Origin of the sequence: Terrimonas alba (genome assembly GCF_042434975.1) — a bacterium.
GTDB classification, from domain to species: Bacteria; Bacteroidota; Bacteroidia; order Chitinophagales; family Chitinophagaceae; genus Terrimonas_B; species Terrimonas_B alba.
Genome location: NZ_JBHMQM010000002.1, coordinates 288,358 through 403,700, shown reverse-complemented (window position 1 = coordinate 403,700; position 115,343 = coordinate 288,358). Strand labels below are relative to the sequence as shown.

Here is a 115,343-nt window from a genome sequence, read left to right as displayed (position 1 = left end):
TAACACCAGGTTCAACCCGTACCGTGCGATGTGTGGGATCAATTCGTACTCCTTTCATGCCGGAGAGGTCAATGACAATTCCACCATCACAAACCGAACTTCCTGCAACATTATGACCGGCGCCGCGAACAGCTACGAGCAGGTTGTTCTTTCGGGCGAAGTTGACGCTGGCAATGATGTCGGTTACGGTAGTACATTGAACGATCATAGCGGGACGTTTGTCAATCATTCCGTTGTGTACCTTGCGTACCTCGTCATAAACAGCGTCGTTGGTACCAACCAGTTTTCCCCGAAGGCTGTTCTTAAACTCATCAAGAATTTTTTTTGAAACTACGCTTTCTTCACCCGTGGTTGTAGTAATCCGCACATTTGATATTATATCTTCCAGTTGATCTGCCGGGGCGGCATTACCCTCAACCGTTGCATTTTCTGTAATCATAATGAAAGATTTAATAGTGAGATAAAATTTTTTAGGACACATTAAGGAGACATAGAAATCACTTGAGGAATACAAAAATAAAAATATAATTCAGGCGACTTCCGGCTTTTACAGTATTTAATTTTCCGTTTCTCCGGTCTTCTGTTTCATCAGGGTTTTCAAAATATTTCAGCTTCTTTCGGGATCTTCAAATAATAATCTGCAATAAAGAAAATGTTACTACAAGATTCCCTGTTATCCCAATACCGGTAAATTTCATATTCCGCTAACAGATATATTACACCACATCCGCGAAGCTCATGCATTACCAGTCACCCCTGTAAAGGGATGTTTGAACTTTCGGCGGGTAATCACCACCGAACAACCCATCGGCTTCGACAAGGCCGGTCAGCCCACTACCACTATCACCATCCTCACCGATGGCGGAGGCAAAATCATCACTGCCTTTCCCGGCACTCTCAATACCGTACCATAAAAGCACATGCCGCCCCTACGGGGCTTTAAAAAAATGAATGATAACCGTGGCTACCAATATTCGGCCCCGCGGGGGCCGCTTCACTAAGTGGCACACCAAACTTCGCCGCAGCTAAAATGATAAAATGCAAATAAACAACCAATATAAAAGGACACTACCAGCGCCTCTTTTTCGCCTGATGTAAAAATGGAATTGGCATCAACCCTCCCGGCGAAAAAGCAGCCTGCCTGCCGGCAGGCAGGCGCCTCCAGTTGTCACGCATAGCAAGCAGCGGAGTCTGGCACCTTCCACTACGATTACAAAAACGACTTCCAAACTATCGGAGTCCTTGTGCGTGGGCCGGACAAACGGCGGAGCATTCGTTTGTCCTTGGCTTTTTTGCTACTTTTTTTGTCAAGAAAAAAAGTAGAGAATGATGAAAAATAATTACAGGTCTTGAATCAAAGGCTCAGGCCAAAAAATAAAGAAAGAAAAATAAGTTTATGTCTTCCTTCAATGAACCCGAATGGCTCAAACCCCTCTTCCTCCTCCCGATACCCAGCAATGGCTCGACGACATGAGCAAAGAAATGTTCATACATCTCCCCCTCGGCGACAAAAAGAAATTCCTTCGCAAGAATTATTACCTCAGCATTTCCGCATTAGCACACATTATAGAAAGACATTACTACAAGATTCCCCGTTATCCCAATACCGGTAAATTCCATATTCCGCTGACAGATATATTACACCACATCCGCGAAGCTCATGCATTACCGGTCACCCCTGTAAAGGGATGTTTGAACTTTCAGCGGATAATCACCACCGAACAACCCATCGGCTTCGATAAAGCCGGTCAGCCCACTACCACTATCACCATCCTCACCGATGGCGGCGGCAAAATCATCACTGCCTTTCCCGGCACTCTCAATACCGTACCATAAAAGCACATGCCGCCCCTACGGGGCTTTAAAAAAATGAAGGATAACCGTGGCTACCAACATGTGGCCCCGCTGGGGCCGGCTTACTCAATAAACACGGTCAGCCATTTCGCACAGGTAATTTTACGAAAGAGAAAAAACGAAAAAGACATTTAGGCAGATGACCCTTGACTTTTGCTGTATGGCTCCTCCCACTCAAAGCCCACTCAAAGCGCCGGATAAAGCGTAGGGACTGTATGAAAGAGACAACTTGTCTGCCCTCCACAGGCTAAATCAATCCAGGGTTATTTTATCTGGCCGATGCCGCCCTACATTGTTCCTGCACCTCTACCTGGATCAGGAAATAGATATTATATTTGGCGACCACCCACACTGTATGTGAAAATTTATTCAACTTATGAAAATCCAGATCCACCGGTTCTTTGTCCTCCTCATTTGTTTATCCTTTACACTTGTCGTAAAAAGTCAGACAGGCTGGTACGAAGTGAGCAGTAACATTGTTAATCCTCCAAATGTTACACCCTTATATGCTATTACTAAAGATCCGGCGGGCAATATTTATGCATGTTTTGGAAAAGGCGTGTTCAAATGGAACGGCAATAGTTGGTCTGAGTTAGGATCACTAAACCCCGATAGTTATATTTTGACACTTAGCTCAGATGCCGGGGGGAATATTTATGCAGGCGGCTGGTTTTCGAATAATAATGGAAGATATTATGTAGCCAAATGGAATGGCAGCATTTGGAGTGAACTGGGAACAGGATCCAGCTCATTAAATGCCAACGGACCTATTGAGTCAATTACCACCGATGCCGCAGGAAATATTTATGCCGCCGGGAGTTTCACTAATAATATGGCGAAAACGTATGTGGCAAAATGGGATGGAGTCACCTGGAGTGAATTGGGCACAGGAGTGAATGCATTAAACGCTACGAATGTTATTAAATCGATCAGCTCGGATGGAGCTGGAAACCTATACGCAGCGGGGGGATTCACTAATAGCAGTGGCAAGCCCTATGTGGCAAAATGGAATGGCGTCAGCTGGGCAGAATTGGGAACGGGAAGCAATGCATTAAATCCGAACGCAGGTATTTTATGTATTACAACGGATGGCAGCGGTAATGTGTATGCGGCGGGACAATTTGTAAACAACAATAACAAGGAATATGTAGCAAAATGGAATGGCACCAGTTGGGAAGAACTGGGAACGGTCAATGCCGCATTGAATGCTGACTATTGGATAAGAACCCTCGCTACAGATGCAGCAGGAAATGTGTATGCAGCGGGAGATTTTACGGATGGCATGCACGGCCCCTATATCGCAAAATGGAATGGGATCAACTGGACCGAACTGGGCGCTGGTCCAGGGGCCTTACATGCCAATGGCGAGATCAGCTGCATTATTACCGATCAGCTTGGCAATGTATATGCCTCGGGACATTTTACCAACAGCAATGGTTACCGTCGGGTGGTAAAATGGAATGCCACCACTAACAGTTGGACAGAATTAGATAGTAACGGGGAAGGAAAATTGTCAGGCGATGGAGTCCGGGTCATTGCAACGGATCAGGGCGGCAATGTATACGCAGCAGGATATTTAACTAATGGAAATGGAAGAAGGTATGTAGCCAAATGGAATGGAAGCCGGTGGGCCGAACTGGGTAATAGTACAAGCGTCTTAAATGCAGATGCATGGATCAGCGCCATTATACCGGATGCAGCAGGAAATATCTACGTGTCAGGAGTTTTCAAAAATGGTAATGGAAAGACTTATGTAGCGAAATGGGATGGTATTGCCTGGAGTGAATTAGGATCTGGCAGTACTGCAATAAACGGGAATGGTGATATTAATTTACTGGTAATAGATGCCAAAGGATATCTGTATGCGGCGGGCTATTTCACTAATGCTGACGGCAATTTTTATGTTGCCAAATGGGATGGCACAACCTGGAGCGAATTGGGAGGAAAAAACTCGTTAAAGACAGGAAAGCCGGTTGGTGCCCTGGCAGTAGATGCGGCAGGCAATGTCTACGCTAGTGCATATCATTTTAATAGCGCAGGCTCTGTATACTACGTAACTAAATGGGATGGTAAGACCTGGACCGAACTTGGAACTTCAGGTAATACATTGGACTCTGAAGACCCCATTACGGCTATTGCCGTAGATACATCGGGTAATGTATATGCCAACCCCACTTATCTTGACTTGAGCAGTGGCTGGCATCCTTATATCACCAAATGGAATGGCAGTACCTGGAGGCAATTCGGCAAAGAGCACGGGTCTGCTTCATTTATTGTATCGGATAGTTTAGGAAACATCTACCTGGGAGGTGGAAATAAACTTAGCAAATGGAACGGAAGCCGTTTTATTGAATTGGGCAATCTTCAACAGGGTGAACACATCGATGGAATAGCATTTGATAAAACAGGGAATATTTATGGAAGAGGACTATTTAAAAATAGCGATCACTCTTTCGAGGTGGCAAAACTGGATAACTTATTTCTGCCAGAACCCCGGATATTAAACGTATCAAACAAATGTGCGAATGCACTACCTGGTATTGCCAGGTTAGCCAATCTCCCTGAAAATGCCACGGTGGCCATTACACAAAATGATATCCCGGTACCATACGATAGTGCCACGCTCAACTTTGAATATTTTACAAAAGCCATTACGGCCACAGGTGATCATAAAATAAAAGTTACCTATACAAATGCGGACACCATTACCTATAAAGATACCAGCTACACGGTCACTGCTACCATCACGCCTTCGATTACAATCAGCGGCAATGTAGCTGTTGAGTTAGGTGAACCAACCACTATTACCAGCTCGGCAACCAATGCCGGTAACACACCCGTTTATCAATGGCAGGAAGGCTACTTATATCCCACGCCTTACTGGAATAATATTGGAAATTTTGCAAGCACCCTCCGTTATACTTTTCCAGGAGCTGATGCCAGGCTCAGGTGTATAATGATCAGCAATGCATATTGTGCCAGTCCTGACACTGTAATTAGCAATGTGCTTATACGTGATTCCCTGTACCTGCCCGTACCTGAAATACTGAATGTATCAGCCAGGTGCGGGAATTCATTATCTGCAAAAGCAGAACTGGCCAATTGGCCAAAAAATGCAACTGTTGTTACCGTAACGCAAGATGGCATATCATTGAACCTGGACAGTGCCACCCGGAGATTTGAATACTTTACGACCGGCATTACTATGGCTGGTGACCATTTGATAACCGTCACCTATGCTAACTCAGCCTACACTACACACAAAGACACTATTTACACGGTAAGAACAACCGTTGTTCCGGCTATCACCATTAGCGGAAACACAACGATTATGCAGGGTCAGTCCGCACATCTTACCAGCAATATTTCCAATGGTGGGGTGTCTCCAATATATCAATGGCAGGACAGTTCATCGGCACATCCTTATTGGAAAGATATTGCTGCAGGCGTAGCAGCCACACTCACTTATCCTTCTCCTGTAATAGGCTCCAAAATCAGGTGCAGGTTAACAAGCGATGCAGACTGCGCAAGTCCTTCAACCCTTTTCAGCAATGTACTTTCATTTGATGTTGTCACCGCCATAGACATCGTTGAGCCGAATGAATATGGGATAAAGATGTATCCAAATCCCGCCAGCGCTTTTCTCATCATAGACAGCCTTAAACTAACAGATAGTTGGCAAACACTTGATATAATTGGCATGGATGGCAATGTGGTCATGACAGCCATAAATATCTCCGGTAAAACCAGTATCTCTATTGATGTGCAAACTTTACCACGGGGTTACTACACCTGCTTATTACGAAAAAGGAACGGAAGAAGTCTATCACTAAAATTTGTAAAACAATAGCAAAACCTCATTTACTATTTATTGCAAGATGTCTCACCCCCGCTGGGAAACAGCATTCCCTCAATCATTCTGCCTTATCTGCCTTTCCATCCTTTTATCAGGTACAAACCAAACACAGGCAACCAATGCATACGTGATTAGGCCAAGCCAGGGTGAGAGAAAGCTCAGCCCAACGCCAAGTAGATACATGATAATTGATGAAACCCCTTTCCAGTCTTTGCCAAGTGCTATGGCCAGGGGAGAATTTTTTCCGTGCAAACCAGCAAGGCTGTGTGCCAGCAGATAATAAGCAATACCAGCCAGGGCCGCCACCACGCCATATAAGGCCACCGGTATTGTAGCGAAATTATTTTCACCCATCCAGCCAGTAACAAAAGGAAACAGGGAAAGCCAGAAAAGAAGGTGCATATTGGCCCACAATACAGTCCCGTTGACATGTTGAGCCGTATGAAGCATGTGATGATGATTGTTCCAATAAATCCCGATATAAATGAAACTTAGTACATAGCTCAAAAAAACAGGTATTAATGGCTTTAATGACTGCAACGATCCCCCATGTGGTACTTTCATTTCAAGCACCATGATGGTGATAACAATAGCCAGCACGCCATCGCTGAAAGCTTCCATACGGTTTTTGGTCATAATACTCTTTTTAACCACGGCAAATTAAATACTTCTTTCAGCAAAATAGTGCGGCAACTTTACACAAAACAATCTTTGTTCTGATCCCCGTTGTCCGTAATGTTCCAAACCAATAAGAAAAATAAAAATTATAGGATGTTATACGGAGACTGCGTCTCCGTATCAGCTTCTCGCAGAAGCTGTCATACCTCTCGGCGTGCAAGCTTTGGCTCTGCACAATTATAAACAACGACGGTTCCCCGCAATACTCGTCTTAGAAACTAAAGCACATGCCTCCCTACAGGGCTTAGCCTCGGTTCGTGTCCGCAAAAAACAAAAGCCCCGACACGTGTCCGCGTATCGGAATTTTCGAACTAAAGTAATGTCGATTAGCCAAGTCCCCCGACTGTCCCGGTAATGTCTTACAGCCCGGAGAATGATGCATGGAGACACATTACGGCATTAAAAACACACTACCAATTCCATTGAATGAGGAGAAAATAAGTTGATGAGTTCCGAAATCACCTTTATATTTGTATCCTCATCACGCCATTAAATGGCAAGTTTCAGTCCAGCCTCATTTTTTGTTAGTTAACGTTACAGCCTCGTAAGTTCATTGATTTTTGTTAGTACCAGGGATTCGTCTCTGCCAGCTACGGGTTTACTAATTGCATTTTTAATTTAACTGTATTAAAACCGGCATTTATGAAACTATCAGAATTTATTTTGTTAACGCAGGAAGAAAAGAGATCTATGGTTTTACAAGAAGGAGTTGCTATTGCCAAAATGGAGGTTTTTAATTACGTCGTGTTCCTTTTCCAGTTGCCAAATTTTTATGTTGAAACTTATTGCAACCGGAAAACAAAAGAGATCCAGAAATACAAGGTATATCATAAAGCGGAACACCTGACTCCTTACCTGGAAGCTATCCCGATACGTCACCTCCTGAAGTAATGAACACCTGGAACTTGGTTCGAAAGCCCTTTAAAGTGGTGGTGCGTAAGACACACACCCTGATCATGATATCGGGGAGACGAAGAGGATGCCGCTCAACTTCCGCCCATGCAGGTGTTCCTGAAAAGAAGCACGCCGCGATTGGTGTACTGAGCCTGCCTGTCGGCAGCTAATCGTTACCCAAATCTCTCCCTTAGGTTTTTGCTTTAATAGACCGGTATAGGGAATATTCCAGCGCCTTGTTTTTCGCCGATTTATTGGTCACCTAATTTCAAAAGACTGCAAGCGAAAAACACAGCCGCCTCCAGCGGCTACTTATAGCACGCAGCGGAGTCTTGTTTCTGTAGGTTTTTCAAATTTCATGTTGTTCTCATCGGCCAATTCTGCAGCGGAAATTTTGACATAAGGAAATGTACCGCATACCTGCCTGACGGCAGACAGGGAATTGGCCTTGAATTTTCTTTGTTACTTTCTTTTTTTTTAAGAAAAAGAAAGTAAACGGAGTCTGCTTATCCGAAAGAAATAATCGAGAAACAGATACATGATTAGGCTATAATGTAATAAGCATGGATAAAAATTTGGGTAAGGATAAGCTGTCGGCAGACAGGCTTGTCGGGTAATCTGCACCGGTCACACGAATAGAGGGCTATGTTTTATTTGCGGCATTCAAATTGCAACAACTTCTGCTAAATATTAAAAACATGACGCTTATCGAATTTTTGGTCCTTCTCGTTATTGCAGCTATCTGCGGATCAGTCGGTCAGTCTCTTGCCGGTTATGACCTTGGCGGATGCCTTGTTTCTATTGTTGTAGGCTTTATCGGTGCTTACATCGGGATGTGGATGGCGGGAAAATTTGGCCTGCCTGAACTGTTAGCCATAAAGATCGGGGGAAAAACTTTTCCTGTCATCTGGTCTGTGGTCGGTTCGGCCGTATTAACGCTTATCGTGGCATTAATACGAAAAGGCATCTCGGGACCCAGGCGTTATTAATGATCTCACTCTTCACGATAACCATCACAGTTGTCCGAGGTGTTTAATAAATAAAAGTTGACCGGTTGCGCCGGAGATTGCATCCCCATCAGCCTCAACGAGGCTCCTATGTTTCAACTAAGGAAGGGAGCCTGCAATAAGAGTATCAGTGACAAACATTATCAAAGCCTGCTGCATCTGTTATTGGCCAGCCAATGATACTGTGAATTTTCTACGCTAAAAATACTGATTGGTTAGCTGTCTATTTCAAGTTTATATCCTTTACCATGTACATTCGTAAGCCTGACGTTGGGGTCCTTTTCCAATTTTTTTCGCAGGCGGGAGATAAAAACATCAAGGCTCCTGGTTACAATAACTCCCTCGTTTTCCCACACTTCTTTTTGTAGCTTGTCGCGATCAAGGGTATTGTTGGGAGATAAGGCAAGAAGATGCAGCAGTTTCGATTCTTTGTCGGTAAGATCGATTCGTTCATTATCAATTTCCAGGTATCGCTCGTCAGCGTGAAAAAGAAAGTGACCAATACTGATAACATTTTTTGAAACCGGCGCCTCCTCTTCTTCACTGTTTGTATGTTTTTTTTTCTTCAGGTAAGAATAAAGCGGCCAGGCCGACAGCGATAATATCGCAATAGCTCCTATCCACGCTTTGACCGGAACTGCTGGTGTGGACGAAGTAAAGCTGATGGCAACATAGTAACATGCCGCGGGCAGGGTTCTCCCGAGGCAAGGCACAATATTATTGCTGTCAATATGCGACATTACAAAACTATACACGATCCCGTTGTTGGTACATTCCACTACGTCGGCTGTGTAATCATCGGGCAACGACGATTGCCTGGCGGTTTCACTGATGATACGAAAGATGGAGTCGGGCTGAAGGGAAAGCGGGTTCTCAAAGTGTACCTCGAACTTATTGCCGGGCAATTGTTTTACGGGTAGCACCCTTGAACGGGTATCACCGGCACTCAATAGCAATTGGTGACCGATCATCCGGAGAGCCGTGTGGTACCGGGTCTCCTCCGGCATTTTTCCATCGTCTTTGCTGCTGGCATACACGGTGAAAAAAATAATCAGGGCGGCCAGCGGCGGCAACAACAGGACTCTGTACTTCATTCGTATATTTTTGTTGTTTTAAGGCCGAATGGAACTTACCATGATAAAATTTTCAGCCCCCTGTGTCTTATAATCCTGTCTGCCGGCAGGCAAGGAAAATTTTATCATGGACGTTTCATCTTTAAAATTAAGTTTTTTGCCAGCGTTAAGGCATTGAAAAACAAAAAATTTACATTCATTTACATTCATTTTACAAGACAAAGTCAGTTGGGAGCTGCCGCCTGCACTATCATTGTGGCAAACAACCCTTCATGAAAAAAACAAGTTTGCTTCTGCTGGCGATGCCTATCCTTCACGTCTTTTCTTTTGGTCAGACAATCAACCCATCCCGGTTAAAAGTCTTTGTTGATTGTAGCAACACCTGGTGCGATCTGCAGTATATCCGATCTGAAATAAATGTGGTGGATTTTTTGTTGGATAACGTCTCCGCCGATGTGCATATCCTTATTACCAGTCAAAACACGGGTGCCGGTGGCAGCCAATACCAGCTTATTTTCTTTGGCCAACAGCGTTTTAAGCGCCTGGCCGACACATTGCGCTACACCACGGATCCAAATGCGACCGAATTTGAACAGAGAAGCCTGCTGCTAAAATATCTCAAGGCGGGGCTTGTTCCTTTTATTGCTAAAACAGTGGCCGTAACCAGTATGGAAATAAGTTTAAAAACGGCAGACACAACCAGTACAAACAGTAATGCAGTCGATCCCTGGAATGCCTGGGTGATGCGGGTGGGCGGATATGTAGATATAAACGGCGATGCCAACTATAAAAACAAAATTTTCAATGGCAGCTTCTCGGCCAATAGGATTACCGAAAAAACGAAAACAGGTATGGGAGTAAACGCCAACCGCAACCGCTCACTCTTTGAATATGACGAAAACGGCACCATGCAAAAGTATGTAGTGAAGAATCATAGCTGGTGGGTCAATCACTATTTGGTTCAAAGTATTAATTCAAATTGGAGCTGGGCCTATGAAATAAAATATAGCCAGAATACTTTTTCCAACAGCAGGGGCCGTGTCTTTTTAAAAGGAGCAATTGAATACAATATCTTTCCCTATAAAGATGTAAACAACAAGCTGTTTACGCTCAGTTATGGCCTTACTGCCCGAAGAAATAATTATTATGATAGTACCATTTATAATAAAACCAAAGAAACATTATGGGGGCATCGTGCCTCTGCCTATCTCTCACTCAACCAGAAATGGGGTAACTCTTACGCCGGGATCACTTATCATAATTATCTGCATAACTGGAAATACTTTAATCTTGGCGTAGACGTATACACCAATGTTCGGATCACCGGTGGTTTATCCTTCTTTGTATTGACATTTGGTGGCCTTACCCGTGACCAGGTTTTCCTGGTAAAAGGAAGTGCAACACCCGAAGAGGTATTAGCAAGAAGACGACAGCTTGCATCCGGGTATAATTATTTCACCAGCGTTGGTCTAAACTTTCGTTTTGGATCGAAACTTAATAACATCGTAAACCCGCGGTTTGACAGAAGCAGTTCGTTCGGTGATGAATAATAGTAATGGCCTTTGTTGGGAAACTAAAAGGCCGCTTACAAATTGCAGCGGCTTTTTACGAAAGAAGATATGCCGGCTATCTCAACAGCTTAATACAAATAGTCTAAAGCTTTTCTATCGTTGCTGTTAAACGGCCGGTCAGTCGTACTGCTAAGGCAAGCAAGCATCCAGGATGCGGCATCCGGTCCGGTCGGAGTGCCGGAAATATGTACGGCTCCTACTCCCGTGGTTTCCTGTCCTTCATTACCGCCCGAACCACAACTAAAGCTGCGGTTCATATAATCAGTATGACGGAATCCAATACAGTGGCCCATCTCATGTGCCATTACGGTGGTCAAAAAACCGGAGCTGTAGTTTTGGAATCTTTTGTTGAACTTAACCTCCGGATAAGGGTCTCCATTACTGTCCGGGAAACCGGCTGAAGCAATATAGGAACCGCCGTTAACTATTTTGATGGTAATGTCGCCGCCACTGGAAACTCTTTGGAAGGTCAATCCTAAATTCTGAGCATTATAACGGCCAATGGCAGCATTAATAGCATTAGAAACACTATTATTAACACTGCCGCTGCTGCTCACTGTAATGGTGCGTGGCACACCTGTTACAAGATTAAAGGCGTGGTACTGCTCTACGCCAGCAATACGCAGTGTCCGGCGCTCAGGAGTACTGTTGAGTTGACCAGGCGTGATAACGATATCGCCTTCTACAAGATAACCGTCTTCGTGAATTTGAATATCACTGGTTCCAAATCCCAGCGCAGCAATTTTGTCTTTTACGGCCTGTGAAATTTCTTCGGTCTGCGGCTGCTGTAATTCTTTTTTGCAGGATGTAATGCAGAGGACCGCCATGCCCAAAGCGGCAAGAGTTTTCATCATGTGTTTCATACCTATGTGTTTTACAGTGAATGAATCGATGACCAAACAACTTTGGTGGAAAAAATGGCATATAAAAGATACAACGAATGTTCGATTATACCCCGGAGTTTTTAGCAATACAGTTGCAAAAGATGTGCACCTCGGAGCCTTTGCCCCGGCTGGCGCCAGCAAAAAAATAAAAGCCCCTACCTGGCTTCATGCATCGGAACTCTAAATGGCGGAGTGGGCGTATCCTCACACGGCACGGCCTAAGATCGCCCGTGCTGGGTAGTGCCCATTCACGGCAAACCCGTCGGGACCGCTTACCTTAGTGGATTATAGAAGAGCTTCCGAAAGAGGAACAATGGCCTTATTACTGTATCATTTTCTTCTTTAGTTGTAAAACCAGCGATCCAAACTTCGAATATATTTCATTGGATAAATTTGAATATGAGGCTGCCAATATTTCTAAAGGAACAAAAATTCAAATTTTATCTTTCTCCGGTGGACCGTCATGTACGCTCAAAATCACCTGTTACTATCACTTTATAGGAATCAACACTGACAATAATGATACCGTCAGGATTTTAAGTCCATTACGAAATTACCTGATGCAATAATCCCACTGAAGGTAGTTTCTCCCCGTGGGCAGAAACAGCGGCAATAATCGACAAAGCTTTGACAGAGCATGGTCAAAGCGGATTCGAAGATGAAAATAAATCTGTAGTCTTTAGTAAACTAAATAGCAATATTGAAAAAGGAAATTATAAAACTGCTATTGGTACATTTGGCTTTTAATAGCCCGGTTGTTCGTAGTGTTCAATAAATAAAAAGAAGCTGAATGGTTTGTGCAGAGACCGGATCTATCGGGTGCATCTACGTATCAGCCTTAACGAGGCTCCTGCAAATTTTAGAACCTGCTGTTTTGGAAATTACCTTGCCGGAGTATTTTACAAGCTGGAAATCAATACGGCTTTTTCTTCGGATTCTTCCTCATATCAAAAAGGTAGAGTATTTCAATCGTTTTATTCTTATACCGATAGAATATTTGATTATGTGGTGTAAATAAAACGCTGCGGACATATTGCCTTTTACCAGAAAGTTTACCTGCGGTTGGATTTTTGACAATAAACTCTATTCTTTTTTCCAGCCGGCCAAGAAAACTGTTAGCAGTTTTGGCAGAAAATTCTTTGAGGGAGATATTGGTAGACCCGGAGCGTATTGTTGCGGAAGCGTTTGGAAACAATTACTTTTTCCTCCATTCCTTCATTTCTTTTTTAAAGTCTCCCCATGAAATGGTTTGTTTATTATCGACCTCTTCAATGGCCTTATCCAACTCTTTCAATTGATCAGGAGAAAGCTGATCGACTATATCTTTTTTGTTGGCATAAAACGCCACCTCTTCCATTAACTGGTTCAACACTGCTTCATCTTCAATTTCATCCAGCAGCTTATTAATTTTATCCTTTACTTCTTTGCTCATACATGTAATTTGTAAATGTAAAATACGAAATATTTTCCCCTTTAGATCACTGCTATAAACCCCGCTTCCGACGCTGCAGGTATTTTCAAAATATCGCCCCTACAGCCCCCTGAAATAATGAATGATGACCGGGCTACCATTATTTGCCACGTTGGAACCAGTTTATTCAGTATCTGCAGCTTCGCAGCATTACAGTTTTTTCCCGTCCTTACTGCTATGTTTTTTAAAATGGAGATAATCCAGGAAATAAATAACTTTTAAAGAGAGATTATTATTGTTATCTGATTCGAGTGTATTGCCCAGGTTTTTGAAATAGCCATTTTCTACCTGATTGGTGTAATGCTGGGTTGCATTTTTCCAGACAATATTTAAGAAACTGCCGGGTGCAAACTGCCAGGTATATACCATGTCAATATTGAAGAAGTTTACATTTTTGTTTGCATCAGGATGGAAGCCCCGGTTGAAACGCAAACTACCATCCTGCTGCAGTATATAAAATTCTTTATTATCAACAGTGCTTAAATAATGCCTGGCCCGGAACGTAATACCCATTTTGTTGCTGAAACTGTATTTGGCGCTGAGTATATGTTCGATGGTGTTTACTTTTCGTTTAGCAAAGTTTATATCGCTGCTGCCTTCAACATAGGTGTAACCCATATTGTTGTAACTGGGTTGATAACTGATGCGGTGAGAGAGTGATAATTTATTATTGAAGCGAAAATTTTGACCCAGCAGCATATCCATGGCGAAAAAATTATAGAATTTGATACCTGACTGCGCAAAAAACTCTGTATACCCTGAATATTTTTTGCTGTAGTTACTTTCAAACCACGCACCTCCGCTAATGTTTGCACCCCGTTTAAAAAACCAACCTTCTGTTCTTGGCTCGTAAAAATCATTTTGTTCAAAATTGTAAGTCACACTTCCCCCGATCCACCACAATTTTTTACTTTGCATATTTGTATTCACATTTAACCTTGCAGATTGATATGTTTCGTCGATGGGTGCAATTTTCTTTGAGAGAACACTCAGGCTTGAATTAAAGTTAATATTGATGCGGTTGTACCAGTTTTTCGGTTCAACCCATTTATAACCTACCCACAGGTAATGATTAACAAAATTATTGTTGGTAAAATAACCCATATCATCACTATTATATCGGGTATCCGTTCTTTCCTGCGAAAGATTAAAATTGAAACGTCCGCTTGTTTTGCCTACATGCAGTTCATGGCTGAAACCACGTTGTGTATTACCGGTGGGCAGGTAGCCGAAACGGTTACTCATGGCCAGTTTGCCTCCAAGGTTCCAGGTATTGGTTCGATTGTTCAACTCAAATAAACCTGCAGTTACATTGGCATCATAGTCGGGGCCGCTGCGCCACACATTGGTGTTGATCATTGATACACTCGAATTATTCTTCAGTGTCTGATCAAGTACCAGTACACTGTAGTTGGTAAGCGGATCGGTCAATATTTTTCTTTTTTCTTTTGTAACAATATTTTCAATAGTGGCATACTGCTCTTTTGTTATTGCATTTAAAATACCGATACCTAAACCGTTCTGCATTCTGCCGGAAATCTTTGTAGCATTGATCAGTTTTGATTCCGTAGGATTTTTTACAACGGTTTCGTTGCTGTCTGTTTTGTTGTACACATCGTATAAACGAATAGGGGAACCGCCAATACGTCTTGAATAAAAAAGGTTGCCTTTGCTGAATAGTTCAGTACCTTCTGTAAAAAAGTTCCTGTACTCGTTAAACTTTACTTCAAATGGGGTAAGGTTAAGCACCTGGTTATCGCTTTGTACCTGTCCGAAATCCGGTATCAATGTAGCATCTAATGTAATCGCCTGGTTAATGCCATACTTAACGTCGAGCCCGCCATTTACCTGGCTTGTCCAGTTTTTTTGCCCCGGTTGGTTCGTCGGAAAATGATTGGCATAAACAGAAAAATAAGGCGAGAACTGCAAACGCAGGGGTGGCTTAATATTGGAAATATTTTTCCAAAGTCCTTCCTGGGTAAGAAACCCATTTACATTGGGGTCTATCGGGTTCCAGGTGTTTTGTTGTTCAGTTTTTCTTCTGCGGCGGGTAATATTAAGGCCCCAGTCCTGCACTTCTTTTTTACCGAACCGGATGGCCGAAAAAGGAATAAACATTTCAAAACTCCAGCCACTGTCTGTGATAACAGCTCCGCTTTGCCATACGGCATTCCAGCTAAAATCTTCCATCTCGGCATTTGGACTGGGCGGATTCATTTTTGAATCCCATTGCTCACCTAAGGGTGTAACAAAATATTCAAATCCGTTCAACTTGTCGTTATAGGTATCAAGAATTAATCCTACATAATCATTCGCACCAAAACCATCACGGGTACCGGTTAGTTCTGTAGCAATACTGTCCTTCGTTCTTTCATGACAAAAACCGCCGAAATAAATCCCTTCATCGCTGTACATGAGCCAGGCAATGGTTCTGTTAGCAGGATCTTCCAATGCACCGATCTTTGGCTTGAACTCTACCATGTCTGTCATAATAGCCGCATCCCGCCAGGCACTATCATTTAATAAACCATCGATTTTTACAATACCATAAGTGCGTTTTGCTTCAAGTTCTCTTATTACATTTTTTTGGGCTATGCTACTGAAGGAAACAAGCAGCAATACAAGCCATAATGCAACGCTGGTTCTCATTATTCCGGTAGTTGGTTCTACGATTTACGTTTGATGCAAAAAAAAGTTACAATACTCGTAACAATTTCGCAAATCAAAAATCACTGATAATAATATCCGTAGTGAGTTAATTTATGTGAATTGCAGCTTATGCCTGACAAATGGTAGTGGAAATATGTAAAGGCATATTTTAATTATTTAATTGTTTTCCTGCCTTTTGCTGGTCTTTCCAGGAATAACCAGGATCTTGGCAAAAACTTCTGGTTGGTTGAAAGCAACGACATGAATATTCTATATGCAGGATATGCGATAAAGAAATAAACTTGCTCATTCCTGAAGCAACAAATTAAAAGGCGTTACTCCAGCATTATCTTTTCCGTTTGATCATTTGCTTGCAGGAAATATATTCCCTTAGCAAAATTTCTCAGATCGATGGATTGATGGCCGCCACTAAATTGCTTCGTCCACAGCAAAAGCCCTGCTGAATTGTAAAGCGAAATACTAAGTTGTTGTTTGACCAGTATTCGCAACTCGTCTTTTACAGCCGGCTTATTCAACACTACAAAAGGTAAATGTTGCGACTCGAATTGAATACGCCTGGTGTCGCTATAACTGAATTTACCATCTATGTCTTTTTGCAAGATGCGGTAATACTGCATTCCATACAATAGGGTGCGATCCATGAATTGATATTGGCGGGTATCGCTGCTATTACCTGCCGCAGTAATAATAGCTACATCAGTCCAGAACGATCCATTGTTGTTCCGTTGCACAATAAACTCCCGGGTATTTTGTTCGGAGGCTGTTTGCCATTTTATATCCACCCCACTATTGGTTTTTTCAGCTGAAAAAGAAGACCAGGTAACAGGTAGTGTAATACCGATGGCAAAATAATTTTCCTGGCTGTTCTCCAAAGACTGCCGGTCTGCAGCAGGAAGTGCGGCGCTAAAAACAATTAACTCACTATAACCACTGCCCCCTGAAAGATAATGGCAACAATTCCTGTCATTACCTAAATTGTTCCAACCCGTACCCGAGGAAGGGGTAGCCGGAGCAAATTCTGCCACCGTTAAACTGGTAGGCCACGGAAAAGAACCGGGGGTTATTGCATTGCCATTCTGCCACGCAAGGCCGGTGCTGACAGAAGCAGCGGCGAGAGAGGAATGAATAAGATAGTTGGAGCCCGGTGAGTTGCCATGCCAGTTATAACTACCGGTAGAGGAAAGAATAAAACCATAGGCACCAGCAGCGAAACGTATCACCGAGGACAAATGTCCTACCGTTGTAATGGATGCAGGGAGGTTGAGTGAATTATGACTGGTGGAGACAACTCCCCAAAAGCGAATGAAGGGTCTATTATTTTCCCGGTTAATCACTCCGCTTGCCACAAGCACCGGCTGCTGGGACGTTGTTGCCTGTGTAAGATTGATGTTATTGCCACTTTGGTCGTACCAGGTAGTGATAAACCCATTTCCCGATCCTACAAATGTTTTAAGAGAAATAGTATCCAAATGTCCGCCGGCAGTAAATCCAATATCCTGTGCTGCATTGTCGGAACTGCGCCTGATTCTTAATGCATACCCCGCATAGGTGGAGCTTAATTTTCGTACACTATATGCCACCGACGCAAGGGTGGAAGAACTAAGACCAGCCCGGTCAAGCGTATTTTGAGCAGCAACCTGATTTATCATGATAAAAGAAACGACAACAGCGGCAGATTTACGCAACCATTTTAATAAAAGTTGGCCTGGTTTTCGGCGGCTTGAGCAGTTTTTCATTGGCAGAGAGATATTGGTGGCTGAATGGATATTGAATGGAGCGGCTCTGAAAGCAACGGATAACAGTATCGGCAGTTGGCGACACCTTACTTTTTTTGAAAACCGCAATTATAATCTGAACAAAATTGTTTCGGAGGTTTTATCAATTTCCTCTTTACAATAAAAGAAAATTGCCTTACAGGGGCCATGTTTTTCATAAATGAATAAGGTTTGATAGTAGAACGTAAAAGCAAGTTTAAAAGTATCAAAAATGAGAAAAGGGCACTAAGTAAACGGCCCGGGATTATTTGCTATACCAGGTTTGAGCATCGCAGCAACCCAGAATCAGAGAAACGCGGCTGCAAACGACCTTTGGCACGTAAAACCACTTTATTTTGATGCGAATCAGGTTTTATTTTGATGGCCGTCATTTTTCGATTACGGTCATACTCCGAACTTCCGGTTACAAAAAAAATTATGGGGACGATTGTATTAGACACGGGAAAGCCATTACACACGCCAACGCTGTTGCGAAAGGCTTTACTCATTTGCGGCATCCTCTCCTCCCTGTGGTATATCGTGATAAATATTATTACACCGGTGCAGTATGCCGGTTATAGTGTCGCATCGCAAACTGTGAGTGAACTCTCAGCGATAGATGCTCCTACAAGAACACTATGGGTTGTGCTGTGCATCTTCTTTACCCTGCTTTTAATTGCCTTTGGCTGGGGCGTTTGGTTATCAGCAGGCGACAATAAAAAACTTCGTGTTGTTGCAGCCATAATTGTTTTCGATGCTGTTTTCGGATTCTTTTGGCCGCCCATGCATCAGCGTGAAGTAATCGCAGCCGGCGGAGGAACGCTTACGGATACACTGCATCTTGTTTGGGCCTTCGGCCATCTTATTTTAATGTTGCTGATGATCGGGTTTGGAGCAGCAGCGCTTGGAAAAAAATTTCGCATCTACTCCATAGCAACCGTTGTTATCTTTTTGGTGTTCGGCTTATTGACTACGATGGAGAGTTCCGGAATTGAAGCGGGTAAACCAACACCTTATATCGGCATTTGGGAGCGGATCAATATAGGAGCTTATATGCTATGGATTGTTGTATTTGCCATTGTTCTTTTACAAGGTGAAAAGATGCGAAATACAATGAATGCTATTAATGCCTGAATCAAATCAAATCTTTTTTGAAAGTCCTGGTAATTTTCCTCCTCCTTCCTTCCCGACTCTCCCATTTCCTTTCACAAACGATGTGCTCACCTCCTGGTTACGTGTGTGGCGTGGACCTGCCTTTGCCAGCAGGATTGCTGTGCTACAAAGAGATATTCCGTAATTGTGTTGCTTGCCAGGTACTTGCAGCCGATTCTTCCTGCAAAAGGAATATAACGATCTGGCTCCTCTTTAAATGAATGACTTTCAACAAAAGGTTCCTTATATAACTGCGCGGATACTTGTGTGAAAGAAAATTATTTTTTCATCCCAAATAATAGCAACCCTTTTAACAGACCTCCCGATTAGAAAAAGAGCTACAGCTACGGCCCTTGGTAAAAGGTATTTTTTCTGGCACCTCTCCTTCTCCTCTCAGGTATATCTGTGCCCAGTCTACAGCCCCATTTCCTGCATCCACAGCCCAGAGGTTCTTTTAAACACGCTAAAATTGTTCTTTATGAAAGAGAAACATTTATCCACGCTGGTCAAAAACCTCCATGTCATTACAACAGCAGTTTTTTTAATCACCGGCTTACTGTTGATGCATAGTTGTCATAAAAATGATCACCATTCACCATTTGATAAAGTGGACCTGGAACTTGTAGCAGATGGCTTCGTTTCACCGCTTGGTGTTGTCGCCGTGCCTGATGACAGCGATCGGTTATTTATAATTGACCAGGCAGGTAAGATATGGATCATTGATGCTTCCGGAAATAAACTTAGCACCCCTTTTATCGATGTCACCAGCATGATGGTTCCCCTGATGCCCAATTTTGACGAGCGGGGTCTTTTAGGGCTCGCATTTCACCCCGATTATAAAACGAATGGACGGTTCTTTATTTACTACCAGTTGCCACCACGTGCCGGCGGACCGGAAGAAGGAGAATCCTGGAATAATTTAAGCCGCATTTCAGAGTTTAAAGTTTCTGCTTCTGATCCTAATCTTGCGGATATGGGTTCTGAAAAAGTTATTCTGGAATGGGATGATCCGCAGTTTAACCATAATGGCGGTACGATTGCTTTTGGTCCTGACGGTTATTTATATATCGCCGTTGGCGATGGTGGCGCCGCGGATGATGTAGCTCCCGGCCATGTAGAGGATTGGTATGCTGCGAATGAGGGAGGTAATGGCCAGGATATTGAAGCAAATCTCCTTGGAAATATCCTGCGCATAGATATAAATGTGTCACCTTATGGTATTCCTGCTGATAATCCGTTTGTAGGCAAACCGGGCCTGGATGAGATCTATGCGTATGGCTTCCGAAATCCATACCGCATCTCGTTTGACATGAGTGGCTCCCGCCAATTGTATGCAGGAGATGCGGGCCAGGTATTATATGAAGAAATAGACCTGGTCACAAAAGGCGGCAACTATGGATGGAATGTAAAGGAAGGTACCCATTGTTTTAATGCGGCTAATAATGATACACTGTTACCGTCCTGCCCGGATGTAGATAATTTCGGTAATCCACTCATTGACCCGGTGATTGAAGTGATCAACGCGGCAAACCCAATGGGAGGAGGTAAAGCGCTTACCATTATCGGTGGGAATGTGTACCGTGGCAATTCAATACCGGGATTCCAGGGTAAATATATTTTTGGAACCTTTGGTCAAACCTTTACGGCCCCGGATGGTGAACTATTCATTGCTACTCCGGCTGGCCCCGGTCCGTGGAAATATGATGAGATTGATTTGAAAAGCTTCCCTAACGATCTTGGCCATTATCTGAAGGGTTTCGGACAGGACAATGATGGAGAAGTTTATTTAACGGTGTCAACCGCATTAGGTCCATCCGGCACAACAGGCAAGGTTTTTAAACTGGTGAGAGTGAAAAAATAAAAAACAGGTGGCGCCTCGGTGATTCAATCCAGGAGCCTGTAACGTTATAATCTGTTCCTGATCTAAATGATTTCTTCCATGACGAATCCGGACAGGTCGGGAACATTTTATTTGCAGGTGTGAGAAGAATTTTTATTCTGCTGTTGATGTTTTCATCGTTCCGTACTGCGGGTTGGTACTCATTCCTGAAAAATGAAATAATACAAATCATGATCGATAAACTGTTTTACTAATAAGATGTCCATCGCGGCCTGTTCTTTTACTTTTCCCCATTATCTTTCTCCGGTGGGCTGTTCCCCATTCATACATAGCGAGTAAAACTTTTTCCAGCGATTTTCCATATTCAGTGATCTCATATTCCACCGTAGCGGGAATGGTATTGTACACTGTCCGGGTAATCATATGATTCATTTCCAGGTCCCGTAGTTCTTTTGAAAGCATGCGTGGTGATATACCTACAACTGTACGTTCTATTTCTTTAAATCTTTTTTTGCCTTCAAACAGGGAGCCCAGTATGGGCAACTTCCATTTACCGCTGAAAAAATCAAGCGTATCATTTACCGCTTTAGCAAACTCTGTAGAACATTTCGGCATTTCAGTTTTTGTTGTTCGCATTTTGTTCGCTTTTGATGCTATACCAGAGTATAGTGCTATACTTAAGTATAGTGGTTACTGATGTATAGCAAAGATAAATAATTTTGTGTTCTCATTTTTATCACACACATAAAAACTACTAAAATGATTCTCGTAACCGGAGCCGCCGGGCATTTAGGAAAAGCCGTGATCAATTTTTTATTGCAAAAAGGCATCGGGGCGAATAAGATCATCGCACTTGTAAGAGACGAAGCGAAAGCGGCAGACCTGGAAGAAAAAGGTATTATACTGCGCAAAGGCGATTACCATGATTATGCATCGCTGGCACCGGCATTTAAAGGAGTTGAAAAGCTTTTGCTCATATCTTCCGATGATTTCAATGACCGCTCCCAACAGCATATCAATGTGGTAAATGCTGCTAAAGAAGCTGGTGTTAGACATATTTTATATACCAGTGTACACGGCAGGGAAGATAAGCCATCGTCTATTCCTTTTGTAGTGCAAAGCCATCTGGATACTGAAGTAGCCATAAAAAAATCAGGCATTCCGTATACTATCCTGCGCAACTCAATATATGCCGATATGCTTCCGATGTTTCTTGGGCCAAAAGTGACAGAAACGGGTGTGTTTATCCCGGCAGGAAATGGCAAGACACCTTTTGCGACAAGGCTTGATATGGCAGAGGCAGCCGCAGTTGTATTGATCACTCCGGGCCACGAAAACAAAATATACCCCATTGCATCATCAACGGCTTATTCGTTTTCAGATATAGCAAGCACCCTTTCTGAACTGGCTGGAAAAACTATTCCTTACATAGATGCAGATCCTGTGCAATACAAAGAAGCATTGGCACAGGCTGGTGTACCGCAGGAATATATTGGTGTCATGAGTGGTTTTGCCGAAGCCTTCAAACAGGATGAGTTCAATGCCGCCACCAACGATCTTGAAAAACTCCTCGGAAGAAAACCCGCTTCCTTAAAAGAATTTTTAAAAACAGCTTATTTCAGCAATAATTAAATAAACCATAAAACACACACCTGATGAAAAGAATATTTTTTTTACCAGTTGCCGCAGCATTCCTGCTTCTCGTTTCCTTTACAGTTGTAAACAATATTACCTGGTCTGTTGATGGGGCCCATTCAAGACTTGGTTTTACCGTTAACCATCTCGGCCTTGCTGATATAAACGGAAGCTTCGGTGCTTTTGAAACAAAGATCAGTACAACAAAACCTGATTTCTCCGATGCTATAGTAGAACTGAGCGGCGACGTTAGCAGCATCAGCACCGGCATATCTATGAGAGACGATCATTTGAAAAAAGCTGACTTCTTTGATGCAGAAAAATATCCAAAATTCAGTTTTAAAAGCACTTCGTTTAAAAAAGGCGCTGGCAAAAATTATATCGTAACAGGCGATCTGACGCTGCATGGTGTTACCAAACCAGTTACATTAAATGCACTGCTGAACGGAACCGCTACACATCCGATGACGAAAAAAGAAATGAGTGGATTTAAAGTAACCGGAACAATCAAACGTTCCGACTTTGGTGTAGGCCCCGGTTTTCCCGCTCCCATGCTAAGCGATGAAATAAACATCATAGCTGATCTCGAATTCAGCAAAGAATAAAAAGAGTGAAGATGAAAAGAATAGCATTCATGATGGCAGCACTATCCTTATCGGGGATAGTGTTTGCCTTTTTGGGCATCACCCCATGGAAGGTTGACAAAGATTATAGCATCCGGTTTTCAAGCAAAGACGTAACGGGTGTTTTTGAAAAATTCAATGCAACAATTGTCTTTGATGAAACTAAACTGCAGGCTTCCTACTTTAACCTGCTGATTGATGCCGCTTCGGTTAATACCGGCATTGACCTGCAAACTGAAGATGTCAGAAGCCATGAATGGTTTGATGTGGCGAAATACCCGGAAATAAAATTCACTTCTTCAAAAATAGATACAGCAGGCACAACTTATGTTGTAACAGGAGCAATGGAACTGCATGGCATCAAAAAAGAGATTAGCATTCCCTTTTCATTTGCAAAAAATGGCGACGATAAAGGAATTTTTTCGGCCAGCTTTATCATCAACCGCAACGATTATAAAGTGGGCCCGCCCGGTGGCGGCATAGCAGAAGAGATCAAGGTGGAGGTAAGGGTGCCGGTGATAAAGAAATAGTCTTTTTATAGTTGGCTGCTGGTTTTAGGGGCACAGTGGTTCACACCCGCGGCACCCCTTTTTTATTCTTCGAAATCCGCTGAGCCTATATCATCCACTTCCATCTGCATCTGATCTTCCGGTTCTCCTTACAGGCGATGGCTTACCGCATAAGGCAGTTTCTCTCCGTGGACAGAATCAGCATCAATAATCCTCTTCCCCTGTTGGTCTTCCAAAAAATAATAGTGGTCCCTCACTCTTCATCCGGAGTGAACCACAGATTGGTAGTTGGGAAGGAAAACCATCACGGCATAAATAAAGAATCCGCTATGGTTACGGAAGAAATTATTTTATCTTCATTCTTAAATGACATTCATTATGCGGACTTTCCTCGTAAACTTTATATACACTTCGGGCGGCCAATCTTACAACGCTGACTTTGTTTTATTCAAACAAAAAACATTTCCTACTTCACATGAGGTCTATCAACATATTAAATCAACGGCAGTTGAGAAAGGGCTACATGTTCACGGGTCCATTTTGTGGACAGGAATCATAGAATTAAAAAAAAGCGATGAACAGGAATTTCTTTTTAAAGAAGAATAATTTTTCCGCCTGGTTAGTCTTCCTAACTGTAAATCATCTTTTCCACCTTCCCGCCAGGTCTTTACTGCTCACAAGAGTTGTCTTTCCGCATAGCCTTGTGCGTGGTGTGGTCCTGCCGGATTACGGAAAAATAATCCGCCATCTGCTGAATACTGAATTCTACTGGCCACCTTTTTCGTCCTGCCGGGATATTCTTCAATACGCCAATAAAAATTTGTCTCCTGGCTTACACAACAGTTCCGATTTATACAATCGCTGTTTATGAAATTCTATATTTTTGTCTTTACCTGCGTACTTAATAAAAAAAGTAATGGTATACAAAGAGTTCACACCGGGTGATGCATTAAAGCAATATGTTAAATGCTATTACATTTTTGAATCAGATTCCAGTGCGGCATTTGAGGATAAGGCTTTTGCCACCGGTTGTATGGAGATCATGTTCAACCTTGGAACAGGCAGGTGGCAAACGGCTTCAGGCGATGATTTTAAGACTACTCCCAACATAGAACTATGGGGGCAGATTATCCAGCCATTAATTTTCCGGTCGATTGGGAAAAACACTATGCTTGGCATAAGATTTTATTCGCATACGGCTTCTATTTTCTTAAATACGGATGTCAGCCTGTTGAATAACCAGGTTACAGACCTCATGGACGTGGCAGGCAAACAGGTACATACCCTTCATTCAAAATTGCTGGATACAACATCATTGAATGAACGCATTAAACTCGTTGAAGAATTTTTACTAAACAGGCTTTCGCTTCCTGAAAAAAAACTGGACAAAATAGTTTTGGTAAACAACGTAATGAAGGAACTGAAACATGACGACTTCTTTAATAATATCGGGAAGGTGGCATCACGATATGGTGTTTCATCCCGTTATCTTCAAAAAATATTTTTACAATACACCGGTCTTACGCCAAAATTATATAGTAAAATAAACCGTTTTCAGCACAGCCTTCAACTCCTTGCACACGGAAACTTATCTCTTACTTCCATTGCTTATGAATGCGACTATTTTGACCAATCTCATTTTATAAGAGAATTCAAATCCTTTACCGGCCTCACACCCTCTGCTTTTAATCCTGAAAGTTCATCTGCTATACTTATATCACCAAATTAGCAGGCTGTTCCGTTTTGTACAATTTTTCATGTTGCTATAAGCACAACTTTGTGTAAAAATTAAAAATCATGACATCAAATTTTGAAGTATTTAAAGCCCTGCACCATGATGAAAATTTATTTATTCTGCCAAACGCCTGGGATGCAAAAAGTGCTTCGGTCTTCCAGGAGAATAAATTTCCGGCGGTAGCCACATCCAGCGCAGCGGTGGCTGCAAGCCTGGGTTATGCAGACGGAGAAGATATGCCATTCACTGAATATCTGTTTGTTGTTAAGCGGATCCTTGCCACTGTAAAGGTTCCATTAACCGTTGATATGGAAATGGGCTATGGAAAAACGAAAGAAGAAATTATGGAAAACCTAAAGAAATTGGTTAACCTGGGTGTTGCGGGAATCAATATCGAAGATTCAACCATCCATAATTCAGAAAGAACTTTAAAAGATGCAAACGAATTCGCAAAAACGATAGAATACCTGGGAAGCAGGCTACAATCCGAAAAACTGGCTCTGTTTATCAATCTCCGTTGCGATACTTATCTCCTTGATGTAAAGGATAAGCAGAAAGAGACTATCAAACGGCTGAAAATATATGAATCAAGCGGAGCCGATGGAATTTTTCTGCCTTGCATCAGTAATGAAAATGATATTGCCGAAGCGGTTGACAATACAAAACTGCCCGTTAATGTCATGTGCATACCAGGTCTTCCCGGCTTTGATAAACTGAACAAATTTGGTGTGAAACGGGTAAGCATGGGACCATTCTTGTTCAACAGAGTTTACCAAGAAGCTGCCGAGCTTTCCCAAAAGATTGTTGACAACGGAAATTTCCTGTCCCTCTTTGATGATTCAGTTAAATAAATATTCTTGTAGTATGAAAGCATTGACCTTTACTTCCTTTGGTAAACCAGGTGTATTGGAGTATACAGAAGTAAACAACCCTGTTTTGAAGCAAGATGAGATATTGGTGGAGATGAAAGCTATTGGCCTGAACTATGCTGATATGATGCGAAGAAGCGGCATTTACCAGATAAAAGGAAATGCACCTTATATAAATGGCTATGAAGGTGCCGGGATCGTTGTGGATAATAATCACAACCCGGGGTTCAAGGCTGGCGACAGGGTCGGATTTGCTGATGTACCATTTGCCAATGCAGAGCTGGTAGCAGTACCGGCATCACACGCTATTCCTCTACCTGATGCAATTGATTTTGATACGGCCGCCGCTGTTTTACTCCAGGGTTTATCGGCGCACTTTTTAACGACAGACTGTCATCAAACAGAGGCAGGGGAAATAGTGGTAATACATGCGGCTGCCGGAGGTGTGGGCCAGATAATGATCCAAATCTGCAAAACACTTGGAGCCAAAGTGATTGGCCTTGTTTCTTCTGAAAGCAAAAAACAGTTAGCACTATCAAAAGGAGCCGATACAGTTTTTTTATATAATGAAAACTGGAAAGAAAAAGTACTTGAACTTTATCCATTGGGTGTAGACGCCGTGTTTGATAGCATAGGCAATACAATGGAAGAAAGCCTTCATGTAACGAAAGTAAGAGGACAAGTCGTTTTTTTTGGCATGGCAGGGGGTGAATTCAAACTGGGCAATCCACTTTACCTGATCGGCACATCCAAAACTATTACCGGTGGTGACCTATGGGATTATCTTACTTCAAAGGAAGAGAGGCTTGCACGTGCCGGGCAACTTTTCAACTGGATCATGAATAAGGACATTCAAATTTCTGAGCCTGTAAAATTTAAATTATCCGATGGAAAAGCTGCTCATGAGTATATGGAAAGTCGTAAAAGCACAGGAAAAATATTATTGATACCATAATTCCAAATTTCCGTACAAAAGAAAACTGTATCCAATTTGGGTAAAGATTGCCACCATCGCTTTTTTAATCAGGAATTGTTCGTCCCGGTGGCATTATCACCAAGGGCCGTCATCAGCAACGTTTTTCCTTTTTCTCCGAAATCCAGTGATAAAGCCGCTTTTTTCCCTGGCGCGGTCATTTTTCGCCATGTTTTCTGTAAAATTCTGATCACCATCTGATCATCATGCTTTGTAATAAAATCCCCGTATTGAAACTGAAGAAATACCAAACACAATGCATTTTCCATTACCTGCACTACTTCATCCTTCCGAAGGTTTTCTTTAAGCAGAATGTGCTGTACGGCACTTATTTCTTCTTCATTGTAGCCGGCTTCCGACAATAATCTTCCGGCTGTATCTGCATGAAATTTTGCAAGGTCGTTCCGCCATTTGTAATAACCCGCTTTTCCTGGAGGATATTGATTTCTCGGAATTTTCCATCTTCCAATATGCTGGCATCTTGATGCCAGCAACAAATCCTCGCCGGCCTGTGGCGCCAGCTTTTTTACCCATTCATATAATTGCATGGCATAAAAGTATTCGGCAGGATATGCAATACCATCCCACGTTATAATATTCGGGTCCTGCTTATTATAAGCGTCAAACAGCTCAAATGCTTTTTCAATCCTTTCTGTGGTCATACCCATATCTTTTTTCTTATATCGGTTACCAAAAATAAATAATACAGGGCGTGCATAAAGAGAAAATATTCAACATTTAACCTACAATAAAGGCCTTTGTCCATTTCTTATTGAAAAGAATTAAATTCGGAACAAATAATAACCTCAATAAACGTACTGGTATCAGACTATGATACTTTCAACCAAATGACAAGAGAAAAATTAGGACAATACTTTTGCTATTTGGCTTCTTTAGTATTCTGCTGGGTTTTAATTGGACAACTTATTCAAACAAACTTAACGATTGATAAACTTGTCAAAGTAAGTGGAACAATTGACCAGGCAATCGAAGTTTCAAAATACAGGCGCAAAAGTTATAGTAAAGATTACGAATTACGAATATTTTTAAAGGATACAACTGAATATTTTAGGCTCATGGACATTTACAAGTATGACCACTTCCGTGAACTAATTAATAATGGCGATACAGCAGAAATTTATATAAGACCAAAATGGCTGGTTCCATTGGGTCTTGGTTACAGGAATGATATATTCCAAATGACATTAAATGGACAAACTATATTTGAAATTTCTCAAACAAAAAGAAATGGCAACGGGATCATAATTGTATCATTAATTGCAATCCCTATATTTTTATTTCTACCACGATACTTAAAAAGAAAAAGGCGTGCCGGGCCATCATCATCATCAAATCATATGCGTCCTGATTCATCTGGTCTGGTCTGCTTTTCTATATCAGCATAACCCGGCCGCCGCTTACTACCAGTTTCTTTTCATTTACAATGCCGACAGCAAGGGATGGGATATGATACCGTATCCGCAACGCTTCCAGCTTTTTTTCAAAAGTACCTACATTCGATGTGCTCCATACATCATCTGTGGCGGTAACAGGTTTTGCCGTACGGGTTAGCCTGTAAGTGGAATTGCATGCCGTAACTGCACTGCAGAAAATAAAAAGTAAAATTTTATACATACTCATTGATCAGGGGTTATATGTTTCGGGCAATATTTTATCAATGATAATATCCTGGAACAAGCCGGGATCTGTTTCGGGTAATCCATGGCCTGCATCTGCAAACAGGAACAGATCCTTTTTTGGCGCTGATACTTTATTAAAATATTCTTGTGTAATGGAATGATTGGTCTGATAATCTTTTTCGCCTGCAAAAAAATAGACAGGACAATTAATGGCGGGAAGGCTTTCAAAGAGATTGATGGCACAGGATTCAGACCATACATTGAACCAGACAACTCCCCAAGCTAGCACAAAGCTTTTGGGTAAAGTGAGGCTCACAAATTTTTGCCCATCGAATCTGAACAACCACTTGCGGTGATAATACAACTGTTCCGCATTTTCAAAAGGAATCTTTACCTGCGTAAGTTCTTTCTGCGCCTTTCTACCCATCCTTTCCTTCAGCAATTCCAGTGCTATCTTTTCACTTTCCCATGTGTTTATCACCGGGCTGATGGCAATATAAGCGTACAATAACTCAGGATATTTATCCGCTATATAAAAACCCAGTCCCGATCCCCATGAATAGCCTGCGAGGTAAAGCTTCGGCAGCTGGAATCGCCTCAGCAAACTATCGATCAGATCATGGGTATCATCATAAAATAAACGGAGTGTTAAGGGCCGGGATGATTTATTGAGCCGGAGCGTTTCTCCTGTTTCCCGCTGGTCCCAATGCACTACGACAAACTGTTGCTGCAATTTGCCGGTCATATGATCGGCTTTGCTGAGCACCGAGCTGCCAGGCCCGCCATGCAAAAAAAGCAACAGGGGTTTTGAACTATCTTTTCCTTTCATGCGGATATACTGCTTTATTCCGCCGATAGTAATGATCTCAGTCTTGTCGATAGGTGATTGACAAAATGACTGGTTGCTTAATAAGATGAACAATAAAAAACATCTCATATACTAATTTGTTATTTGAACTGAAAAACAAAACATTCCGTCATTAAGAGTACATCGTGTATGCATGATTATTAACTACTAAAGCTTCGATCTCATGTTATTTTATTTTCTTTCACCCGAAAGTACACTGCCCGGTATTTCGTAATAAGCTAAACAATTATCGTTGGCATCTTTTATATACGTTATTGCAAAATCAATCATTTTCATAAAGAAGTGTTGTCCACCGGTTATTCATTTTTTTTAAATTCAGCGCTCCTTTCCTGTGTCCATATCAGCCTGGTTACTTTCCCCTTTTCAACTATAAAGTCAATGGTGGTAGTGGTTCGCCTTATATCAGGAAGGATAAACTTTGTATCGGATTGAGCTGACAATACCATATTTTTTCCTGATCCGTTGGAGAGGTCAGCATATAGCTTTCCGTCTTTTTTATATACTTTAAGCTTTTCATTTATTTTAGGATCATCAGCATATTGGTAAACACCGGTGTAGCTATCCAAAACCGAATCGCTTACTATTACTGCGGGCGGTGCAGTTTTTCCCATTACCAGGTCAGCAATCATCATCGTTACATTCAGAAAGGCATCGTTCTCGGCATTAAATAAGGTGGCTACAAAAATATCCTGCCCGGGTATATACAATTCCATGGCCCTGAAACCATCTATTTCGCCGCCATGTGCTATGAATTTATTTGCACCCCAGTTGGCTATAAACCATCCATAACCGTACTCAGATAATTTTCCATCTGAAAGCCTGAAAGGAGTAAAAGCCTTTTCAAGCATTTCTTTTTTTATCAGCCTATAGGAATATAATGCCTGGTGCCATTTAAACAGGTCGGTAACATTCGAAACCAAAGCACCTGCACTAAAAACCTGAACCATACTTATATAATCTGCATTCCGGTATCCTGCACTGTCTTTAATATAACCTTTTACCCGGTTGGCTATTATTTTTGCCGGTGAGTCGTAATGTGTATCAGATAAGCCTGCCGGCTTGAAAATATTTTCCTCCAGGTATTTTTTGTAAGACTTTCCTGTTACCTGTTCAATAATAGAACCTAATAATAAATAGTTCGAATTGCTGTAATGATATTTCGTTCCGGGTATAAATTCTAATGGCAAAGGGGCAAGACTGTCAATAAATTGCTTCGGAGAAATATCAATCCTGATCGCATTGGGAATGTGAAAATCAAGCCCATCATATCCTGTTATTCCCGATGTATGTGTCAACAGGTTTTCAATGGTAATGATATGCTTTTTATAAGGAAAGTTTTTAATAAATTGCTGAATACTGTCATTTAAAGAAATTTTCCCTTCTTCAACTAATTTCAAAATTGCTACAGCTGTGAATTGCTTGGTAACAGAACCAATTCTGAAAATCATGCCTGGGTGCATGGGCACATTTAGCTCCAGATCGGCAATACCAAAAGCTTTTTTATAAACGATCTGCCCTTTTGAGGCAACCAGCACGGCACAGCCGGGAGCTATTGATTGATAACTGCCGGAAATCAATTCATCAATTTTTTGCGATAAATCATTACCCACTGAAGTTTGTGCCGCTGTGAACACCGGAAATGGCAGGAATAAAAATGGGAACAGGATATTTCGCATGGAGAAGTATTTGAATGCAAACCTCCATGTAGTTGCTGAAATAAAGGAAAAAACAATGTCTCAAATCCGGATTTGAGAAGTATTAACCCTAAAATGAGAGGTGATCAGGGCGTTCGGGAACCTGTTTGCGAAATTCAGAAGGTGACATACCAGTAAGTTCCTTAAACGTCCGCTGAAAAGTAGCCTGTGAATTAAAGCCGCATTCCATGGCCACACCGGCAATGGTCAGGTTGTTTGTTTCGGCTTGCTGCAGTTTTGTCTTAATTGCTTCAACCCGGTAATAGTTGACAAACTCATTAAAACTTTTCTGCAGGTGCTGGTTGAGCACAGCGGATATTGTTTTTTGAGCTATCTGCGTATGCAGTGCCACCATAGTAAGATTGAGATTTGGATTCAGGTAAATTTTATCTTCTTCCATTGATTTTCGGAGAAGCAAAACAATTTCATCTATGTTGACACTGGTTGAGGAAGACGGGCTGGTTCCGTTCTTTTTTGCCGGCACAGTTTGTAGATGCGATACCAGGTAACCTTTTATTCCAAGCCAGTAGATCATAATAGCCAGTGGTATGTACACAGGATACCATTTAAAAGTGTCGAGCATCAGATTCGTATACCGGGGAATAACGTAAGGAACAAGATACAGCAACCAGATAAACTGGAAAACGAGAAAGATGCGGATAAACTGCTGCATCCATTTAAAGCCGGCGATCCGGCCATTAGTGATATTATTTTTACGTTTTAAATCGGAAAGATAGTTGGCCGCCAACCACAAATAAAACGTGATGGATATCCAACGGGGAATATCGGCGTATACATTATAATCATCAATAAAAATACCCCATGGTGCTGCGATAGGCTTGATCATTCCCATATAGACACCTGCAAAAAAAATGAGGACTGTTAATGAAGGAACAAGGTCGATGATAATGGGTAGGAAATAAAGACGGTGTTTTTTGCTCATTTTAAATTCCGGGTCAAGCGAAGACCGGATATAAAAATATACCAGCGGACCCATCGGCATCACAATCACCATTGGGATCAGTGCACTAAGGGTAGCCGTTAATCCATTCAGGTTAGTGACTCCAATCTCATTCAGGTAAAGGTTCAGGCTGGCAAGAGACATCAGGAAGATCAGCTTAGCCAATAAGCGATCGGGCAGTTTGTTTTTCTTTGAATAAAAAAGCAGGCAGCAAACAATAAACCCCTGCAGGGTTCCAAGCAGTATGATTGAATTAAAAAAGCCGGAGAAAGAGAACATGAAAGAACGCTTTGACTCTTGTAATTTAGTAATCCCCGGCGAATGCCTGTAAAAAAGGAAGTTAATTTTTCTTCACAGTGAGTTTCTTATTCTTTCCTTCTACAGGGTGTCTGTGCGAAACCTGGGCTCTCTATTGTGCCGCGGCAAGTATTCCAGGTACCCATTAAATGAACTTTATTAACGATCACAAAAAAAGAAGATAATACGGCACTCCTTCAAAAGCCCTTATTTTTGTCTTTCATCATAAGCAAAGCGTATGCGTCCTGTACTTATCCTTCTGCTTATTTTAACAGCCTGCGCTGACAAAAGCAGCAAACAAACCTCATCAACAGCTGACACAACCCAGGCAATCGAATTAGCCTTAAAAACAGTGCTTGTTGAACCTTTTCCCGAGATGGATGGCATCAAGAGGAAAAACAGCTTTAATGATTCAATTTTTCTAACCACAACTTTATTCCCTCTATCCAAGCTTCCATCCGCGGTAGATAGCTTCCGGTTTAAGATACTTCCGGATTCCGTTATATGCTCTTTCATAAAAACCGACACTGTTGTCGAACTGCCAAACTACCTGCGGCTTCAATCCTTTGAAAAAACAGATACCGGTTATTTTATTCAATTCGAAAGCATGGATTGCATTCCCTCGCCTTCGCGGGATGGCTCTGTAAGTTTGCACTTGTTGAAAACGAAAGATAAATATGTGTTTAAACACAAATAGACAACAAGGAATCTCACTAAGAAATCAAAATCGTAGTGGCAGATGCGATTGGGATGATCAATAACAATATTCAATCAGGCATTCTGTTAATAAAGCTTTGTCAGAACGTTCTTTCATCTGCTGATGGCCCATAGATTGATGGTACAGGAATATCATTCAACCGCATATAAACCGTTAGCTGACCACGATGATGCACCCAGTGATTGATTGAAGAGCTGATCGAATCTTTTTTAGATGAAGACATCAGCTGCTGCCCGTTGTTTTGTAAGACAAATTGATCTTCCAGTTTATCATCCGATACCTGTTGCAAAGCCTGTACAGCACTGTTGAAACTATCTTCATAATGTTTCAGTAACGCCTCCCCTGTAGATAATTGAAATCGTTTGTACGTCGCAAAGTCTATTATTCCTTCTTTAATGATATGCACGATCCACAAAGGAATTTCAGCCACCAGCAGTGCCAGGTAGCCTAGTTCCATCGATTTGGGATGGGGTTTGAAATCATAGATACGCTCCGGTATTTTTTCCAGGCATTTCCTTGTTGCGGTATCCTCCGCTTGTAATTCACGGGCATATAAATTAGCTAGGAAATTATTCTCCATAAAGTTTTTTGGAGTACCGTTTCAAAGATGATGCCTGAAGACGGGTGACCGGCCTGGAAAAAAATTATGCTTTTATCGGTATCCCAAAAATCGTTCTGCGGAATCTAACTGACAATATAGGGGAACGCGACAAATGTCCGGGTTCCATGAGTCATTCCTTTTGTTACAAGCCAAAAAAAATACCACCTCAATTTTAATTTGGATGGCATTTCTTTATTCACCCGGCAATAAACTTATTTACCCCTAAAACAGCTCCTCCTGCTGCAAATCAGCGGGATAAATTGTTGCTTTTACGATCTTTCCACATCAGGGGGACGATCCCGTTCTCCTGAATATCTAATAGAATAACAAAGTTGAATAGTTGTGCGGAGATTGCACATCCACCCCAATCTCAACGCTATTAAGTTACTCCCGCTTCCCGTGGGTATTCGCTGCTTTTCAGCGGAACTAAGAACAATGGGCATGCCTGGGTTCACAAATCAACGGAGTAAGTCTGGCATAAAAACAGGCAGGCAAAAAAGCATTTTAAACTGTCCTGCATACTATCAACGTATTATGCAGGACAGTTGCCTTTTAGTTTAAACACTGCTGCAGCTCACGCAACAACCTCTACCGCATATTTTTCCAACACTGTATTTGTGGTAGCGATAACCTGCATGGTTCCGTTGGAACTAAGCACCACATTTTTCAATGTATACAATCCTGCTTCATAGTTGGCAGGGACTGTCATACCTTCTACCTTGACATCTGCTGGCAAACTACCGCCGTCACCGGCTGCTATTTTTTCAATAACCTCAATAGTCTTCATCGGGCAGAAATACATTACCATCTTACCTGGATGACTTTCAAGGCGTACAGGTGAAATGTTAGCCGTTACTGTTTCCGCATGCGTCATTTTTTCTTCTTCCATTTTACGTCTTAGGACATGTGGTTGTGAAAAGGCGCTGGTTGTAATGGGTTTGGATGTTGTGGACTCGGGTGAACGCAACCCCGAATTTCCGGAGCCGAAGCCAAATAATGTTTTCATTGTTGAAGTTTTTAAATTTTCAATAATTGTTTGAGAACCCCGGTTAATCATACTAATCCGGTCAATAAACTTCGTTGAATTATTCTGTTCTGTTAAGGCAACCAGTAAAACCTATGAATCACTATTACCGTTTTATTCCTTCTTCTTTGCGTGAGCTATTGTTGCCTTATTGGTTTTGTGAGTGGCCACTCCGGAAGAACCAAAATAAAGGAATGAAAGCTTTATACTATAATTGACGATAAAAAACGCCGGATTGCTGCCCCAAGTTATAAAAAAATGGTTAAACTTTTTATTTAAAGTAGAAACAAAAAAAGTGCCGGTACGTTCGTGCACCGGCAATTATTTTCAAGTTTTTGATAAACGATATTAAACGGGCTATAGCTCCTTTTTAATTATTTTGCTTCCTTACATATTTCGTAAGTATTACAATCAGCTGTCCCTCGATCTTGCCTTCTATTTGTTCGGTATTATCTTCCACGAGCCGGATATTTTTTACTACGGTTCCCATTTTTGCATTTAGCGTAGAACCTTTTACATCCAGTGATTTAGTCAATACAATGGAGTCGCCGTTTTGCAAAACCTGGCCATTGCAATCTTTGTGCAGGTCGACGCTTGCATCGCTCTCATGATCGCCACTGGCCTTGGCCCAGGCCAGGCGTTCATCATCCAGGTATAGCATATCCAGGTTATCCATCGCCCAGCTTTCATGCCTTAGCCGGTTGAGCATGCGCCATGATACCACTTGTATCCCCGGCACTTCACTCCACATGGTTTCGGATAACCCACTCCAGTGGCTGCTGTCCAATTCGGCCTTTTTATCGATCTGCAACCGGCAATCATTACAGATCATTATACAATTGTCTTCATTTCTGCCTGTTTGCGGCAATACTTCGTATAGTTGAATGTTGTTCCCTGATTTACACAGCTCACACTTTTCTTCACTGCGTTGCAGCAATATTTCTTCCAGCTTCATATTACAGTTTTTAATGGGCGGCAAAGGTAGGTAAACCAGGTATTTCTACTTCAGAGATTTGCACCTGGACCTCAATGATCCTCCATCCTTTCTCATATTTAAAAAAAACAGCAATCGAAGCCGGTGTTCTCCCTACCTTAAAATCTAAGTATCAGTAAGCATTAAACCCTGATAATAAATCCAATTATCGGGATCTCTTTCTTCGCATGGCCTCTATTTTATGGAATAACATTCAACTCACCCGACTCACCGTGTTTATCATAACGATACCGGAAATGACCCAGGCTATATGCTGTATACCTATACTCACCACCTGCTGGCAGATCCGCAATAAAAAACCCGGAAAAATCTGTACAAATTAGGCTATGCGGAATGGTATCGGTATTGTGCCATGTAACCATCTGCCCCTTTTGAACGGACATTGAATCCGGTGCAAACCCGTAACCCATTATGTAAATAGTATTGGAAAAGCTTCCGCCGCATCCGGAACAACCACCCTGGCCAAAATCAGGTCCTGTGTCAAAATCGGGTGAACAAGCTGAGAAAAGAAGAAAAAAAACCAGCAACCCACAACCCGCCTTGTCAATTAAACGATCAATCTTTTTCATCGATTGGTGAATTGAATTCCTGATTACAACCATCGATATTTAGACGGGATACCTATGCGCAGGGTAAACAGCCATTGCAGCCCTGATATTGGGTGATTGAAATATTTTGAAAGCAAATCTTGTATTTTCTCACGAACCCTTCCGATACACCAAAGTTTTTTTACGTATTATAATTACCAAATCAACCCGAAACTGAAAAAGAATTAACGGATTGTTTATGGATATTTCGCTTTCGGCATTACATTCAAGTGTTGAAAAAAATCGCCGTATACAATATCAAGGGAGGCGTTGGAAAAACCACCACATCCGTAAACCTGGCCTGCTTCCTGGCCAAAAGCGGTTTGAGCGTTTTACTTTGGGATCTCGATCCGCAAGGTGGCAGCAGTTTCTTCTTCAACCGGCAAAATCACAACAATAATACCCATAGCCGTTTATTCGACCGGTATATCACTATCTACGATGTTATTCATTCCACCGAAAGTTACCAGATCGATGTCATCAGTAACGATGCTCTCTTCTCCGACCAGTTTATGAACCATGCATCCCGGATGACCACGGTAAATTTTGGCAACAACGAACTCATCCAGATTACGCTGAAAGAAGTGGAGGATGACTATGATGTTTGCATTTTGGATTGCTCACCCGGCCGCTTTTTGTTGCACAACAATATTTTTCATGCCGCAGACCTCATACTGAATCCCAATGTACCGGCACCGCTTTCTATCTATTGCAACAACCTGCTGATGGATTATTTTCAGCAAGATGATCTGCTGGCAAAGAAGGTCCTGAGCTTTTATAATATGGTCCAGGTGCACAAGGTGCTTCACAAACAATACCTTGACAATCGCAAAGATGCATCCTGGATGCTCGGGAGCTTCATACCCTTTTATACCGATATAGAACTGATCGGTCTTACCAAAGAATCTTTGTTTCACCAGGAAAAAGAATGCCGGGCCAATAGCTATTATCTCAATCTGTGGATGGAAATATGCCAGCGAATGCATTGGCAAAAATTGAATGATCTGAAAGGATTGTTGGTGGACATGCGCAAAGATGAACCGGCCGATGACTTCACTTCGGTTCTGCAAGCATCGGGTAAGTAGAAAATTGGTCTGCTTTTTTAGCAGCCGCCTTTCCCCACTATTAACAGCCTACAATTTATGTTCGGTCTCAAAAATTCTTCCTATCTTTTATTATTCATTGGCAGCACCCACACCCCCTGGAAATAATGGACCAGTCGAGGTCTTTCATTCTGTCTCTTGTAAACATTTCACCAGGTATCTCATCATTAACTCAATACTTTACAACATGAAAAAAGCATTTTTATGCGTTATGGTTGCCTTTACATTTATATCGTGCAATAATAACTCAAAAACAACTGAGACAACCAATGCCGCGGACAGTAAAGAAAAAACTGATACCGCAACCACATCGGCGCCGGCCATGAACCTGCCTTACACGGCGCAGTATTCCTCGCAGTTTAGTATAGGTGATCCAAAAATCACTGAAAAAATTCTTATCCTTTTTAAACAATGGGATGACAACAAGCTTGCCGACGGCAAGTCATTATTTGCCGACACGGTCCATTTTTATGCCAACAATTGGGAGTTTCATGGAACCAGGGACAGCTTCTTTACTGTATCACAAAAACAAAGAGATAATTATAAGGAAATTAAAACCGTTGTGCATGCCTGGGTACCCATGCACAGCATCGATAAAAATGAAGACTGGGCTTTGATATGGAGCACTGCTTATCTCACTGACAATAAGGGGAAGCTGGACTCCACGCATTTCCAGGATACCTGGCGCATCAATAAAAATGGACAGTTTGATATGATGTATGACTATGAAGCAAAAGCAGCAAAGCCGCCTGCTAAAAAATAACCTTGTGTAACAGATTAGATAAAACCCACCTTTCTTAAGTGGGTTTTATTTATTTATCAACGGTAATATGTTACCAGACCCTGAATCCAGGTCTTAGACCAAAAGCAAGGCGCCAGACAAAGGGCTATCGGATTTAAATAAATACTGTGCATCTTCATCGCTGAATAAATCAATCCAACTCCTGCATAGTACAATACTCACCTTTAATTCAGGATAATTCATAATCTTCGTAGAGTGGCCAGCCACATTGAAAACTTGACACATGCGATTCAATAACAAAACTGCGATTGTTACCGGCGCAGGCCAGGGAATTGGCTTTGAAATTTGCAGACAATTGGCAAAAGAAGGGGCAACCGTCATTCTTAATGATCTTGACCCGGTATTGGCGGAAAATGCAGCCAACCAGATTCAACAGGAGGTCAACAGAAAATGTATAGCCTTACCGGGCGATGCAAGTCAACCAGCTTGTATCACTTCAATGGTGACCAGGGCCGTCAATGAATCGGGCCAGCTTGACATTGTAATTGCCAACGCCGGCATCACTTTATTCGGTGATTTTTTTACTTACACTCCTGAAGCGTTTTACCGGGTGATGCAGGTAAACCTGGGAGGAACATTTTTTTTAGCACAGGCTGCCGCCAATCAAATGAAACAGCAAACTACCGGAGGATCAATGCTGTTTATGTCATCAGTTACCGCACACCAGGCACATAAAAACCTGGCTGCTTATGGTATGAGTAAAGCTGCATTGGAAATGCTGGCAAAAAACCTTGTGATTGAAATATCACGTTACAATATTAACATCAATACGATTGCACCGGGAGCCACTTTGACGGAACGCACCTTGAATGACCCTGACTATATTAATACCTGGTCAAAGATAACACCATTGGGAAAGCCGGCGGGAGTAAACGATATTGCCAACGCTGCTCTATTCCTGGTGCACCAGGAGTCCAGGCATATCACCGGCCAAAACATTATTATTGATGGAGGCTGGACAAGTATCAGCCCTTCGCCGTATGATTAAGTTTTCTAGAAAAAATTTGACGATGTACTGTCAATTCGCACTGAGTAGACCTACAATTGTTTTGATGCCCATATAACCCATCGCCGCTACAACAATCCATCCTGCAGTGGCGATCCAAACCGGGTGACGATAACCGTCTATAATCTTGCTTTTGTAAGCCGCTAATAAAATTATCGCCAGTGCAAAAGGTAAAATCAGTCCATTAATAGCTCCCGCCGCAATCAAAACTTTTACTGGTTGACCAATAAACGAGAAAACGGCTGTGGAGAAAACAATGAAACATACAATAACTGCTTTAAAATTTTTCGTGATGGCAGGATGAATCAATTTCGCAAAGGTGACAGAAGTAAAAGCCGACCCTACTACAGAAGTTATAGCGGCACTCCATAGCACCAAACCAAAAATTCTATAACCCGCTTTCCCCGCGGCGCTTTGAAATACGGTAGCAGCAGGGTTCCCTTTATCTAAAGTAATTCCCTGCCAAACGATGCCTAAAGCAGCAATAAATAAAATGAGCCGCATCAGGGATGCAATTAAAATGGCTGAAACAGCACTGGTTGAAACACGGCGCAAACTTTCCTTGCCATAAATCCCCGCCTCCAATAAACGATGAGCCCCGGCAAAACTGATATAACCACCGACCGTGCCACCCACAATAGTGAGAATGATCGTTTCATTAATCGTATCGGGAATAAATGTTTTGACCACCGCCTCGCCTATTGGCGGATTGGATTGAAAAGCCACAAAAAGTGTAAGCACAATCATTACAAACCCAAGCAATTTGGCAAAAGCATCGATCGCTTTTCCTGCTTCCTTCACCACAAATACCAATACCGCGATTACACAACTCACAACAGCTCCTGTCTGCACAGTACAACCCGTTAATACCTGCAACCCTAACCCAGCCCCGGCGACATTACCAATGTTAAAAGCCAAACCGCCCAGGATAATTAAAATTGACAAAACATATCCTGAACCTGGCAACAACCTGTTCGCCAAATCCTGTGCATATAATTTACTGACGCTGATAATGCGCCAGATATTTAGTTGGGCGCCTATATCAATTAAAATGGAAATGAAAATCACGAATCCAAAACTTGCCTTCAGTTCTTCCGTAAACTTGGTTGTTTGTGTAATAAAGCCGGGCCCGATGGCCGATGTGGCCATCAGGAATGCGGCGCCCAATAAAGGACCGGAAAGAAAGGATTTATTTTGCATGCAAAAGGTTGTGAATGGCTTTTGCAAATTCAACGGCATGCTCACCATCGCCATGAATGCAAATAGTATCGGCCTTTATTGAAACTTCTTCGCCACTTGTTGTACGAACTTTTCCTTCTTTCACCATTTTCAACACTTGCTCTGTCACCTTCTCCTTATCAACCAATAGCGCATCAGGCTGAGAACGGGGTGTAAGCGATCCGTCAGGCTGATAAGTTCTGTCGGCAAAAACCTCGCTGGCTGTGTTAAGTCCCAGCTTCTCAGCTTCCGCAATCATCACCGATCCTGAAAGCCCGACATACAGCAGCGAGGGATCAAAATCCCTGACAGCCTGCGCAAGAGTCTTCGCGGTGCTGGCATTGGACGCAGCCATATTATACAAAGCGCCATGCGGTTTTACATGATAGAGCTGGCTCCCGCAGTCCCGCGCAATGTGATCAATGATCCTTAATTGCGCCGTAACCAAATCATATACTTCGCTATCGGGTAAATACATTGGCGTCCGGCCAAAATTTTCCCTGTCTAAAAAAGATGGATGAGCACCTACATGAACATTATATTGAAGGCAAAGCAAGATGACTTCCCGCATGGTCGCAGCATCACCGGCATGATAGCCGCAGGCAATATTTGCCGAATCAATGTAGGGCATCAGTTGAGCTTCATTACCCACGCCTTCTCCCATATCACAATTAATATCTACCAAGATTCTATAAGTTTTTAAGTTGAAGCTGGCAGGCGAATTTTATTTCTTCTTCTATTCCTTTCATTTGCATATACATATCTTCCGCTTCCTTTAATGGTACAATTTTAAAATTAATTGCCTGCCCTGGTTTTGCCTGGGCCAATTTTGGCAGATCTGCTGTGATAACTGAACCAATACGTGGATAGCCACCCGTGGTTGGATGATCGGCCATTAATACGATACAGTTACCATCGGGTAATAATTGGATCGTGCCTGCATCTACCGGCGATGAAATCAATTCAATTGGCTCCTTCAATAAAAGTGGCTGACCTTTTAGCCGGTAACCCATTCTGTCACTCTGATGAGTTACCATAAAATCCTTGGTCTCGAAACTTTTCTTACCAGCCGTATCTAATAATTCATACTCTATTCCCTTCAGGCATCGAACTTCATTTAATGGCTGGTAAATTTCATCCAACAGTTGTTGAGAAACGGGGCTGGTGAAAATTTTACTTTCTTCAAAATTTTGTATTGTCGGCTTAAAGAATAGCCGATCTTCCTTTTGCAATGATCTGCCGTAATGCCCGCCGACCAATAGTTTTAAATGCGTGCTAAAGCTGCTTAGCCATTCTTCCGCCTGCCACCCTTCCTTCACAGCCAGATAAACCCGGGTGCCAAAAACAGGTTGATTAAATTTTAGCACTGAATCCTTTTTTACCAACAAAGTACTCCAGCCGGGTACTTGTATTTCATCCACCAAAGCATTCAAATTGGCGCCTGTTATTGCAATCATTGCATCTGTCTCAAAAACAATCTCAGGAGCTGGAAAATGGATTTCGATCACAGTATCATCTTCATCATTTCCTACCAGGTGGTTTGCGACACTCATCGCAAAACAGTCCATGGCTCCGCCGGTTCCGACCCCGATGCTGCGGTAACCCTTGCGGCCATGATCCTGCAAAGTGGCCAATATTCCCGCCCTGGTGATTTTAATACTCATTTGAATTATCAAACTCCTGTTTACTGATCGGTGCAAATTGTATCTTATCTCCCGCTTTCAATAAGCAAGGTTTTTCCCGGGTGATATCAAAAATTTTTATCGGTGTTTGGCCGATCAACTGCCAGCCACCCGGTGATGACATCGGGTAAATACCTGTTTGCAAACCGGCAATACCGACACTGCCTGCCTTTACATTTGTTCGCGGAGTAGCATGTCTTGGTGTAGCAATTCTTTCATCCAGCTTTCCCATGTAAGCAAAGCCTGGCAAAAAACCGATCATAAAAACACGATATATTTTTTCCGTATGAATTTGTACTACATCTTCTATGGAGAGCTTATGCAGCCGGGCCAGGCTTTCGAGGTCCTGCCCGTTGTAATAAACGGGAATACGAATCGTCTCCGCTCCTGCGGCAACGACATCATTTTCTAGTCCGGCAATCAATTCTTCAACAACCATCTTGACCCACTCAAATGTTGTGGTATTGTCTTTGCAATTTTTTTTGACAACTATTAAATTATAAAAAACAGCGAGTGAGGCATAGGCTGGAACGGATTCTATAAATCCGTCAAATGGTCGTTTACCCAGTAATTCATGCAAAGCTATTACCTGCTTATTTATATCCTCATCAATCCTGTTTTCAAACGAAACCAGCAAAGCCGTCTCATTTAGTGCTGCTATGGAATAAGATAAAGTGATAACAACTTAATTTGATAATAAATATAAATAACGCAGGCCTAAAAAAAATGGACCGTAAATGTTTTTCGCTGTCTTTACTGCTAATCCTGGGTATGCCGTCCATGACACAATATGATGCTGAGACTATTCCCATGTGCTGCTTGCCAGTTTACGCTTTACAGCCACCACAATTTTTCAAACCCCAGAGTTGGAGATAATCCGTTCATCATTCGCCGGATTCGGCCCAGTAAATTCCCCTCAACTCAATCCTTATTTTCTTCAACTCACTCCTTTTTGATTGCGGGCGCCGCATCTTACAAGTAGCATTGTACCGGAAACCTTCATTAGCCTTAACCAAAACCAAAAATCATGAAAGTAGTAAACCTATTAACCATTTGCATTCTATGCTTGGCACTTTCACAATCAAACGCACAAACAGAGCCACCCAAAGGATTTAAAAAAGGAATTATCGAAACTGTCGATGGCAATCGTCTCACGGGTTTTATCAAAGACAATATCCGCAATAATGCCTCCCTTGTTTTTATCGCTGAAACGGGCGACAAGAAGAAAACCTACGACGGCGCTGATCTAAACAAAGTTGAAATAGCCGGGGATAAATTCATTTGCATCAAAGGTGATTTCTTTAAAGTTCTTAGCGAAGGCGAATTGAACTTGTTGCAAAAATCAAGTAACGCCTCCGGCAAACCTACTTACAATGGCAATGAGGCCATTTTCTCCAGCGGTACAGAAGGCAAGCCAAATGACTATTTTATTTATAACAACAACGATAAAAAGCTCGTATTGATACCGAAGAAAAACGCAGATGATGTGATAGCTGCCAGTTTTGCCGGAAACGCTGCGGCTCTTGATAAAGCGAAGGGAGCAAATGGCGACCTGGCGCAATTGAAAGCTGCTGTTGAAATATACAATAACGGGAATAGGTAATACCCTTGCTTTTTTTTAAAGAAAACGCATTTGTAATCCAATAAATCATTAATGAATTAAAGAAAGTGTGATGAAAAACACAATACTTTTTATACTGGCCATATTGTCTGTCCAGGTTATGCTGGCACAGGATGTTTCACTTCGACAAACGGTCAAAGGAACAATAATTGATGAGCAGTCGGGCAATGCATTGGCAAATGTGAATGTAAGCATCGACGGGATAAACTCTTCAGGAAATATCACTGATTCCCTCGGCAATTTTAAATTGAGAAATGTTCCCATTGGCAGACAAACCGTTCTCGTTTCGCTGGTAGGTTACGAAGAAGCAATCATCAGGAACGTAGAGGTTACATCTTCTAAAGAAGTAGTGCTTGAAATAAAGTTGAAAGAACGAATCAAAAAACTGGATGAAATCACGATAAGGTCATACAAGCAAAAGAACAGGGCATTGAACGAAGCTGCTGTAGTAAGTGCCAGGCAATTCAGCGTAGACGAAGCAGTGCGATACTCAGGTACGAGAAATGACCCGAGCCGGATGGCGCAAAATTTTGCAGGGGTTAGCGGAAGCAATGATGCAAGAAATGATATCATTATCCGTGGCAATTCGCCATCCGGCGTTCTTTGGCGGATGGAAGGGATCGATATTCCTAATCCAAACCATTACAGTACCCTGGGTTCGACCGGTGGTCCCGTCACTATTTTAAATACGAATACATTAAAAAATTCAGACTTTCTAACGAGTGCTTTCCCCGCACCATATGGCAATGCGATTGCCGGTGTCTTTGACCTTCGAATGAGGAATGGCAACAATGAGAAATATGAATTCCTTGGTCAAATGGGTTTTAACGGCTTCGAATTTGGCGCCGAAGGTCCATTAAGTGGTGGCAGCAAATCTTCTTTTTTGATCAACTACCGGTATTCGATGGTCGCAACTATCCAAAAGCTGGGCCTCGATGTAGGAACCGGCTCGGCTACCCCCTATTACCAGGATATCAATTTCAAATTAAATATTCCAACAAAAAAAGCGGGAACATTCAGTTTATTTGGTTTAGGCGGTGAAAGTCATATCAAGTTTGCTGCTATCGATGAAGACAATTTATACTCTACACCGGATGGCAGCCTGCGGGAACGAAATTTTCGTTCATGGACAGGTGTAACCGGTCTTACCAATACTTACTTTTTCAATCCAACTACTTCGGGAAGATTTACACTGGCCGTTTCAGGTTTTGACTCAAAGTACAGGGAGGATTTTTTTGACAGTCCAAAGCCTGAAAAAACCGCTTTCTACAAAAAAAATATACAGGTAAAATATTCTGCTGGTTATACATTCAATAAGAAGATCAACTCAAAGAACCAGCTTACGGCAGGTATCGTGGCGGATCTGAACCGGTTAAAGCTAAGAAATGATTATATACCCGATGGCGACAGTGTGCTGATCACTTTTTTTGACACCCGAAAAAACGCTACGCTGGTAAAAAGCTTTGCGAATTTTGCACACCGCTTTTCTGATAAGTTTTCGTCTAACCTCGGCCTGTATCATCAAATATTTACACTGAACAATACACAAAGCATCGAGCCCCGCTGGAATTTAAAATACCAATTGAGACCCAACCAGTCTCTTTCATTTGGCACGGGTCTTCACAGCCAAATACAACCACTGGAAGTATATTTTTATGAAACAAAAAATAACGCCGGTCAAATTGAATTAACCAACAGCGAACTTGAAATGGTCAAAAGTACTCACGGGGTGTTAGGCTATGATATTAGTTTCTCAAAACATCTTCGCCTGAAAGCTGAGTTATATGGCCAATACATTTATAACGCCGCCGTTGAAAAAGAGCCTTCCTCTTTCAGTATGTTAAATGCCGGTGCGGACTTTTACTTTCCCGATAAAACCAACCTGGTTAATGATGGCAAAGGATATAACTATGGTGTGGAACTAACGCTGGAAAGATTTCTCGACAAGGGATTTTACTACCTCGTCACTGCCTCTGTTTTTGAATCAAAATACAAGGGAAGTGACGGAGTATGGAGAAACACCATTTTCAATAGTAACTATGTCATGAACTTTTTAGCTGGAAAAGAATTCAGGTTAAACAAAAAATCTTCTTTTGGTATCGACACCAAGATCGCTTACACTGGTGGGCAACATTATACGCCGTTTAATATCCCGGCATCGCAAGCGGCAGGCTATATTGTTTTTAAAGAAGATGAAGCCAATAGTTTACAGAATGATCCCTATATACGGCTGGACTTAAAATTATCCTATAACCGTAATGGCAGGAGAGCAACGCAGAAATGGTATATTGACCTGCAGAACCTGACCAACCGGGAAAACATTTTTATCCGAACGCTAAACCCGAAAGATGGAACAATCGGCGTGATCAACCAAATCGGCTTTTTCCCAAATATCAATTACATGATCACCTTTTGATTTCGCTAAATTTGCTATATGGCCAAACACAATTGCAGGATAGGATTCAATGACGGCTTGCTGATGGCGATTGGCATACCTTTTTTAAGTTTTATAATTCCTATTGTGTTTTTCGGTTGCCGCTTCAACAAAGCTCCTTATCTCACCTGGGAAAAATATATAGCCACGTTTTGCATTACCGGTGCAATATGGATAGGCAACAGGTATATAATGATATATAGCCGCGGGAAGTATCCTGATTTCAATGATGTAAAGAAAAGGTTGATGTTTCAATCAGCCCTGATGCTTGTATTTACCGTAGTTACCAACATTGTATTAGGACGGCTTGCCGATGATATTTTTAATAAGGACCGTGGGCCGCTTACGCCGGCAGACGTTCTTATACATTCGAATTCCGCCGCTATTTTCTGTACGATAATGATCATCGCTATTTATGAAAGTATATTTTTTATGCACCAGTTACGTCATTCTGTTGAAGAAACGGAAAAGCTGAAGCGGGAAAGTTTGAAGGCTGAATTGAACGCATTAAAAACCCAGGTAAACCCGCATTTTCTTTTTAACAACCTGAATACACTGGCATCTGTGATACCAGAAGATCCTAAATTGGCGGTCGACTTTGTACAGCAGTTGTCAAAATTGTACCGTCACTTGCTGGAGGTAAAGGATGAGCAAAGTATTCTGTTGAAAGATGAACTGGATGTAATGAAAGCTTATGCTTTTTTATTACAAACAAGATTTGGCAACAATCTCGATGTAACCATAGATATCCCGGAAGAAAAACTGAATAAACGGATTGTTCCCCTGTCGCTGCAGATATTGATGGAAAATGCCATCAAACATAATATCGTTTCTTCTGATAAACCATTAAAAATTGAAGTAACAGCACTTAACGGAAAGCTTGTTGTCAGCAACAACCTGCAGAAGAAAAACCAGGTCAATGAATCAACGGGTATTGGCCTTAATAATATTCGCAACCGCTACAGGCTGCTCGGTAATGAAGAAGTGGAAGTAAAGGAAAGCGGGTCTGATTTTACTGTTTCTATTCCTTTAATCGAAGAATGAATATGAGGGTCCTTATTATAGAAGATGAAACACCAGCAGCCAACCGGCTGGCAAAATTGTTACAATCTAATACCGACGAACTGGAAGTAGTGAGGAAAATTGACAGCGTAGAAGCAGCCGTGAAATACCTGCAAACAGCCGACGAGATAAACCTCATCTTTATGGACATCCAATTGGCCGATGGGCTGAGCTTCGACATCTTTAAACAGGTCAAAGTAAAAGCCCCGGTGATTTTTACAACCGCATTTGATCAATATACACTGAAGGCCTTCAAGGTAAACAGCGTAGACTACCTGCTAAAGCCTATTGATGAAAAGGAGTTGCATCAAGCTGTTGACAAGTACCGGCAATTGTATCAGCAAAAAGAAAACGGGCTTTCGGAAAAGATCCTGAAAATAATGCAGGACATAAATGGAACCAGGTATAAAGAAAGGCTTTTAATCAAACGTGGTCAGCAACTAAGTTATCTGAAAACAGATGCTACTGCCTACTGCTATGCCGATGGCAAGCTTTGTTATGCGGTCGATTTTACTAACAACAAATACATGCTGGAAAGTAACCTGTCACAACTTGAGGAACAGTTACAACCAACAAAATTTTACCGTATCAACCGCCACCTGCTGGTGAATATAGACGCTGTGTACAAAGTATATACCTGGTTGGGCGGGCGATTAAAACTTGAGTTATCTCCTTCTACCACTTCCGATACGGTGGTAAGCCGCGAAAGAGTAAACGGTTTTAAGGACTGGCTGGGCCAGTAATCATTTACAGAATCCCAATTGTTACAGCTGCCCTTATTTCTTCTTCAACCCTGCCAGATATTCCAACAAGTTGGCTAAGTCCTGTTTGGATAAATTGTTTTGCAAGCCTTCGGGCATCATAGATTCTTTCATCTGTGTAAGGGTTTTCAGTTCTGCTGTCTTAACCGCTTTCTTACCGCCACCGGGAAATTTTAAATCAATATCGGTTTCCGTCTTACTGGCAATGATACCAGACATGGTCGAACCATCTTTCATCCTCAATTCCCAGCCCTCATAGCCGAAGCCAATGCCGGCAGAAGGAGATACGATACTTTCCAGCAGACTTTCTTTGGGAAGCTTGGAACCTATTTCATGAAGTGCCGGGCCAAAATCATAGCCGTTTTCATTAACACGGTGGCAAGTAGCACAGACTGTGGTGAAAACTTTTTTCCCATCTTCTGCGTTCGCTGTTAACGCATTTATTTCCTGCATCGTTATTGTCTTTTTCGCAGTGGTTGTTTTTCCATCGTCGGGTAAATAGCTGGCCGCCTCATTGCGTATTGCACCACGCCATGCGCCACTCACACTGCTCACTACTGCTGGAATCAATTCTGTAGGAACTTTTTTTTCTTTTAGTATTTCCAGCACTCTTTCTTCCCCACTCCAGCTTTTTCCGATAAGAGCAGCCGATTCTTTTCGCAATGGCATTGCGTACTTATTAGACAGAGCAATTGTTTGCAGCATGTCAACAGATGTCTTACTCCCTACTCCCGCCAGGGATGCCAACAATTTCTTTTGTTGAACGCTGTCGGCAGCGTTGATTATATTCCAAACCAGTTGACTACCACCAAGCTTCAGCATTAAAGAAGCCGCATCTTTGCCAATAGGTTTATCATAGTTGTTGATCGCCAACTGCAACAGATTAGGGTTTTCGGTTTTTACTTCGTACCGGGCCACCATTTCCACATACTCATCTGTTCCTGCCAGGGACTGCAATACTTCCCGTAATGTTTTTTGCGCAGCAGGGTTTTGTTTTACGGTTTTAACATCAAGATGACGCAAGACCAGCTTATTCAAGGCAAGATCGTTACCACTATTTTCATGTATCATTTTCAACAGCAATGCAGATTTTGCCGGACCGGTATTAAAATCAAATGCACGGAAATAACGTAATCTGTTGTTCAATGGAATAGTATTATCCGATGCCAGGGCAGCCAGGTAAGAAACCGCTTTATCCGTTCTTGCCCGCCACACTATATCATTAAATGCCACGGCTTGCTTATCCTTTATCCGGTCAAGGTAAGTGCTGAAAAATTTGTCCCATTGTTTATCCGCACCGATGCCAAGAGCTTCTAAATACCACCTGTCTTTCCCATCATATTGCAACGCCAACGAGCTCCACAGCTCCGCGGCTTCTTGTGATTTATTATGATGCAAGGATATCGCACATTCACGACGCACCTGCGCATCCGGATCATTGGTCAATTGCTTAATCGTCGCAATTAAATTTTTGTTCAATTCACCTGCTGCTCTCAAACCGGTAATGCGCAGATCAGCATTATGATCTGCTACGGCTTCATTGATATATTTTTCGGCAGTAGCCGCTGGCATTTTTGCCAGCACCCAAAATACCCTGGCCCGCATCCTTGGATCTTCCGATGTCCGCCAAATTTTTTCAAGAGCAGGAATCGCAGTCGTGCCCATTTTTTGCAAAGCAGTAAAAGCTTTGTAACGCACCGCAAGATTAGGATTTTGTAAGGCTTTGGCAGCGCCATCTGCAGTTGTATAGTCTTGTGCCGGTATTGAATATTTTGAATTCCTGGGTGCAACACGATAAATTCTGCCTCTTACCTGGTCTCCTGCCGCATGTCCGCCTACACCGGGGTCATACCAGTCTGCGACGATCAATGAACCATCCGGCGCCACACATACATCGGCTGGACGAAACCACTGATTTTTATCATCTTTCAAAATATTAACGATACCTGCTGTGTAACCCGCTCCATTCTTCTTTACAGGATAAGAACGCACTACATTGGGGCCCGCATCACAATGTATCAAACTACCTTGAAAAGGCTGCGGCAACAAATTGCCTTCATAGACGATCATACCGGTCGGCGAACCCGCAAAAGTTTGCAGCAGGTTGGGCACTGACCCCGGATCATTCTGGTACCAATGACGAAACGGTATAGAATCTTCAATGTTTGTACGATTCGCCTGCCAGCCAGCCCCCGTCATTTCATCTGTATAGCCGTAATTGCCATACTGCAGGATGTAATTGATGCGGGTACCCCGGTTGCCATCATCGTCATTATCGCTTTGCCACAAGCTGCCATAACTGTCGACCGTTACCTCGTAGGGATTACGAAAATTATGTGCCAGGCATTCAACAGCTGATCCATCCGGATTGCAGCGGAATATCATACCCTGTTTATACTTCTTGTTGTCGATGATATCACCATCCTGGTCACGGACCGGCCTGCCATTTTTATCCTTTAATTGTTCCCCTGCGTTGCCAAAATTGAAATAGAGTTTGCCATCAGGTCCAAACGTAAAAGCATGCACGCCGTGATCATGTTGCTCACCACTGATACCCTGGAAAAGTATTTCCTTGCGATCGGCCTTATCATCCCCATTATCATCATAGAAAATCCACACAAAAGGACTTTGCGAAACAATGACCTTGTTACCCAAAACACAGATTCCCAAAGGGGCATTCAATTCAGGTCCCTGGTAAAAAACTTTTGCGGTATCTGTTTTGCTGTCACCATCTTTATCCTCCAGGATCATGATTCGATCACCCAATGCATTCGTTGGATTGCCATTGATAGCGGGACGATAATTATAAGCTTCACAAACCCAAATACGGCCACGATCGTCCACATCAATGTTTGTTGGATTTTGTAACATGGGCTCTGTGGCTATTGCCGTTACTTCCAGCCCATTTGCCACGGTGAGAGTTTTCAATGCATTTTCAGGGAGATGTCTTTGTTCTTCGGTAAGACTGTCTGACTCAATACGGACATTTTTTTTATCGGCTGCATTATTACAGGATACAGTCAATGCTGCCAGTATAAACCCATAGCCGGCCGCAACAAACATTTTTGTTTTCATTGGCATTCGTGTAAAATTTACAATTATACCGAAGCTATGAAAACAAGTCGATTTTTGATCTGTGTGATCAAATTAGAATCAAGCTCTGTTAATAAAGCAATACTCTGCTGTTAATGCCGGGGTATAAAATCATTCAACTGAAGCCACAGGACGGTTCGTATTGTATACTTATCCCCCAACATCATAACTATTGATAAATGCCAACTATTGCTGCCGACGTCGTTCTTCTAAAGCCATTCTATCTCTTGAAAGCGATAAAATCTTTAAATACCGTGTAGCCTAAAAGAAAACTAACCCAATGCGTTTGATTAAAAGATCCAAAACATCATTCTTTGAGGTTAAAATAAGCCCGTCTACTTATCCTTGTCTACTTCTTTGGCAATAATAGATGTGACAAATGCGAGGAGCAGTGCGAAAAGTAACCCCCACCAGAAACTATCGATTCGAAAACCATCGACAAATTTACTGGCCAGCAAAACAACCAGGGTGTTGACAACAAAAAGAAATAATCCCAGTGTCACAATAGTCAGGGGTAGCGTTAACAGTATTAAAATGGGCTTGACCAAAACATTCAAAATGGCCAGGATCACTGCAAATACGATGGCAGTCCAGAAGCTGTCCACGTGAATGCCCGTTAATAAATGAGCAAGAGCAAATGCAACCAATGCCGTGATGAGAATGCGAAGTAAAAAATTCATACGGGTAAGATACAGAAACTTAGATTATTAGCAAGCGATTGCCGATCACTATCTAAAATATCCGGATATTAAATGTTGCACTATTCCTAAAACCTTTTCGCTACTATTGCCTGCTATTATTCTTTGGCTATTTTTGAAGGATAAATAAATTTTACCCATGAAATTTTTTTCGCTTTTGATTTCTATCTGCATCTGTACTCAATTGATAGCTCAGCAGGATTATTGGCAGCAACAGCTTCGCTATGATATAAAAGCGGAGCTAAACGATAAAGAAAAATCCATTGCCGGCTTTGAAACGATCGTTTATAAAAATAATTCTCCTTCTTCGCTTGATTTTATCTGGTTTCATATCTGGCCAAACGCCTATAAGAATGAGACAACCGCTTTGCTGCAACAACTGAAGAATGATAAAGAGCGGGCGAAGAAAATGGAAAGCTTTGGCACCGGATCGATCGATGGTCTTGCGTTCAAAGTGAATGGGCAGGCGGCAACAACAGAAGCACATCCCAACCCTCAATACATTGATATCATCAAGCTGGTATTAAACAAACCTCTTGCTTCCGGCGATTCCATTACAATTTCTACACCCTTTAAAGTAATGCTGCCCCCCTATTTTTCAAGGTCAGGTTATGCCGATGGACAATTCATGGCCTGTCAATGGTACCCCAAGCCAGCTGTATTTGATAAAAAAGGCTGGCATGAGTTTCCTTACCTGGACATGGGTGAGTTTTATAGCGAATACGCCGATTACTCCGTAAGTATTACGGTGCCACCGGACTATATTGTTGGTGCCACCGGCGTATTGCAAACAGAAGAAGAGCTCGAAGCTTATAAAAAAATAGGTAAGAAAAATGTTGCCGACCGCAATGGTAAACCAGCATTATACGCCCCGTCAAACAAAAAAGAAAACAAAACGCTAAGCTATCATGCCGAACAGGTGCCTGATTTTGCCTGGTTTGCCGATAAGGATTTTGTCATCCAATATGACACCACACAATTACCGGGTGGAAAGATCATTGAGGCTTTTTCTTATTATCACAACAAAAAGAATTCGCTTTGGAAAAACAGTATTGATTATATCAAAGACGGTGTGAAAAAATACAGTGGCTGGATCGGCGAATATGGCTACCCGGTAGTGCAGGCTGTAGAAGGGCCAAAGAATAACTCGAGCGGAGGTATGGAATATCCCATGATCACACTTATTACAAGCCCTGACGCAAAAGTAGAGACCCTGGATGCGGTGATTGCTCATGAAATAGGCCACAACTGGTTTATGGGAATGCTTGGCAGTAATGAAAGAGCTCATACCTGGATGGACGAGGGCCTGAATACCTATTTCCAATTTAAATATGAAGCCGAAAAGTACCGCAGCAATTCCGTTTTTGGCGATGCTATTCCCAAAGAAATAAAAGAAAAACCGGCAGGTGAATTTCTGGATATTATCTACAACGTGATTGATAAAAATCTTCCCATGCAATCGGCCATGGATATCCCGGCCGATAAATTTCCCAATAGTGAAGAATATGGGATAGTATCATATGTAAAGACAGCCTTGTGGATGTACCTCCTGGAGTCAGCAGTGGGACAGGATAAAATGGATCTTGCTATTCAAACCTATTTTACCAAATGGAAAAACAAACACCCCCAACCGGAGGACATGCAGGCGGCATTTGAGGAAGCGACCGGCACTAAACTGGACAAAGTGTTTGATTTGACAAAAAAAGAAGGACGACTAACTAATTAAAGGTAATTTGCTCTCCCGACTTATTTAAAAGTCATCCTGCTGTAGGGATGACTTTTTTTGTTGAGTACGTGGTGTTCGTTGTACCAACACTGTAATAAGAGAGGTTAAATTAAACCTTAACAGTAAGTATGCTAGTCCGAAACAACAATCATCTTTTGTGAAGAAAAATTATTTTCGACGGTTAGACTGATGATGTACAATCCGGACTGAAATTTTGTTGTTACCTGTATTTTATTCTGCGTGTTGCTTCTTGTTGTTTGAAGAAGTTTGCGGCCGGACATGTCATGAAATTTAATCACCGTATTTTCCTTCATTCCATGCCGGCTGGCTGTAGCTACTGTTCTAACAAGCAAATAAATATAATGGCCATTTATATCCACCTTTTTTAAGTTGGTTGCGCAGGCGCCTGGCTATGACACGGGAGATACAACCCTACAGTTAGTAGAAACAACAGCTTATAAAATTTGGGCTTCATGCATCATCATTAAATGGTGAATGTTCACAAACACCGAGCATTCAGGAATAAAGTAAGTGGAATGAAAGCTATCCAAAGAATGGCTTACGGAACTTTTCCCTCATCCTTTTGTTTAAATAAAGGATAAAAATTCAGGCAATTTATTTTTTACACTATGTGTATAGCTGAAACAATTTTAACACCCGAAAATTTGTATTAACACTTGTTAATAAGTAACTTTAGGAAGTAACTATTGTTACAAGTTATATTTGAAAAAGTGAGGGTAAAGCTTCTGTACCAATTATCAGAAGACGCAAACTAACCCGGTATTTACCCTACGCCGGTTTTTGAAATATGTATAAACTAATCCGCATTGACTGACACAATTATTAACCTTGAAACCGTTAATCCAATTGAGTTTTTCGGAGTAAACAACGGTAAACTGGACATCCTCAAAAAAAAATTCCCACTTCTCAAAATTCTTTCCCGCGGTAAACAGATCAAATTGAGCGGCGCTCCCGAGCAGGTCGAAAGTGCCAGGGAAAAAATTTCTCTTATCATTTCTTACCTGGAAAGAAATGGCCACATGAGCCAGAATTATTTTGAGCAGGTGATTGGTGGGGATGATGCCGAAACTATTGACAATTTTGTTGAACGAAATCCCAACGAAGTATTAGTGTTTGGCCCTAATGGCAAATCAGTTCGTGCCAGGACAGCCAACCAGAAAAAAATGGTACAGGAAGCGGAAAAAAATGACATCCTGTTCGCCATTGGACCTGCCGGTACGGGTAAAACCTATACAGCAGTAGCTCTTGCCGTAAGAGCGTTAAAAAACAAACAGGTTAAAAAGATCATTCTCACCAGGCCGGCTGTAGAAGCAGGCGAAAGCCTCGGCTTTTTACCCGGCGATCTTAAAGAAAAAATTGACCCTTACTTACGCCCCCTTTATGATGCATTGGATGATATGATACCTGCCGACAAGCTTGGGTATTATATGACGACAAGAACAATTGAAATCGCACCATTGGCTTACATGCGTGGCCGGACATTGGATAACGCCTTCATCATTTTGGATGAGGCCCAAAACTCCACTGACCTGCAGTTAAAAATGTTCCTTACCCGTATCGGCGCCAATGCCAAAGCGATCATCACCGGCGATATGACCCAGGTGGACCTGCCAAGAAACCAGAAAAGTGGTTTGGCCACTGCAGTCAGGATATTGCAAAACATTGATGGCATCGCTCATATTGAACTGGATGAAGAAGATGTGGTACGTCACCGCCTGGTAAAACACATTCTCCGTGCCTATACCAAAGAGCATGAGAAGGAAAACCCGCAGGATGCACCTCATCGTTCGTTAGGTATTATCAAGAAAAGCCAGGAGAAGGATATACCACCAGTAAAAGATTAATCATCCGCAACGCCGGATCAACGAAAAAGTTTCATTTTCTTTTATGGAAGAAAGTGAAACTTTTTTATTTTGAAGGATTCAAAAAACTAACTTAGTTCGTGTAAACAGTGTCAGGTCTTTCATCCTGTTCGATTTTAATAATTACTTTTACGAATGAAAAATATTTTCTATCCCCTGGTCATTTTACTTTCAGGTTTTTATGCTTGTAATGACGGAGACAGGCAAGCGGCTTCTTCCAGCTCCGACAGCGATATTGATGCGGCACGCAATTTCATCCAGGCAGCTTTGGTAGGTGATTTTGAAAAAGCAAAGACCTATATGCTCAATGATTCTTTGAGCCTCCAGGATTTGAACGCCATTGAACGGCTCAATGAAAGGCTGTCCAAAGAAGAAAAAGAAAAATACCAGACAGCATCCATCCGCATTCACAACGACAGGAAAATTAATGATTCGACGAGCATTATCTATTACTCCAACTCTTATAAAAATAAAGTGGATTCGTTAAAAGTAGTGAAGAACAATGGTGTTTGGATGGTGGATTTTAAATACATTTTTCACAAGACCGATAGCCTGCCATGATCAGGAATATCTTATTAGTTGGTTTGGGCGGCAGCATCGGCAGCATACTCCGTTACCTATGTCAGAAATGGATCTACAACTTATATCCGCATCCCTTTCCGTGGGGTACTTTCGCCGTAAACCTGGGTGGATGCCTGCTGATAGGAGTTCTTTTTGGCATTGGAGAAAAAACAAGTGCATTATCGCCTGAATGGAGATTGCTGTTGACCACCGGACTCTGCGGTGGTTTTACTACCTTCTCTACTTTTGCCTATGAAAACATGATGCTGTTGCGCAATGGCGATATTACTTATTTTTTATTGTACACCATACTCAGCATTGTTTTGGGTGTTGCCGGTGTTTTCGGCGGCATTGCCTTGGTAAAATTGATGTAATCATGGAACTACAGGGACAATCAAAATTGTTGCGGATTTTTGTTGGTGAAGTTGATAAAATCAATCATCAACTTTTATATGAAGCTATTGTAATGGCAGCAAAAGAAAAAGGATTGGCCGGGGCCACAGTAATAAAAGGCCTTATGTCGTTCGGCGCCAGTAGCCGTTTACATGTAGCCAGGCTGATTGAATTATCAGAAGACCTGCCCATTGTAATAGAGATTGTTGACCATTCAGATAAAATTGACAATTTTTTACCCGATGTAAATGAATTATTTGAAAAATGTGGCCGCGGCGGATTAATTACAGTGGAGAAAGTAGATGTATTATATTACAAGCCAAAAAAATAATACAGTCTTAAACAATAAGTAACGACAATATTAAGCAAGAATAAACTTTTGAACTTTTTAAACTTTTCAAATGCTAACAGTTAACCATCCCTGGCACGGCGCTCATTATGGCGAGAGAGTTCCCCAAAAAGTAAATGCATTGATTGAAATACCACAGGGCTCGAGAGCAAAATACGAGGTAGATAAAGCGACCGGCTTATTAAAACTGGACAGGGTGATCTATTCTTCTTTCCATTACCCCGTTAACTATGGATTTATCCCACAAACATTGGGACAAGACAATGATCCGCTTGATATCCTCGTACTCTGTTCTCAATCCATTCAATCGCTTTGCCTGGTTGAAGCAAATGTGATTGGCAATATGCAGATGATTGATAACGGGGAAATGGATGATAAGATCATTGCAGTAGCTTCAAAAGATCCTTCGGTCAATCACTATCACAATATTGAAGACCTTCCTGATCACTTCCTGCTCGAACTCCGTAACTTTTTTGAACAATACAAAGTATTGGAAAATAAAAAAGTGGAAATAGACAATTTCCAGGATAAGTATACAGCTTGTAAAGTTATTGAAGCCGCTATCGCTTACTATAAAGAACATTTCAAACATTGATTGGTGAACCCGCTACAAAAAAGAACTATGACGGCTGAACTGGTGATCACTATTTTGCTGATTGGTCTTTTCGCCGGCGTATTAAGCGGTTTGGTGGGTGTAGGTGGCGGGCTTATCATTGTACCTGCACTCATCTTTTTCCTGGGGTTTACGCAACACCAGGCACAGGGAACTTCACTGGGGTTATTATTATTACCAGTAGGTATACTGGCAGTGATCAACTATTATAATAAAGGGAACGTTGATATAAAAGTGGTGGCTATAATGAGTGTGGCCTTCATTGCCGGCGGGTATCTTGGCAGCAAACTGGCCTTACGACTGCCGGAAGACACAGTAAAAAAGATCTTTGCCGTATTTCTTTTCTACTCTGCTTTTAAGTTACTGGGTTGGGATAAAGCTATTTTCAGTTCGATAAAAGAATTGTTTAAATAGGCTCTGATCATTTTAACAATCCTGTATGTCTGAAATCAGGAGTCTGCATTTACATTTGAGTTAGCCAACGCTTATGAAAAAATTTTCACTCCTATTTACTTTAATTACCCTATCACACACAGCATCTTTTTCACAAGATGGATTGTTTCAATTCTCCAAAAGTTATTTCCGTTCTGATCCCTTTGCCGGCAATTTCAGCGGGTTTATGAAACACCTGCTCAATGATCCTGCTATCATCAATAAACAGGTATTATACAGAACAGATACGAGCTTGTTTTACTTCTTCGGTGCCTATAAAAACTATAATCCATTTTTCTTTAAACCCCGGCGAATAGAAGTGAGACTGCTGGAGTCTCCGATTCAATATGCAGATTCTTTACCAACCGATACGATATTGGTGTATCAACTGACTGCTTATGCCGAACCGGGCAACATTGGAAAACAGGAAGTAAAAAAAGAATTTGAAAAGATCCATCGTCAAATCAATAAAAAGTTCTATGACAATAACAATATGGATCTTAAAAAAGGTAGCGTTATCACAGGCGGGGCGCACAATTATTTTGTTGGTTTTGCCTCCTTAGCACCGGTCTCAGTGCTTTGGGCAGTTTTGGATGAAACCAATGAGCCCGTTCTTAATATTATACTCCGGATGAAAACGAGTAATAACCAGGCAGTATTAGCGGCAGCGCTTTATAACCCTTAATGAATGAGTTCGTTTTCCCGTTTCGCTATTGATAATTCCTTTTTTATCGATGGTATCAATTCTTACTTTTCCCGAAGCATGTATGATTTGCTCACTGTTCAATAATATTCCTACATGAACGATTTCTTCCTTGTCATCAAAAAATGCAAGATCGCCACAGATGGCCTGTTTTAATTTTCTTACCTGTACGCCCTCCTGGGCCTGCTGCCAGGCATCCCGCGGAAGGTCAACTCCCATCATTTTAAAATTCACTTGTACAAAGCCACTGCAATCAATGCCAAACATCGTTCTGCCGCCCCACAAATAGGGGACGTTCAACCATTGTTCGGTCAATTGCCGGATCAATTCTTCATTAACAGGCTGATCATCCCTCTTCAAAAAACTTGCGTCAAGGTGATAAGTAATACTATCGATACCTCCCTGCCCTTCGTTAAAGCCCGGAAGCGATGATGCCATTGGAACGCTCATTTTCATCTCCCCAATTCTGACCGTGTTAACCAATCCGGCGGCGAGAAAAGGGCAATAACTATGTGCTAACTCTTCATTGACGGGTTGCAACAGCGTACTTGTCATCCAGCCTTCATAGCCGTCGTGAAGGCTTCTCACCTTCACCCACAGACTGCCCCGCTGTTTCAGTACTTTCACGGATTCGCCAAACAACAACTGATTGGTCATCTCGCTTTGATGTCTTGCTTTTCTTCTAACCGGTGCTGCGGGCACTATTACCATTCCAAAATTCATGTCATAATTTTTTCGAAAATATTAAAATACTACTGCTGTCATTATTATGAAATTATGTCTTCTTTGCATCTTACTAATAGGTGAATTGTTGTTATTTCTATATGGCAAATAAAAACAGAAGTGAAGTGTGGATGTAGTATAAAATCCCTATTTTTCCTTTGTGAAGGCAGAGAAATATAATCATATAACCGACCAGGAACTGCTTCAGAAATACCGGGCTGATCATGATAATGAGTGGCTGGGCATTTTATTGCAGCGCTATACGTTGTTGCTATTGGGTGTTTGCATGAAGTACCTGAAAAATGAAGAGGAAGCAAAGGATAGTGTACAACAGATCTTTTTAAAAGTGATACAGGAGGTGCAAAAATATAAAGTAGACTATTTTAAATCGTGGCTGTATATGGTAGCAAAAAATCATTGCCTGATGAAGCTGCGGGATAAGCAAAATAAGATACCGGCTGAACTGACAGAGAAATTGATGGCAGCACCTGAGGAAGAAACGGATTGGCAGGCTATGATACAAACAGACCAGGTAATGGAACTGATGGAGGAATCATTAAAAGAATTAAACCACGAGCAACAGGAGTGTGTAAATTTGTTTTACCTGCAGAAAAAAAGCTACCAGGAGATCAGTGATGCAACTGGCTTCAGCATGTTACAGGTAAAAAGTTATATACAAAATGGAAAACGCAACTTAAAACTACTGATTGAAAAAAAACTAAAGGAAAATAACCATTGGCAATAAAATCCAAATGCAGGAAAATCTGAAAGACATATTATCCCATCTCACTACAGATATTGACCAGGAGACTTTATTGCTTTACCTGCAGGACAAACTACCCGTCGAAAAAAGACATGAAGTAGAAAAAACATTGGCCTCAAATGAGTTTGCCAATGATGCTTTGGAGGGCCTTCAGCAATTTGGCGACAAGAAGCAGATTGCTCATTTGGTTGAAACGCTTAACCACGACCTCAAAAAGAAGATCGGGAAGAAAAATCTGCGACGCGAAAAACTGAAGCTGAAAGACCAGTCATGGCTCTATGTAGCCATCTTTATATTTATTATCCTGATCGTTCTCAGCTATATGATCATTCACAGGATGTTACAGCAATAATGCATTGTTTTATTTTTTGCTCTCTTTAAAAAATCGTAACTTTTATAGTCAATATTTCAGTTCTTTAAACTTTTTGTTATGGGTATGCTACATCAACTTGAAGAATGGAGTACCACCCATCATCCCCGGTGGCTGGTATTTTTAAGAGTTGCCCTGGGCATTTGTCTTATCATAAAGGGCATCTCATTTATGAATGATTCTGTCGGTCTTGAATCCCTGCTGGCAGAAACAAGCATGGGCTTTACGAATACCTGGTTGCCCATTTTTATCACCTGGGTTCACATGCTTGGCGGCTTTTTCATAATTGTTGGGCTTTTTACCAGGGTGGCGACACTTTTCCTGATACCTGTATTGTTAGGCGCTGTTTTCTTTGTCAACATTCCGAGAGGCATTTTTGCCCCTGGATCTGAATTCGGTTTTTCGCTGGTAGTGCTTTTATTGCTGATCTTTTTCTTTATTGAAGGCGGTGGCCCTTTGTCGTTGGATGATTACTTCAAACGGAATCCGAGATAAATATCAATACAGTTTTTTGCCCTCCATTGACATCCATTGGGCAAAGACCTCCTGCGCCAGGGGGTGGGGAAAATGAATAAACGGAATTTTCCGGTCGAACATCGGGGCATTTATTTCTTTATAGATAAAATCATCGTCGAACTGGATTGCCGCGGCATCCTTTTTTGTATTGGCGTAAATCACACGCTGCGGCCTCGCCCAATAAATGGCTCCCAAACACATAGGGCAGGGCTCACAACTGGTGTATACTTCGCATCCGGTTAGCTGGTAATTATTTAATTTTTGACAGGCATTCCGGATGGCAACTACTTCGGCATGCGCCGTCGGATCATTGGATGAGGTGACCATATTGCACCCCTCCCCTACTATTTCATCACCCCTTACAATCACACAACCAAAAGGACCGCCATGCCCATCCTGCATCCCAAGCCTGGAAAGTTCAATGGCCCTCTCCAGGAATTTTTTTTCTTTTTCTGACAGCATAGTGTTTGTTTTACAAATGTGATATTTTTTGTGCATTATCAGCTGTTTATCCACAGTTTATCACCCTTATTCCGTCTAATATGAAGTTAATATTAATTTTAAGTTAACTCCCCGGAGGCTCTCCAAATCTCACTATTTTCAACAAATAGTCGCACATGCAAAACGATTTTGTTATGAAATGGGAAACCTTTACATCCACAATTGGCCAAACGGTATATACCCTTTGCAACAATGGCAAAAAATTGGTGACACTTGTTTTCAATTCCTCTTCCAATGCCGCAAGGATAGAATATGCCGATGAAAAACGGGTGTTCCTTATACGGGATGAAGGGTTTCGCAAAAACAAAACGGTGCTTAGAAATGAATATGGTATTCGCATTGGTCACGCCGGTTCGGAAAACAATGAAAACTTTATAGAGCTCAATAACCAACGTTATTTCTATGCAGTAGATGACAAACAACAACCGGCGGTAACGATCTATAAAGAATCAATTGAACATCCCCTCGTAATTTGTAAGTTAGATATCAAAGACGATTTATTGGCTCGTTCAGGAGGTAAAAAACCGTTGCACCAAAAAACACTTTATAGCCTGCTATTAGGTCTTTGCTTACATCTTTTCAAACCTTTGGCTGAACAGTCAAGTCCGGCCTACAGTTTTGCCATAGAATAATGCTATAATTGACTCCACACAGTTCTAGCAAATTGTTCCAGCGAAGGATCCCTTGCTCCCATCAATAGCAGCACGCAATCACTGGTAAGGTGGGATTGCACGGCATTGACAAAATCACTTCTATCTTCCACGAAAAAAGATTTCTTCCCTTTTGCTTTTAGATCATTGATGAGGTCATTAGCCGAAATGTCTTTTACCGCTGTGCCGCCGGCATAAAATATTTCACTCATCCATATCTCATCTTCATCACGGAGTACTTTTGCAATTTCCTCTACAAAATCATTTCGCAAAAACTTCGTGGGACCATACCCATGTGGTTGAAACCAGGCAATTACTTTAGGAGCGATGGGTTGACAAGCCTGGATGGCAGCGGCGCATTTCACCGGGTTGTGAGCAAAATCATCTATCACCCATACTCCTTTTTTATTTCCCAAAACCTGGTGACGCCGATATATTCCTTCGTAATTTTTTAACGCGGCAGCACATGTTTGAAGAGGCACACCCAACTGTGCTGCTACCGTTGTTGCAGCCAAAGCATTTTCCATGTTGTGCTTGCCAACCAGGTTTAGCGTAAAGTCAACATCATTAACCTGAAATGAAACAGCGAGGCCATGTTGGCGAAAATTGCTGGCAGTAAACCCGGCTTTATTTTCATCCAGTGAAAAATCCTGGATGATTTGCTGCGATAATTGCCGGGACTGTGGGTGTGATTGATTAACGATAAATTTATTGCTATTGGACTTAAACACCGAAAACACATTCATCAACACATCCATTTCTTTATGATCCTTCTCAACGTTTAACAACAATCCAATCTCAGGCTTGTATTGAACGATTGAGCCATCACTTTCATCCGCTTCGATTACCAGCCATTCGCCTTTGCCAACCTTTGCATTACCGATCTTCCCCTGGCGAATGATGCTTACGAGGCCGGCGCCACTTATTATGCTTGGTTGAAGACCGGCAAATTCCAATATATCAAAAAGCATGGCACTGGTCGTGCTTTTTCCACTGGTTCCACCTACAGCTATTGTTTTTTTGCTTGCTGCAATCAAGGCCAATAGCTCAGAACGTTTGATAATAGGAATATTCAATTGCTTTGCTTTCTTCACTTCCCCGACAGTGTCTTCCACGGCTGTCGATACGACAATGAGATCAGTATGCGCGGTAATTCCTTCACCATTTTGTGGGAAACAGGCTATTCCTTCGGCTTCCAGTTTTTCTTTTGTTTCGTTCCGCTCACCCGCTATAAAAAATCTGTCACTGCCTGAAACGTCTTTACCTATTCCTTTTAAATATTGTGCAATTGCACTCATGCCTGCGCCGGCAATACCAATAAAAAAAGGCTTTTGAAAATCATGAATAGATGAAATCATATTGCAAATTAAGAGGAATATTTCCGGGACTACCAAGTGTCTGCATCAGGATTGCATGTTTTTCTTTTGCATTGATCTTATCATTTCGGAAAAATTCATGCCGATTGCAAGGGATGAGACTGCTGCCGCTATCCGTTTTGTTTTAGTGGGGTCTGTTTTAGCACTCTCGATCCATTTACTATAATAGTTTTGAAAAGACCGGGGCATTGCTTCAAAGTTCTTCAGCGCCCTGGGCTCATCGTGGAGGCACTCCAGGAATTCCGCATTGAGCTCGTAGTTTTTTTTATCTTCCTGCAACGCTACTTTCAACATAGCACCCTGCTTTTTCCCAATCCCTTTTCGCATCGTTGCATTGATGGCCATTATAAAAGAGCCGCCACCCATTGGCAATAGAGATACCCCGGCAATTTTAAACTGATCCAGCTTGCCTTTTACCCGGAAAGATTTTTTATTACCCGGCTTCAACTGCTGGGCGATATCGGCCGGAATTTCGATGTAAGTCCAGCCGCTTTTCTCGCCTTGCTTTTCAAATTTGTGTATTGTGGCCGTAAATTGAACCATGCTGACACTAAATTAAATCTATAATTAATTGGACAAAAATGTGAAATGATTTTCTTGTTTACTGTAATGCATGTTTTAATTATCTTCCCTCCCCAATATAAAAAAATGAAAAAGCTATTTCTGTTTCTTTCTGTTGCAACCATCCTGTTATTGTCAAACCATGCGATTGCTGCAATTCGTTTACCATCAGTTATTTCGAGTAACATGGTATTACAACAACAGTCTAAAGTAAATCTTTGGGGTTGGGCCGATCCCGGTGAAAAAATATTCGTCACCACATCATGGGACAATAAAACCGACTCCGTCACAGCTACCCGTGATGCTAACTGGAAAATTAAAATCTCTACACCAAAAGCAGGCGGCCCATATACGATTACACTTAAAGGCGGGTCCACGATAATATTAGAGAATATCATGATAGGAGAAGTATGGGTTTGTTCGGGGCAGTCAAATATGGAATGGAGCAGCTATCAAAATCTGAAACAGATAATCGAGGAATTACCCAATAGTAATAATAATAATATCCGCCTGTTTCATGTTCCTAAGACTACGTCTGCAACCATGCAGGAAAATACTGCCGGGCAATGGAAGACATGTTCGCCTGAAACATTAAAGGGATTTAGTGCCATTGGCTATTTTTTTGGCAAAAAATTACAGCAAGATATGAATGTACCCATTGGCCTGATCAATGCAAGCTGGGGCGGCACCCCTGCGGAAGTGTGGACACCGGCAAACGAAGTGAGCGATGATCCTGAATTGAAAGAAGCCGCAGGCAAACAAAATGTGACCCAATGGTGGCCGGTATTACCCGGTTATACCTTTAATGCGATGATCGCACCGCTCGCTAATTTTTCCATAGCCGGCTCTATTTGGTACCAGGGTGAAAGCAATACCGGAACTTCAGCAACCTATCAAAAACTATTCAGTAAAATGATCGGCAGTTGGCGAAAGGCCTGGGAAAAAGAATTTCCATTTTACTACGTTCAAATTGCGCCCTACACATACGGCAACAAAAATATTGCGGCATTACTCCGGGAACAGCAGACAAAGACTTTATCGGTTCCCGGTACAGGCATGGTAGTAATAACAGACCTGGTCGACAACGTAAAGGACATTCACCCACAAAATAAAAAGGACGTAGCAGACCGGCTGGCCAATTGGGCGTTGGCCGAAACCTATGGATTAAATGTTCCTGCTTATAAAAGCCCGATATACAAAAGCATGGAAATAAATAACAATAAAATTTCGCTCTACTTTGATAATGCTCCCAATGGGTTTATGGTGAAAGGAAAAGAAAAAGCAAGTGAGTTTTATATTGCCGGAGATGATAAAAATTTTCTGCCCGCTGAAGTAAAGCTGGAAAAAGATAAAATTATCGTATTCAATAAAACCATAAAAAAACCGGTGGCTGTGCGGTTTGCATTTAGCAACACGGCGATGTCAAACCTTTTCAGCAAGGAAGGCCTTCCGGTTTGCCCTTTTCGGACAGATAACTGGGAAGTAGATACGACAAAAGAAAACTAAATTTTTATGCAACAATACCTCGTTTACGCCTGGGATGGAACCGACGATCAGGCTTTAGAAAGAAGAATGAATGCCAGGCCAGCTCATTTTGAAGGAGCCCGCAAATTAAAAGAGAATGGAAATTTTATTTTCGCCGGTGCATTGCTGAATGATCAGCAAAAAATGATTGGCTCCACGATGGTGGTACAGTTTGAAACACCTGAAGCGTTGAAGGATTGGATGAATGCTGAACCGTATATCGTAAATAATGTGTGGGAAAAAATCGAGGTTCACCCTTTTAAAGTAGCTACTATATAGCGCTAACCCGCAAGCTGTTTAACGATCCTGGCCGTTACCAGCAACTGACCGGTATGCCTTTGTATGTGTTCAGCAGCGTGAAAAAGCAGCCCTAATACATTGGATGGGATCTGTTTTCTCCCAACATACCTTATTTCCAAAAGGCTGTCTTCCTTTGTGTCTTTTAATTGTTGGATAGCTTTTTCTACCTGCCGGCTGAAATGAACCAGCAAATCGGTGAGATGAATAGTGGAGTTTTCCTTACCCTCACCGCGCAAAACATTCAGTTGTTTTGGTGTAAGTTGTTCACCCCTTGCATAAGTAAATAAACGATCCAGAACACCAGACAGATGTTGCAGGTGAAAGGCTGGTGATGCCACTCCAGCGGGACGCTGCCATAATAAGGTCCCCGGAAAGTCATTCATGACAAGCTGAACCTCGTGCTGCGCTTGAAGAATGGCGTGAGCAACTGGCTGCAGCAAAGGAATAATGTCTTCTACAGGTCCTTTCTGCCAAAACTCCATTTGTTGATCTTGCAACATCTTAAAGGCAAGTTAATATAGAAATGATTTACATCATTAATCCGGGCGATAGCCAAATAATAGTTTTTTTGTCGAATGAAAAGAGTACCTTCGCCCCGTCAATTTGAGTAACACAGTTTTTTGTAAGTGAACGATTTTTTCTGCTACGCATTCTCTGCTAATAGTTAGTCTTCTTTACCCCTGCGTTTTTCTCAAGTATTTTTTATTATTTAATTTTTAAGATGAACATTTACGTTTCAAATTTAAGCTTCGCAGTTCAAGACGAAGATTTAAGAGAGTTTTTTGCAGAGTACGGTGAAGTATCTTCTGCTAAAGTAATCGTTGACAAATTCACAAACCGCAGCAAAGGCTTTGGTTTCGTGGAAATGCCAGATGACGCCGCTGCTCAAAAAGCAATTGCTGAATTGGATGGTGGCATGGTTGAAGGTCGTGCTATCAAAGTAATGGTGGCAAAACCAAGAGAAGAAAGAACCAACAAAAGGCCTTCTTACTCTTCTAACAGTCGCTGGTAATTGATCCTGAATTCAATTATTATTGAAAGATAAAAAGGGGAACAAATTGTTTCCCTTTTATTTTATTAGAAAGAATGATGTCCTACATAGTCCGAATTAAAAATGCCGCTTCCATCGACATGAGAAGCGGCATTTAATTATATGGTTCTTCTTTATACTTTTTGCTTAGCCAAGGGCTTCTTTTTTGTTTTCTTCAAAGCAGACTCGATAGCTGCACTAAGATTTGCAAAAGTGGGTTTACCGGAAAACGGCTCGTCATTGATGAAGAACGCAGGAAGTTCTTTTACTCCCCTATCAATTCCTTCTTTCAGGTCATCCTGCACCTGCCAGCCAAATGTTCCATTAACCAATTCGTCCAGGAATTTCTTATTATTAACACCAGCTTCTTTGGAATGCAGTTTAAGACTGGTTGTTCCAAGATTGCGCCTGTTGCTGAAAAGCACATTATGCATTTCCCAGAATTTACCCTCCTGGCCGGCAGCCACAGCGGCTTCGCTTGCTTTCATGCTACGCTGGTGAATCAATGTCAGGGGGAAATGGCGAAAATTAAATTTGATCTTTCCTTCATATTCTTCAAGCAACTGCTTCACTACTTCGTTTGCTTTTGCACAATCCTCATTCTCGTACTCTCCAAATTCCATTAAAGTTACCGGGGCGTCTTTTTTTCCGACAAAAATGTCTTTAGGTTCAATAATTTCTTCGACCTCTTTTTTGAATGCCATTGTTTAACTCCTTTTTTATTAGCGCCAAAGCACCTGTAGCTTTGGCATTTATCATCTATATAACAACCTTCAGGCTATTTGGTTGGGTGTTTATCCACATTTCAAAGCACTAAAAAGTGTCTGAAAGCGGTTGAAGATAGTGTTTTTTTGCACCCGCCATATAAGCAAAAAAGCTAATTTTCTTTTCATCTGTTTTATTTATTGAGAATCACATATTTGAAGAAGATAAAAAATGAAGACTTCATTAAAATTTACGATATTCTGACAAACCTTGTTATTAAAAAATATCTCATCAAACCGCTACGGGTGTTAATAACCTAAACCTGTGCAGGCGACCCTGTAAATTAGTAACCCTTAGAAAGAAGGATTTCCACGGTACATCCATCCCGCAAATCTACCTGGCCATTGCAGAAATCTGCATTTTTGCGCATTTTTTTGCCTTGAATTTGCGGTTGGCCATCGGGTGGTTTGAATCGGGAAAAGCAGTACAGTAAAGGGTTTCGGAATTTTAAAGTGCAGTTTGACACTCCCAAAATCTGTTTTTTATGTTTTGCCTACACGATTTTGCGTTTCTACATTTGTATTGTCAAAGGAGAAAAAAGCCATCCGGCGAAAATCTTTTAAAGCATTCAGTGAACTGAATAACGCTTGCACTACTAATCCTTTGCTTCCATAAGATCCCCGATTGTACGTCATCAGACTAGTTATACATTTTTTAACTTAAACTATTACACTCATGAAAAACACATTCATCAACTCAAGAAACCTTGCAATCGCTATTGCAACCGTATTATCTTTTGGTTTTACTTCTCCTGCAAAAGCAAATGATGAGAAGAAAAATGAGAAGAAAACTATTCCTGTTGAACTGAAGTATCTCGGCAATATAGAAAACAAACCAGTGTTTCAGCTGATACTTAGCAGTGCAGATGAAAGCGAGTTTACTATTGTTGTTCGCGATGAAGACAATACTGTTCTGTACAGGGATAATTTAAGTGGCAACACCTCTAAAAAATTCCTGTTAAATACAGAAGAATTAGCAGGTGTTGGTGTTCAATTCGAAATCACTGGTAAGAAAAGTTTCAAAACAGTCACTTACGAAGTGAACAAATCTTCACGCCTGGTAGAAGATGTTGTTGTAAACAAATTGTAGTCACTTATTACCTCCTAAGACAAAGCCAATACTGGATTTCCGGTATTGGCTTTTATTTTTTGAAGATGATTTTGAATTAATTGTTTTCCCGCACTCTTTTGTTTGCCATTTTAGCTTGTTCCAGCCCTGTTGGAGTAATGCGGATTACCAGCGTATCCTGCTGTTGCATCCTGATCAATTCTTCCTGCTCTAATAACTGGAGGCACTGGTAAATAACCGACCACTCCTGTAGCTGGCGTAGAATTAATTCCCGCGGCCGACACCCATAATGTTCGGGTTGCGGATCATTTTTGACAATATCATAAATGGTAAGGAGAAGTTTATAATGGTCTTGCATTAACTAAAAATATCGGAAAAAAGCCTTTCTTCTAAAAGATTTTATCAACACGTATTATGAATAACTTTTATCGGTAATGAAGCAGCGTTTCAGCCGGTAGCTTATTAAAGTGCGAGAAATTGCCCACCCATCGCCCTAGGTCGTTCTCAAAATGGATAAAGGAAGAAATTGTAGCCGCATATGAATCGACCTGCCGTCAAACTCTCCATCAGATCTCTCCGACCCGGGGATAACAGGAAGTTTTATTTTATCAAATTGATCGCCGGGTTGGCAACCACTGTCACTTCAAACAGGCGGATAAAAGAAAAGGTCTCCTGAATGAGAAAACCAATAAAAAAGATCAATAGCAGGATTATTACCGTACGGGCAACAAAGGGAAAGTTGACTCGAAATGTTGATGTAGAGAGGTAATTCATAGAGCATAATTTTGGATTAATGTTAGAATCAGCTTTATGCTTTTCCTTATCAAATATGGTTGAAAAAAATATGCCAGCCCTCAACACCCGGCCTGTTTCTGCCCGGAAAATGATGTTTGATAGGGCATTTACCTGCTATTTTGATCGGGAGTTGGAAAAAACTACGCAAGGTTGAATGGGGCTAGTATCATTCCCGCTTACAGCACAGATTCTCCTAATTTTACAAACCTAAAATTTGCAGGTATGAAAGTATGCGGGTTCTCATTTGTCCGCAATGGTGTAAAATTCGACTACCCATTTGAAGAAGCTATCAAATCCATTCTTCCTATATGTGATGAGTTCGTCGTCGCGGTTGGAAAATCCGAAGATGGTACCCTTGAGAGAATCCAGGCCATTGATCCAAAAATAAAAGTGCTGGAGACCACATGGAACGAGTCATTGAGAAAGGGTGGTGAAGTATTTGCAGCGGAAACAAATAAAGCTTTCCAGGCTATTCCCCCTGATTATGACTGGGCCTTTTACATACAAGGTGATGAAGTGGTGCATGAACAATACCTGCCGGTAATCAAAAAAGCTATGCAGGATAATCTGCCAGACAAGGAAGTGGAGGGCTTATTGTTTAACTACCTGCATTTCTTCGGCTCCTACGACTTTATTGGCGCAAAATATTCCTGGTACCGAAGGGAAATCCGCATCGTAAGAAACCGTAAAGACATTTTTTCGTTTCGCGATGCCCAGGGATTTAGAATTGGTGAAAACCGGAAGCTGAAAGTAAAGCTCATCGATGCTTATATTTATCATTATGGCTGGGTGCGGGAACCCAGGGCATTGCAAAAAAAGATTGAATCAAATATTCGCCTTTACCGGGAGGAAGCCGAAATAAAAAAAGAATCCGGAGCTGTTGCCGCTTATGAATATGATAAGGCGACCGAGCCGGTTATAAAATTTGAAGGCACGCACCCCGTTTTAATGAAAGAAAGGATACTGCGAAAGAACTGGCCTTTCAATCCTGATCCGGCACTTAAATATGCATCCGCAAAAGATAAACTAAAACGCATCATTGCCAGATGGACGGGCTGGTATCCGGGGGAGTATAAAAATTATACGCTGATTAAGTAGGCCAGGTTTGGTTAAATTCTGAGAATAGATAAGCTCAGCCGTTGCTAGCCCACTATTTATTATTTTCGCAAAAAAATATTATCGCTTCCTTTCAACGCATATACACATTATTTAAGAAGGACCTGCTGCTTGAAGTAAGGCAGCAATACAGCTTTTACGGAATTCTTTTATACATAGGTGCGACCATTTTTGTTTTATTTATGGCAATTGATGACCCCGAAACGAAGGTATGGAACGGTTTATTTTGGGTTATCCAGTTGTTTATTTGCATCAATGCGGTAGCTAAAAGTTTTTTACAGGAAAGCAGGGGAAGAATGCTTTACTTCTACTCTATTGCTTCGCCGGCAAATTTCGTGTTATCAAAATTGCTATTTAATTCCTTACTGATGCTGGTGATGAGCCTGCTTAGTTTGCTTTTGTTTAGCTTATTCCTGGGAAACCCAATGGTAAAAGCCGGCGCCTTTATAGGTCTTGTTTTGCTTGGCGGCTGGAGCCTGAGCCTGATTTTTACTTTTCTTGCAGCAATTGCTGCAAGGGCCCAGCAAAATGCCGCTATCATGGCTGTTTTGGGGTTTCCGCTGATTATTCCACAGCTAATACTGCTCATGCAATTATCGAATGCCGCCTTTAATCCCATCTTAACCATCAAAGCCAGCACGATCTTATTGCTCATTGCCCTCGACCTGATGGTTATTTTATTGGCGGTTATCTTATTCCCCTTTTTATGGAAAGATTGAGTCGCTGATATTTGTAAATCATTTCCCCCTCTTTATTGAAAAATATTTTATGTTATAAGTGCTTTTACTATAAAATGTTAACTCAATGCTGTATTATTAATAGTTTGCGAAAAATTAGGGGGGATTACACGCACCGCCTTAATTTTGCTGCGCTTTAGCTGTACTTTTTAAAGCTGAAACAAGCCATAGCCATGGAAAAAAATTATATGTATAAATCCTGGTGGAAAATTCTCAGTGTCGTTTTGCTGGTGTACACATTCATTGGTGGCTTGTTGTTTAAAGTCCCCCTTTTACCGGCGCTGGAAGAAACTATCCGCAATCTTTACTTTCATGTTTGCATGTGGTTTGCGATGATGATCCTGTTTACCATCTCAGTGATCCAGTCTATTCGCTATTTGCGTACACTCAATCATAAGTATGATATCTATGCCAGGCAATTTGCCGTGGTAGGAATTGTTTTTGGATTATTAGGATATGCCACCGGGGCTATCTGGATGAGTTATACCTGGGCCGATCCCAACAATCCTGCCTTTGAGTCGTTCGGCGCCTTAGCAAGAGAACCCAAGCTGATTGGCGCAGCGATAGCTTTGCTGATTTATGCTGCCTACCTTGTACTTCGTGATTCGATCACCGATATGGATAAAAGAGCGAGAATAAGTGCGGTATATAACATATTTGCTTATGCTATGCTTTTCCCGTCAATTTGGATAGTGCCTCGCATTCTGCCCAGTCTGCACCCGGGCCAGGAAGGGAATCCTGCCATGAACTATAAAGATATTGATGCCGGTATGCGTATCGTTTTTTATCCTGCTGTTATTGGCTGGACCTTATTAGGTGTGTGGATCACTACTATCAAAATACGATTGAACTTAATAAAAGAAAAAAAGATGATGAGCTGATCACTCATCATTTAGTTTAATACAGAATAAAAATTTACAAATGCGAAAAACCAAGAACCTATTTATTCTTTTTGCAGTAATGCTGTTAACAACCGTTGTCAAAGCACAAGATGTGGAAGGCAAAACAGCTTTTGGAGAAACAATGCGTAGCAATGGAAGAATATATGTGGTACTGGCGGTGATGCTGACCATATTGGCTGGTTTGATATTATACCTGGTAAGGCTGGACAGAAAGATCACCAAAATTGAAAAAGAGATGTAATCATTATCCAACGTATACAATTGCCTTATTTTATAACGATTGCTATTTGAAAATCAAAAATTCAATTCATGTCAGACAATTACAGTTTTTTTGGCGCTGTTGAAAAAAGCTTCGACAAAGCCGCAAAATTTACCAAATGGACTCCCGGTATCCTGGAGCAGATCAAAGCCTGTAACGCAGTGTACCAGATGAAGTTTCCGATCAAAAGAGATGACGGAACTGTCGAAGTAATGGAAGCTTACCGTGTGCAACATTCCCAACATAAAACACCCTGCAAAGGTGGTATTCGTTTTGCCGCCGAGGTAAACCAGGATGAAGTAATGGCCTTAGCTGCATTAATGACTTATAAATGTGCCATTGTAAACGTACCATTTGGAGGTGGTAAGGGAGGTATCAAAATCAATCCCCGTAACTACTCGGCTTACGAACTCGAAAAAATTACCCGCCGTTATACCGCCGAACTAATCAGGAAAAATTTTATCGGGCCAGGCACTGATGTTCCTGCCCCTGATTATGGAACGGGTGAAAGAGAAATGGCCTGGATACAGGATACGTATTTAGCTATGCATCCCGGAGAAATTGATGGCGCTGGATGTGTAACTGGTAAGCCGGTATCACAAGGTGGTGTTCGTGGTCGTCGTGAAGCGACAGGTTTAGGTGTGTTCTTTGGTCTTCGTGAAGTATGTAATATGGAAGACATAATGAAGAAGCAAGGCCTGACCGTTGGAGTTGAAGGCAAAAGAGTGGCGGTACAAGGTTTGGGAAATGTGGGTTATCACTCGGCAAAATTCTTCCAGGATGCAGGTGCGATTATTGTCGGGCTGTCCGAACATGACGGGGCTATCTATAATGAAAATGGCCTCGACGTTGACGATGTTTTCAACTTCCGCAAGAACACCGGCTCTATTATCAAATATGAAAAAGGAAGCCATTTTGCCCGCAAAGAGGATATGCTGGAAATGGATTGCGATATTTTAATTCCTGCGGCGCTTGAAAATGTAATAGATAAAGAAAATGCGCCAAGGATCAAAGCAAAGATCATAGGTGAAGCTGCTAACGGGCCATTAACTCCTGAAGCCGATGAAATTCTCGCTGAAAAAGGCGTGCTGGTTGTACCTGATATGTATCTGAATGCGGGTGGTGTCACCGTTTCTTACTTTGAGTGGATCAAAAACCTGAGCCACGTTCGTTACGGCCGTATGGAAAAACGTTTCAATGAAAATATGAATGCTCACATCGTTGGACAGATCGAAGCCCTTTCAGGCAGAAAAATGAACGAAAAGGAAAAAGAATACATCGTTCATGGAGCTGACGAGGTGGACCTGGTGTATAGTGGTCTGGAAGAAACAATGATTACTGCAACCCACGAAGTGATGAATGAGTGGAAAAACTACCCGGAAATTCCTGATATGCGAACAGCAGCTTATGTTGTTGCTATCAATAAAGTAGCAACGAGCTATGCTGAGCTGGGTATTTTCCCGTAAAAGCTATATTTTTTATCTAAAAGCCTGTTTCACAAGAGACAGGCTTTTTTCATTTTCACTAAAGCAGCTTAAAAAATGACGTAATTTTCTTACAGCATTCAACTAGATTTCACAATAGTTTTCGAATCGCATTAAGCCTTCATTTAACAAAGCGCTTTATGCAATGGGCAGCAAAATCACATCCTGTCATTCTAAAATCAAAGACATGCAAAAGGTATTTTTTTCGGCAAGTATTTTCACAATATTAATAATGGCAACAGGATGCCGTAGCTCTAAACCAACGGCAGCTACTTCCGGCGGAAGTGAAATGTTGTATCAATACCAATGGAACCTGGAAGTGCTGGATGGACAACAAGTAAATCCAACAACCGGAAAAGGATCCTTCTTACTATTTTCACCCGGCCAGGACAGTACAGTCACTGGCAATGCCGGATGTAACAGTTTACGGGGCAGTTTCGAACTCTCCGGTGAAAATGCTATGAAGTTTTCACCTTTAATAACAACAAAGATGGCATGCCCTGATCTCAATATCGAAACCAGCTTTCTCGACGCATTGAGCAAGGTCGACAACTGGAGCATCATAGGCGACCAGCTTTTGTTAAGCAATGGGAAAATCCCTTTGGCAAAGCTCAGGGGAGTTAAGCCGAAAGCAAAGCCGGTTGTACCTGCACCTGATGCATCTTTAACCGGCAGTTGGGAGCTAAATTATATTTCAGGAAAAAGGATTGCTTTTGAAGGATTGTATCCAAACAAAAAACCTCAGTTATCTTTTACAGATAACAAAACTGAAGTAGGTGGTCATACGAGCTGCAATTCATTCAGCAGTAAATTGACCATTGATGGAAATAAGATAACAATAGCAGAACCCACAGCCATGACTATGATGGCTTGCGAAGGAGAAGGCGAAAAATCTTTTTTGGACATGCTAAAAAAAGTAAACAAATATGCTCTTAGTGGCACAACACTTACTTTCCTGATGGATGATATTGCCGTAATGCGTTTTGAGAAAAAGTAAGACAGAACACTGATCGGGGAGATGTTCTAACCTGCTGCTTATTTTTTGCCAGTTCCGCGAAACCTTCGTTCCGCGAGGCTGTTTTTTTTGACATCAATATACAACAGTCACCGTTCCTTTTTTAATTATCGGCGCCCGGCTGTCACACTCCATTTCCGCAAAATAAATGTAGGCGCCGGTGGGCACAAGTAATCCTTTATTTTTTCCATCCCAGCCATTTGACCGGTCATCAATACCAAAATTTCTTTTTTCAAATACTTTCTCACCCCAACGATTGTAAATGATCAGTGATTTGATAATGCCAATGCCTTTACCCTTTATATAGAAGATGTCATTTTTTCCATCATTGTTAGGTGTAAAACTTGTTGGAATGAACACGAAATTGTCGGCACACTCCAGCCTGATACTTACCGTATCGGACGCCTGGCATCCATATTGATTTTTGACAGTGACAATATAATCCATAGGTCTTCTTGGCTGAGCAACGGGAGAAGGACAGCTGGTGCAACTCAAATAATCGGCAGGTGACCAGAGCCATTTCACTACATCATTACTTGCCGTCGCTCTTAGCTGATGGGTTTCTGCTGCAAGCATTTGAAAATCGGGCTCAGCAGTAACTGCCGGCAACGGTCGCACCGCTACATTTATAGACAGGGTGTCTTTAAAACAATTATATGCATCGGAGCCCACAACCGTATAGACAGTATTAACAACAGGACTGGCAACAGGATTGGATATCTGTGTATTACTTAACCCGGTAACTGAATTGATCCATTGATATGAGTTGGCTCCCTGTGCATTTAGGTGCACACTTGATCCGCTACAAACAAAAGTATCGGTGGCCATTACCATGTTGAAAGGCTGCACAACAGTCAATAAAATTGAATCCTGTTTTGTACAACCAAAACCATTGGTTATATCAACGATATATTTTGTGTTTTGTATTGGATTTGCCAAGGGAGACCCGGTGTTGGCACTGCTTAATCCGGTGGCGGGTTGCCATAAAAATGTATCACCACCTGTTGCATTTAACCGGACTGTTTCCCCACGGCATAACTGGCTTTTACCCGCGGATACATTGGTAACGGGGTTGGGATGAACCACCAACTGGTGGGTTGCCGTGTCATAGCATCCGTTATATTTTACAACCAACTGCACATTGTAAACGGCTGGCTGGCTAAAAGTTTGCACAGCCGGATTTTGTGCGTTGCTGGTATTGCCATTATTAAAATTCCATGCCCACTCAACAGGGCTCATGCTTGCATTGCCCTTAAATGTGACATCGCCTCCTGCACACAATTCACCAATGCCTGTAATACCCGCTTTTGCTTTTTTATAAACTATTACTTTTTCAGACACTTCCTTTACACAACCAAACGGTGAAATAACTTTAAACTTCACGATATAGGTTCCCGGTTTATTAAAATTGAATATGGCATTTTTTATATTGGATGTATCCTCTGCGTTGCCGGTACCAAAGTCCCAATGATATATAAGCGGTACCCCGGCCTGGTCAGCCGCCACACTTCTTACATCAGGAGTAAAAAATATTTTAGTTGAATCACAAATCTGCGCAGGTATCCCTTTTATAGCGATAAACAAACTATCAATAATAATTTTTTCCGGTAATGTTGCTGTAGCCGCACAACCACCGGCATCTTTCACGATCAGTTTTGGTTGGTATACTCCCGGCGTCAGGTATTTATGAACCGATGATGCAGCGGTATTATCATTCACCGTACCATCTCCGAAGTCCCAGGTATATTTCGTGGTGTTTTTAACGTCAGCTGAAAGCGTTACCTGTTGTGATGTACACCCTTTCAATATATCCGCACTTATTTTCGCAGATGGTTCACTGATGGTGACGGAATCTTTATAGGTTCCCGTGAGGCCATTATAACCGTAGGTGTATAAAGTAATCCGGTAGGTTCCGGGCTTGTCGTACACATGCGAAGGATAATATTGATCACTGGAAGTGGTTCCATCACCAAAATCCCATTTGAGGCTTGTAAACCCAACAGAGAGATTATTGATGCGAACTATAACAGGCGGACAGCTACTATTCGTCATATAGTTGGTTGAAAAACTAAATGCAGTATTAAAGTCTTTTACTGTTATCACCTGTATAGTTGTATCAGCGCAGGATATGCTTGGATCATTAGCTATCAACTTAACTGTATCGGTGCCAGCTTTTGTATAAGTATGTTCACCCCAGTATTCATTGGAACTGGCCCCGTCGCCATACAGCCATTTATAATTAACTGAATTGCTGTACCAGGAAATGGTATTGTTATAAAATGTCACATTGGTGTTCAATGGTACGTTAGGAACATATAAACCCGATGCAGTAAAGGCAGCTTTTGGTCCTTTGGCATTAACCGTGTAACTAAACACAGACTGACAACCACTCGCATCTGTAACAGTCAGCCTTACTGTATAATTGCCTGGTGTCTTGTACAAATGCGTCACCTTTGCCGATGAGGTATGTGTAGCGTATTCTCCATCTCCAAAATCCCATTGCCAGGTTTTTAGCGGTGTATTGGTAGAAGTCTTAGAAGTGTCTTCAAATACAAATGAAGATTTATAACAAATGTCATTGGCGGAAATTTTGAACCCTGCGATGGGACCATTTACTTTCAAGTTGATGTAATTAGTAGTATCCGTACATCCATTATAAGCAGCCGTTATGATGGCTCTCATGCTGGTAGTACCCGCCTTGAAATTCTGAAGTGTACTATTGAAAGTGGTGTACTTAAAATAATCATAAATATAGCCATCGTAGACAGCGCCGGTATTGTGCTCAAACTTTGTTGCATAATACTGCCCATATTCCCAATTGCCAGTGTAGGGGTTTGTCTCCAGGCCGGTTATTTTTACCATCAAATTATCATTACTGCATATCTCTGTTTTATTGGCAGTCAGAACCGGTTTTTGTTTAAGCAAAATGTTTACCTGTTGTGTACTGGTCAAGGTACAATTGCCCGATACTCCTGTCAGCGTCACCTGGTAAGTACCGGTTTTAGCGTATGTATGTTTTCCAAGATGCACACTTGTATCATAAGGAATTGTGGTACCATCGCCAAAGTTCCAGGTGCCGCTACTAATACGCAAAGAACGCTGATCAAAACTGACGGTACCGCGGTTGCCCTCGCAGGTATTTTCAGCTTTGATAATTGATACGAAAGAAGGCAACACATTGGCATAAACCTGTTTTACAATTGTATCGGAGCAATGGCCGATATGACTGATAAATTGAACATTGTATTTACCGGTATCGCTAAAAGCATGGTAAGGAGTTGCACCCCAGCCACCATACCCGTTGTCGCCAAAATTCCATTCCCAGTTATCAGAAAAATAAGAACGATCAGAGAATTGAAGATCGAGAGAATTACCACAGGGAATAGAATAAGCAAAATCAGCTTTGGCTTTACCGTACACTCTTACAAAAAAACTAGCCGTTCCGCTACACCCGCTTTCAGTTTTATATTCCAATGTAATATTATAAGAACCTTCTTTTTTATAATTATGCTCCGGCTCGGGGTCGGCCGAAGTTGTACCATCGCCAAAATTCCATTTATAAACTTTAATTGGCTGATTGGTGTTAGTGCCCAACTTCACTTTTAATGAATCGCAATCATAATTCCATCTAAAACTGCTGGAAGAAAGAAGATAAATGTTAACACTAGGTTTAAACACATTCACCTGCCTGGAGATATTGCTGGAACAACCTGCGGCATTGGCTACCGTAAGATAAACCCAGTAATATCCATCATAAGTAAAATTGTACGACGCATTTTGTTGTGTAGAAAAATTGTTGTTTGAAAAATAATCCAGGCGCCACTGCCATTTTACCGCACCCGCTGTGGTGTCTTTAAATTTTATATTCACGGGTGAACCACATACTCCTCCGTAATCCACTACAAAACCCTTCAGATCCGGCAGATCGTTTACCAGCACTTGTTTTGTTACTGTTTCTTTACAGGTTCCAAAAGTGTTGGTCAATTTTATCGTATAATTGCCGGCCTCGGCATAGGCATGGTTTACTTCTGTCCACCAGTTGTTGGTGGTGCCATCTCCAAACTCCCAATAACTAGTCCCGGGCGGCACATCACTTTTGCTTTTAAATACATAATTGCCGTTTTTACACAACAGATCTGGCGCTTCTATTTTGCTATTAAACTTTACCTGGTCCTCCACCTTCACTGTTTTAGTAACTGAATCCTTGCAGGTTTCGTAGGTATTGATAAGCGTAACATCATACGTTCCAGGATTGGCATAGACATGATTTGCCGTTGAATAAGAATTGACAAAATTACCGTCGCCAAACTTCCACAGACTATTATTTGGATATAAATAACTGGAACTGGAAAAAGCTAATTCACGACAAAGGGGACGAACACTAAAATCAGTATTGAAGTAAGCTGCATTGACCGATACCGGGTAACTGGTAACGGTACACCCATCCGTATTGGAAACAGTTAATGTAACAGGATAAACCGCTTTTTTGGTGAACTTATGAACAGGATTTTTTTGAGTAGAACTGGTACCGTCCCCAAAATCCCAGTTATAAAGAAGAGTGCCGGGACCGGCGCTGTTGTTAGTCAATTGCAGGGATTCATCCAGCGAACACAAAAGATTTTTATTTGTAGTGAAGACCGGCTCAATGCGCCCCAATATCTCCACCGTGTTTGTTTTAGTAATTGTGCTATAACAACCGTAACTGTTGGTAACAGTCAGGTTGACAACAGGCTTTTGCTGATAGCTATAGTAATGAATCATTCTGTTATCATAGACTTGTTGTGTTTGGCCATCGCCGAAGTCCCAGGAATAGTTGCTAATATAACCATCACCCGCTGTAACCTTGGCAGTAAAGCCGGCAGCAGCAGGGATACATACTTTTGGAGCATCGGCTGTAAAATCAACTGTTGGTTTTTTATAAACCTTAATAGTAGCAGTTTTGGAAGAAGTTTGATTTCCATCCGTAACAGTCAATGTAACAGTGTATTCTTTTTCTTCCGTATAAATGGCGCCGGGATTGGGAAGCGCTGAAGTATTACCGTTTCCAAAATCCCATCGATAGACGGCATTGGCCGAAGCTCCAAAACTTTGATTGGAAAAAGAAACTGATAAAGGCGAACAGCCGCCGGATTTATCCATTGAAAAATTGGCTGTTAACTGGGCTTGGGAAAACAACGGGCAAGCAGCAAGCAAAAACAAGGCAAAGGCTGTTCTTCCTTTGAAAAAAGCAATTAGGTGGCTCATATTATAAACTTTCGCAGAATGTGGTCACGAAACGGTGGAGCAAGATAATCAGGGAAAACAGTTTTTACAATGGTTGCGCTATTTTAAAGGATGTCAATTACTAAAATAAGAGCTATTACCTACAGCATCAATAATCAAACATTCCAGACCGACATAGATTCCTTTTTTGGTAATTGAAGTTTCTATTTTCACCCTAATTTACCAACCCTGAACCCGATTGATAAAAAAAACTGTTGATGCAATTCCGTAAGATTTGACTCATAGGGGTTATGATAATCATCTTCGTAAATAAACACCGGGGAAAAATCACCTTGCACAAACCATCTCTTTGCCAGGTAATATCCTCCCGAAACGGAAAAAGAAACTGCTGAAGATACTCCTTCATTAACGAGATAATGATAATCAGCGCCGGCACCGGCATACCACTTATTTTTTTGTTCACGAAATTTATATAGTACCCGTAAAGAAAGCTTTAGATCTGTATTAGCCACAATTATTTTCTTTGGCGCCGGAGTTGTGCCTGGCAACGGGCTTCTTTCGCTTGCATATCCTTTCCAACTATGTCGCATGACGATTATTCCGGGCTGTAAAAACAATTGATGAGAAACCGGGATATTAAAACTAACTCCCCCCTGTAGTCCGGGATCTGCCTGCTTGTCACCAAACGTACCGATGGTTAAATGACCGCCTCCCTGGATATTGAATGAAAACTGGCATAAAGCCATTACCGAAACAAGGACTGCTATGCTGAGGGTAAAGATTTTTTTCATAAAGATAGGTTGTCAAAAAAATGATTTAAAAACATTCCGCAGGTATGTAAAGGTGCTTCTGCGTTATATACTTACCCTGGCAATGACAGTAAATATTCAACGGCCAACGTATATCCTTTTAACCCAAGGCCGATAATGCTTCCCACCGACTTTCCCGATATATGGGAAAGTTTTCTGAAATCTTCCCGTGCATGCACATTGGAAATATGCACTTCGATAACCGGGGTTTTAATTGCTGCAATCGCATCGCCGATTGCCACAGACGTATGTGTGTAGCCGCCGGGGTTAAGCACTATACCATCGAAGTCGAAACCCACCCGTTGCAGTTCATTGATCAGCTCTCCTTCAACATTGCTTTGATAATAGCTGAACGAAATTTGCGGATAGGAAGCTTTGAGCTCTTCAAAAAAATCATCGAAAGACTGGTTGCCGTATATACCGGGTTCTCTCTTACCAAGCAGGTTGAGATTGGGGCCGTTGATGATCGCTATCTTCATTAAGCAATGTGATTTATTGTAAACGAATTTAAAGGATACTATTTACTTTCATTGGCTAGTAAGCTGTATAAAAGCAAATTGACCCTTTTCCCATTTTTGATTTCAGCTTCTCTTAACTTTCCTTCATACTTAAATCCCAGCTTTTCTGCAAGCCGCCAGCTTGTTTCATTACCATCCTCTATCACCGCTTCGAGCCGATGCAATTTCCAGTGGGTAAATAAATGATGGATCATTACCGGAACTACTTCAGGCATGATGCCTTTCCGCCAAAACTGTGGCAGCAACCAATAGCCGATCTCAGCTTTTTCATGTGTTGCGTTATAATAGTTCATCCCACAGGCGCCGACCGGCTCGCTATTGTCACGATCTACAATTTTCCACCAGATACCCGTTTTCTCCCGCCACAGCCCATCATAAAAATCCATTTGTGACTTTGCCTCTTCAACTGTTTTATACGACACCCCATAAAAAGGAATAACCTCGGGATGACTCAAACCCTTAAAAATAAAAGCCTGGTCAGTCGCAACAATCTGTTTTAAAATAAATCTGCTGGTATGTAATTCCGGAAACATAAAAAAACATCCGCTTGGGGCGGATGGCAATTTATTTAGTTTTTCTGTTCTTTTATCATTTGTATAAACTGGTCGAAAAGATAACGGCTGTCATGGGGACCAGGTGTAGCTTCCGGGTGATACTGCACGGAGAAGGCCGGTTTGCCTTTTACCCGTATGCCTTCAATGGACTGATCATTTAAATTGACATGCGTTACTTCTATATGGTCAGCTTTTTTTACCGCTTCAGGATCTACCCCGAATCCATGATTTTGTGTCGTGATCTCTGATCTGCCGGTAACTAAATTTTTTACCGGGTGATTCAACCCACGGTGACCATGATGCATTTTAAAAGTAGGGATATCATTAGCCAATGCCAGCAACTGATGGCCCAGGCAGATACCAAATACCGGCTTTTCTTCTTTTAAAATTTGTTTCAGGCTATTGACGGCATAATCCATTGGCGCCGGATCACCGGGCCCGTTGGAAATAAAATAACCATGCGGCTCAAATTTCTTTACTTCATCCAATGGCGTTTTGGCCGGGAACACTTTTACGTGTGCTCCTCTTTCTACCATACAGTTCAGGATATTTCTTTTTACACCATAATCCATTACTGCGATCCGGATGGCAGAATCTTTATCACCCAGCTCATATGTTTCTTTGGTGCTCACATGCGAAGCCAATTCCAACCCATCCATATCCGGCACGGCGTCAAGCTTCTTTTTAAGTTCGTTGATATCTGTTGTTTCGGAGGAGATGATACAATTCATGGCTCCCTTGGTGCGGATATGTGCGACGAGAGCCCTTGTGTCCACATCAGCTATCGATACAATGTTGTGTGTTTTCAAATAATCCTCCAGCGAGCCCTGTGCAAGTTTTCTTGAATACTGGTCTTCGAGGTTACGACCGATCAGCCCTTTGATTTTTACGCTATCGGACTCTACATCAGCTTCTTTCACTCCGTAGTTACCTACATGTACGGCATTCATAATGAGAACCTGGCCATAATAGCTGGGGTCAGTAAATACTTCCTGGTAGCCGGTCATACCGGTATTAAAACAAACTTCGCCGGTGGTAGTACCAATAGCACCAAAGGCTTTACCATAACAAACAGTGCCGTCTTGTAACAGCAAAACAGCGGAAGGTCGGGTTGTTGACATAGTTATAAAAGAATCTGCTCTTTAAAAACAAATTGCGCAAAAGTAGGGACTTAAATGTTTCCGGGATGAGAAAATTTTGAACATAATTTACCCCCAATAAAAAAATCTCGCAGACCGCGGGACAACATGTTAAAAGGGTGTTTATCACCGAAATCTGCGAGACCTATTCTTATGGCAATTGATGATTTTGGGTCGATTATCCTTTAACCCGCAAAAAATTTCCGTTTTTGTCAAACTCGAGTTGAAGCCCGGACGAAAGCCTGGTTTCCTGTGATGCATCTTTGATTTCCCAGCCGCGGATAAAGTCAGCCGGATAATGGGTGTCAACATATTCTAAAACAAGCGAAGGAATAACCGTACCCGGTATGGCTTCCGTTCCTTCTATTTTTTTGATATTTCCCTGCCGGGTAAAATCCAGTTTGGTGCCGTTGTTGAGATAAACATGAAAATAGGTTTTCAGGTTATCCAATTCTTTTACGACCTGCAGAATTTGTTTGCCGGGATAATGGGTGGTTACAAACCCGCTGGCATTGGCAGGAAGATCATCTGATTGCACTACCTTCTCTTTATCGCAGGCCACTAACAATAAGGCTGAAAGTGTCATAAGAAGAAAAGTTTTTTTCATAAAATAAAAATTGTGTTTAATGATTGTTTGCTGTCAAAATGTGACAACCTGCTTTCAGCAAACCCCTATTATAAAAATGAAAAATGTCGCTAAGAGAGTTGAGAGAGGCTTGTCTCAAAAATGAAGAATTTTTTTACCGCAGAGAGCACAAAGAAGTTTCGCAAAGGTCGCAGAGAATCACCTTGAATAATTTTGCTTTGTGTACTCTGTGCCGCCTCTGTAAACTCTGTGGTTATATACAACTGTTGAGAAAGTCCTGAGATTATGTCAAAAAATATTAATACCTGCGTTCCAGCCAAACCAGCCGCGAACTTTTGGGTCGCCAAGCTCAAAGGTTTTATAAGAGCCGGGGATAATGTTGTACTTATAGCCATCAATAGCAGCGGGTTGCTTAGTGTAGTACACAGAAAAGGAGGGCCCACCGAAAATGGAAAATCGTTTTCCAAATTTTATATTGAATTGCAGGTCTAACCGATTCAGCAAATTGAGATAATCCCAGGTTCCAAGATAAACATACTGAGAACCCAACTCAGGATTGATGGAAAACCATTTGGTTAAACTTAACTCTGTGCCAAGGCCATAACCAAATGTATAAAGCTTGTCATCTTTTCGATCCAGGTTCATGCCCGCCTGCAGAATGCTATACAATTTACGGCTGCCCGTTTTAAAAGACAGGTTGCCATTGACCACTTCATTGGTGGAAAGAGATAATTTATGATATCCTTTCAACACAATATTGATCAACCCGATGCTATATCCATCCGATGTGTCGGCAATATTGATGATCCCGATCTGCAGGCCTTTTAATTTTTTGGCATAATTAAATACGCCACCGGCCTGTATTCCCCGTACCTGTCCACCGCCAATGTTTCCTACTCCACCAATTTGAATTCCGCCAACATCCCTGTTCTGGTAGTTAAACACACCCGCAGCCTGCAAACCCTTCATGGTACCACCACTGATATTGGCCACTCCTGCAATTTGTAATCCACCTACATTACCCTTTACATAATTGTTAATGCCGGCGGCTTGCAGACCTTTCACATTTTTCAACACCGTATTTTGAAGACCCCCGATTTGCAAACCAGTTATGGATCCGCCGGTGATATTAAACAACCCGGCTCCCTGCACATATCGTACATCCTTTTTATTCAAATTAAATAGTCCACCAATCTCCAACCCATTGACGCCTGCCGTATATCCGCCGAATAAATTGAATGAAAAATTATTCACCACCTGCCCGCTTAGTTTACCCTGCGTACTCACACCCGGCACAACAGAAAACTGGAAAGGTTTTTTGGTAAAGAATTTTTTCATGTTCAGGCTCCTGATCTTTTGTTTAGCGGTCAACAAAAATCTTGCAATGCCCGTTTCTTCTACTTCGCTGGCAGAAGTTTTAGCCACTACAGTATCGGCTACAATTGAACTGGTACTTGTATCAGCCAATTCAAAACTGTTGGGAGCAGAAACAACGGTTTGATTGACCACCGGCACAATCGCAATCACCAGTTGCAGATCGAACTTTTGCGGAATCGTAACCATCGTATCTTCAAAAGCATCCTTGCTTACCGCCAGCGAAGTAGTTTTATATTTATCCTTTAGCCTGATCTTAAAACTCCCATTGGCATCCGTCAACGTAGACGTAAGATGCGTGGTTTCATATATACTTACATCACTCAGCCGTTCACCCGTCTCAGCATTTACCACAGAACCAGAAATGAACCAGCTGTTGTCTTTTGCGGGTGCTGTTTTTGTAACAGTAGTAAGTTGCAAACTCACCCGGCGTAGTATTACATAGTTACCACTCTCTTTGTATTCATAAGCCCCGTTAAATAACTGGTTCAGTACCTGCCTCACCGTTTTGTTGTTCACGGATAAATTGACAAGGCTGTCCCGTTTTAAAATATTACTGTTATAGGAAAAACTGAAGCCTGCTTTGTTACTGATAATGGCTAACACATCATCCAGCCGTTGCCGGTTGGCGGTAAACGACACCCGCCTGTCTAAAATATTTTGAGCCTCAATGCAAATTGAACACAGTATAAAAATCAGCATTAGCGATCCGTAGAATATCCCTTTCTTATTTACCATGTTCCGGCTGATCAATTAGTGCAAAATAATTTCATTCTCTTTTTTTGAAACTTTTATCATCAGCGTCTGGCTGATGATATCAAGAATGGTATCCAGTGATTCCTGGTCAAATGTCACTGTAAGTGGAAGTTTTCGCAACGACTCTTTTTCAATCCGGATCCTGGCGTCATAAGCTTCGTTCAGTTTTTCGACCAGTTTCCAAAGAGGAGTATTATCACAGACAAAAGTTTTACTGACATAGTAGTTATACAATTTATCTTCGGTCTCCCGTTTCTGCAATGAAGTATCTGCATTAACAAGGGATGTCTGTTCTCCTGCTCTCAGTTCAACCGTTACTCCGTTCTTTGTTACCTGCACAACACCTGTTTCCACAATCACTTCCGCAGCGCCATTTACACTTCTTACATTAAAAGAAGTGCCCACCACCTTCACCTGCACATCGTTTACATCAATGATAAAAGGTTTTGTTTTATCCGGCACAACATTAAAAAAGGCCTCTCCTTTCAACACCACTTTTCTCGTTTTGCCTTTAAACGAAGATGGATAAGATAAAACAGAATGTTTATTCAAAGTTGCCACGGAACCATCGGGCAATGTATCTTTCTTCACTTCGTTGGCAGAAGCAACACTAATCAATTCAGGAGCTTTCGTTTTACTTTGCCATTGTGACCGGATGACCAGGCCAGCAACTACGATGATCAAAACACTGGCAGCTATTTTCCACCAGCCGAAACCCTGGTGCAGTTTACGCCCCTCTTCCTTTTTTATCTTGCGTTGAAATTTTTGCCAGGCTTTATTTTCATCTACCGATGTGATTACGGCCAATTGACGGCTTTGGTCCCAGATCATTTGAAAATGCCGGAAATAATATTGGTTGGCTTCGCTGGCACTGATCCACTCCTCTACCAGCTTTTGCTCCGGTATAGTAGCTTCATCGGTGAGGTATTTCACCAGCAACTCATCCATTTTATCGTGTGTAAAGTTTTCCAATATTTTCAGGGTTTACTATTGAACAGGAATAAAATGAGTAAAGGCAAAAACTCCACTAGCTTTTGCCTCAATAATTTCAGCGCTTTGCCCATTTGGTTCTCGATCGTTTTTACAGACAGGCCCATTTCATCCGCGATCTCCTGGTACTTCAATCCTTCAAACCGGCTCATCTGGAAAATAGTACGGCACTGCTCCGGCAGTTCGTTCATGGCGTCATGAATATGTTCTTTTAATTCACCCTGCAATATTTTTCCGGAAGCATTTTCAATTTTGTCATTCGCCTGTCGCACTACATGCATGGCATGTGCTGATTTTACTTTTTTATGCTTGATATAATTAAGACAATCGTGATAAACAGCTTTGTAGAGATAGGCCTTTGGTGAGGATTCGATTGCCAGTTGATCTCTTTTTTCCCAAAATTTATAAAACACATTTTGTACGATCTCCTCTCCCATCGCCTCGTCTTTCAAAATGGTAATAGCATAGGCGTGCAAACCCCTGAAATGCATTTTAAATAAATGCTCAAAGGCCGTTTCGCTGGTTGGCGTCAGCGATCTGACGATGGCAGTATGACTTTGTTCCACTTGCAATATCCTGTGATCAGCTAAAATATGGCTATTCCCTGTCAAGATGGTTTATAAATGGGACAACCGGCAGGGGATTTACCCCTATGGAAGTAATAACATTTTTAGTGGGCCATTGAATAGTCAGCATTGAAAATTGGGTATTGAATATTTTCAGGTCGAACTAAACACATGTTTAACGCACAACAGCCAACTTTCAATATTCAATGATAAAAATCATTTCACTCTTCTCTTATATCTTTCCCTTATCACATCCTGCACATTCACATTATGGATCTTGCTTTCCAGCCAGGATATTACGTCGAGATAAGCAAATGCCCGCCGTTCGAGGGGATTGTGTTCGTATTTCTTGAGTTTGTGGAGCAATTTTTCAAACTCGGGCTTTAGTGCCCTGGCGCCTACATGGAAGGATTGGCGCAGGAAAGCAAAGATCTCTTCTTCCACCCGGCTCAGGCTTTCCATTTTCGACATATAGCGATACACCGATTTGATCAGGTACTCCAGCAAATCGAAATTTCCCAGTTCATAATGGGCGATCAGGTGCAGCAATCTCGCATAACATTGCAGGTCATTTCTCAATCCTGATTTTTGATTGATGATGCGGTTGAGATAGTCGATGGCTTTTTCATTGTTGCCGCTGCCGAAATACAGGCATGCAATTTTATAATAGAACACCAGTACACGGTGCGTATCGAGATAAAGTCCATATTCTTTCAGCATTTCCTCCAGGTGTGGCACCATCAACAAGCCTTTGTTGAACGTGCCCTGCAAAAAATAGAGATTGATACGGGCTGTATACAAATATTGATAAGCCAGGATGCGATTATTATCATTTTGGGTTACCAACTTGTGCCGGGTAAATTTTTCAAACTGTTTGATCGTTTCTTCCAGCTTCTCATGGTTGAGCAAATCAAAATGGGCACTCATCAGGTTATGCATCCCTTTTATATAACTGGCTGTTTCCACCGCCAGCATATCCGGGTTTTTGTCAAACAGGTCTACCCATTTCTGGCAATATCGGTAGTACTGTAAAAAGTCGATCCGGATAAAAGCATACCAGCACTGGCTCTGGTAATAATAGAGTTTTTCATAAAACCCCTGCGCTGACTTTGCTTCCGGGGGTATATGAGTTTCAAAAAAAAGCCGGATGCTTTTAATATCGTTTTCGTTACGGGCATGGCCATGTTGAATGTACCAGCTATACAGCTGCAGGGAAAGATTGGACAGCTTATTGATCAGTGTCAGTGTGTCATTTACCTGGTTAGCTTCGGTGCTCAATTGTTCCGCCCGGTTCTGCATACTGCGGGTAATGTAGAGGGCTTCAATCTTTTTTTCAAAAAACAGCGCCTGCTGCAGGTAGGTAACCTGGTTATGGGCCCGGGCGGTGTCTTTCAAGCGGTCAAGAGCCTTCAGGCTTTGCAGGTACAGGCCCTTGTTAAACAGGATGCGGGCATAGTCCATTTGCTCATGTAGCTGAATATCAATATTATTTTCATCCTTTATGATCCGCAGGCTGGATAAAATCTGGCGGTATAATTGGGCCTTGATGTTGGAAAGCTGCTGTTTACTGATTGACTTGTTTTTTTTCAATAGCAAAGCTTCGTCGTAATCATTCAGTTTGTCCAGAGCATCAAAGAGTTGGATAGTTTTCAACGTGTCGCTGGATGAGTTTCGCCTCACATATAACTTAAAATTCCTCTTTTCTGACTTTTCCAGCGATTTTACCAGTTGAAAAAGGGCGTCTGTGGACCGGTTGGGCATCGTAATTCAGGTGATTTAAAATCCTTTACTGCAAAGGGTTCCAGGGGATTTCCCCCTTTTTAAACTCTGTAAAACAGGGTCAATTTTGGTTTTACCTGCCCGTACATCTGGGCTATCTTAGATGATCGGGTTGCTTGTTTTGTTGTCGGTAGCAAGCGATACAAAAATAAGCAGCCTGTTTTTTTATCACCACAATATATTACTTAATTATGGCTGATGGCAAAATCCACATCTTTGACACCACCCTCAGGGATGGTGAACAGGTACCCGGTTGCAAACTGAATACCACAGAAAAAATACGCCTGGCCCTTGCATTAGAAGAGCTTGGAGTTGATATCATCGAAGCCGGTTTCCCTGTTTCGTCACCGGGAGACTTTGAATCAGTGAATGAAATTGGTAAAGTGATTAAAAATGCCACAGTCTGCGGTCTTACCCGGGCAGTGCAAAAAGATATTGAAGTGGCCGCCGAAGCATTAAAGTCGGCCAAACGTCCACGCATTCATACCGGTATAGGTACCTCTGATCTTCATATCAAAGCAAAATTCAATTCAACAAGGGAAGAAATATTGGCCAGGGCTGTCCAGGCGGTTAAATGGGCCAGGAATTTTGTGGACGATGTTGAGTTTTATGCGGAAGACGCCGGCCGCACCGACAATGAATACCTTGCTAAAGTAGTGGAAGCCGTGATTAAAGCAGGAGCGACAGTCGTCAATATCCCTGACACTACTGGTTATTGCCTCCCCCATCAATATGGTGAAAAAATTGCCTACCTCATCAATAATGTGCCCAACGTTGATAAAGCCATCCTGAGTTGTCATTGTCATAATGACCTGGGGCTGGCAACAGCCAATTCTATCTCGGGTGTAATCAATGGTGCAAGACAAATAGAATGTACCATCAATGGTTTGGGAGAAAGAGCGGGTAATACTTCACTGGAAGAAGTAGTGATGGTTTTGAAACAGCATCATTCACTGGGCTTTTATACCAATATTAATACACGACAATTGAACCCCATCAGCCAATTGGTTTCTGAAACCATGCGCATGCCGGTTCAGCCTAACAAGGCTATCGTTGGTGCTAATGCATTTTCGCATTCTTCCGGTATTCACCAGGATGGTTTCTTAAAAGAAGCATTGACTTATGAAATCATCAATCCTGAAGAAGTAGGCGCCGGTGGTTCTAAAATCGTACTCACTGCCAGAAGTGGCCGCTCAGCATTGGCCCATCGCTTTCACAAACTCGGTTATCAATATACCAGAAACGATATCGATGTATTGTATGTAGAATTTTTAAAAGTGGCGGATTTGAAGAAGGAAGTGGCAGACGAAGACTTACATGCAATGGCAAAAGAATATACTGCTGTAGAAACCGCATAAACGTTTAGCACTATGGCGAAAACATTATTTGAAAAAATTTGGGACAGGCACATCGTCAAAACGATTGAAGGCGGCCCATCTGTTTTATATATTGACCGGCATTTTATTCACGAGGTAACAAGCCCACAGGCATTTGCCGGACTGAATAAACGCGGAATAAAAGTTTTTCGTCCAAAACAAATTGTAGCGACGGCGGATCATAATGTGCCTACCTTGAATCAACATCTGCCCATCAAAGAAGAGTTGTCCCGCCGACAGGTAGAAGCATTGAAGAAAAATTGCGAAGAGCACGGTATTGAATTATATGGCCTTGGACACCCGTTCCAGGGCATTGTTCATGTTATAGGACCCGAACTTGGCATCACACAGCCCGGCATGACGATCGTATGTGGCGATAGCCATACATCCACACACGGAGCTTTTGGAAATATTGCTTTTGGTATAGGCACCAGTGAAGTAGAAATGGTGATGACTACGCAATGCCTTTTGCAGAGCAAGCCCAAACTGATGCGTATCAATATCGACGGGCAGTTGAACAAGGGAGTAGTGAGTAAGGATATTGTTTTGTATATCCTTTCAAAAATATCAGCGAGTGGTGCTACGGGCTATGCAGTCGAGTTTGCAGGTTCTGCTATCCGTTCATTATCGATGGAAGCAAGAATGACCATTTGCAATATGAGCATTGAAATGGGTGCCCGTTGTGGTATGATCGCTCCCGACGAAACAACATTCAAATACATTAAAGGCAGAAAGTTTGCACCACAGGGTGAAGCATGGAATAAAGCTCTTGCATATTGGAAAACATTATACAGTGATAATGACGCAAAATTTGATCAAGAGATTTTCATCAAAGCGGAAGACATAGAACCCATGATCACCTATGGTACTAATCCCGGAATGGGAATAGGTGTGGGTGGACATGTTCCTGCGTTGAATGAGATAGATGAAAAGGAAAAAACATCCTTTGAAAAGTCCCTGAACTATATGGGCCTTGAAGCGGGTGCTACGATCAAAGGGAAAAAAGTGGATTATGTTTTTATTGGCAGTTGCACCAATTCAAGAATCGAGGATCTGCGCATGGTGGCTTCATTCGTAAAAGGAAAACATAAAGCCAAAGACGTAGAAGTATGGATTGTACCCGGAAGCAAACAAGTGGAAGCACAGGCAAAACAGGAAGGCATCGATAAGATTTTTGAAGAAGCAGGCTTCATGCTTCGTCAGCCTGGTTGCTCAGCTTGCCTGGGTATGAATGAAGATAAAATTCCTGCTGGTAAATACTGTGTATCTACTTCCAACAGAAATTTTGAAGGAAGACAAGGCGCCGGTGCAAGAACATTATTGGCAAGCCCGTTGACTGCAGCTGCGGCAGCGATCACTGGGGTTATTACGGATGTACGAGAAATGTTACCCCCAACCCCTAAAGGGGAGTTAGCAACTTCTTTGAATTGATTATAAATATTGCAAGATAAAATTGGCATATATAACATTTAATAACAAAAAGAGACTTTCCGACAAGCGAGGGCTGTGCGAAGATGGCCTTCTCCTTGGGAGAAGGTCGGGATGAGGCCATGAAAGCATTAAGAACCATAAATAGCCGGTTTGTTCCCATCAATATCGAAAACATCGATACGGACCAGATCATCCCTGCCCGCTTCCTGAAAGCAACCACCAAGGAAGGTTTTGGTAAAAATCTCTTTCGTGACTGGCGGTATGAAAATGACGATGAAACAAAGCCAAAGAAAGATTTTGCTCTAAATCAGTCGCAATACAAAGGCGAAATATTAGTGGCGGGTAAAAATTTTGGCTGTGGTTCTTCCCGGGAACATGCTGCGTGGTCCATTTTAGATTATGGATTCAGAGCAGTTGTATCCAGCTTCTTTGCTGACATTTTTAAAAATAATGCACTCAACAACGGTGTGCTTCCGGTCACGGTTTCTGAAGCTTTCCTGAAAAAAATATTTGAACAGGATAGTGAGGCTACACTGACCATCGACCTGGAAAAACAAACCATCACGATCGATAAAACAGGAGATCAGGAACATTTCGATATCAACAGTTATAAAAAAACCTGCTTGTTGAACGGATATAATGATATCGATTATTTATTAAGTATAAAAAAAGACATCGAGCAATTCGAGGAAACACTTTAATGTCATCAGCTTCGATCATAGTAAAAAATATCAGTGCGCAACAGTTTGGCAAAACTGTACTGGACAATATTTCCTTTACTATTGAAGCCGGCCAGCATTTGGCTGTTATTGGTGAAAGCGGCAGTGGTAAATCCTCGCTGGCAAAAGCTTTAGCCGGAAAATTATTTACAAAAGGTTCCATTGAAATTAACTATACCGATCATTCTTTTCTAAAGCCAACAACTGTTTTATTAGAATCGTCAGAAACGTTGAAAAACTTATCCAACGTTTCTGACTTCTACTACCAGCAACGCTACAACAGCTGTGATGCGGAAGATGCATTAACAGTGGAGCAGGAACTGAAAAAAACCATTGGCGCCTCCAATGAAGTTGATTCATTATTAAATCAATTGAGTCTGTCACACCGGGGGCAAACTCCTTTGATCCAGCTTTCAAATGGTGAGCAAAAAAAGCTACAGCTAATAAAGGCATTGGTACTGCAACCACAGGTATTAATAATGGATAATGTATTTGTCGGCTTAGATGTTAGTAGCAGGAAAGAGTTACATCACATTATGAATGAGCTTGCCCGAAAAGGTACTACGCTTATCCTCGTTACCGACGAAAGAGAACTTCCCTCCTGCATTACGCATATAGCTGAATTATTCAATGGGAAATTGGTACAGGTAAGCGAAAGAAAAACGTTTGTTGCATTTCATCCGGAGAATGCGAGGAAAGACAAGAATAATATCAATGCTTCTTTGTTCGCCGGCCATATCGCCAAATATGATAACATCGTAAAAATAAAAAACGTCACCATTCAATATGGCGACAAAATCATTTTACAAAACATAAACTGGGAAGTAAAGCAGGGAGACCACTGGCTGGTAAAAGGTCATAATGGCGCCGGCAAATCGACACTGCTCAGTTTGATCACTGCTGACAATCCGCAGGCCTACTCGCACGAAATTTATTTGTTTGACAAGCGTCGCGGCACCGGTGAAAGCATTTGGGATATAAAAAAGAAAATTGGCTTCGTATCACCAGAGCTGCACAAGTTTTTTGACATGAGCACTTCGGTACACAATGTGATCGGGTCCGGCTTCTTTGATACTATGGGCCTATTCCGTTTGTTAAGTAATGAACAGGAACAAATGGTAAATGAATGGCTCGGGGTTTTTGATTTAACGGATCAGCGGGAAAAGCCATTGTTTCTTTTATCAACCGGGCAGCAACGGAAAGCATTGCTGGCAAGAGCATTAATAAAAAACCCTGCACTGCTGGTGTTGGATGAACCTTGCCAGGGACTGGATGATCATCAAACAAAACATTTTTTGGAACTGATCGATTCTATCTGCAACTGCTCAGCAACGACACTGATCTACGTAAGTCATTACGACAACGAAATACCTGCTTGCATCCTGCAAAAAATGGAATTGCTGCAGGGTAAACAAATTAGTTTAATTAAACCGCAACCAATAACTGTATAGTCCGTACATAAACACAAGGTCATGAAAAAAAACATTGCAGTCATAGAGGGAGATGGAATTGGCCCGGAAGTAACCAAACAATCGATTCGTGTGCTGAATGCCATCGCGGAGACTTTTAATCACCAGTTTACATACATGCATTGCCTGATGGGTGCTGATGCGATTGACAAAACAGGCAATCCCCTACCGGACGAAACCATTGAGGTATGTTTAAAAAGTGATGCCATTCTATTTGGAGCTATTGGGCATCCAAAATATGATAACGACCCTACCGCTAAAGTAAGACCGGAACAAGGTTTATTGAAGCTGCGTAAGTCGCTGCAACTATTTGCCAATATCCGCCCGGTTAACACCTACCCTGCCTTGCACCATCTTTCACCACTGAAAACAAAAAATATTGAAGGTGTTGATTTTGTCATTTTCCGTGAATTGACTGGCGGAATTTATTTTGGGAAAAAAGAATTGAACGCAGAAGGCACGCAAGCATCTGATGATTGTGTTTATAGCCGCGAAGAAATTGAGCGCATAGCCCATCTTGCTTTTCAATATGCACAAAAAAGAAAAAAGAAATTATTATTAGTTGATAAAGCCAACGTGTTAGAGACCTCACGGCTCTGGAGAAAAGTGGTGCAGGAACTGGCGACAACCTACCCGGATATCACGGTTGAATATATGTTTGTCGACAATGCTGCCATGCAGATCATTGTTAATCCCAGGCAATTTGATGTAGTGTTGACCGAAAATATGTTTGGCGACATCATTAGTGATGAAGCTAGTGTGATCAGTGGTTCGTTGGGGCTATTGCCCTCAGCATCCATCGGTAAGGGCTCAGCGCTGTTTGAGCCTATTCATGGTTCTTATCCGCAAGCAGCCGGTAAAGACATTGCCAATCCGTTGGGTTCGATTCTTTCGGCGGCCATGTTGCTCGATTATTTTGAATTAAAAGAGGAAGCTGAGCTGGTGCGTGAAGCAGTGACCTGGACTTTGCAAAATGGCTTTGTGACCAAGGATATTGACCCCGTGAATTTTTATTTGACATCCACCATCGGTGAATTGATCAGTGATTACGTACAGGGAAAAATTCCCGGATCGATAAAAAGAGAAAATATTGAGTTGAGTAAATCAACAATTATATAGTCTGACCTGGGATTGATTGGATGATTGAGATTACTGTGATAGTGATGCACAAAATCAAGTCTGGCGAGATGAATTGAAATATCTCATAAATCCTAAAAATCACGATTCAGACAAAAAGTTCTTTGTTTTTACAGTTGGCGGGAGTATATTCGCAAAACAAACTCCTTCATGTTAAAAAGCACAGTAAATAATGTCCTAAACATCGCCACAATTATTATTGTGGTAGTCGTTATTATACCTGCACTTAACGGAGGAGGATCACTAGTATAAATATCAAAAACGAAATACTTAGAAACCCGCCTCCGAAAGGCGGGTTTCTTGTTTGTCTGACGTCCTCGTCTGACAAACAAAAGACACTTTTTAAAAACAAAGAAAAAAATAGAATCATGTATTACAACGAGCATACAATTATTTATCACAACGGTGAGCTGGTAAAAGCAGCAGAAGCAAAAACTGACTTCTACAGTCAATCATTGCATTATGGTTACGCTGTGTTTGAAGGCATCCGTTCTTATCGAACAGTGAGTGGTGAGACAAAAATCTTCAAAGAGGTAGAACATTACGAACGTTTGAAAAGATCGGCACTCGCTTTAAATATGCCCTACCCGTTTGATACGGCTGAACTAATTGATGCTACCTACCAGGTATTGCAAAAAAACAAGCTGCAGGACGCTTATATCCGACCGGTAATATACGCTCCTGCCAATATGAGCTTTAATAAAAACAAAGAATCCTTTATTGTTATTGAGGCCTGGAAGATGGAGCCTTTCCTGGGTGAAAAACTGATACGGGTAATGACATCTTCATTTGAGCGTCCCAACCCCAAAGGTTTTAAAATAGAAGCGAAAGCATCCGGCCATTATGTAAATTCTATTCTTGCCAGCCAGGAAGCGAAAGCCGCAGGGTATGATGAAGCCTTGCTAACTGATATGAATGGGTTTGTGGCAGAGGGTCCCGGCGCCAATGTATTTTTTGAAAAAGATGGTAAGCTATACACGCCGGCGACAGGAAATATTTTACCTGGCATCACAAGGGCTACAGTCATTGAACTGTGCCAGGAACTAAATATTCCTGTCGAAGAAAAATTATTTACAACGGATGAATTAAAAAAAGCTGATGCCGCTTTTTTCTGTGGTACAGCAGCGGAAGTTATAGGATGGGAAAGTCTTGATGATGTAAAATTCGCACTGCCATGGGCGCAGTCTGTCGGAAAGATTATACAGGATGCATATAAACATAGAGTAACAGAAAAAGAATACAATAAAATAGAAGAACTGGCATGAATGAATTAAACAAATACAGTAAGACATTAACACAGGATCCTACGCAACCAGCGGCACAAGCCATGTATTATGCGATTGGATTTAAAGAAGAAGATTTTAATAAGGCACAAGTTGGAATTGTAAGTATGGGTTGGGATGGCAATCCCTGCAATATGCACCTGAATGATTTGGCCGTTAGTGTCCGCAAAAGTGTGAATGCAACAGATGGCTTACTCGGCTTGCGATTTTATACCATTGGTGTAAGTGATGGTATCAGTATGGGAACAGACGGCATGCGGTATAGTTTAGTAAGCCGTGATGTAATCGCTGACAGCATTGAAACAAATGCAGGCGCCCAATATTATGATGCATTGATTGCCATACCCGGTTGTGATAAAAATATGCCCGGTGCGGTGATGGCTATGGGAAGATTAAACAGGCCATCAATCATGTTATATGGTGGCACTATTGCTCCCGGTCATTATAAAGGTGAAGACCTGAATATTGTAAGTGCTTTTGAAGCATTAGGCCAGAAGATAGCCGGCAACCTGAGCGAAAATGATTTTAAAGGAATAGTACAGCACTCCTGCCCCGGCGCCGGTGCCTGCGGTGGTATGTACACCGCCAATACAATGGCTTCTGCTATTGAAGCATTAGGAATGAGTTTGCCCAACTCATCGTCCAACCCTGCCTTGAGTGAAGACAAACAAAAAGAATGTGAGGCGGTGGGCAAAGCAATAAAAGTTTTGCTGGAAAAAAATATTACGCCAAAAGATATCATGACCCGTAAAGCATTTGAAAATGCAATCACTGTGATCATGGTATTGGGCGGAAGTACGAATGCGGTGTTGCACCTGATTGCTATGGCAAAAAGTGTTGACCTGGATTTAACGCAGGATGATTTTCAAAAAATCAGTGACCGTATCCCCGTATTGGCTGACTTTAAACCTTCGGGCAAATACCTGATGGAAGATTTACACAAGCATGGCGGTGTGCCTGCTGTGATGAAATATTTATTAAATAATGGATTGCTCCATGGCGATTGTTTGACAGTAACCGGTAAAACGGTAGCAGAAAATTTAGCAGGTGTGCCGGATCTGGATTTTAACGCACAGAAAATTATTTACCCGCTTGAACAGCCGCTGAAAAAAACGGGACACCTGCAAATTCTGTATGGCAATTTGGCTGAAAAGGGAAGCGTAGCAAAAATCAGTGGCAAAGAAGGCGAACGCTTTGAAGGAACAGCAAGAGTATTCGACGGCGAAAAGGATTTTATCGATGGCATAGCATCAGGCAAAGTAAAAGCTGGTGATGTCGTGGTGATTCGCTATATCGGTCCGAAAGGGGCACCTGGCATGCCTGAGATGCTGAAACCAACCGGTGCTATTATCGGCGCAGGATTAGGAAAGTCTGTTGCATTGATAACAGATGGCAGATTTAGCGGCGGTACACATGGTTTTGTAGTAGGTCATATTACACCGGAAGCATTTGATGGCGGATTAATCGCATTGGTGAATGATAATGATACCATCGAAATCGATGCAGTGAAAAATACGATCAGCTTAAAAGTAAGTGACGACGAGATCGCAAAACGAAAAGCCAATTGGAAACAACCGGCTTTAAAAGCCACAAAAGGTATTTTATACAAGTATGCAAAATCTGTAAAGCCAGCTGATGAAGGTTGTGTAACAGACGAGGCATAAATCAAATAGCATTGAATCTTAAACAAATTTTATGAGCACAGTTGAAGTAACAGCAAAAAAGACAAGCACAGTAAAAAAAGAGACAACCCAGGTTAGTGGTTCGGTCGCTGTGCTGGAAGCTTTTATTGCTGAAGGTGTTGATACCATTTTTGGATACCCCGGTGGGGCCATCATGCCTATCTATGATGCACTGTATGATTATAATGATCGGCTTAAACATATACTCGTCCGTCATGAGCAAGGCGCAATACATGCGGCACAGGGTTATGCCCGTACATCAGGTGAGGTAGGCGTTGTATTCGCCACCAGCGGACCAGGTGCTACTAATCTTGTTACAGGTTTAGCAGATGCCATGATTGACTCCACGGCTGTTGTCTGCGTCACAGGCCAGGTGTTTGCACATTTGTTGGGCACAGATGCTTTCCAGGAAACAGATGTGATTAATATTACAACACCAGTAACCAAATGGAACTACCAAATCACTGATGCAACAGAGATACCACATGTACTTGCGAAAGCATTTTACATAGCGAAAAGCGGAAGACCCGGCCCGGTATTAATTGACATCACCAAAAATGCGCAACTACAACTGTTCGAATACAGTGGTTATAACAAATGTGATCATATCCGCAGCTATAGACCTAAGCCGATAGTAAGAAAAGAATATATTGAAGAAGCAGCAAAACTGATTAATAGTGCGGAGAAACCATTTGTAATTTTCGGGCAGGGCGTTATTCTAGGCAAAGCTGAAAAGGAATTCAAAGCTTTTATTGAAAAATCAGGCATCCCTGCTGCATGGACCATCATGGGTATGAGTGCTATACCAACTGATCACCCATTGGGCGTCGGTATGTTGGGCATGCACGGTAATTACGGCCCGAATGTGCTGACCAATGAGTGTGATGTATTGATCGCTATCGGCATGCGCTTCGATGATCGGGTTACCGGTCGGCTGGATAAATATGCAAAACAGGCAAAAGTTATTCACCTCGATATTGATCCGGCAGAAGTAGACAAAAATGTAAAAGCTACTGTGCCGGTGTGGGGCGATTGTAAAGAAACACTTCCGTTGCTTACTGAGTTGGTTGAACAAAAAGTTTATCCGCAATGGATACAAAAGTTCAAGGATTATCAACAGAAAGAGGAAGAAAAAGTAATCCATGAAGAGTTGAACCCTAAAGGTGAAGTGCTAACCATGGGTGAAGTGATCAGGGAACTAAACGAATTAACACAAGGCAACGCCATCATCGTAACAGATGTTGGTCAGCACCAGATGGTAGCCTGTCGCTATGCAAAGTTTAATCAAACAAAAAGCAATATTACCAGCGGCGGATTGGGAACAATGGGATTTGCATTACCAGCAGCAATTGGTGCCGCCTACGGCGATCCTTCGAGGACAACGGTTGCCATTATCGGTGACGGCGGTTTTCAAATGACGCTGCAGGAGTTGGGTACCATCATGCAGTTTAAACCCAATGTCAAAATACTCATCCTGAACAACCAGTTTTTGGGAATGGTTCGTCAATGGCAGCAACTGTTTCATGAAAAAAGATATTCATTTGTTGATATCACCAGTCCTGACTTTGTACAGGTAGCCAAAGGATTTAATATTCCCGGCAAAAGGATACATGAAAGAAAGGATGTGAAAAACGCATTGAAAGAAATGCTGGATAATGACGGTAGTTATTTGCTGGAAATAATGGTGGGCAAGGAAAATAATGTATTCCCTATGGTACCGCAGGGACGTGGAGTGGCGGAAATTGTTTTATCAAAAGATGATCTCTGATCTGCCTGATGAATGATGATTTTTCCGGCAAGCCGGTGATAAAAATTAAAGACTATAAAACATGCTAAAGCTAGAATATACAATAACAGTTTATACCGAAAACCAGATCGGTATTATAAGCCGTGTATCCACCATTTTCTCCAGGAGAAAAATAAATATTGAAAGTCTTAATACTTCTCCCAGCGAAATAGAGGGAATTCACCGCTTTACCATTGTGATCCACGAAACAGAAGATGTGGTAAAAAAACTGGTACGCCAGATTGAAAAGCAAGTGGATATTCTCCGGGCTTTTTATAACACCGACAACGAACTCGTTTGGCAGGAAATGGCTTTGTATAAAGTATCTACCGATGAAATAGCAGAGAAAGTAAAAGTGGAACGCCTGTTACGGGAGTTTGGCGCCAGGGCGGTAGCAATAAGAAAAGATTATATCGTATTTGAAACAACAGGTCATCATGAAGAAATCGATAAACTGGTAAAAGTATTGGAGCCGTATGGACTGATCGAATTTGTTCGCAGTGCAAGAGTTGCTATCATCAAAGACAGTGCTGGCTTCCATGAACGATTAAAAGATTTTGAACGGAAAGATCCAAGTGAAGAGTTGATAGAAAATGAATTCCTTAGTGATAATGAAAAAGTGTTTAGCATGTAATTGTTATGACAAACCAGTTTAATATAACAAAACAGAACAGGCAGGTTTTCATTAACCTGGTAGATAGTTTAACGACCGATCAGCTTAACGAAATACCTGAAGGGTTTAATAATAATATCGCCTGGAACTTTGCACATATGGTCGTCTCGCAGCAGATATTGTGTTATGCAAAAGCAGGGAAACAAATGAAGATCGGTAAAGAATATACAGATAAATACCAACGTGGTTCAAAACCCGAAAATTATATAGAGCAGAAAGAAATCAATTTTTTTAAAGAGCAGGCGATTCAATTGATAGATGAATTTCAGAAAGATTGGGTATCGGGAATTTTTGATAGCTACAACGCCTTTACCACTTCAATGGGAGTAAAGATTGAAAACTGCGAAGAAGCGCTGCATTATGCAGCAGGTCACGATCAATTACATTTTGGTTATTGCATGGCTCTCAAAAGAGCCGTTTTACATAAATCAATGGTTCAATAATATTTTAAACTTTTAAACAACAATAAAAAATGGCACAACTAAATTTTGGTGGCACATTGGAAAATGTGGTAACGAGAGAAGAATTTCCTCTGGCAAAAGCACAGGAAGTTTTAAAAAATGAAACAGTAGCAGTTATTGGTTACGGCGTACAAGGTCCGGGCCAGGCGCTGAATCAAAAAGATAACGGCATCAACGTTATCGTTGGTCAGCGTAAAGATTCAAAGACTTGGGATAAAGCTATTCGTGACGGATTTGTGCCTGGTGAAACTTTATTTGAAATTGAAGAAGCATTGCAACGTGGAACCATCATCTGCTACCTGCTGAGTGATGCGGCACAGATTGCTTTGTGGCCAACAGTAAAAAAACATTTAACTCCCGGTAAGGCATTATATTTTTCTCATGGCTTTGGCATCACGTTCAATGAGCAGACAGGTATCATTCCTCCAAAGGACGTGGATGTGTTCCTGGTAGCACCTAAAGGATCAGGTACATCTCTTCGCAGAATGTTTTTACAAGGCCGTGGTTTGAATAGCTCCTATGCTATCTACCAGGATGCAACAGGCAAAGCCTTCGATAGAGTCATTGCATTAGGCATCGCTGTTGGTAGCGGTTATTTATTTGAAACAGACTTCAAAAAAGAAGTTTATTCAGACCTGACCGGCGAAAGAGGAACTTTGATGGGGGCTATCCAGGGAATCTTCGCAGCACAATACCAGGTGTTGAGAGACAAAGGCCATACTCCTTCAGAAGCATTTAACGAAACAGTAGAGGAATTAACACAATCACTGATGCCATTGGTTGCAGAGAACGGTATGGATTGGATGTATGCCAACTGCTCTACTACTGCACAGCGTGGCGCTTTGGATTGGTGGAAAAAATTCCGTGACGCAACAGCCCCTGTTTTCAAAGAATTGTATGAAAGTGTAGCTTCTGGTAAAGAATCACAGCGTTCGATCGATAGCAACAGTAAAGTTGATTATCGTGAAAAGCTCGAAGAAGAATTGAAAGAATTGCGTGAAAGTGAATTATGGCAAGCTGGTAAAACAGTGAGAAGCCTGAGACCAGAAAATCAAAAACCCGCTGTTGCTGCTGAGCCTGCTTCCGGGTCTGTAAAAGACACATTCAGACACCAGGCGGAAAAAACTGAATCAGTCGGCTGATTTGTAAAAAACGTGAAACAACCGATAACAAATACAACTGGATTTCCTGCTGACACAGCATCATCAAACTATTCATTAAAGTTTGATGATGCTGCCAGGCGGTTAAAAAATATTGTAACAAGAACTCCGCTTCAGTTAAACATTCATCTTTCCCGTAAATACCAATGCAATGTTTATTTGAAAAGGGAGGACCTGCAGGTAGTTCGCTCCTATAAACTGCGTGGCGCTTACAATATGATGAGTAGCCTCCCAAAAGAACAATTGGCAAAAGGTGTGGTGTGTGCCAGCGCAGGTAATCATGCCCAGGGTTTTGCTTATAGTTGTAAAAAACTAAATGTTAAAGGCGTTATTTTCATGCCGGTCATTACTCCCAGGCAAAAAGTGAATCAAACCAAAATGTTTGGTGAGGATAACATAGAGGTGAAATTAATCGGTGACACCTTTGATGATTGCGCCGTTGCGGCCAAAAAATTCACCGAAGAAAATCAAATGGTTTTTATCCCCCCCTTCGATGATCCCCGTATCATTGAAGGCCAGGGAACGGTGGCGCTTGAAATTTTAGAAGATCTTTCTGATGTGGATTATATATTTGTGCCGGTTGGTGGTGGCGGGCTTAGTGCAGGTGTTGGCACTTATTTTAAAATGTATTCTCCTAAAACAAAGATCATTGGCCTGGAGCCGGAAGGTGCGCCTTCCATGACAGAAGCATTAAAAAATGGCTATCCCGTTACATTAGATAGTATAGACCGCTTTGTAGACGGTGCCGCCGTGAAAAGAATTGGCGACCTTACTTTTTCCATTTGCAAAGACGTGCTAGACGATATGCACCTCGTACCGGAAGGAAAAGTTTGCACTACCATCTTAAAATTATACAATGAAGATGCAATTGTCGCGGAGCCTGCTGGTGCTTTGAGTATAGCGGCATTGGACGACTATGCGCAAGAAATCAAGGGAAAAAATATTGTCTGCATCGTCAGCGGTGGCAACAATGATATCGACCGCATGCCGGAAATCAAGGAGAGAAGTTTGCAGTATGAAGGTTTAAAACACTATTTCCTCATTAATTTTGCCCAAAGACCAGGAGCATTAAAAGAGTTTGTCAACCACGTTTTGGGCCCAACAGATGACATTACCCGGTTTGAATACATGCAAAAGACCAATAAAGAAAGCGGTCCTGCATTGATTGGCATAGAACTGAAGAACCGGGAAGATTATGACATTTTACTGACAAACATGAAAAAGTATCATATTAATTACACCGAACTCAATAAGGATGATACACTTTTTGGCTACCTGGTATAGCCTATGGAGCTCAAAAAACATGATCGAAAACAATAATTCGGAGACCTGTCCTACGAACACTTATTAGCCTGAAGTTGCCTGTGGAAAATAAGTGGTTAACATGACCATTCCTTTGAAAAAAAAGCAGTAATTTACAGGCTTACTTGCCATACGTTTAACCTTTTCTATATTTTTTTATAATTTATCTAAACTATTACTTTGCCTATGGCAAGCAACATTGGTTTATATCACCCTTCGTATGAGCATGATGCATGCGGTATCGGTTTTGTAGCAAACATCAAAGGTTACAAATCACATCAACATATTTCTGATGCTTTAACAGTATTGGAAAACATGGAGCACCGCGGTGCTTGTGGATGTGATGCCAACAGTGGTGATGGAGCAGGCATAATGATTCAAATGCCACACGAGTTTTTCTTTGATGAATGTATCAGGCTGGGCGTGCACCTTCCATCTTACGGAAAGTACGGAGTGGGTGTTATCTTTTTTCCCAAGGAAATAAGATTGCGTGAAGAATGCCGTGATATTTTCAACCGCACCGCTGAAATACTCGGCCTTGAGATTTTAGCCTATCGCAAAGTGCCTGTTAATACCAGTGACATTGGCCCTACGGCCTTGAGCGTTGAACCTGAGATGGAGCATGTCTTCGTAGCCTGCCCTGATCATATTTCCAACCCTGACGATTTTGAACGCAAGCTTTATATTCTTCGCAACCTGGCGAGCCATACCATTTTAAACACGGTAAAGAAAGATGAGATCGGTTTTTACATCGCTTCTCTTTCTTATAAAACCATTGTCTACAAAGGGCAATTGACCAGTAACCAGGTAAGAAAATATTTTACCGATCTTAATAATAAAAGAATGGTAAGTGCATTCGGTTTAGTGCACTCCCGTTTTGCGACCAATACTTTCCCTTCATGGAAATTGGCCCAACCGTTCCGCTACATTGCACACAATGGTGAGATTAATACTTTACAGGGCAACCTGAACTGGCTGAAGACAAGCGAAAAAGGATTTACCTCTCCTTATTTCACTAAAGAAGAAATGGAGATGCTTCTGCCGATCGTTACGGAAGGACAAAGTGATTCTGCCTGTCTTGACAACATGATCGAACTACTGACTCTTACGGGTCGTTCTTTACCTCACGTGATGATGATGCTGATACCAGAGGCATGGGATGGTAATGAGCAGATGGATCCGGTGAAAAAAGCTTTCTATGAATTCCATTCGGCAATGATGGAGCCATGGGATGGACCTGCTTCTATCTCATTTACCGATGGAAAAATAATCGGCGCTACGCTTGACAGAAATGGATTACGCCCTTCAAGATATTGCGTCACTACAGATGACCGTGTGATCATGGCCTCTGAATCAGGTGCCCTGCCAGTTGATCCTTCTACTATCATTGAAAAAGGAAGGTTGCAACCCGGAAAGATGTTCGTGGTGGACATGGAACAGGGGAAAATTATCAGTGATAAAGAATTAAAGGAACAGATCTGTTCGCAAAAACCTTATGGCGAATGGTTGAATAAATATAAGATCAGGTTGGAAGAATTGCCTGAACCAAGAATCACGTTTACACATCTCGAACATGAGCATGTGTTTAAATATCAAAAGGCATTTGGTTACACCACCGAAGACCTTGACAACATCATTGCTCCAATGGCACTAGACGGCAAAGAGCCGATTGGTTCTATGGGCACAGACACACCTTTGGCTGTGTTGAGCGATCAGCCGCAGCATCTAAGCAGTTATTTCAAACAATTATTTGCCCAGGTTACCAATCCCCCTATCGATCCTATTCGTGAAAGATTGGTCATGTCACTGGTGAGTTTTGTTGGCAACAATGGTAATCTATTGATTGAAGATCCATTGACCTGCCATTGTGTTTCCCTGAAACAACCGATACTCAACAATCATGATTTGGAAAAGATCAGGAGTATTGACACGGGACTTTTCCAGGCCAAAACCTTGCAATGTTATTTCAAAGCCGACGGTAAACCCGGATCGCTGAAAGCTGCACTGGACAGGATTTGCCGCTACGCAGTTGATTCAGTGGAGGACGGATTTAAAGTATTGATATTACAGGATCGGGCGGTTGACTCTGACCATGCTCCTATTCCGTCCTTGCTAGCCGTTTCCGCTGTGCACCACCACCTCATCCGTAAAGGACTGCGTGGACAGGTTGGCATCATTGTGGAAGCTGGTGACGCTTGGGAAGTACATCACTTCGCCTGCCTGATTGCATTTGGTGCTACTGCTATCAACCCTTACCTCGCTTTGTCTTCCATTCGTGATATGAAAGAAATAGGTAAGCTACAAACTACTTTACACGAAGACCAGTTGAAGAAAAATTATATCAAGGCGGTGAATGATGGTTTGTTGAAAGTGTTTTCAAAAATGGGTATTTCAACTTTGCAGTCTTACCAGGGCGCACAGATATTTGAAATACTCGGCTTGAATAAAGAAGTCGTTAATAAATATTTCACCGGTGCCACTTCCCGCATTGAGGGAATGGGATTGGATGAAATCGCAAAAGAAGCATTGGTAAAACATTACTTTGCCTTCAACAAAAAAGATATACCTGTTGACCGCTTACCAGTGGGTGGCGTTTACCAGTGGAAACGCAAAGGCGAGTTTCATTTGTTTAACCCGCAAACCATTCACCTGTTGCAGAACGCAACAAGGATGAATGACTACAGCACATTCAAAAAATATTCAAAACTGGTGAATGAGCAGGGTGAAAAAGCCTGCACACTTCGCAGCTTATTTCAATTCAAGAAGAGCAGGCCATCTATCTCCATTGATGAAGTAGAACCGGCGGAAAATATCTATAAACGTTTTGCTACAGGAGCGATGAGCTTTGGTTCTATTTCCTGGGAAGCACACACTACATTGGCTATTGCAATGAACCGTCTCGGCGGTAAAAGCAATACAGGTGAAGGCGGTGAAGACGAAAGAAGATATGATCCATTGCCCAATGGTGATTCTATGCGAAGTGCTATCAAACAGGTAGCTTCTGCAAGGTTTGGTGTTACCAGTTTGTACCTGACAGAAGCAGATGAGTTGCAGATCAAAATGGCGCAGGGTGCTAAGCCCGGTGAAGGTGGACAGTTACCTGGTCATAAAGTTGACGAGTGGATTGGCAGAACAAGACATTCCACTCCCGGTGTTGGTTTAATTTCTCCTCCTCCGCATCACGATATCTATTCTATCGAAGATTTAGCGCAGTTAATATTCGATTTGAAAAATGCCAACCGTAAGGCAAGGATCAGTGTAAAACTGGTAAGTAAAGCGGGTGTTGGTACAATCGCTGCGGGTGTTACCAAAGCAAAAGCGGATGTGGTATTGATTGCAGGTCATGATGGTGGTACAGGTGCATCACCCGTATCATCGATCAGGCATGCCGGTTTGCCCTGGGAACTAGGCCTGGCAGAAACACACCAAACACTGGTGAAAAATAAACTGCGCAGCCGGGTGGTTGTACAGGCAGATGGCCAAATGAAAACAGGTCGTGATATTGCCATCGCTACTTTGCTTGGAGCTGAAGAATGGGGTATTGCAACCGCGGCCCTGGTAGTTGAAGGTTGCATACTGATGCGCAAGTGCCATTTGAACACCTGTCCTGTTGGTGTTGCCACACAGGATCCTGATTTGAGAAAAAGATTTAATGGTGCTGCGGAACATGTAGTGAATTTTTTCCAGTTTATGGTGCAGGAGCTAAGAGAAATCATGGCTGACCTCGGCTATAAAACAATCAATGAAATGGTTGGCCAGGTTGAAAACCTGGAAGTGAGAGAAAACGTTACACACTGGAAATACAAAAAACTGGATCTTTCCCCGATTCTTTACAAGGAACCTGCTTCACCCTATACAGGCTTATATTGCCAGGAAGAGCAGGATCACGGAATTGAAAATGTACTGGATTGGAAATTATTGGAAGCTGCAAAACCTGCACTGGAGTCACAACAAAAAGTAAAAGCTGAATTCAACATCATCAATACTGACCGCACAGCAGGTACTATTCTCTCGAATGAAATCACTAAAAAGTACAAAGCGGCAGGTTTACCTGATGATACCATTCATTTCAAATTTACCGGTACAGCAGGTCAAAGCTTTGGCGCATTCAATACAAAGGGTATCACCCTTGAAATAGAAGGTGATGCCAACGACTATTTCGGTAAAGGATTGAGCGGCGCAAGATTGATCATTTACCCTGATAAAAAAGCAACATTTACACCTGAAGAAAACAGCATCATCGGCAATGTGGCTTTCTATGGTGCAACAGGCGGTGAAGCATTTATTCGTGGTAAAGCCGGTGAACGTTTCGGCGTTCGTAATTCAGGCGCTAACGTAGTAGTGGAAGGTGTAGGTGATCACGGCTGTGAATACATGACCGGTGGCAAAGTGGTGATATTAGGTGACACGGGAAGAAACTTTGCAGCAGGTATGAGCGGCGGTATTGCTTATGTATATGATGTCAATGGCAAATTCAGGGAGAACTGTAATACAGAAATGGTAGACCTCGATGCCTGTGAACTGGAGGACAAAAATGAACTGTTCACAATGATCCAAAGACATCTGGAGTATACCGGAAGTACTGTAGCAAAATTCATTTTGCAGGACCTGGATAACCAGTTACAACATTTTGTGAAAGTATTCCCAACCGATTATAAGAAAGCGTTGCAACAGAAAAAAGTGGGAGTTGAGATTACCAAGTAATTGTTGAGTAGTGAACAGAACCTGCCTGTCGGCAGGCAGGCGCTGAAGTGAGTGACAAAAGGGACGGTGATGGCAGCACTTCAGCTGGTAACAAAAAAATAAAAAAGATAAAAGACAACTAATTCAAATGGGCAAACCAACAGGATTCAAAGAATTTACAAGAGAATTGCCGGGCAAAAAACCAGTAGCTGAGAGATTGCAGCATTATGATGAGTTTGTAGAAAAATTCAGTGATGATAAGCTCAATCAGCAGGCTGCCCGTTGTATGAATTGTGGGGTTCCTTTTTGCCATAGCGGATGCCCGCTGGGAAATGTAATACCCGAGTTCAATGATGCAGTGTATCGCCAGGACTGGAAAGAGGCTTATGATGTGCTGGTATCAACCAATAATTTTCCCGAGTTTACCGGACGCATATGCCCTGCGCCTTGTGAGTCCGCTTGTGTATTAGGCATCAATCAACCACCCGTAGCGATTGAAGAAATAGAAAAGCATATCATCGAGATCGCCTTTGAAAAAGGTTTTGTAAAACCTAAAAAACCTAATCTCCGTTCCGGTAAAAAAGTAGCGGTGATTGGTTCGGGTCCTGCAGGTCTTGCTGCGGCTGCGCAATTGAATTATGCAGGTCATACGGTTACTGTGTTTGAAAGAGATGACAAGCCCGGAGGTTTATTGCAATACGGTATTCCTGATTTCAAACTGGAAAAATGGGTGGTTGACCGCAGGGTAAAATTGCTCGAAGAAGAAGGAATAACTTTTCAATGCAATGCTAATGTTGGTGTAAATGTCAACATCAATGATCTGCTGCGTGAATACAATGCCATTGTGTTGGCTTGTGGTTCTACTGTTCCCAGAAACCTGGACATTCCCGGTCGTGAGCTGAAAGGTGTTTATTTCGCCATGCAGTTTTTGAAACAACAGAATAAACGGAATGCCGGATTGGATCCTTTTGCCAATGCGAATATTGAAAGCAATATTCTTGCAGAAAACATTATAGCCGAAGGTAAAAACGTAGTAGTGATCGGCGGTGGTGATACAGGTTCTGATTGTGTAGGTACTTCTAATCGTCATGGTGCAAAATCAGTAACGCAATTTGAACTGTTGCCAAAACCACCTGCCGAAAGAACGAACCTGATGCCATGGCCCACTTACCCGATGGTGTTAAAAACGACTTCATCGCATGAAGAGGGTTGTGAAAGAAACTGGTCCATTGCTACCAAAGAATTTATTGGTGATGGAAATGGCAACCTGAAAGCATTAAAGATCGTAGACCTGGAGTGGAAAGCATCGGAAGATGGTCGCCCGGCACGTTTTGAAGAAAGACCAGGCAGTGAAAGAGAAATCCCCTGCGAACTGGCACTGCTGGCAATGGGCTTTTTGCATCCTCAACATGCCGGCTTGCTGGATCAGTTGGAAATAGAAAAAGACGAAAGAGGCAATGTGAAAGCAACGGAGAAAAGTTACCAGACAAACTTATCCAAGATATTTGCAGCCGGTGATGTACGCCGTGGTCAATCACTCGTTGTATGGGCCATTAGCGAAGGAAGAGAATGTGCAAGAAAGGTAGATGAGTTTTTGAGTAATGGGGCTTCTGTGTTGGAGAGAAAGGATTCGATTTTGCAAGTGGCGAATTATTAATAAGACTTGAGAAAGTATTAAAAAACCGGCAAGTTTAAAATTTGCCGGTTTTTTAATTGAACTGATACCCGCCGCTCAGGTGATTTATCTCGAAGATAATGATAACTATATTCATCTTTTTCTGAAAAACAAAAACAAGATCATTGCATGCAGAACTTTAAAAGAAATGGCAGAGCAATTGCAGGATTTTTGATTTTTTTATTCGTGTGCATCACTCCTATATAATCAACCTGAATGAAGTGACCAAATACATTCGCGGCGAAGGCGGTTACCTCATGATGAGTGAAGGTAGTACGGTCAATGTGTCCCGCGATCGGAAAGAATTGCTGATGAAATGGTTCTAATCGTTCTTTACTATTGGTCTTTTCAAAATTGTTCTTTTCAATCTTCAATTTAAAATAATCCCTAATCAAGTTATTTACAACTGCCGGTTCAGATCAGCCAATTACTTACCGCCATTACTAAATACACTGTGGCAATGGTAATCGCAATAAAAAAATACCAGCATAGATCGCCATTCTCTTCATAACTGGAGGAATTGTATTCCCTGTCTCAGGAAATGAATGGATTGCGCACAGTGCGGATATCTTGGTAGGCAATGCTTTGCAAAATTTGAGTATAAACTTATTTCTGCTTTAATATTTTTTCTACTTCATGTCTATACATTCTGCTAATCGGAAGTTCGGCCTTATCAAGCCAGATCAATTCGTTGGAGTAAGATTGTATTTTATTCAATGCAACAATAAAGGAGCGATGGATGCGTATAAACATGTTTTTTGGAAGTGTTTCTTCAATTGATGAGATGGCTTGTTTGGTAATAACAGTGCCGGTTGTTGCCACTACTTTGATATAATCTTTTAAACTTTCGATATAAACAATATCAGCAAAAGCCACTTTGATCATTTTCCGGTCACTTCGTAAATAAATATGCTGATCACTCATATTTTGATACTGTGGCTCTTTATCAAAATTCAAGGTCCCATTAAGCGATGCATCCATTACCTTGTTTACAGCTTTTAAAAATCGTTCAAATGAAATAGGTTTTAATAAATAATCAACTGCATCGAGTTCAAAACCTTCGACTGCAAATTTCCTGAATGCTGTTGTGAAGATTACTTTTGGCGGCTTTTTTAGTGTCCGCAAAAAATCTGTGCCTAATATTTGTGGCATTTGAATATCCAAAAAGATGAGGTCTACAGCATCTTGTTGAATGAAATTTAATGCTTCCACGGCATCACTGCAGGTGCCCACCAATTCCAGTGACTGCACACTTGAAATGTACTTTTTCAGTACATCTAATGCAGGTGGCTCATCATCTACAGCCAGGCATCTGATTTTTTTATCTGGCATAAGCAATGGCTTTTTCTGGTTGCACGAGCTTGTTTTCAGTAACAGGCAATTTTTCTTCCAACAAAATTTGCATATTCACGATAAAAGTATCATCAGTTGATTGAATATCCAACTGATGTTTTCCGGGATAAAGAAGATGCAGACGTTTTTTTACATTGTTCAAACCAATTCCTTTACTTGATTTATTGGAGTGAACCGCCGACGGCTTGCTATTGCTCAGGCTAAAAAAAAGTTGATTTGCCATGCAGGTTATTTCCAGCTTGATCCACGGGTGTCTTAGCATTTGACTGGTACCATGTTTAAAACTATTTTCCACAAATGGGATCATTAGCAAAGGCGCAATCGGTTTATTCTCAAAGTCACCATGGATATTTACCTCCATATTCAATCGCTTTCCATACCTTACTTTTTCCAATCCCATGTAATCTTCTATTAGTTTCAGTTCTTTCTCCAGTGGAACTAGTTTTTCGTCGCAATCATTGATCATGTATCCAAGCATGCCAGATAATTTTTTTACAAGCGTACCGGCCAATGGTGACTGACTCAATGAAAAAGAATAAATATTATTTAAGGTATTAAATAAAAAATGGGGATGCACCTGGGCCTTTAATAGCTGCAACTCTGCATTGGCATTTTCTTTTGCAAGTGTTTCTGTTTTTAATTGTTCAAGATACCAGTTTTTTAAAGTTTTAAGTGATAAAAACAAACCACAGATAAGTGGAGGGTTGCCGAAAATTCGTATCGCCGTAGGTCTGATTATTATTCTTTCACCTAAACTAAAACCGATAGATTGCCTGAAAAGCGGATTAAGCAACTCATCAAGAGCAATATTGATAACGAATATCGCTAGAAGGATGATGGCAAGCAATGCCGAAAATGTAAAGTACCTTTTCTTTTTAAAATAGTTAGGTATCAGTAAATAGACAATTGAATAAGTGAATATTATATTTGCTATAATCCCCCACCACAAAGCTTTTCCAAATAAAGAAAAAAATAACATATAAGAATCAATTGGTGGATACATAATTCCGACCCTGATCAATTGGTAAACAAAAGCTGCTAGCCAGAAAAGAAAATGTCTTTTCCAGCGGGAGGAACGATCTTCTGAAAAAATAATATCATACCAGATCTTTCTCTTCATTGAGAACTGTATTCTTTTGCAAATTGATCAAATCGCCTGAATACAAAGGCAGTTTTAAGTCTATTAATATATTTTCACCTTCAGAAGATATTCTTAGCTGGTGAAGCCCATTGTACTGAGTTTGCAGTTGTTTTTGCTTATTGTCGAATTTTTCATTTGGCAAATCAGCGTCTTTAGCAGATTTACTGAAAGTCATTTGATAATGCAATGTGTTTTCTTTTAGCCAGATCGTCAATGCAAGTAAAGGCTCTTGCTGTCTTGTTTCCAGAAAATATTCAAAGCTGCTTTCAACAAATGACAATAGTATACAAGGAATAACAAACGTTGCATTTGTGTTTTTCGGAAATTCCGCCCTAAGTAAAAGCTTACCTTCAAAACTTTTTTCTTCCAGGTTGATATAACCACGTATGACCTCTAATTCTTTTTCAAGTTCCACCCAGTTCTTATCATTTTCATATAAGATGTAACTCAAGAGATCAGAGAGCTGTAAGATCAATGCAGGTGATTCCGCGGAAGCTCTTTCTATGTGTTTCTCAACCGTATGTAATGAATAAAAAAGAAATCGCGGGTGAATAGATGTTTTCAGGAGTTGCAATTCATTGGCGAGTTTTTGTCTGGCCAATTTTTCATTTTGCCGTTGCTGCAAAAACCATTTTTTTGAAAACTTAATTCCTGTCACAATTCCAAACAACATAAACGGCACAAATAATCCGTCTACTACAGCATGATATTTATTGGAATTAAAAGTTATTTGGCTAAGCAGTTTTCCAGTTGATTGGTGTAGGTACATAAGCCCTGCATAATAAACAGCAATAAAACTTAAAACAAACAAGAACAGAAATGAAAGAGCAAAAGCTGTATATCGTTTTTTGAATAACAATTTCGGAAGCAACACTTCCATTAAAAAATAAGTCGCCAGAAGATAAATGGGTAGGAAATATAAAAAGTGAGAAGCACTTTGCAGGAACGTTCTGGATGTTTTTCCCTCACCAGGTCCACCAATCATCAGGTTTTGAATAATAAAATGAAGAGAGAATAATATCCAGAAAATAGCATGCCTTCCAATCCTGTATTTTGGCTGATTTGAGAATATAATTTCATGAGTATTCATGAAGAATATTTCCTTATAAATTTAATTTATTTTGACTATAACTTGAATAAGGCTCCAACAAAAACAAGATAATCTCCAAATCCGCCTGGAGTTAAAGTATAACTACCGTTATATTTTGTTTTAAACTGGTCAGATAATGTTTGCTTTGTTTCTCTGCCAACAATAACGGGAACATAAGCATATAACGATGTCTTTTCCCTTTTATAGATCACGCCTGGTTCCACAGAGAAATTATGACCTGCACGTCTTACACCTTCACTACCGCCTAATATATCTTCAACAGGAGTACCTTCGTCCCGTATGCCCAAAGAAAATGCCCAGCTTTTTAAGCTATAGTTTACACCGACTCTTATTGAATACTGGTCTGCTACACTGAGAAAGATATTGTTGGCAAGGCTATCAATTCTCGACGGCACCCTTCCAAATGTTATAGCAGTTCCATTTTGCACTCTTGGGTTCGCCATATAATAAAAGTTACCATAAAGGCTAAGTGTTCTTGTCGCATTCAAAAAATAAAATGTATTTAGTTCTGTAATAATGCCCGTACCGCCATCGCCCAATTGTATTGAAGGATTTACTGCAGCCAATACTTTTACTGAATCATTTCTATAAAAAAAGTCCTGGTAATTATATGCGCCTGTTGGAAATTTGATCCCCAGCCCCAGCTGAATGTTTCCTTTTTGTTTTACAGTTGGTTTTAATAACCACTTATACGCTGTGAATCTTATATCGCCGATGCCAAATGAATGGGTAGTATGTCTTTTTGTATTGGCGCCCCCATGCTCTAAGGAAGTTTCCCTGCTATTTGCTGCAAACGGAATGCTCAGATACAACGACCATCCGTTTCTCAATAGCCTTGCTATTGACACATCAGTAGAAAATGATTTGACAACAGATTCATTTTGCCCTGGTGTTTTTTGATCAACTGTTCCTTTATAATCTTTAAATGCCTTAAAGTACCTGTTATTAATATTCAACTGCCAGTCAGATGTTGTAAAGGCATTGTCCGTAAGGTTGTATTGCCCAAAACCTGAAATGTTTCGAACTACAACGCAGCCCTGGGAATTTGCAGATTGATCAAACAGCCAGAAGCTCAACAGAATGATGACAGACTTTTTCATAAAACAGTTTTTAATGTTAAGGTGTATTACCTCAAAGCCCATAACCTGATTCTATTCTGAAGTTAGCTCATATTTCAAACAATACTTATATAAAAAAGACAGTTGGCATTTTTTGTAGACGAATGGCATTCGTCCACGTTCATGTTTAGAAGCCTTCCAAATGCCGGTTATTATTTGCGGGATCAACCAAACAATCGAATTAAAAAATTGCCGGTGCATTTGAAAAGTATTTTGGTGTAAATAAAATATTCACCCAAAAAATTGATTTATGAAAAAGTTATCTTTAGTCACAACAGCTTTATTATTTCTTCTTTTCTCCTGCCAAAAGAATGTGGAGAAACAAGCCACAAAAGAAGAAATTCAAACCGCCTCCAACCGGGATCAAAAGCGGGGTCATTTAAAACAAACCAAAGAATACTCGTCTGACGTTGTGACCCGTTGGCTTAATTTGGAATTAACCATGCTCCGTGTACCGATGCC

110 protein-coding genes (2 of these 110 only partly in view) are annotated in these 115,343 nt (G+C 41.6%); 63 read left to right on the top strand and 47 right to left on the bottom strand.

What is annotated here, in order from left to right:
* On the bottom strand, positions 1–439 hold the beginning of the coding sequence (locus ACFEL9_RS06435; protein ID WP_385887318.1) for an FAD-binding oxidoreductase. The gene continues 1,052 nt to the left of window position 1, outside the view; 439 of the gene's 1,491 nt are visible here — the first part of the coding sequence; it begins with the start codon at positions 437–439; its stop codon lies off the left edge, out of view.
* Between the two features lie 304 nt (positions 440–743).
* Positions 744–920 carry a hypothetical protein gene (locus tag ACFEL9_RS06430; RefSeq protein ID WP_385887315.1) on the bottom strand — a complete coding sequence of 59 codons (177 nt, stop codon included), beginning with the start codon at positions 918–920 and terminating at the stop codon, positions 744–746.
* Between the two features lie 499 nt (positions 921–1,419).
* Here ACFEL9_RS06430 and ACFEL9_RS06425 point away from each other — a divergent pair, with 499 nt between their 5' ends.
* Together ACFEL9_RS06425 and ACFEL9_RS06420 are read left to right on the top strand one after the other, a co-directional pair.
* Positions 1,420–1,836 carry a hypothetical protein gene (locus ACFEL9_RS06425; RefSeq protein WP_385887312.1) on the top strand — a complete coding sequence of 139 codons (417 nt, stop codon included), beginning with the start codon at positions 1,420–1,422 and terminating at the stop codon, positions 1,834–1,836.
* A gap of 394 nt (positions 1,837–2,230) precedes the next feature.
* On the top strand, positions 2,231–5,704 hold the full coding sequence (locus ACFEL9_RS06420; RefSeq protein ID WP_385887309.1) for a T9SS type A sorting domain-containing protein: 3,474 nt from the start codon (positions 2,231–2,233) through the stop codon (positions 5,702–5,704).
* Between the two features lie 60 nt (positions 5,705–5,764).
* Here ACFEL9_RS06420 and ACFEL9_RS06415 read toward each other — a convergent pair whose 3' ends face one another.
* Entirely contained in the window at positions 5,765–6,346 is a 582-nt protein-coding gene (locus tag ACFEL9_RS06415; RefSeq protein WP_385887307.1) for a TMEM175 family protein, read from the bottom strand.
* 684 nt (positions 6,347–7,030) lie between these two features.
* Between ACFEL9_RS06415 and ACFEL9_RS06410 the strand changes: the two genes are divergently transcribed.
* Both ACFEL9_RS06410 and ACFEL9_RS06405 read left to right on the top strand, forming a co-directional pair.
* Positions 7,031–7,279 carry a hypothetical protein gene (locus ACFEL9_RS06410; RefSeq protein WP_385887304.1) on the top strand — a complete coding sequence of 83 codons (249 nt, stop codon included), beginning with the start codon at positions 7,031–7,033 and terminating at the stop codon, positions 7,277–7,279.
* Positions 7,280–7,980: 701 nt separating this feature from the next.
* Positions 7,981–8,271, top strand: a complete 291-nt coding sequence (locus ACFEL9_RS06405) for a GlsB/YeaQ/YmgE family stress response membrane protein (protein WP_385887301.1) — start codon at positions 7,981–7,983, stop codon at positions 8,269–8,271.
* A 233-nt stretch (positions 8,272–8,504) separates the two neighbouring features.
* Here the strand turns inward: ACFEL9_RS06405 and ACFEL9_RS06400 are convergent, their stop codons facing one another.
* Positions 8,505–9,383, bottom strand: a complete 879-nt coding sequence (locus tag ACFEL9_RS06400; RefSeq protein WP_385887298.1) for a winged helix-turn-helix domain-containing protein — start codon at positions 9,381–9,383, stop codon at positions 8,505–8,507.
* A gap of 251 nt (positions 9,384–9,634) precedes the next feature.
* On the opposite strand from ACFEL9_RS06400, the gene ACFEL9_RS06395 reads away from it, so the two are divergent.
* The gene (locus ACFEL9_RS06395) at positions 9,635–10,912 is read left to right on the top strand and encodes a hypothetical protein (RefSeq protein WP_385887295.1); all 1,278 of its coding nucleotides are present in this window, start codon (positions 9,635–9,637) and stop codon (positions 10,910–10,912) included.
* An 89-nt stretch (positions 10,913–11,001) separates the two neighbouring features.
* On the opposite strand, the gene ACFEL9_RS06390 is transcribed toward ACFEL9_RS06395, so the two are convergent.
* Positions 11,002–11,796, bottom strand: a complete 795-nt coding sequence (locus ACFEL9_RS06390; RefSeq protein WP_385887293.1) for a M57 family metalloprotease — start codon at positions 11,794–11,796, stop codon at positions 11,002–11,004.
* Between the two features lie 28 nt (positions 11,797–11,824).
* Here ACFEL9_RS06390 and ACFEL9_RS06385 point away from each other — a divergent pair, with 28 nt between their 5' ends.
* A complete protein-coding gene (locus ACFEL9_RS06385; protein WP_385887290.1) occupies positions 11,825–12,001 on the top strand; it encodes a hypothetical protein in 177 nt (58 codons plus the stop codon).
* A gap of 1,011 nt (positions 12,002–13,012) precedes the next feature.
* Here the strand turns inward: ACFEL9_RS06385 and ACFEL9_RS06380 are convergent.
* The 3 genes from ACFEL9_RS06380 to ACFEL9_RS06370 all read right to left on the bottom strand — a co-directional run bounded on the left by ACFEL9_RS06380 (position 13,013) and on the right by ACFEL9_RS06370 (position 17,607).
* Positions 13,013–13,249 (bottom strand): hypothetical protein, encoded by a 237-nt coding sequence (locus tag ACFEL9_RS06380; protein WP_385887288.1) that lies wholly within the window; start codon positions 13,247–13,249, stop codon positions 13,013–13,015.
* Positions 13,250–13,438: 189 nt separating this feature from the next.
* Positions 13,439–15,937 carry a DUF5916 domain-containing protein gene (locus ACFEL9_RS06375; RefSeq protein WP_385887285.1) on the bottom strand — a complete coding sequence of 833 codons (2,499 nt, stop codon included), beginning with the start codon at positions 15,935–15,937 and terminating at the stop codon, positions 13,439–13,441.
* 335 nt (positions 15,938–16,272) lie between these two features.
* Positions 16,273–17,607 carry an arabinofuranosidase catalytic domain-containing protein gene (locus ACFEL9_RS06370; protein WP_385887282.1) on the bottom strand — a complete coding sequence of 445 codons (1,335 nt, stop codon included), beginning with the start codon at positions 17,605–17,607 and terminating at the stop codon, positions 16,273–16,275.
* On the opposite strand from ACFEL9_RS06370, the gene ACFEL9_RS06365 reads away from it, so the two are divergent.
* From ACFEL9_RS06365 to ACFEL9_RS06355, 3 genes are all read left to right on the top strand, one after another.
* Entirely contained in the window at positions 17,606–17,857 is a 252-nt protein-coding gene (locus ACFEL9_RS06365; RefSeq protein WP_385887279.1) for a hypothetical protein, read from the top strand. The genes ACFEL9_RS06370 and ACFEL9_RS06365 overlap by 2 nt on opposite strands.
* Positions 17,858–18,150: 293 nt before the next feature.
* The gene (locus tag ACFEL9_RS06360; protein WP_385887276.1) at positions 18,151–18,846 is read left to right on the top strand and encodes a DUF998 domain-containing protein; all 696 of its coding nucleotides are present in this window, start codon (positions 18,151–18,153) and stop codon (positions 18,844–18,846) included.
* A 496-nt stretch (positions 18,847–19,342) separates the two neighbouring features.
* Positions 19,343–20,725, top strand: coding sequence for a PQQ-dependent sugar dehydrogenase (locus tag ACFEL9_RS06355; RefSeq protein WP_385887273.1), 1,383 nt, complete (start codon positions 19,343–19,345; stop codon positions 20,723–20,725).
* Between the two features lie 207 nt (positions 20,726–20,932).
* On the opposite strand, the gene ACFEL9_RS06350 is transcribed toward ACFEL9_RS06355, so the two are convergent.
* A complete protein-coding gene (locus ACFEL9_RS06350) occupies positions 20,933–21,340 on the bottom strand; it encodes a winged helix-turn-helix transcriptional regulator (protein WP_385887270.1) in 408 nt (135 codons plus the stop codon).
* A gap of 123 nt (positions 21,341–21,463) precedes the next feature.
* On the opposite strand from ACFEL9_RS06350, the gene ACFEL9_RS06345 reads away from it, so the two are divergent.
* The 7 genes from ACFEL9_RS06345 (at position 21,464) to ACFEL9_RS06315 (ending at position 27,030) form a co-directional block, all read left to right on the top strand.
* On the top strand, positions 21,464–22,336 hold the full coding sequence (locus ACFEL9_RS06345) for an SDR family oxidoreductase (RefSeq protein WP_385887268.1): 873 nt from the start codon (positions 21,464–21,466) through the stop codon (positions 22,334–22,336).
* 23 nt (positions 22,337–22,359) lie between these two features.
* Positions 22,360–22,944 carry a YceI family protein gene (locus ACFEL9_RS06340; RefSeq protein WP_385887261.1) on the top strand — a complete coding sequence of 195 codons (585 nt, stop codon included), beginning with the start codon at positions 22,360–22,362 and terminating at the stop codon, positions 22,942–22,944.
* 11 nt (positions 22,945–22,955) lie between these two features.
* The gene (locus ACFEL9_RS06335; RefSeq protein ID WP_385887258.1) at positions 22,956–23,492 is read left to right on the top strand and encodes a YceI family protein; all 537 of its coding nucleotides are present in this window, start codon (positions 22,956–22,958) and stop codon (positions 23,490–23,492) included.
* Between the two features lie 357 nt (positions 23,493–23,849).
* On the top strand, positions 23,850–24,077 hold the full coding sequence (locus ACFEL9_RS06330; protein ID WP_385887255.1) for a hypothetical protein: 228 nt from the start codon (positions 23,850–23,852) through the stop codon (positions 24,075–24,077).
* A 310-nt stretch (positions 24,078–24,387) separates the two neighbouring features.
* A complete protein-coding gene (locus ACFEL9_RS06325) occupies positions 24,388–25,200 on the top strand; it encodes a helix-turn-helix domain-containing protein (RefSeq protein ID WP_385887252.1) in 813 nt (270 codons plus the stop codon).
* 68 nt (positions 25,201–25,268) lie between these two features.
* Positions 25,269–26,057 carry an isocitrate lyase/PEP mutase family protein gene (locus tag ACFEL9_RS06320; RefSeq protein WP_385887250.1) on the top strand — a complete coding sequence of 263 codons (789 nt, stop codon included), beginning with the start codon at positions 25,269–25,271 and terminating at the stop codon, positions 26,055–26,057.
* Positions 26,058–26,070: 13 nt separating this feature from the next.
* Positions 26,071–27,030 carry a quinone oxidoreductase family protein gene (locus ACFEL9_RS06315; protein WP_385887247.1) on the top strand — a complete coding sequence of 320 codons (960 nt, stop codon included), beginning with the start codon at positions 26,071–26,073 and terminating at the stop codon, positions 27,028–27,030.
* A gap of 68 nt (positions 27,031–27,098) precedes the next feature.
* On the opposite strand, the gene ACFEL9_RS06310 is transcribed toward ACFEL9_RS06315, so the two are convergent.
* Complete coding sequence (locus ACFEL9_RS06310) at positions 27,099–27,710, bottom strand: DUF4202 domain-containing protein (RefSeq protein ID WP_385887244.1); 612 nt, start codon at positions 27,708–27,710, stop codon at positions 27,099–27,101.
* A gap of 186 nt (positions 27,711–27,896) precedes the next feature.
* On the opposite strand from ACFEL9_RS06310, the gene ACFEL9_RS06305 reads away from it, so the two are divergent.
* The gene (locus ACFEL9_RS06305; protein WP_385887242.1) at positions 27,897–28,454 is read left to right on the top strand and encodes a hypothetical protein; all 558 of its coding nucleotides are present in this window, start codon (positions 27,897–27,899) and stop codon (positions 28,452–28,454) included.
* Here ACFEL9_RS06305 and ACFEL9_RS06300 read toward each other — a convergent pair.
* The 4 genes from ACFEL9_RS06300 to ACFEL9_RS06285 form a co-directional block, all read right to left on the bottom strand.
* Complete coding sequence (locus ACFEL9_RS06300; RefSeq protein ID WP_385887239.1) at positions 28,441–28,683, bottom strand: hypothetical protein; 243 nt, start codon at positions 28,681–28,683, stop codon at positions 28,441–28,443. The two genes, ACFEL9_RS06305 and ACFEL9_RS06300, sit on opposite strands and share 14 nt — an antisense overlap.
* Before the next feature lie 9 nt (positions 28,684–28,692).
* On the bottom strand, positions 28,693–29,625 hold the full coding sequence (locus tag ACFEL9_RS06295) for an alpha/beta fold hydrolase (RefSeq protein WP_385887237.1): 933 nt from the start codon (positions 29,623–29,625) through the stop codon (positions 28,693–28,695).
* A 227-nt stretch (positions 29,626–29,852) separates the two neighbouring features.
* The gene (locus ACFEL9_RS06290; protein WP_385887234.1) at positions 29,853–31,232 is read right to left on the bottom strand and encodes a serine hydrolase; all 1,380 of its coding nucleotides are present in this window, start codon (positions 31,230–31,232) and stop codon (positions 29,853–29,855) included.
* 88 nt (positions 31,233–31,320) lie between these two features.
* Positions 31,321–32,490, bottom strand: coding sequence for a helix-turn-helix transcriptional regulator (locus ACFEL9_RS06285; protein ID WP_385887231.1), 1,170 nt, complete (start codon positions 32,488–32,490; stop codon positions 31,321–31,323).
* Positions 32,491–32,746: 256 nt separating this feature from the next.
* Here ACFEL9_RS06285 and ACFEL9_RS06280 point away from each other — a divergent pair, with 256 nt between their 5' ends.
* On the top strand, positions 32,747–33,205 hold the full coding sequence (locus tag ACFEL9_RS06280; RefSeq protein WP_385887229.1) for a hypothetical protein: 459 nt from the start codon (positions 32,747–32,749) through the stop codon (positions 33,203–33,205).
* 100 nt (positions 33,206–33,305) lie between these two features.
* Here the strand turns inward: ACFEL9_RS06280 and ACFEL9_RS06275 are convergent, their stop codons facing one another.
* The 4 genes from ACFEL9_RS06275 to ACFEL9_RS06260 all read right to left on the bottom strand — a co-directional run bounded on the left by ACFEL9_RS06275 (position 33,306) and on the right by ACFEL9_RS06260 (position 36,414).
* A complete protein-coding gene (locus ACFEL9_RS06275; protein ID WP_385887227.1) occupies positions 33,306–33,806 on the bottom strand; it encodes a DinB family protein in 501 nt (166 codons plus the stop codon).
* A 595-nt stretch (positions 33,807–34,401) separates the two neighbouring features.
* Positions 34,402–34,833, bottom strand: coding sequence for a hypothetical protein (locus tag ACFEL9_RS06270; protein WP_385887224.1), 432 nt, complete (start codon positions 34,831–34,833; stop codon positions 34,402–34,404).
* Positions 34,834–35,221: 388 nt separating this feature from the next.
* Positions 35,222–35,806 (bottom strand): PhnA domain-containing protein, encoded by a 585-nt coding sequence (locus tag ACFEL9_RS06265; protein WP_385887222.1) that lies wholly within the window; start codon positions 35,804–35,806, stop codon positions 35,222–35,224.
* A gap of 218 nt (positions 35,807–36,024) precedes the next feature.
* On the bottom strand, positions 36,025–36,414 hold the full coding sequence (locus ACFEL9_RS06260; RefSeq protein WP_385887220.1) for a cupredoxin domain-containing protein: 390 nt from the start codon (positions 36,412–36,414) through the stop codon (positions 36,025–36,027).
* Between the two features lie 251 nt (positions 36,415–36,665).
* On the opposite strand from ACFEL9_RS06260, the gene ACFEL9_RS06255 reads away from it, so the two are divergent.
* From ACFEL9_RS06255 to ACFEL9_RS06245, 3 genes are all read left to right on the top strand, one after another.
* Positions 36,666–37,517 carry a ParA family protein gene (locus ACFEL9_RS06255; RefSeq protein ID WP_385887218.1) on the top strand — a complete coding sequence of 284 codons (852 nt, stop codon included), beginning with the start codon at positions 36,666–36,668 and terminating at the stop codon, positions 37,515–37,517.
* A gap of 205 nt (positions 37,518–37,722) precedes the next feature.
* Positions 37,723–38,298 (top strand): hypothetical protein, encoded by a 576-nt coding sequence (locus ACFEL9_RS06250; RefSeq protein ID WP_385887215.1) that lies wholly within the window; start codon positions 37,723–37,725, stop codon positions 38,296–38,298.
* Between the two features lie 262 nt (positions 38,299–38,560).
* Positions 38,561–39,325: an SDR family NAD(P)-dependent oxidoreductase gene (locus ACFEL9_RS06245; protein WP_385887213.1), complete on the top strand. Its 765-nt coding sequence runs from the start codon at positions 38,561–38,563 to the stop codon at positions 39,323–39,325.
* A gap of 30 nt (positions 39,326–39,355) precedes the next feature.
* Here the strand turns inward: ACFEL9_RS06245 and ACFEL9_RS06240 are convergent, their stop codons facing one another.
* The 4 genes from ACFEL9_RS06240 to pxpB are packed head-to-tail and all read right to left on the bottom strand — an operon-like array spanning position 39,356 to position 42,904.
* Complete coding sequence (locus ACFEL9_RS06240) at positions 39,356–40,543, bottom strand: NRAMP family divalent metal transporter (protein ID WP_385887210.1); 1,188 nt, start codon at positions 40,541–40,543, stop codon at positions 39,356–39,358.
* The gene (locus ACFEL9_RS06235) at positions 40,533–41,246 is read right to left on the bottom strand and encodes a 5-oxoprolinase subunit PxpA (RefSeq protein ID WP_385887207.1); all 714 of its coding nucleotides are present in this window, start codon (positions 41,244–41,246) and stop codon (positions 40,533–40,535) included. Before ACFEL9_RS06235 ends, ACFEL9_RS06240 begins: the two co-directional genes overlap by 11 nt.
* Before the next feature lie 4 nt (positions 41,247–41,250).
* Positions 41,251–42,225: a 5-oxoprolinase subunit C family protein gene (locus ACFEL9_RS06230; RefSeq protein ID WP_385887205.1), complete on the bottom strand. Its 975-nt coding sequence runs from the start codon at positions 42,223–42,225 to the stop codon at positions 41,251–41,253.
* A complete protein-coding gene (gene pxpB, locus ACFEL9_RS06225) occupies positions 42,215–42,904 on the bottom strand; it encodes a 5-oxoprolinase subunit PxpB (protein WP_385888618.1) in 690 nt (229 codons plus the stop codon). The genes ACFEL9_RS06230 and pxpB overlap by 11 nt, the downstream gene beginning before the upstream one ends.
* Before the next feature lie 366 nt (positions 42,905–43,270).
* Here pxpB and ACFEL9_RS06220 point away from each other — a divergent pair, with 366 nt between their 5' ends.
* The 4 genes from ACFEL9_RS06220 to ACFEL9_RS06205 all read left to right on the top strand — a co-directional run bounded on the left by ACFEL9_RS06220 (position 43,271) and on the right by ACFEL9_RS06205 (position 48,103).
* Entirely contained in the window at positions 43,271–43,846 is a 576-nt protein-coding gene (locus ACFEL9_RS06220) for a hypothetical protein (protein WP_385887202.1), read from the top strand.
* 70 nt (positions 43,847–43,916) lie between these two features.
* Entirely contained in the window at positions 43,917–46,280 is a 2,364-nt protein-coding gene (locus tag ACFEL9_RS06215) for a TonB-dependent receptor (protein ID WP_385887199.1), read from the top strand.
* Between the two features lie 18 nt (positions 46,281–46,298).
* The gene (locus tag ACFEL9_RS06210; RefSeq protein ID WP_385887196.1) at positions 46,299–47,342 is read left to right on the top strand and encodes a sensor histidine kinase; all 1,044 of its coding nucleotides are present in this window, start codon (positions 46,299–46,301) and stop codon (positions 47,340–47,342) included.
* A gap of 2 nt (positions 47,343–47,344) precedes the next feature.
* Positions 47,345–48,103: a LytR/AlgR family response regulator transcription factor gene (locus tag ACFEL9_RS06205; RefSeq protein WP_385887193.1), complete on the top strand. Its 759-nt coding sequence runs from the start codon at positions 47,345–47,347 to the stop codon at positions 48,101–48,103.
* A gap of 33 nt (positions 48,104–48,136) precedes the next feature.
* Here the strand turns inward: ACFEL9_RS06205 and ACFEL9_RS06200 are convergent, their stop codons facing one another.
* Positions 48,137–51,196, bottom strand: coding sequence for a PVC-type heme-binding CxxCH protein (locus tag ACFEL9_RS06200; protein WP_385887191.1), 3,060 nt, complete (start codon positions 51,194–51,196; stop codon positions 48,137–48,139).
* 353 nt (positions 51,197–51,549) lie between these two features.
* The gene (locus ACFEL9_RS06195) at positions 51,550–51,894 is read right to left on the bottom strand and encodes a phage holin family protein (protein WP_385887188.1); all 345 of its coding nucleotides are present in this window, start codon (positions 51,892–51,894) and stop codon (positions 51,550–51,552) included.
* A 157-nt stretch (positions 51,895–52,051) separates the two neighbouring features.
* Here ACFEL9_RS06195 and ACFEL9_RS06190 point away from each other — a divergent pair, with 157 nt between their 5' ends.
* Complete coding sequence (locus ACFEL9_RS06190) at positions 52,052–53,638, top strand: M1 family metallopeptidase (protein ID WP_385887186.1); 1,587 nt, start codon at positions 52,052–52,054, stop codon at positions 53,636–53,638.
* A gap of 131 nt (positions 53,639–53,769) precedes the next feature.
* On the opposite strand, the gene ACFEL9_RS06185 is transcribed toward ACFEL9_RS06190, so the two are convergent.
* Positions 53,770–53,952, bottom strand: coding sequence for a T9SS type A sorting domain-containing protein (locus ACFEL9_RS06185; RefSeq protein ID WP_385888615.1), 183 nt, complete (start codon positions 53,950–53,952; stop codon positions 53,770–53,772).
* 513 nt (positions 53,953–54,465) lie between these two features.
* Between ACFEL9_RS06185 and ACFEL9_RS06180 the strand changes: the two genes are divergently transcribed.
* The 7 genes from ACFEL9_RS06180 (at position 54,466) to ACFEL9_RS06150 (ending at position 58,554) form a co-directional block, all read left to right on the top strand.
* Positions 54,466–55,503, top strand: coding sequence for a PhoH family protein (locus tag ACFEL9_RS06180; RefSeq protein ID WP_385887183.1), 1,038 nt, complete (start codon positions 54,466–54,468; stop codon positions 55,501–55,503).
* A gap of 153 nt (positions 55,504–55,656) precedes the next feature.
* A complete protein-coding gene (locus tag ACFEL9_RS06175; protein WP_385887180.1) occupies positions 55,657–56,082 on the top strand; it encodes a nuclear transport factor 2 family protein in 426 nt (141 codons plus the stop codon).
* A complete protein-coding gene (gene crcB / locus ACFEL9_RS06170) occupies positions 56,079–56,456 on the top strand; it encodes a fluoride efflux transporter CrcB (RefSeq protein WP_385887177.1) in 378 nt (125 codons plus the stop codon). The genes ACFEL9_RS06175 and crcB overlap by 4 nt, the downstream gene beginning before the upstream one ends.
* Positions 56,457–56,458: 2 nt before the next feature.
* Entirely contained in the window at positions 56,459–56,806 is a 348-nt protein-coding gene (locus ACFEL9_RS06165; RefSeq protein WP_385887174.1) for a DUF190 domain-containing protein, read from the top strand.
* A gap of 70 nt (positions 56,807–56,876) precedes the next feature.
* A complete protein-coding gene (locus ACFEL9_RS06160; RefSeq protein WP_385887171.1) occupies positions 56,877–57,419 on the top strand; it encodes an inorganic diphosphatase in 543 nt (180 codons plus the stop codon).
* A gap of 3 nt (positions 57,420–57,422) precedes the next feature.
* Positions 57,423–57,851: a sulfite exporter TauE/SafE family protein gene (locus tag ACFEL9_RS06155; RefSeq protein WP_385887169.1), complete on the top strand. Its 429-nt coding sequence runs from the start codon at positions 57,423–57,425 to the stop codon at positions 57,849–57,851.
* 73 nt (positions 57,852–57,924) lie between these two features.
* Complete coding sequence (locus tag ACFEL9_RS06150; protein ID WP_385887167.1) at positions 57,925–58,554, top strand: hypothetical protein; 630 nt, start codon at positions 57,925–57,927, stop codon at positions 58,552–58,554.
* Here ACFEL9_RS06150 and ACFEL9_RS06145 read toward each other — a convergent pair.
* Positions 58,528–59,295 (bottom strand): C40 family peptidase, encoded by a 768-nt coding sequence (locus ACFEL9_RS06145; RefSeq protein ID WP_385887165.1) that lies wholly within the window; start codon positions 59,293–59,295, stop codon positions 58,528–58,530. The two genes, ACFEL9_RS06150 and ACFEL9_RS06145, sit on opposite strands and share 27 nt — an antisense overlap.
* Before the next feature lie 160 nt (positions 59,296–59,455).
* On the opposite strand from ACFEL9_RS06145, the gene ACFEL9_RS06140 reads away from it, so the two are divergent.
* The 3 genes from ACFEL9_RS06140 to ACFEL9_RS06130 all read left to right on the top strand — a co-directional run bounded on the left by ACFEL9_RS06140 (position 59,456) and on the right by ACFEL9_RS06130 (position 60,923).
* Positions 59,456–60,040, top strand: coding sequence for an RNA polymerase sigma factor (locus tag ACFEL9_RS06140; protein ID WP_385887164.1), 585 nt, complete (start codon positions 59,456–59,458; stop codon positions 60,038–60,040).
* Positions 60,041–60,047: 7 nt separating this feature from the next.
* The gene (locus tag ACFEL9_RS06135) at positions 60,048–60,410 is read left to right on the top strand and encodes a hypothetical protein (RefSeq protein ID WP_385887162.1); all 363 of its coding nucleotides are present in this window, start codon (positions 60,048–60,050) and stop codon (positions 60,408–60,410) included.
* Positions 60,411–60,488: 78 nt separating this feature from the next.
* A complete protein-coding gene (locus ACFEL9_RS06130) occupies positions 60,489–60,923 on the top strand; it encodes a DoxX family protein (protein WP_385887159.1) in 435 nt (144 codons plus the stop codon).
* 3 nt (positions 60,924–60,926) lie between these two features.
* Here ACFEL9_RS06130 and ACFEL9_RS06125 read toward each other — a convergent pair whose 3' ends face one another.
* Positions 60,927–61,406: a nucleoside deaminase gene (locus ACFEL9_RS06125; RefSeq protein ID WP_385887156.1), complete on the bottom strand. Its 480-nt coding sequence runs from the start codon at positions 61,404–61,406 to the stop codon at positions 60,927–60,929.
* A gap of 155 nt (positions 61,407–61,561) precedes the next feature.
* On the opposite strand from ACFEL9_RS06125, the gene ACFEL9_RS06120 reads away from it, so the two are divergent.
* On the top strand, positions 61,562–62,077 hold the full coding sequence (locus ACFEL9_RS06120; protein WP_385887153.1) for a hypothetical protein: 516 nt from the start codon (positions 61,562–61,564) through the stop codon (positions 62,075–62,077).
* Positions 62,078–62,079: 2 nt separating this feature from the next.
* Here ACFEL9_RS06120 and ACFEL9_RS06115 read toward each other — a convergent pair whose 3' ends face one another.
* Both ACFEL9_RS06115 and ACFEL9_RS06110 read right to left on the bottom strand, forming a co-directional pair.
* Positions 62,080–63,453: a UDP-N-acetylmuramate--L-alanine ligase gene (locus tag ACFEL9_RS06115; protein WP_385887151.1), complete on the bottom strand. Its 1,374-nt coding sequence runs from the start codon at positions 63,451–63,453 to the stop codon at positions 62,080–62,082.
* Between the two features lie 45 nt (positions 63,454–63,498).
* Positions 63,499–64,014, bottom strand: coding sequence for a YdeI/OmpD-associated family protein (locus ACFEL9_RS06110; RefSeq protein WP_385887149.1), 516 nt, complete (start codon positions 64,012–64,014; stop codon positions 63,499–63,501).
* Between the two features lie 105 nt (positions 64,015–64,119).
* On the opposite strand from ACFEL9_RS06110, the gene ACFEL9_RS06105 reads away from it, so the two are divergent.
* Entirely contained in the window at positions 64,120–65,538 is a 1,419-nt protein-coding gene (locus ACFEL9_RS06105; RefSeq protein ID WP_385887146.1) for a sialate O-acetylesterase, read from the top strand.
* 6 nt (positions 65,539–65,544) lie between these two features.
* Entirely contained in the window at positions 65,545–65,835 is a 291-nt protein-coding gene (locus ACFEL9_RS06100; protein WP_385887144.1) for a YciI family protein, read from the top strand.
* A 2-nt stretch (positions 65,836–65,837) separates the two neighbouring features.
* Here ACFEL9_RS06100 and ACFEL9_RS06095 read toward each other — a convergent pair whose 3' ends face one another.
* On the bottom strand, positions 65,838–66,356 hold the full coding sequence (locus ACFEL9_RS06095; RefSeq protein WP_385887142.1) for a DinB family protein: 519 nt from the start codon (positions 66,354–66,356) through the stop codon (positions 65,838–65,840).
* Positions 66,357–66,577: 221 nt separating this feature from the next.
* Between ACFEL9_RS06095 and rbp the strand changes: the two genes are divergently transcribed.
* Positions 66,578–66,868, top strand: a complete 291-nt coding sequence (gene rbp / locus ACFEL9_RS06090; RefSeq protein WP_385887139.1) for an RNA-binding regulator — start codon at positions 66,578–66,580, stop codon at positions 66,866–66,868.
* Positions 66,869–67,020: 152 nt separating this feature from the next.
* Here rbp and ACFEL9_RS06085 read toward each other — a convergent pair whose 3' ends face one another.
* Together ACFEL9_RS06085 and ACFEL9_RS06080 are read right to left on the bottom strand one after the other, a co-directional pair.
* On the bottom strand, positions 67,021–67,590 hold the full coding sequence (locus ACFEL9_RS06085; RefSeq protein ID WP_276501280.1) for a DsbA family protein: 570 nt from the start codon (positions 67,588–67,590) through the stop codon (positions 67,021–67,023).
* Positions 67,591–68,133: 543 nt separating this feature from the next.
* Entirely contained in the window at positions 68,134–68,286 is a 153-nt protein-coding gene (locus tag ACFEL9_RS06080; protein ID WP_385887137.1) for a hypothetical protein, read from the bottom strand.
* 40 nt (positions 68,287–68,326) lie between these two features.
* Here ACFEL9_RS06080 and ACFEL9_RS06075 point away from each other — a divergent pair, with 40 nt between their 5' ends.
* Complete coding sequence (locus ACFEL9_RS06075; protein WP_385887135.1) at positions 68,327–68,740, top strand: hypothetical protein; 414 nt, start codon at positions 68,327–68,329, stop codon at positions 68,738–68,740.
* Between the two features lie 76 nt (positions 68,741–68,816).
* On the opposite strand, the gene ACFEL9_RS06070 is transcribed toward ACFEL9_RS06075, so the two are convergent.
* The gene (locus ACFEL9_RS06070; RefSeq protein ID WP_385887132.1) at positions 68,817–69,077 is read right to left on the bottom strand and encodes a hypothetical protein; all 261 of its coding nucleotides are present in this window, start codon (positions 69,075–69,077) and stop codon (positions 68,817–68,819) included.
* A 659-nt stretch (positions 69,078–69,736) separates the two neighbouring features.
* Here ACFEL9_RS06070 and ACFEL9_RS06065 point away from each other — a divergent pair.
* The 6 genes from ACFEL9_RS06065 (at position 69,737) to ACFEL9_RS06040 (ending at position 75,009) form a co-directional block, all read left to right on the top strand.
* Complete coding sequence (locus ACFEL9_RS06065) at positions 69,737–70,612, top strand: glycosyltransferase family protein (protein WP_385887129.1); 876 nt, start codon at positions 69,737–69,739, stop codon at positions 70,610–70,612.
* A 41-nt stretch (positions 70,613–70,653) separates the two neighbouring features.
* The gene (locus ACFEL9_RS06060; protein WP_385887126.1) at positions 70,654–71,349 is read left to right on the top strand and encodes a heme exporter protein CcmB; all 696 of its coding nucleotides are present in this window, start codon (positions 70,654–70,656) and stop codon (positions 71,347–71,349) included.
* A gap of 191 nt (positions 71,350–71,540) precedes the next feature.
* The gene (ccsA, locus tag ACFEL9_RS06055) at positions 71,541–72,248 is read left to right on the top strand and encodes a cytochrome c biogenesis protein CcsA (protein WP_385887123.1); all 708 of its coding nucleotides are present in this window, start codon (positions 71,541–71,543) and stop codon (positions 72,246–72,248) included.
* A 40-nt stretch (positions 72,249–72,288) separates the two neighbouring features.
* Positions 72,289–72,510, top strand: coding sequence for a CcmD family protein (locus ACFEL9_RS06050; RefSeq protein ID WP_385887121.1), 222 nt, complete (start codon positions 72,289–72,291; stop codon positions 72,508–72,510).
* A gap of 68 nt (positions 72,511–72,578) precedes the next feature.
* Positions 72,579–73,994, top strand: a complete 1,416-nt coding sequence (locus ACFEL9_RS06045; RefSeq protein ID WP_385887119.1) for a Glu/Leu/Phe/Val family dehydrogenase — start codon at positions 72,579–72,581, stop codon at positions 73,992–73,994.
* 205 nt (positions 73,995–74,199) lie between these two features.
* Complete coding sequence (locus tag ACFEL9_RS06040) at positions 74,200–75,009, top strand: META domain-containing protein (RefSeq protein ID WP_385887116.1); 810 nt, start codon at positions 74,200–74,202, stop codon at positions 75,007–75,009.
* A 93-nt stretch (positions 75,010–75,102) separates the two neighbouring features.
* Here ACFEL9_RS06040 and ACFEL9_RS06035 read toward each other — a convergent pair whose 3' ends face one another.
* The 10 genes from ACFEL9_RS06035 to ACFEL9_RS05990 form a co-directional block, all read right to left on the bottom strand.
* The gene (locus ACFEL9_RS06035) at positions 75,103–80,271 is read right to left on the bottom strand and encodes a PKD domain-containing protein (protein ID WP_385887113.1); all 5,169 of its coding nucleotides are present in this window, start codon (positions 80,269–80,271) and stop codon (positions 75,103–75,105) included.
* A 188-nt stretch (positions 80,272–80,459) separates the two neighbouring features.
* Positions 80,460–81,041 carry a hypothetical protein gene (locus ACFEL9_RS06030; protein ID WP_385887112.1) on the bottom strand — a complete coding sequence of 194 codons (582 nt, stop codon included), beginning with the start codon at positions 81,039–81,041 and terminating at the stop codon, positions 80,460–80,462.
* Positions 81,042–81,112: 71 nt separating this feature from the next.
* Positions 81,113–81,538 carry a type II 3-dehydroquinate dehydratase gene (aroQ, locus tag ACFEL9_RS06025; RefSeq protein WP_385887109.1) on the bottom strand — a complete coding sequence of 142 codons (426 nt, stop codon included), beginning with the start codon at positions 81,536–81,538 and terminating at the stop codon, positions 81,113–81,115.
* A 38-nt stretch (positions 81,539–81,576) separates the two neighbouring features.
* Complete coding sequence (locus tag ACFEL9_RS06020) at positions 81,577–82,110, bottom strand: GNAT family N-acetyltransferase (RefSeq protein WP_385887106.1); 534 nt, start codon at positions 82,108–82,110, stop codon at positions 81,577–81,579.
* Positions 82,111–82,145: 35 nt separating this feature from the next.
* Positions 82,146–83,252: a glutamine-hydrolyzing carbamoyl-phosphate synthase small subunit gene (gene carA / locus ACFEL9_RS06015; RefSeq protein WP_385887103.1), complete on the bottom strand. Its 1,107-nt coding sequence runs from the start codon at positions 83,250–83,252 to the stop codon at positions 82,146–82,148.
* A 196-nt stretch (positions 83,253–83,448) separates the two neighbouring features.
* Positions 83,449–83,877 (bottom strand): PepSY-like domain-containing protein, encoded by a 429-nt coding sequence (locus ACFEL9_RS06010; RefSeq protein WP_385887100.1) that lies wholly within the window; start codon positions 83,875–83,877, stop codon positions 83,449–83,451.
* Between the two features lie 267 nt (positions 83,878–84,144).
* Positions 84,145–85,968: an STN and carboxypeptidase regulatory-like domain-containing protein gene (locus ACFEL9_RS06005; RefSeq protein ID WP_385887097.1), complete on the bottom strand. Its 1,824-nt coding sequence runs from the start codon at positions 85,966–85,968 to the stop codon at positions 84,145–84,147.
* Positions 85,969–85,983: 15 nt separating this feature from the next.
* On the bottom strand, positions 85,984–86,958 hold the full coding sequence (locus ACFEL9_RS06000) for a FecR family protein (RefSeq protein WP_385887094.1): 975 nt from the start codon (positions 86,956–86,958) through the stop codon (positions 85,984–85,986).
* 5 nt (positions 86,959–86,963) lie between these two features.
* Positions 86,964–87,587 (bottom strand): RNA polymerase sigma-70 factor, encoded by a 624-nt coding sequence (locus ACFEL9_RS05995; RefSeq protein ID WP_385887092.1) that lies wholly within the window; start codon positions 87,585–87,587, stop codon positions 86,964–86,966.
* Positions 87,588–87,758: 171 nt separating this feature from the next.
* Positions 87,759–89,303, bottom strand: a complete 1,545-nt coding sequence (locus ACFEL9_RS05990) for a hypothetical protein (RefSeq protein ID WP_385887089.1) — start codon at positions 89,301–89,303, stop codon at positions 87,759–87,761.
* Between the two features lie 209 nt (positions 89,304–89,512).
* Between ACFEL9_RS05990 and ACFEL9_RS05985 the strand changes: the two genes are divergently transcribed.
* The 15 genes from ACFEL9_RS05985 to ACFEL9_RS05915 all read left to right on the top strand — a co-directional run bounded on the left by ACFEL9_RS05985 (position 89,513) and on the right by ACFEL9_RS05915 (position 110,484).
* Positions 89,513–90,679 carry a 2-isopropylmalate synthase gene (locus ACFEL9_RS05985; RefSeq protein WP_385887087.1) on the top strand — a complete coding sequence of 389 codons (1,167 nt, stop codon included), beginning with the start codon at positions 89,513–89,515 and terminating at the stop codon, positions 90,677–90,679.
* Between the two features lie 12 nt (positions 90,680–90,691).
* Positions 90,692–92,128, top strand: a complete 1,437-nt coding sequence (leuC, locus tag ACFEL9_RS05980) for a 3-isopropylmalate dehydratase large subunit (protein ID WP_385887084.1) — start codon at positions 90,692–90,694, stop codon at positions 92,126–92,128.
* 83 nt (positions 92,129–92,211) lie between these two features.
* Positions 92,212–92,829 carry a 3-isopropylmalate dehydratase small subunit gene (gene leuD, locus ACFEL9_RS05975; RefSeq protein ID WP_385887082.1) on the top strand — a complete coding sequence of 206 codons (618 nt, stop codon included), beginning with the start codon at positions 92,212–92,214 and terminating at the stop codon, positions 92,827–92,829.
* Positions 92,829–94,298 (top strand): ATP-binding cassette domain-containing protein, encoded by a 1,470-nt coding sequence (locus tag ACFEL9_RS05970; RefSeq protein ID WP_385887079.1) that lies wholly within the window; start codon positions 92,829–92,831, stop codon positions 94,296–94,298. Before leuD ends, ACFEL9_RS05970 begins: the two co-directional genes overlap by 1 nt.
* A gap of 21 nt (positions 94,299–94,319) precedes the next feature.
* Entirely contained in the window at positions 94,320–95,435 is a 1,116-nt protein-coding gene (gene leuB, locus ACFEL9_RS05965; protein WP_385887076.1) for a 3-isopropylmalate dehydrogenase, read from the top strand.
* A gap of 386 nt (positions 95,436–95,821) precedes the next feature.
* Complete coding sequence (locus ACFEL9_RS05960; protein WP_385887074.1) at positions 95,822–96,718, top strand: branched-chain amino acid transaminase; 897 nt, start codon at positions 95,822–95,824, stop codon at positions 96,716–96,718.
* Entirely contained in the window at positions 96,715–98,400 is a 1,686-nt protein-coding gene (gene ilvD, locus ACFEL9_RS05955) for a dihydroxy-acid dehydratase (protein ID WP_385887071.1), read from the top strand. The genes ACFEL9_RS05960 and ilvD overlap by 4 nt, the downstream gene beginning before the upstream one ends.
* A gap of 31 nt (positions 98,401–98,431) precedes the next feature.
* Entirely contained in the window at positions 98,432–100,186 is a 1,755-nt protein-coding gene (gene ilvB / locus ACFEL9_RS05950; protein WP_385887068.1) for a biosynthetic-type acetolactate synthase large subunit, read from the top strand.
* Positions 100,187–100,247: 61 nt separating this feature from the next.
* Complete coding sequence (ilvN, locus tag ACFEL9_RS05945) at positions 100,248–100,838, top strand: acetolactate synthase small subunit (protein ID WP_276501255.1); 591 nt, start codon at positions 100,248–100,250, stop codon at positions 100,836–100,838.
* 5 nt (positions 100,839–100,843) lie between these two features.
* Positions 100,844–101,320 (top strand): DinB family protein, encoded by a 477-nt coding sequence (locus tag ACFEL9_RS05940; RefSeq protein ID WP_385887065.1) that lies wholly within the window; start codon positions 100,844–100,846, stop codon positions 101,318–101,320.
* 29 nt (positions 101,321–101,349) lie between these two features.
* Positions 101,350–102,480, top strand: a complete 1,131-nt coding sequence (gene ilvC / locus ACFEL9_RS05935; protein ID WP_385887062.1) for a ketol-acid reductoisomerase — start codon at positions 101,350–101,352, stop codon at positions 102,478–102,480.
* Between the two features lie 12 nt (positions 102,481–102,492).
* A complete protein-coding gene (ilvA, locus tag ACFEL9_RS05930; protein WP_446753362.1) occupies positions 102,493–103,782 on the top strand; it encodes a threonine ammonia-lyase in 1,290 nt (429 codons plus the stop codon).
* A 204-nt stretch (positions 103,783–103,986) separates the two neighbouring features.
* Entirely contained in the window at positions 103,987–108,504 is a 4,518-nt protein-coding gene (gltB, locus tag ACFEL9_RS05925) for a glutamate synthase large subunit (RefSeq protein WP_385887059.1), read from the top strand.
* Between the two features lie 127 nt (positions 108,505–108,631).
* The gene (locus tag ACFEL9_RS05920) at positions 108,632–110,140 is read left to right on the top strand and encodes a glutamate synthase subunit beta (RefSeq protein ID WP_385887056.1); all 1,509 of its coding nucleotides are present in this window, start codon (positions 108,632–108,634) and stop codon (positions 110,138–110,140) included.
* Between the two features lie 239 nt (positions 110,141–110,379).
* Positions 110,380–110,484, top strand: a complete 105-nt coding sequence (locus ACFEL9_RS05915) for a hypothetical protein (protein WP_385887054.1) — start codon at positions 110,380–110,382, stop codon at positions 110,482–110,484.
* A gap of 280 nt (positions 110,485–110,764) precedes the next feature.
* Here ACFEL9_RS05915 and ACFEL9_RS05910 read toward each other — a convergent pair whose 3' ends face one another.
* From ACFEL9_RS05910 to ACFEL9_RS05895, 4 genes are read right to left on the bottom strand one after another with little or no spacing between them, the layout of a single operon-like run.
* Positions 110,765–111,490, bottom strand: coding sequence for a LytR/AlgR family response regulator transcription factor (locus ACFEL9_RS05910; RefSeq protein ID WP_385887053.1), 726 nt, complete (start codon positions 111,488–111,490; stop codon positions 110,765–110,767).
* The gene (locus ACFEL9_RS05905) at positions 111,480–112,631 is read right to left on the bottom strand and encodes a sensor histidine kinase (RefSeq protein ID WP_385887050.1); all 1,152 of its coding nucleotides are present in this window, start codon (positions 112,629–112,631) and stop codon (positions 111,480–111,482) included. The genes ACFEL9_RS05910 and ACFEL9_RS05905 overlap by 11 nt, the downstream gene beginning before the upstream one ends.
* Positions 112,609–113,742, bottom strand: a complete 1,134-nt coding sequence (locus ACFEL9_RS05900) for a sensor histidine kinase (RefSeq protein ID WP_385887049.1) — start codon at positions 113,740–113,742, stop codon at positions 112,609–112,611. The genes ACFEL9_RS05905 and ACFEL9_RS05900 overlap by 23 nt, the downstream gene beginning before the upstream one ends.
* 35 nt (positions 113,743–113,777) lie before the next feature.
* On the bottom strand, positions 113,778–114,863 hold the full coding sequence (locus ACFEL9_RS05895) for a hypothetical protein (protein ID WP_385887047.1): 1,086 nt from the start codon (positions 114,861–114,863) through the stop codon (positions 113,778–113,780).
* A gap of 268 nt (positions 114,864–115,131) precedes the next feature.
* On the opposite strand from ACFEL9_RS05895, the gene ACFEL9_RS05890 reads away from it, so the two are divergent.
* A protein-coding gene (locus ACFEL9_RS05890) for a vanadium-dependent haloperoxidase (RefSeq protein WP_385887044.1) crosses the window boundary here: on the top strand, positions 115,132–115,343 show its 5' end (the start). 1,165 nt of this gene lie beyond the right edge of the window; only the first 212 of its 1,377 coding nucleotides appear in the window; its start codon is at positions 115,132–115,134; its stop codon lies beyond the right edge, outside the window.

Coding starts and splice junctions, on each gene's coding strand:
- ACFEL9_RS06040 (WP_385887116.1), top strand. CDS start 74,200: ATGCAAAAGGTATTTTTTTCGGCAAGTATTTTCACAATATTAATAATG.
- ccsA (WP_385887123.1), top strand. CDS start 71,541: ATGGAAAAAAATTATATGTATAAATCCTGGTGGAAAATTCTCAGTGTC.
- ACFEL9_RS06195 (WP_385887188.1), bottom strand. CDS start 51,894: ATGAATTTTTTACTTCGCATTCTCATCACGGCATTGGTTGCATTTGCT.
- ACFEL9_RS06125 (WP_385887156.1), bottom strand. CDS start 61,406: ATGCTGTCAGAAAAAGAAAAAAAATTCCTGGAGAGGGCCATTGAACTT.
- ACFEL9_RS05990 (WP_385887089.1), bottom strand. CDS start 89,303: ATGCCCAACCGGTCCACAGACGCCCTTTTTCAACTGGTAAAATCGCTG.
- ACFEL9_RS06240 (WP_385887210.1), bottom strand. CDS start 40,543: ATGCAAAATAAATCCTTTCTTTCCGGTCCTTTATTGGGCGCCGCATTC.
- ACFEL9_RS06220 (WP_385887202.1), top strand. CDS start 43,271: ATGAAAGTAGTAAACCTATTAACCATTTGCATTCTATGCTTGGCACTT.
- ACFEL9_RS06265 (WP_385887222.1), bottom strand. CDS start 35,806: ATGAAGCTGGAAGAAATATTGCTGCAACGCAGTGAAGAAAAGTGTGAG.
- ACFEL9_RS06115 (WP_385887151.1), bottom strand. CDS start 63,453: ATGATTTCATCTATTCATGATTTTCAAAAGCCTTTTTTTATTGGTATT.
- ACFEL9_RS05905 (WP_385887050.1), bottom strand. CDS start 112,631: ATGAAGAGAAAGATCTGGTATGATATTATTTTTTCAGAAGATCGTTCC.
- ACFEL9_RS05970 (WP_385887079.1), top strand. CDS start 92,829: ATGTCATCAGCTTCGATCATAGTAAAAAATATCAGTGCGCAACAGTTT.
- leuD (WP_385887082.1), top strand. CDS start 92,212: ATGGCCTTCTCCTTGGGAGAAGGTCGGGATGAGGCCATGAAAGCATTA.
- ACFEL9_RS06080 (WP_385887137.1), bottom strand. CDS start 68,286: ATGACGTACAATCGGGGATCTTATGGAAGCAAAGGATTAGTAGTGCAA.
- ACFEL9_RS06105 (WP_385887146.1), top strand. CDS start 64,120: ATGAAAAAGCTATTTCTGTTTCTTTCTGTTGCAACCATCCTGTTATTG.
- ACFEL9_RS06210 (WP_385887196.1), top strand. CDS start 46,299: ATGGCCAAACACAATTGCAGGATAGGATTCAATGACGGCTTGCTGATG.
- ACFEL9_RS06160 (WP_385887171.1), top strand. CDS start 56,877: ATGCTAACAGTTAACCATCCCTGGCACGGCGCTCATTATGGCGAGAGA.
- ACFEL9_RS06020 (WP_385887106.1), bottom strand. CDS start 82,110: ATGTTTCCGGAATTACATACCAGCAGATTTATTTTAAAACAGATTGTT.
- ACFEL9_RS06345 (WP_385887268.1), top strand. CDS start 21,464: ATGATTCTCGTAACCGGAGCCGCCGGGCATTTAGGAAAAGCCGTGATC.
- carA (WP_385887103.1), bottom strand. CDS start 83,252: ATGTCAACAACCCGACCTTCCGCTGTTTTGCTGTTACAAGACGGCACT.
- ilvN (WP_276501255.1), top strand. CDS start 100,248: ATGCTAAAGCTAGAATATACAATAACAGTTTATACCGAAAACCAGATC.
- ACFEL9_RS06275 (WP_385887227.1), bottom strand. CDS start 33,806: ATGGAGAATAATTTCCTAGCTAATTTATATGCCCGTGAATTACAAGCG.
- crcB (WP_385887177.1), top strand. CDS start 56,079: ATGATCAGGAATATCTTATTAGTTGGTTTGGGCGGCAGCATCGGCAGC.
- rbp (WP_385887139.1), top strand. CDS start 66,578: ATGAACATTTACGTTTCAAATTTAAGCTTCGCAGTTCAAGACGAAGAT.
- aroQ (WP_385887109.1), bottom strand. CDS start 81,538: ATGAAGATAGCGATCATCAACGGCCCCAATCTCAACCTGCTTGGTAAG.
- ACFEL9_RS06010 (WP_385887100.1), bottom strand. CDS start 83,877: ATGAAAAAAACTTTTCTTCTTATGACACTTTCAGCCTTATTGTTAGTG.
- ACFEL9_RS06360 (WP_385887276.1), top strand. CDS start 18,151: ATGGGGACGATTGTATTAGACACGGGAAAGCCATTACACACGCCAACG.
- ACFEL9_RS06300 (WP_385887239.1), bottom strand. CDS start 28,683: ATGTATAAAATTTTACTTTTTATTTTCTGCAGTGCAGTTACGGCATGC.
- ilvD (WP_385887071.1), top strand. CDS start 96,715: ATGAATGAATTAAACAAATACAGTAAGACATTAACACAGGATCCTACG.
- ACFEL9_RS06330 (WP_385887255.1), top strand. CDS start 23,850: ATGCGGACTTTCCTCGTAAACTTTATATACACTTCGGGCGGCCAATCT.
- ACFEL9_RS06365 (WP_385887279.1), top strand. CDS start 17,606: ATGATAAAAGAAACGACAACAGCGGCAGATTTACGCAACCATTTTAAT.
- ACFEL9_RS06370 (WP_385887282.1), bottom strand. CDS start 17,607: ATGATAAATCAGGTTGCTGCTCAAAATACGCTTGACCGGGCTGGTCTT.
- ACFEL9_RS06165 (WP_385887174.1), top strand. CDS start 56,459: ATGGAACTACAGGGACAATCAAAATTGTTGCGGATTTTTGTTGGTGAA.
- ACFEL9_RS06030 (WP_385887112.1), bottom strand. CDS start 81,041: ATGAAAAAAATCTTTACCCTCAGCATAGCAGTCCTTGTTTCGGTAATG.
- ACFEL9_RS06215 (WP_385887199.1), top strand. CDS start 43,917: ATGAAAAACACAATACTTTTTATACTGGCCATATTGTCTGTCCAGGTT.
- ACFEL9_RS06200 (WP_385887191.1), bottom strand. CDS start 51,196: ATGAAAACAAAAATGTTTGTTGCGGCCGGCTATGGGTTTATACTGGCA.
- ACFEL9_RS06070 (WP_385887132.1), bottom strand. CDS start 69,077: ATGCAAGACCATTATAAACTTCTCCTTACCATTTATGATATTGTCAAA.
- ACFEL9_RS06410 (WP_385887304.1), top strand. CDS start 7,031: ATGAAACTATCAGAATTTATTTTGTTAACGCAGGAAGAAAAGAGATCT.
- ACFEL9_RS06065 (WP_385887129.1), top strand. CDS start 69,737: ATGAAAGTATGCGGGTTCTCATTTGTCCGCAATGGTGTAAAATTCGAC.
- ACFEL9_RS06280 (WP_385887229.1), top strand. CDS start 32,747: ATGCGTCCTGTACTTATCCTTCTGCTTATTTTAACAGCCTGCGCTGAC.
- ACFEL9_RS05940 (WP_385887065.1), top strand. CDS start 100,844: ATGACAAACCAGTTTAATATAACAAAACAGAACAGGCAGGTTTTCATT.
- ACFEL9_RS06350 (WP_385887270.1), bottom strand. CDS start 21,340: ATGCGAACAACAAAAACTGAAATGCCGAAATGTTCTACAGAGTTTGCT.
- ACFEL9_RS06045 (WP_385887119.1), top strand. CDS start 72,579: ATGTCAGACAATTACAGTTTTTTTGGCGCTGTTGAAAAAAGCTTCGAC.
- ACFEL9_RS06325 (WP_385887252.1), top strand. CDS start 24,388: ATGGTATACAAAGAGTTCACACCGGGTGATGCATTAAAGCAATATGTT.
- ACFEL9_RS06185 (WP_385888615.1), bottom strand. CDS start 53,952: ATGAAGGAAAATACGGTGATTAAATTTCATGACATGTCCGGCCGCAAA.
- ACFEL9_RS06190 (WP_385887186.1), top strand. CDS start 52,052: ATGAAATTTTTTTCGCTTTTGATTTCTATCTGCATCTGTACTCAATTG.
- ACFEL9_RS06120 (WP_385887153.1), top strand. CDS start 61,562: ATGCAAAACGATTTTGTTATGAAATGGGAAACCTTTACATCCACAATT.
- ACFEL9_RS06260 (WP_385887220.1), bottom strand. CDS start 36,414: ATGAAAAAGATTGATCGTTTAATTGACAAGGCGGGTTGTGGGTTGCTG.
- ACFEL9_RS06400 (WP_385887298.1), bottom strand. CDS start 9,383: ATGAAGTACAGAGTCCTGTTGTTGCCGCCGCTGGCCGCCCTGATTATT.
- ACFEL9_RS06135 (WP_385887162.1), top strand. CDS start 60,048: ATGCAGGAAAATCTGAAAGACATATTATCCCATCTCACTACAGATATT.
- ACFEL9_RS06130 (WP_385887159.1), top strand. CDS start 60,489: ATGGGTATGCTACATCAACTTGAAGAATGGAGTACCACCCATCATCCC.
- ACFEL9_RS06005 (WP_385887097.1), bottom strand. CDS start 85,968: ATGGTAAATAAGAAAGGGATATTCTACGGATCGCTAATGCTGATTTTT.
- ACFEL9_RS05900 (WP_385887049.1), bottom strand. CDS start 113,742: ATGAATACTCATGAAATTATATTCTCAAATCAGCCAAAATACAGGATT.
- ACFEL9_RS06335 (WP_385887258.1), top strand. CDS start 22,956: ATGAAAAGAATAGCATTCATGATGGCAGCACTATCCTTATCGGGGATA.
- ACFEL9_RS06310 (WP_385887244.1), bottom strand. CDS start 27,710: ATGACCACAGAAAGGATTGAAAAAGCATTTGAGCTGTTTGACGCTTAT.
- ACFEL9_RS06340 (WP_385887261.1), top strand. CDS start 22,360: ATGAAAAGAATATTTTTTTTACCAGTTGCCGCAGCATTCCTGCTTCTC.
- ACFEL9_RS05985 (WP_385887087.1), top strand. CDS start 89,513: ATGGCTGATGGCAAAATCCACATCTTTGACACCACCCTCAGGGATGGT.
- ACFEL9_RS06270 (WP_385887224.1), bottom strand. CDS start 34,833: ATGAAAACATTATTTGGCTTCGGCTCCGGAAATTCGGGGTTGCGTTCA.
- ACFEL9_RS06425 (WP_385887312.1), top strand. CDS start 1,420: ATGGCTCAAACCCCTCTTCCTCCTCCCGATACCCAGCAATGGCTCGAC.
- ACFEL9_RS05895 (WP_385887047.1), bottom strand. CDS start 114,863: ATGAAAAAGTCTGTCATCATTCTGTTGAGCTTCTGGCTGTTTGATCAA.
- ACFEL9_RS06320 (WP_385887250.1), top strand. CDS start 25,269: ATGACATCAAATTTTGAAGTATTTAAAGCCCTGCACCATGATGAAAAT.
- gltB (WP_385887059.1), top strand. CDS start 103,987: ATGGCAAGCAACATTGGTTTATATCACCCTTCGTATGAGCATGATGCA.
- ACFEL9_RS06085 (WP_276501280.1), bottom strand. CDS start 67,590: ATGGCATTCAAAAAAGAGGTCGAAGAAATTATTGAACCTAAAGACATT.
- ACFEL9_RS06305 (WP_385887242.1), top strand. CDS start 27,897: ATGACAAGAGAAAAATTAGGACAATACTTTTGCTATTTGGCTTCTTTA.
- ACFEL9_RS06385 (WP_385887290.1), top strand. CDS start 11,825: ATGACCAAACAACTTTGGTGGAAAAAATGGCATATAAAAGATACAACG.
- ACFEL9_RS05920 (WP_385887056.1), top strand. CDS start 108,632: ATGGGCAAACCAACAGGATTCAAAGAATTTACAAGAGAATTGCCGGGC.
- ACFEL9_RS06395 (WP_385887295.1), top strand. CDS start 9,635: ATGAAAAAAACAAGTTTGCTTCTGCTGGCGATGCCTATCCTTCACGTC.
- leuC (WP_385887084.1), top strand. CDS start 90,692: ATGGCGAAAACATTATTTGAAAAAATTTGGGACAGGCACATCGTCAAA.
- ilvC (WP_385887062.1), top strand. CDS start 101,350: ATGGCACAACTAAATTTTGGTGGCACATTGGAAAATGTGGTAACGAGA.
- ACFEL9_RS06095 (WP_385887142.1), bottom strand. CDS start 66,356: ATGTTGCAAGATCAACAAATGGAGTTTTGGCAGAAAGGACCTGTAGAA.
- ACFEL9_RS06375 (WP_385887285.1), bottom strand. CDS start 15,937: ATGAGAACCAGCGTTGCATTATGGCTTGTATTGCTGCTTGTTTCCTTC.
- ACFEL9_RS06295 (WP_385887237.1), bottom strand. CDS start 29,625: ATGAGATGTTTTTTATTGTTCATCTTATTAAGCAACCAGTCATTTTGT.
- ACFEL9_RS06100 (WP_385887144.1), top strand. CDS start 65,545: ATGCAACAATACCTCGTTTACGCCTGGGATGGAACCGACGATCAGGCT.
- ACFEL9_RS05960 (WP_385887074.1), top strand. CDS start 95,822: ATGTATTACAACGAGCATACAATTATTTATCACAACGGTGAGCTGGTA.
- ACFEL9_RS06075 (WP_385887135.1), top strand. CDS start 68,327: ATGAAAAACACATTCATCAACTCAAGAAACCTTGCAATCGCTATTGCA.
- ACFEL9_RS06035 (WP_385887113.1), bottom strand. CDS start 80,271: ATGAGCCACCTAATTGCTTTTTTCAAAGGAAGAACAGCCTTTGCCTTG.
- leuB (WP_385887076.1), top strand. CDS start 94,320: ATGAAAAAAAACATTGCAGTCATAGAGGGAGATGGAATTGGCCCGGAA.
- ACFEL9_RS06390 (WP_385887293.1), bottom strand. CDS start 11,796: ATGAAACACATGATGAAAACTCTTGCCGCTTTGGGCATGGCGGTCCTC.
- ACFEL9_RS06290 (WP_385887234.1), bottom strand. CDS start 31,232: ATGCGAAATATCCTGTTCCCATTTTTATTCCTGCCATTTCCGGTGTTC.
- ACFEL9_RS06150 (WP_385887167.1), top strand. CDS start 57,925: ATGAAAAAATTTTCACTCCTATTTACTTTAATTACCCTATCACACACA.
- ACFEL9_RS05910 (WP_385887053.1), bottom strand. CDS start 111,490: ATGCCAGATAAAAAAATCAGATGCCTGGCTGTAGATGATGAGCCACCT.
- ACFEL9_RS06230 (WP_385887205.1), bottom strand. CDS start 42,225: ATGAGTATTAAAATCACCAGGGCGGGAATATTGGCCACTTTGCAGGAT.
- ACFEL9_RS06405 (WP_385887301.1), top strand. CDS start 7,981: ATGACGCTTATCGAATTTTTGGTCCTTCTCGTTATTGCAGCTATCTGC.
- ACFEL9_RS06205 (WP_385887193.1), top strand. CDS start 47,345: ATGAGGGTCCTTATTATAGAAGATGAAACACCAGCAGCCAACCGGCTG.
- ACFEL9_RS06175 (WP_385887180.1), top strand. CDS start 55,657: ATGAAAAATATTTTCTATCCCCTGGTCATTTTACTTTCAGGTTTTTAT.
- ACFEL9_RS06110 (WP_385887149.1), bottom strand. CDS start 64,014: ATGGTTCAATTTACGGCCACAATACACAAATTTGAAAAGCAAGGCGAG.
- ACFEL9_RS06420 (WP_385887309.1), top strand. CDS start 2,231: ATGAAAATCCAGATCCACCGGTTCTTTGTCCTCCTCATTTGTTTATCC.
- ACFEL9_RS06380 (WP_385887288.1), bottom strand. CDS start 13,249: ATGAGCAAAGAAGTAAAGGATAAAATTAATAAGCTGCTGGATGAAATT.
- ACFEL9_RS06315 (WP_385887247.1), top strand. CDS start 26,071: ATGAAAGCATTGACCTTTACTTCCTTTGGTAAACCAGGTGTATTGGAG.
- ACFEL9_RS06355 (WP_385887273.1), top strand. CDS start 19,343: ATGAAAGAGAAACATTTATCCACGCTGGTCAAAAACCTCCATGTCATT.
- ACFEL9_RS06145 (WP_385887165.1), bottom strand. CDS start 59,295: ATGAATTTTGGAATGGTAATAGTGCCCGCAGCACCGGTTAGAAGAAAA.
- ACFEL9_RS06285 (WP_385887231.1), bottom strand. CDS start 32,490: ATGTTCTCTTTCTCCGGCTTTTTTAATTCAATCATACTGCTTGGAACC.
- ACFEL9_RS06415 (WP_385887307.1), bottom strand. CDS start 6,346: ATGACCAAAAACCGTATGGAAGCTTTCAGCGATGGCGTGCTGGCTATT.
- ilvB (WP_385887068.1), top strand. CDS start 98,432: ATGAGCACAGTTGAAGTAACAGCAAAAAAGACAAGCACAGTAAAAAAA.
- ACFEL9_RS06250 (WP_385887215.1), top strand. CDS start 37,723: ATGAAAAAAGCATTTTTATGCGTTATGGTTGCCTTTACATTTATATCG.
- ACFEL9_RS06245 (WP_385887213.1), top strand. CDS start 38,561: ATGCGATTCAATAACAAAACTGCGATTGTTACCGGCGCAGGCCAGGGA.
- ACFEL9_RS06050 (WP_385887121.1), top strand. CDS start 72,289: ATGCGAAAAACCAAGAACCTATTTATTCTTTTTGCAGTAATGCTGTTA.